The following is a 96912-nucleotide window of genomic DNA, read 5'->3' on the forward strand; positions in this document are numbered from 1 at the left end:
GGCCCATCCTCAAGTGACAGATTGCTCCGTCTTTCATTATTCCGCCATGCGGCGAAATAAATTATCCGGTATTAGCTACCGTTTCCGGTAGTTATCCCAGTCTTGAGGGCAGGTTGCCTACGTGTTACTCACCCGTCCGCCGCTAAGCATCTGAGGTGCAAGCACCTCATCAGCTCCGCTCGACTTGCATGTATTAGGCACGCCGCCAGCGTTCGTCCTGAGCCAGGATCAAACTCTCCAATAAGGATCGGAAGGAGGCTCATACCCGAAGGTGATGAGGTGTTCCATCCGAAGTTTGACTTGCTCATTTAGAAGCTAACGTATTCACGTTGCTTTTGTTTCATTGACGTGTTCCATTTGTTCAGTTTTCAAGGAACTTGTTACGCCTTGTATTTCGTTTAACAACGACTCATCAGCGTAGGTACTTATTATATCAAGTGTCTCGATTGCTGTCAACACTTTTTTCGACAACTTTCGACGCCAGCTAAAAGTTATTTAATTCAGCGTCAGAAGCGACAAGAAATAATATATCACGGCTGCAGTTATATATCAAGCACTTTTCTTAAAATAATGCATTCCAATTATATCCTGCAGATCCGCATCGTTAACCAAGCGACATGCTTATTTCGACAAAATAACAATCCAGCTACATCTGCGCCCTCTCCGCCAGTGAGGCTGTTACATCATCTCGCGGATATATTCCCTCTCCTCCCTTCTGCTTATAAATTAGAAAACGAATGATTAAGAGCCACGCAAATTATTTCAAAGCCTGAGGCTTGAGCATCTTTATAAAAACAAACAGCAAATACTTTTGCATTGATTTCCATTAGAAAAGGTTTTAATGTAAGTTCATCGCATTCACTATATGAAACCATAAGTAACGAAAGGAGTTGAATGGAATGGCGGATAAACCGCTGAGCCTCGCCAAACCGGCTTCATTGCCCAAATCTGCTCCAAGCGGCACGGGGCAGGAAACGGTATACCGGATTTTGCTGGCGATCAGCTTTGTTCATTTATTCAATGATTCGATCCAGTCGGTGATCCCCGCTATTTTTCCGATATTAAAGGATAACCTGCTGCTTACCTTTACGCAGATCGGCTGGATCTCCTTCGCAATCAACTTTACTTCTTCGATCATCCAGCCGGTTATCGGCTATGCGGCCGACCGAAAGCCGACGCCGATTCTTCTTCCCATAGGGATGTGTTTCACTTTTGCCGGAGTATTTATTCTGGCTTATGCGGGATCCTACATATGGGTGCTTTTCTCCGTCGTGCTGATCGGACTCGGTTCCGCAACCTTTCATCCGGAAGGGATGCGGGTCGCCCATATGGCGGCAGGAATGAGAAAGGGCCTGTCCCAGTCCATATTTCAGGTTGGGGGAAACGCAGGACAGTCCTTGGCACCGCTGCTGACCCGTTATATTTTTGTTCCTTTTGGCCAGATCGGGGCACTCGGCTTTACCATCGTAGCTGCCGCAGGCATAGTCGTTCAAAGCTATGTAGCCCGCTGGTATAAGCAAATGCTCGATTCCGGCTACACGTTCAAAAAAACGCGCTCAGGCCCGGTTAATGGACCCTGCCCGGCGAAAAAGTATCTGGAACGCCACCATGGTACTCGTTATCCTTGTTTTTGTGCGTTCCTGGTACGGAGCTGCCATCAGCAGCTATTATGCCTTTTATCTGATGGATGCCTACAAAATATCGATTGACGATGCCCAAATCTACATTTTTCTGTTTCTGGCTTCGGGTGCGCTCGGCACGTTCTTCGGCGGACCGCTCGCCGACCGTTTCGGTCGACGGAATATGATCATGCTTTCCATGATCGGCACGGCTCCAATTGCAATCGTTTTGCCTTTTGCCACGCCTTTCTGGGCGGCTGTTCTGCTTCTTATCGGCGGATTTATCCTGCTGTCGAGCTTTTCCGTTACTGTCGTGTACGCCCAAATGCTGCATCCGGGAAATATCGGCACCGTTTCGGGCCTGATTACGGGCTTTGCCTTCGGCATGGGCGGCGTCGGCTCGCTGGCGCTTGGCAACTTTGGGGACGCATGGGGTATCGGCAACGTCATGATTGCGGCCAGCTTTCTCCCGCTGCTTGGTCTGCTCGCCTTCCTTCTGCCATCTGATGCGAAAATTGAGCAGTGGTCCAAAGAATAGCATCACGTGCACAAGCGAGTCAGAGGTTGATACAGTCTTGCCGTGGCGCCTGTTTTTATCCATCAATACTATGAAGACACTTATCGGCTGCACAATCTGGTCATACCCCTGTCAAGTAGACAGAACAAAAAAGACACTTTTAAGCAGCAACCGTTTCTCGGTATTCGACCGGGGAACGGTTGTTTAATTTTTTCTGAAATCTACTTTGATTATAAAATGAAATATACTCGCGTACCTGTTGTTCTGCCTCAGCTAAGGTTTCGGGTTTGCTTAAAAAAATCTTTTCCGTCTTCAGATGAGAAAAGAAGGACTCTATACAGGCATTGTCCAGACAGTTTCCGCGTTTGGAATGGCTTCCGAGGATCCCAAGTCCTTTAAGTTTATGGTTGAATGGCTTGGAGGTGTATTGAAATCCCTGATCTGAATGGAGAATAACTCCCTCCAAATTTACGTCCTTACTTAGTGCCTCTAATGTTTCGCTAACCAGGGCAAGATCATTTCGTTCCGAAAGACGCCAAGCCACGATTTCGTTGTTAAACAGATCTTGGATAGCCGAAAGGTAGACAAAACGCTCTCCAACACGTATGTATGTAATGTCGGTAACCAGCTTAGATAAAGGAGCATCAGCCTGAAATTGACGTTAACTAAGAAGCCTTCTTTCCGTAAAGCAACGGTCATACGCAGATAACCAAAATAGGGATGAAGGCGGTAGAGCGACAACATATGAGCTTCCAGTAGGTTTTCCTTTTCTTTACGCTGTCTGGCAGTCTGCTGAGCTTTTCTCCCATTTGTAATAGCCCGCCCGTGAAACATTTGCTAACTCCAATAACCAATTCAGCGAAAATCTCTTTCGCATTTCCTCGATGATTCCGTACCTAGCTGCTCTCTTCGTCACTCCTTGTGTAGATTGGGATACTGCTTTTTTAAATATTCAATCTCCGCCCGTAGGTATGCCATTTCTTCTTCAATACTGGAAAACTTCGTTTTCGGCCGTCCTCGTCTTGTGGCAGTTGGCTCTAAAATCTCGCCTGTTCGATATTTCGCCGCCCAGGTTTGTACTTGAGATTTACTACGAATGCCCAACTGTTTCGCCACTTCACGGATGCTCATATGCTCCTCATACACCAACCGGACTGCCTCCATCTTTAACTCCAAGGAGTACTGCCGAAAGGTTTGTCCTTTTTTGGCCATGAAAAATCCCCTCCGTTCAACAAGATTAAATCCATCTTACCAGATGTCTTTTTTTCTCTTGTCTACTAGAAGGGGATAATACCAAGGACTTGTAATTCCTTACCGTCTTTTTTAAAATTTAATTACCTTTACAATTTATTTACTCGTTCAGCAATCGCACAAACTCTTCTTCATCCTCAATCACCTGGATGCCCAGTTGCTGTGCTTTGGCCAGCTTGCTCCCCGCCTTCTCTCCGGCAATGACCAAATCCGTCTTTTTCGATACGCTGCCGGTCACTTTGGCGCCGAGCGCCTCGAGCTTTTCTGTGGCTTCCTCACGCGTAAGGAGATGAAGCGTACCGGTAAGAACGACCGTCTTGCCGCTGAAAAAAGAGTCCGTACTCACAGGGCGCGGGGTCTCCGGCGCCTTCGCCTGCACGCCGAGGGAAAGCATTTTCTCGATGCTTGCTCTTGCAAACGGGTCGGCAAAATAACCGGCAATGCTGTCCGCTACGATGCCGCCAACGTCCGGTAGCTCCACAAGTTCCTCTGCGGTCGCCTCCATTACGCGATGGAGATCGCGGTAGTGATCGGCCAGCATTTTGGTCGTGGATTTGCCTGTATTCGGAATGCCAAGCGCGTACAAGAACGACGCCAGATCCCGCCCCTTGCTCTTTTCGATCGCATCCAACAGATTCCGGGCCTTTTTCTCGCCGAAACGTTCCAATTTGACCAAGCTTTCAAAACCAAGCGTGTACAGATCGGCCGGCTCGCGCACGCCCAGCTCTTCGTACAGCTGAATCGCAGTTTTATCGCTGAACGTCTCGATGTCCATGGCATCGCGGGAAGCAAAATGCGTGATCCGCGCAACAATTTGCGGCTTGCAGCCCGTCTTGTTGTTGCAGAACAAATGCGCGCCCCGCTGCTCAAGCGGGAAACCGCATGCCGGGCAAGACTCGGGATACAGAATCTCTTCCCCGTCGTTTTCCTCCGTCACCTTGCCTAGAATTTCCGGGATCACGTCGTTGGAGCGGCGGATGAACACGCGCGTTCCGAGGGCGAACTTGAGGTTTTTGCGTTCAATGTCGCCGACGTTATTCAACGTGCAGTTCTGAACCGTTACTCCGGCAAGTTCCACCGGCTCGACCCGCGCAAGCGGCGTGATTTTCCCGGTTCGTCCGACATTCCAGGTCACGGATTGCAGGATGGTTGTCGTTTCCTCGGCCTCGAACTTATAAGCAACCGCCCAACGGGGGAACTTATCCGTATATCCCAAAGCCTCCCGGGTCCGGAAATCGGTCAGCTTCAGCACCGCTCCGTCGATCAGGTAGTCCAGTTCCGAACGGCGGGTTTCAATATCGGCCAGTTGCTCCATCACGTCGTCAAAATTCTCAAAATAGAAAATGTACGGATTGACCTTTAAACGGTTCTCGCTCAGGAAATCCATCATTTCTTTATGGTCCTTGAACTTCTTGTTGTCGGAGTAACCGACGTTGTAAAAATAGGCGTTCAGCTTCCGCTCCGCCGTCACCTTCGGATTCAGGTTGCGAAGCGCGCCAGCTGCCGCATTGCGAGCGTTCTTGAGCGGTTCGGCCGCGGTTTTGTTGTACTCCTCCAGCACGGACAAATTCATGATGCCTTCGCCTTGAACCTCAATCGTTCCTTGATTATAGGGAATCGTCAGCGGCACCGATTTAATGGTCTTCACCTGGGCCAAAATGCCTTCCCCGACAACCCCGTTGCCTCGAGTTGATGCCTGTACCAGTTTGCCGTCCGTATAGGTAAGATTGAGGGTAAGGCCGTCAAATTTCAGCTCCAGCGCGTAGCAGGGAGACGGAAGAGGATTGTCGGGATTCTTGTTGTTGAAGTCGGTGACCAAACGGACCACACGGTCATGCCAGGTCCGGAGTTGCTCGATGTTTTGGGCCTTGTCAAGGCTCCACAGCGGAGCCAAGTGGCGGTGCGGCACAAAGCCTTTCAAAATCTCCCCGCCTACCCGCTGGGTCGGGGAATCCGGGAGCGTCGTTCCGGTCTCCTGCTCCAGCGCTACCAGCTGGTCGTACAGCGCATCATACTCTTTGTCGCTCACAAGCGGCTGATCCAGCGTGTAGTAATGGTAATTGTAATTGTTCAGCTCCGCAATGAGCTTCTCCATCTTTTCCTTGACATCCATGCAGGGGCAATCCTCCTTAAATTTATACAATATACGCAGCAGGGGTGCTGGACTCATGCGCAGCAAGGCGGCTGGTCGCATGCACAACAGGGCGTTGGGCTCTGGTATGGGACTCACGGCACGGGCGTTGGGGCGACCCTGGCATTCCACTGAGCACGGGCGTGGGGACGTTCCTGGCATTCCACTGAAAACCTAACGGACATGAGATCCGTTAAATCGGATTTTGAAGCCAAAATTAGATTTTAAAGGACATGAGTTCCGTTATTCGAGTCATTCTGGCGTATTTCCCGCCAATTGTTTACTTTAACGGATCCTATGTTCGTTAAATTTGCTTAACCTCAACCCCATAGTCTATTTCATAGGCTTCCCACGTTGTCTCAGGTTTAAAAAGCCGACCACACGCCCTTCACATGCTCACGCGCATTTACACGCATTCGCGCACATCATCGCTCGCCGTGGCGCCTTTTATACTCGCTGGATATGATCGTGACGGATTTGGACTCGTCCAAACCCTCCACTACGATATCGTCTGTGACGTACTATTGTACTCGGTAGTCTCATCCCGCACCTTAGTCGTACCATCACTCGCCCCGTAGCGCCTTTAGACGTCTATGGCACACCATCTTCTCACCCTAGCCTTTTGGACATCTGTGGCACACCATTGCTCACCGTGAAGCCCTTTTGCACATTTGTGGCATACTATCGCAGCCGACGGCACCTTTGCAGCCCATGATGCACCATCACATGCCGGTGACGTTTCATTCCTCGCCACCACTGCCCTCCGCTTGCTTTTATTCCACCTTGGTAATCGGCGCAAACCCGGCAAGCAGGCGTTTCACGCCCACCGGCGCCGGGAACGCAATCTGCAGTTCCATATCATTGCCGGTGCCTTTAACGGACACAATCGTACCGGTTCCCCATTTGCCGTGGGATACTTTATCCCCGGCTTTGAAGCCGCCTTCGCTGCCACCGGCCGCCGCCGATCTCGAAGGCGCTCCCGTTGTAACGGTGACGCGGCTCTTTTGCACAGCAGCAGCCGATGCGGTTGAGCCGCCAAGCGACAGGTCCCGGGCTCTGTTCCCTCCCCCGAAGTTGCTGCCTCTCCCGCTGCCAAAACCGCGACCTGCATACGAACCGCCGACGTTGCCACCCCGGCGGTAGCGGTCGTGCGCGATCTGGGTGTCTTCCTTCAGTTCTTCCGGAATTTCATCCAGGAAGCGGGACGGCGGGTTGGCGGTCGTTCGACCGAACAAGGTCCGCATCCGCGCACAGGAAAGGAACAGCTGTTTCTCGGCGCGGGTAATACCTACATAGGCAAGACGGCGTTCTTCCTCCAGCTCCTCGTTATCCATGAACGCACGGCTGTGCGGGAACACGCCCTCCTCCATGCCGATGATGAAGACGACCGGGAACTCCAGCCCTTTGGCGCTGTGCATAGTCATGAGCACGACCGCGTCGTCGCGGTCTTCTTCCTCGTCGTTCATGGAGTCGATGTCCGCGATCAGAGCCAAGTCGGTCAGGAAGGAGACCAGCGATTTATCCTCGTTGTTCTTTTCGAACTCCATCGTGACGGACAGGAACTCGTCGATGTTCTCCAGCCGGGAGCGGGATTCGATCGTATTCTCAGCCTGGAGCTCCGTACGGTAGCCGGACATCTCGAGCATTTTTTCCGTCAGCTCCGTCACCGACAGGAACTCGACCATCCGGTGCAGCTGAGCGATCATGTCGTAGAACTCGACCAGCGCGTTGCGCGTACGGCTGGCAAATCCGAGATCGTCCACCACTTCAAGCACGCGGAAGATCGACGTTCCCCGTTCCCCCGCCGCAGCCGCCAGCTTGCCGACGGTCGTGTCGCCTATGCTTCTTTTGGGCACGTTGATGATCCTTGTCAGGCTGATATCGTCGTCCGGGTTGGAAATGAGGCGCAGGTACGCAAGCATGTCCTTAATTTCTTTGCGGTCATAGAACTTGATGCCGCCGACGATCTGGTACGGAATATCCGACTTGATCAAAATTTCCTCGATCACCCGGGACTGGGCGTTCGTGCGGTACAAAATGGCATGATCCTGATAGGATTTGCCTTCTTTGATGTTTTTGTTGATTTCGGATGTGACGAAGTAACCTTCATCATGCTCCGTGTCCCCGCGGAATACTTTGATTTTTGGCCCTTCCCCTTGATCGGTCCACAGGTTTTTCGGCTTGCGGCCCGTGTTCAGGGAGATGACATTGTTCGCCGCGTTCAAAATATTGGAGGTGGAGCGGTAGTTTTGTTCAAGCAGGATCGTCCGGGCTTCCGGGTAATCCTCTTCAAAATTCAAAATATTGCTGATGTCCGCTCCGCGCCAGCGGTAGATGGACTGGTCGCTGTCGCCGACCACGCAAATGCGGTGATGGCTGTCGGCCAGCATCCGGCAGAGCATGTACTGCGCCCGGTTGGTATCCTGGTATTCGTCAACATGGATGTACTGGAATTTGCGCTGATAGAAATCGAGCACCTCCGGCACTTCCTTAAACAGCTGAATCGTGGCCATGATCAGGTCGTCGAAGTCGAGCGAGTTGTTGCTCTTCAGGCGCTTTTGGTACTCGGTGTACACTTTGGCGACGATGCCTTCAAAATAGTCCCCCACTTTCTGCTCATACTGCTGCGGAGTCACCAGTTCGTTCTTTGCCGTGCTCATGGCGGCTTGAATCGCTTTCGGCTCGAATTTTTTTCGTGTCAATGTTAAAATGCTTCATGCAGTTCCGGATAACCGACAGCTGGTCGGTGGAATCCAGAATGCTGAAGTTGGATGTAAAGCCGATCCGATCGATGTCCTTGCGCAGAATGCGGACGCACATGGAGTGGAACGTGGACACCCAGATATCCCGGCCTTCCTCGCCGACAAGCTTGGACACCCGTTCCTGCATCTCGCGCGCGGCTTTATTCGTAAACGTAATGGCCAAAATGCTCCACGGCGGAGCTTTACGCGTGGCGATCAGGTAAGCAATCCGGTGCGTAAGCACCCGAGTCTTGCCGGAGCCCGCTCCGGCCATGATGAGCAGCGGTCCGTCGGTCGCTTCGACCGCCTGCCGCTGCGGAGGGTTGAGGCGCTGAACCGCCTCGTGTATGTTAATCGGCTGCATATTACAGTTGCCTCCTGCTTTTGTTAGTATGGTGGGTAAGTGAAGCACGGTTGAAGTACAGTAGATGAAGAGTTACGAGGTCCATTTTCCAAAACGAGCTGGTTTACGGTTGAACGACGTATTCGTATCGGCTCGGCTATACGGTATCGTAAACCTTCTCTCGGCTGGAGCCTTTGTCGATCAGCTCGTTGCCAAACGGCCGGAGAACGGAACCCGCAGGTACGATCGATTTTGCGCTAGAAAATTAATTTTCCCAATCTCTTGGACGTGCGACATCCTCGGATCCTCGGGAATCTTGTCAGGTGTCAGCCTTTAACGGCTTTTACGGTGGCAAGCGCATGATCCAAGTTGTCATATACGATATTGCCGACAATAACGGTATCCGCAGCAGAGGCTGCTTGAGCAGCCTGTTCGGCCGTAGTAATGCCGCCGCCGTAAAACAGCTGGGCATCCTCGATGGATCGGCGGACTCTTTTCACCGTTTCCATATCTCCGAAAACACCGCTGTATTCCAGATAAACCACTGGCAAATACATCAGCTTGTCCGCAATCTGTGCATACGCCGCCACAGCCTCTTCGCTTAAGGAACATTCGGCCTTCGTCAGCTTCGCCACGGTAGCCTCCGGGTTCAGCACGATATAGCCTTCGGCCACGACCAGATCCCAAGGGATCATGTAGCCATAACGCTCGATGCCCTCGCGGTGTCGATCCAGGATCCAGGTCGTATCGGACGTATTTAGTACTACGGGAACCATATATAGATCAAAACCCGGCACGACGGCTTCCAAATCGGATACCTCCTGCACGCACGGCAGTTCATAGCGGCGGACGCGGGACAGCAGATCCACGGTATTTTCATACGTGACTCCGGTGGAACCTCCTACCATAATCGCATCGGTTCCCGACATGCATACCCTATCTAGCGTTTCGTCATGGATTTCTTTTTCGGGATCGAGTTTGAACACATGCCTCCAGGGCTTGATTAAGTCTTTCAACGTCATTCCTCCACGTTAACGGGTAACCTACTAAAACAAGTCTATGATAGCACGGGGATCAAGTCAATTTGATGTTCGCATAAAATGCGAACATTTTTTTCTTACAAATGGGCATAGATGGACGAAAAAGCCCGTCCTCCCATAGAAATAGGAAACGGGCTTATGATGGTTGTTCGTTTTTGGGTTAGTATGCGTTTTTGAAGCCGTTGCGGATCGTGCGCAAAATGATTTTGATATCAAACAGAATAGACCAGTTTTCAATATAGAAGATGTCATGCTTGATCCGCTCTTCAATGGAAGTATCTCCGCGGAGCCCGTTGCTCTGCGCCCAGCCCGTAATGCCCGGACGCACATGGTGCTTCACCATGTATTTCGGAATTTCCTCACGGAACTGCTCGACATAATATGGACGTTCCGGCCTCGGACCGACCACGCTCATGTGGCCGAACAGCACGTTGAAAAACTGCGGCAGCTCGTCGAGACTGGTTTTGCGCAGGAAGGAACCGAACTTGGTGCGGCGCGGATCATTGGCGACCGTCCAGCCCGTATCCTCCACGCCCTCCGGAAGAGGTTTCATGGAGCGGAATTTATACATATAAAACGTCCGGCGGTTTAACCCTACGCGTTCCTGCTTGAAAATCGCGGGTCCCGGGGAGGTCAGCTTCACCCCGATATAAATGCATATCATCACCGGCAGCGTGATCAAGATCGCGATCAAGGAAAAAGCGATATCGAACATCCGCTTAAACAGGCGGTTACCCACCAAATCGAGCGGGATGTCGCGCACGTTAATCATCGGCATGCCCGCAAAGTTGTCGAACATCGGCCGGGCCGGCAAAAAGTCGAAGAAATCCGGGATGATCAGCGTACGGACGCCGGCTTTTTCGCAGGCGTTAATGATATCCGGGTATTTATGATGGGCATTCAGCGGAAGCGCCAGCACGACTTCGTCAATCAGTTTTTGGCTCAGGATGGCATCCAATTCGTCCACCGTGCCGAGGATAGGCTTATAGCGCTTCGCCTCTTCCTCGCTCCACTGCTGATAGTCGTCCAGAAACCCGATGACCTCGTAACCCAGCTCGGGGTATTGTTTAAGATTGCCGTAAAAGGTTTTGCCGAGCGTACCCGCTCCGACGATAAGCACGAACTGGCGGTTATAGCCTTTTTCACGGTAATGCTTCAGGGTTTTCTTGAGGAAGTAGCGGTATAAAATGATGCTGATCACGTTAAGGACCATATAAATGGCCAGGTACCAACGGGAAATATTGACCTCTTTGACGAAGAACATCAAGCTGAGCAGGATGAACATGCCAATGAAGTGGGTCTGGAAAATTTTCAAAAACTCATCGGCAAACCGCTTCTTTCGCTTCGGCGAGTAGAGCGAAACCATGACCCCCACCGTGATGGCTACGATGCCGTACACGATGCTCCACATCGCATACGTCTCGATCGGCAGCGGTCTCTCATAAGGAAACCAGGCACTTTCGAACTTGATCCACCACGCGAGCAGAAACGACAGCTGGATAAAGACGAAATCCGTCAGCATATACAGTTTGGTCAGAAAGCCTTGATTCTTGCGGATCATGATTTCACCTCGACACCCGATGATGATGCGGCTGGCCTGACGGCCGGACGGGCGGGTTTGATGCGGTTGGACAGCAGCGCTAGCAACATTTTCAGCCCTACGCCCAGGTAAACCGCTCCGTTAACGAATATGTTGTATTTCTTGCGATAATGCTTGCGGTGAAACAAAATCATGGCCCGGTGAAACTCGTAAATGATTTTCACGGGCCGACGGCGGGCGCTGCCGCCTTTATAATGAATGATCTGCGTTCGCGGATAATAGTGAATGCCCCAGCCCGCTTCCTTGATCCGGTAGCACCAGTCGATGTCTTCCCCGTACATGAAAAATTCTTCGTCAAGCCCGCCAATCTGCTCGATGGTTTCCCGGCGTACAAGCATAAAAGCCCCGACCAGGCAGTCGACGGGATATTCCTGATCCGGGTCCAGGTAACCGAGTTGGTACTGGTTAAACCTCGGCTTGTCCGGAAACAGCTTGCTGAACCCGAAGGCATAATAAAAGGAAGCCGATGGCGTGGGAAAGCCTCTTTTGCACGCTTTATCCAGGGAGCCGTCCGGCAGGACGACCTTGCAGCCCGAAGCTCCGGTCATCGGATTGTTGTCCATGAAGGCCACCATCGTTTGGAGCGTGTCCTCCAACACGACCGTATCGGAATTAAGCAGCAGGATATAACGTCCTCGGGATATAGCCATCCCCTGGTTGTTCGCTTTGGCAAATCCCGTATTCTCCCCGTTCACGATGAGTCTCACCTGCGGAAACAGCTCGCGTATCGTCTCCACCGACTTGTCCTTCGAATGGTTGTCGATCACGATGACCTCATAGTCGTATTCCGTCTTGGACGAGAATACCGACCGCAGGCAGTCCACCGTTAACTGACAAGTATTGTAGTTGACGATCAAAATGCTTAAATCCATGGTTTTTCAGATCTCCTGACAAAAAGTTCAATCTATCGACATTATAGCATAATGGGAGCTTATATATCGGTGTATTTTGGCAACTGTAGATCTATATAAAGCCTATTATAATTAAAATTTTGAATAACAGGCTCTCTGCTTTGGATTGCCTGTGCAATTTGCTGTTTCGGACATACCTGATCCGTTGGATAAGCCGGGGCCGGGGCCTTAGGAACAAGTCCAACTGCTCTTTCAGATCAGGGTTTAGTAGCTCCCCATATATACGGTTAAACTCCGAGGCTTGGAGATGGAGCAAGCCTTTACCTGTATGCTTTTGAAAGCTTCTAAGTTTGCCTTTTAATTTCCCGATCGGAGAGTTGCTGCCCCCTACCACATTGCTGCCATGCTGTCGATATAGCATGGATGGCTCGTGATCGTAAATCACCTGTCCAAACGAAGATACGAGCAAGTAAAACCACCAATCGTGCATCAGTATCTTTCGGCTGTCTGGTCGATCATGATCCACGAAAAGATTACGGACCGCCTTGTTCATCGTAATCGTAGCCCCAATCGCCACGTTTTCATAGAGTGCATTGTAAAAGGACGGCTCTCTTTGCTGCGGTTTCGGCCAGATCCCTTTTGGATTCAACTCACCGTCTGTAAGCTCAGTAGAAGTAAACACCATCGCTGGCTGCTCGGTCTCGGTACTTGCTTCCAGCCTCGAAACGGCAGTCTCAATTTTGTGGGGGAGCCAAACATCATCCTGATCACAGAAGCAGTAGTAGTCGGCTTGTGAATCGGATTTCGCCAACAATTCAAAAAAAACTACCGACCACGCCGAGATTAGAGCCCTGAATGAGCTCAACTCTGCCGGGGTGCTCTACGGCTGTACGTTTAACGACGTCCACAGTGCCGTCAGTCGATCCATCATCCCTGACAAGCACCGTGACCTGGGGCCAGCTCTGCCCCATAATGCTTTTCAACTGCTCTGCTATGTATAGTTCACCATTGTAGGCGGACAGCAAGACCTGTACTCTTTTCATGATAAGGCGACCTCCCTAAAACCAACGAGCATGCTCATACGAAAAAGCCCGATCATACAGATCCGGCTTCATCAATCGCTGTATTACTGTAAGTATAAGTCAGGGTCGTGTCGCATAGCCAGCAAAAACTGTCTCAACCCTTCACGCCAGTGCGGCAAATCCTCAAAACCGTTCGTACGAATAGATAAATGCTCCATAACGGAATTGGCCGGGCGCGGAGCCGGCCTTGGGAACTGGTCCGTCGTGCATGGCTCCAGCGTAGCTGTAATTGGCCATCCCAGCAATTCACGTGCCTCTTCCATAATCGCCTCGGTGAACTCATACCAGGTACAAGCGCCGCTATTGGAAGCATGGTAGACGCCATATTTCTCGGTAGCTGCCAGGTCCAGTAAAAAACGGGCAAGATGGACGGTATAGGTCGGTGAGCCTGTCTGGTCATGGACCACCTGCAGCAACGGCTTCTCCCGGCCCAAGCGGAGCATCGTTTTGACAAAATTGTTGCCGTACAAACCAAATGCCCAAGAGGTCCGCACAATAAACCACTTGGAGCAAAGGTTTTGCACCAAAATCTCACCTGCACGTTTGGATTTTCCATAAATGCTTTGCGGATCGGTATTGTCGTACTCGTGATAAGACTGCTCGCCCTTGCCGTCAAAGACATAGTCCGTGCTGATATACACCAGCTTCGCCTGAGCATCTTCAGCGGCAAGCGCGATATTCCGCGACCCCACGGCGTTCACCAGATAAGCACCGTCGACGTCGGTTTCTGCTGCATCAACGGCAGTATATGCAGCGCAGTGGATAATGATTTTAGGGCCATGCGTGGATACAACCTTCCGGCTCCGTTCCAGATCCGTGATATCTAACTCCTTCCGGTCGCAAGCGATAACATCATGGCCAGCCTTTTGAAATATGGTAACGACATCCTGGCCAAGCTGTCCCCGGGCTCCAGTTACGAGTACCTTCATTGATTTCCACCCAAGCGGCTGCCGTATTGTTTGGATACGTACTCGCGGTAAGCACCGGATTGAATCCGGGTCCACCAGTCTTTGTTGTTCAAATACCACCGAATCGTTTCCTGAATACCGGTCTCGAAGTTAAACTTCGGCTTCCAGCCAAGCTCTTCCGTAATTTTTGTAGGATCAATGCCGTATCTACGGTCATGGCCAGGACGATCCTCAACGTACGTAATTAGCGACTCCGGCTTACCAAGCTCGTGTAGGATCGTTTTCACGATGTGCAGATTGGTACGCTCGTTGTTCCCCCCGATGTTGTATACTTCCCCGCTCCGGCCTTGATGAATAACCAGGTCAATCGCGCTGCAATGATCCTCCACGTACAACCAGTCTCTGATATTCATGCCATCGCCATAGATCGGCAATGCCTCGTCGTTCAGGGCACGAGAGATCATCAGCGGAATAAGCTTCTCTGGAAACTGATACGGTCCATAGTTGTTGGAGCAGCGGGTAATGTTAACAGGCAAGCCATAGGTCTCATGATAAGCCCGAACGAGCAAATCACCGCCTGCTTTGCTAGCAGAATATGGACTATTCGGTGCAAGCAGCGTTGTCTCCGAGAACAAACCCGTTTCGCCTAACGAACCGTACACCTCATCCGTAGATACCTGAACGAACTTGGTTACTCCGTATTTTTTTGCGGCATCCAGAAGTACTTGAGTGCCGAGTACATTCGTATTCACAAACACTTCCGGCTCCAAAATACTGCGGTCCACATGGGATTCGGCTGCAAAGTTTACGACTACGTCAATTCCCTGTTGGAAAATCCGATCCACAGCTTCTTTATCCGCAATATCCGCTTGAATAAAGGTATAGTTTGATTCATTCTCAACCGTTTTCAGATTTTCCAGATTTCCTGCATACGTGAGAGCATCCATATTGATGATCTTGTACTCCGGGTGTTGCTGCATCATATATAAAACAAAATTACTGCCAATAAAGCCGGCACCGCCGGTGACGAGCATCTTCATGAAAGAAACCTCCCTGAGAAATGCAGACGGAGTCTAAGCTCCATATCAACAAAGACAATCACCATACAAATTATGCATATCCAATTCATTGGGTGATTGTTCATTTCCAAAGAGGTTTTAAATTTAAAATGTATTAATTTTTATTCTGGTAAGAACCATTGAGTATTTCAGTCCACCATTGTTCATTTTCAAGGTACCACTGAACAGATTCTCTAATGCCCGTTTCAAAATTATATAGTGGCTGCCAGTTAAGTTCAGATTTAATTTTAGTTGCATCAATGGCATAACGTTTGTCATGGCCTAAACGGTCCTCCACGTATTCAATTAGAGAATCCGGTTTATCAAGCAGTTCCAGTATAAGTTTAACGATATTTATATTCGTATACTCATTATTCCCGCCTATATTATAGACTTCACCCGAAACACCGTTATGAATGACCAGATCAATCGCACGACAGTGATCCTTCACATGGAGCCAGTCCCTTACATTAAGTCCATCCCCGTACACTGGGAGTTTTGTGTCATTCAATGCATTGATTATCATCAACGGTATCAACTTTTCCGGAAACTGATAAGGTCCGTAATTATTAGAGCATCTAGTAATATTTACAGGTAGGCCATAGGTTTCATGATAAGCTCTTACAAGTAAATCCGCTCCCGCTTTACTTGCAGAATAAGGACTATTAGGAGCAAGCGGAGTGCTTTCGCTGAATAAACCCGTTTTCCCCAGAGAACCATAGACCTCATCTGTAGAGATCTGGACATATTTTTGTACATTATATGTTTTGGATAACTCAAGCAAGGTTTGAGTGCCTACGATATTAGTCATTACAAAAATGTTAGGATCCATAATACTGCGATCTACATGCGATTCGGCTGCAAAATTGACTACTATATCTACCCCTTGCTGAAACAGTGTTTCCAATTCATCTTTTTGAGTGATACTCAATTTATAAAAAATGGTAGTTTTGTGAATTTTCGACAATATTCAAATTGTTTAGATTCCCTGCATACGTTAAACTATCAACATTTAAAATGGTGTACTCGGGATAAGCCATGCTCATATATCGAATAAAATTACTTCCAATAAAACCAGCACCGCCAGTAACCAGCAATTTCAATTTAATTCCTCCCATTTGAAATAAACAAAAGGTTTACTATGTTTTTTAATTCTATTTTGAAAAACATACATTTTTATTGGCACGTCCACATTTTTAAGAAAAACTCTTAATGAATAATTATTAATACTAGTGTCGATACTAACCAGATCAAACTCAAACGAAACAGGATGGTGGTTATTAATTTTCAACGCCTCAACTGACGAAGAAGCAATTATTCGGTTAGCATTTTCAACAATTTCAATACCCATCATTCCGTTTTGAGGCTGAATTCTACAACTAATAGCTAAAGATATGCCAGTTAAACACCCTGATGGTAGTTTACCTAACTCAAACCAAATATAGTTAGTATTTGGGACACATTCTCCTAAAACTAATCGAGATTTTTTTGATTTGTATCCATAAATTAAAGATTGATCTTTAAACAATTGAAACGGAGACCCCACCAATGGCCATAAATCTGCTGCAGGATTAAAAAAATTGTTTAAACCTCATATATTTACTTGCTTTTAACGATTCTAACTCTTCCTCAAGAATTTTACTTGAATTAATTTGTTGTTGGTATTTACATTTGAGATCGGAATACGATTGATCCATCGTCCTAAATTCTCTTAATAATTCTTCCTTTTGCTGTGTAAGTTGTCCAGTTTTCTCCATTGTGCTTTTGATAGTTTCAAGACCTTCATTTAACTTATTCTCAATCTTTTGTTTAGCCTGCTCTATGCTTAACAGTTGTTCTTTCAGTATGATGTTTTCCTCAGCCAAAGCATTTAACTTATTGGATTGTACTGTTGTTTTATCTTTTAGTCTTCTATTACTTATTAGTGGAGGATCATACCATGATATTTCTTCTACCATTTTACATAGTTGATTTTCATCTATTTCCTCTTTGACAACAAGTAGATGATACATAATCTGATCACATACATCAATTTGGTGTTTTCTAGCTTGAATTTGATCTTCCTGAGATAAATTAATATATTCTGGAAAATAAAAAAAACTCCATTTTCACACATCTTAAATCGATATTAAGTTCATGATGATCACTCTCGCCTAGTCCCCAGGCCGATGCATGGGGATGGACCCATTGTTCTTGGGGTATTAAAGTATTCGGTGATGTAGTCCAAAACCTAGGTGTATGCTCATTAAAGCAGTGTAAATGATAAGGATTGGAAATATTCAACTTCTGTTCACTATAAGGAGCCACGATACAGATTTGTGCCCCGTGTCTACATACTCTATAAATTTCTTTCATTGCACCTGTTAAGTCCAGTACATGTTCCAATGAGTGGGAAGCAAATATTGTATCTATCGAATTATCATCAAATGGTAATCCCTTATCTATATCTGCTACTACATCAACATCTGGTAAAGGAAAACGATCTACTCCTATAAATCCCATCTGTTTATTAGTTCCACATCCTAAATCCAGTTTCATTATGGAATGCACTCCTAGCTTTTATATATTAACCTACCTACTAAAAGTTCACCTTTACGTCTAAGTTGTTTTTTGAATAGATGCTACTCTATTACTTCTGATTCCCTGCTCATATAAAGCTATTTTTTTTCTTTTTTTTTCTTATAATGAAAAAACAAAATCAATGTGAAATTGCTGTTCTTTGGAATTTAAGATCGGTTCAAATATAATATCATGAAATTCGTTATCTTTAAGTGTACCCATATCTATGGAGACGGTTCTCATAGGACTATAAGTGTTGTTCGTCGAATAAACAAGGATATCAATACACCCATCATGAATTTCACCATGTGTTCCTGCTATAAAAGAGAAACCACACCACTTGTTTTTTTTGTATTTTTAATATCGTAAGAACGTCTGTTTCTAATTAATGTTACCGGATTAAAAAAAATCATTTTCAATATCCAACTTTTTATCTTCATAGATATAATTTTCATGTCCGACATCATATTTATTTATATTTTCATTTTCACCCTTACTCGTCATGAGATTTAAAATTTTATTTTTTAAATGCCTTATTGTATAAGCTTATCAACTCGTAAGCCACTCTATCTGATTTGCATTCATTCCTTACTAATTTATACGCATTTTTTTAATATTCTAGAGATTTTTTTGTTCATCAAATGATAATGCTCTCATAATTCCGTCTGAAATATTCCAAGGCTGGTTATCTTTAATAATTATTCCTGTATAGTTGTCTATAATCATCTCCGGTATTCCTCCAGCAGGAGTAGAAATAATTAAAGCGCCTGCAGCCATAGCCTCAAGAACTGCCTGAGGTAACGATTCAAAATCACTTGTACATAATAGAATATCAGCATTTCGTAAATACTCTACTGGTCTATCCTTAAAACCATGTAAAAAATACATTGTCATGTAGATTATACTTGTGTATTTCCTTATAGCATTCCTCGATATATTCTGGAAAAAAAGTTTTTATAACCAAACAAGTGAAGCTCAACATTAATACCTTTAAGTTTCAACTCACCTACAGACGTTATTGCTTGTAGTTGGCCTTTTCTTGCTTGAAGTGTTCCGGATATTACAATTTTTTATTTTTTTCTTTAGAAAAGCGCAAAGTACCATCTAACTTCTCTTGTCCAATCTCGAAGTATTCCTGAGGAATCCAACTGCGTATACATTTACTAGGAACATCGAATATTCTCGACCAAATATTGGAGTAAAGAACTGAGTCTGAATGAACAACATCACTAAAAGAATTCCAGTCCCCATGCCCCTCTCTTAAGTTAACTGCATATAAACTAGACACCAAGGGAATATCGAGAATTTTAGCAGCGGCAGATAGTTCCGGCATAAGGGTAACTGAGTGAACAAGCGAGATATTTTGAGTCTGAAGCCAAGCTGATAGTATGGAAACACTTTCTTTATTTAGCTCAAAGTTTTCGGGTTCTGTCATTACCCTTATTGGCAGATAGGCAATATCAAAACCTAATTTTCTAGCTATTTCAGTGTTTTTCTCCTCAATACTACTAAAATAATCCGGCAAGCACCAAATCGGCTTGATACCATATTTGAGCATAAGTTGAGCATGTCGCAACAGATGATTCTCTCCTCCTCCCAAGTAGGGAGAATGGCAGAAAAAGGCCACCTTGGGCTTTCCTTCAGCATTTCTTTTTACTTCTAGTTTTAGCATGAAACACGGCCGCTTCAATAGCCGCTAACATACCATATACTTGTTCTTCACTAGAATAATTTTTTTATTACATCTTTTCTAGCATTCTCAAATAATCTTGATCTATTCTTTTGGCCCATTACTAGAGCTTTCTTTATGCCCAAATACCATTCCTCAGCGGTATTCCTAGCTTTTATACCCGTCAATCCGTCAGTAATATCTCTATACGGAAATACATTTGAATATACTCCTATTGCTCCTGCTGCGGTAATCTCCAAATACTTAATAGGACTCTTTGAAAGTTTAACATTGTTATCATCAAACAAAGGGGCCAGCATTACTTGAAAACAAGCATCAGTTAAACAATTTAGATATTCATTATAACTTGTAGTAAATGGCTTTGTATAAGTAGGAGAGTTTAACGGTTGCATCTCTGATATATCTATTCCCCAGAAGTGAAATTCAACTTGATCTTTATATTCAATCGAGATTCGCTCCAAAGCAGGCCAAAGAGTCATAAATTCTTTATTCCTAGCGCTACCTCCAGCAAATGCAATCTTAATAACATTTTCATCTTGCTCATTATATTCTTTGTTTAAAAACTTACTCTGGATATTAGTTTTTAATTCTATTACTCGCGAATTATACTTTTCTATAGAACTTGTTATATGAGGAGAGTATGAAACAACAATATCTGATTGCTGTAATTGTCCCTCCAATTCTTTGTACATTTCTGATCCTGGGGCAAGATAAGAAAAAAGATTCACTTAATTTGTGAAAAGATAGTAAATCATCATCAAGAGAGTATATTGAAGCATTCCCATAATTTATGCTATCTTTTAAAAATAAACTACTATTATTACTACATGTTCTGTTTAAGAGAACCACATCAATTTTTATCATGCAACTTGGATGTTAATTGTGATTCAGGAACAAAAGTTGTGAATAATAAATTGCTCCAAAAATCGTTAAAATTATTAATTGTAATATCAATATTTGTATCATATTGAAATTTCGTTACTAACATAGTTTTTAATTCGTCTAATGAGTATGATACCTCAATTCCATTTTCCTTCAATATGGCCCGATGCCTTAAAGCCCAGGGTAATATTTGTTGTGTATATATTTTATTAAGTTCTGTACGTCCAACATAATCCTTTAAATGTTCTACAGAAAAACATTCATAAGACCTTAATGTTTCGGGTGTTAATTTATAATCCCTATTTAGATTATTTACCACTCTAAAGGTCGTCAAGTCATAAGGAACTGTTTGGCCCAAAGAGAATTCCTCTCCAGCTTCTACGATGCTAACAGTTTTATTAATATGTTTAAATGGAACTTTTTTAGCCCATCTTATCCAAAGATCCCAATCACATAATCTCCTCATTAAGACATGGCAATCATACCCGCCAAAATGTTTAAATAAAGTGATTGGATGCATTACCGTATTATTAGCAATTATATTTTGTTCAATTAATGTTGAATAACTGAAAGTCCCACCAAAAATATATTCATTACCATCCTGTCTATAAATGCAGTTACCATAAACCAGAGTAGGCGTTGTACAACTTTCACTTTCCTGTAATAAAATATCGAGTGTCTCTTTAACCCATTGATCATCATCAAACTGATATGCTACATATTTCCCTCTGGCAAGCATTAATCCTTCGTTGACCCGTAAAGCCGGCAAACCGCAGTTCAAGTCATGTCTTATGTGTATTATTCTGTCGTCACTCTCTTGAAATTTCTTAATAACGCCTGATGTGCTATCAATTGAACCATCGTCAACTATTATTAATTCGAAATTTTCGTAAGTCTGATTTAACACACTCTCAATAGCTCTTGCCAGCATACCATTATCTCCCCGACAATAAGTAGGCATGATTACACTAACAAGAGGATTTTCTATAAAATTTTCAGGATAATTAATAACTTGATCTTCTAAAAATATATCCGCTTTCAACAAAATTCTTTCCCTCCATCAGCCGTTTGGCAGCATAGCTTCGAGATATGCCCGAGATACTTCCTCAGTGCCCCCGATCATTCTTACTTCACCTTTCTCCAACCAAATACATTTATTACAAAAATCTTTTAACGATTTCATAGAATGCGTTACAAACACTAGAATTTTAACACTGCCCATTAGTTCTTTCATTCTTCTTTCGGCTTTTTCTAAAAACGCGGCATCACCAGCAGCGATAACTTCATCCAACAGTAGTATGTCCGGTTTAATAGCTGTTGATATGGAAAAAGCCAGTCTCATAAACATGCCTGAGGAGTAGTACTTAACTGGAACGTTCAGATAATCACCTAACCCACTGAATTCCGCAATTTCTTTCGTTTTACTTTTTATACTTTTAGGATGTTCACCTAGCATTAGTCCCCTAAGATATATGTTATCCCATCCCGTAGCTTCCATTTCAAAACCTGTGGCTAGTTCAAATAAACATGCAATATTCCCCTCAACTTGCAACTTTCCTCCTGTAGGTGGGTAAATACCAGCAATTAATTTAAGTAATGAACTTTTTCCAGCCCCATTATGACCAATAATTCCAACACGTTCACCATCTCTAATAGTTAGATTTATTTTTTTTTAACGCATTAATTTTTTTGTCCTGGGGATTGAACAGTGTTTTTCCGAAATAAAACATCTTTCAAACTAGCGTCTTTTCTGATATGAAATGTCAAATCTACCGAATCTAGATCTACAATGCTCATAAATTTTAACCCCTTTTATAATCTAAACGTAATTTTTCTACCGACATACTTCATCATCAGAGTTGCACTTATAAGCATGCTAACAATAACTATACATGAGACCAGCCAAGCCAATGTGGAAGGATAATTTCCTAATAAGGGTTGACGGATAATTTCTAATATATAAAATAATGGATTCCACTGATACAGCCATTCGAATCTACCGCCTTGTAGCAATTTAGCAGGAAAAACAATTGGCGTTGCATAAAATAAGCCCTGCATTAATAAAGATTGAATATGAATAAAATCCCTAAAATAGGTATTGACTAGACCGGATAACATTGAGACTGCAATACCGAATAGCAACCATAAGCAGAGAGCCGGTATAGCCAAAAGCATTTTATAGCTAAAAGAATTAATATCAATAAACAATTCAATTATCAAAAATGCGGAAAGGGAGATCATTAACTGAATAAAAGCTCCTAGGGTTGTACGCAAAGGAAATATTGCGATTGGGATTCTTGTCTGTTTTATGTAACCTTCAGCATTAAGAAAGGTCATTGTCCCTGCATCTGCACACTGGGTAAGAAACATCCAAGGAATAAGACCCGAAAAAAGATATGGGATAAATTCTTTTAATGGTTGGCCCATGATTTGCGAAAATACCAACCCAATGATTGAAACCAAACCTAATGGGTACAGCAAAGACCATCCTATTCCTAGAATTGAGTTACGATATTTATTTTTTAGATCCTGTTTCACCAAACTTAGTAGAACAAAGCGAAAAGAAATTAAATTTTTTAATCAATATAATCAATCCTTTTTACCCAGTCTCTGATAAACTTTTTTTTGCAATATACAGTGGTGCCCGAAGCCCCATGGATTTAACAATATTATATAGCTTGCTAGTTATTAACACTTTACTACCTAAAAATAAGTTTAGTTTACTCGGTTTGCAATAAGGGGCTTTATAGAGCGTCAACTCTCCCAATTTGGTTTCAATATCTTTTGCAATACATTGAGTAGTAAATTCTTTTTCTAACTGAATTCGAGCTGATGAACTAACTTTTAACCTGAGTTCCTCATTTTCTATGAGGGTAGATAAACCAGCAATCCATGAATCCTCTGTGTTTTCAACAAGGAGGCCATTAATTTCATTTCTAATTATTTGTTTATACGGGTCAACGTCACTATAAATCCCAGCTGCATTTATGGCTCCATATTCTAGAAATTTATTGTAGTATTTACATGCATGAAAATCACTGTCAGGCAATGGAGCTACCCCAATATCCCAATCGATTTTACTCATTTGGCTAATATAATTATCGTACTCCGATTGATAAGGGATGTACCTATACTCGAAATCACCACCGAAGTCAGGCTTTGCACCCATAAATTCGAATTCAATTTTGTCGCCGTATTTAGATTTCAATTGATAGAGTGGATACTTTAATAAGGTTTCCAAGTTAGCTTTATGATCGGTTCCACCACTAAATCCAATTTTAATGACAGGTTTAGAGATACCGGAAGTCTCTTTAGGTTTAATAGATTTCAAAAGCAAAGCAGGAGCTTTAATAATATAAGCTCCCTTTTGAACATATTTTTGATATTTCTCTTTAATTCTAACGTTATTTGTTAAAAGATAATCACATTGTCCAATAATTGAAACAATATTATTTTTGACTAACTCACTATTGAAATACTCGGAACTTGCCGCATTCAGAGGGATATTCAACAAATCATCATCTAAATAATAAATAATAAGTTTCCCTGCTTTTTTACATTCATTAACAATATTTAATTCATATGAATCAGCCGATCTAATACTGATAATAATATCAGCGTCCGCAAGTATTTCACGAGTCAATTCGGCCGCTAAATAAAAACTGAAATCGATCTTGCCTTCTTTTTGAAGCTCAAGCATTGGCTCAACTATTCCTATTCTGGCAGAAGGGATATCCCCAAGGCAAAAAGAAACCACCTTCGTCAAACGCATATCAAATTCTCCTTAACCAGCAACATTTTAATGACTTCCTTACCCTCCCTAGAGTAATGTCTAACTGATTCAAAGCCTACTTTTCTATAGATGCCATAAGCTTTATTGTTTTCGCTTAAAACTTCAAGTTTAATTTCTTTAAGTTCTAGCTGATTAAAAGCAAAATCGCAGAGCATAGATGTAATTACAAAGCCCAAACCCCTGCCTCGGGCAGACCTTTCACCAATTAATAATCTACCGAATTCTGCAGTTCCTTCTTCGTTATTTATATCGTATAAGCCTACCATGCCAATCCTGGTTTTATTTCCAGTTAAATCATTGATAATAAACATAATATCATCTGATTTTTCGAGATACCTCCGGTACCATAATTTCTGCTGCTCAGCATCAATATATGAATTCATTAAGAAACTTGCATTATTAAGAGGGGAATTTCTCCATCCCCTCATAATTTCGATGTCATCTTCACAAATAGGCGTAAGAAGGATATCCCCAGACTGAATGGTATAATTGTGTCTCAAACAACTTTACCTCCCTCACATACTTGTAAATCTAATCACGTGTTCGACCACTCGATCTACATCTGCCTTTTGCATTCTAAGGTGCATCGGTAAAGAGATAATTCTTTCGCTAATACTATGAGAAATAGGGCAGGTTCCTTTTGCATATTCGTACATTCTATATTCTGTGTTATCTCTGTAGTGTACTCCAGGATAAATTTCGGATTCGTTCAGAGCCAGCAACAATTCATCACGCTTAGCAACTTCAATTACATAAAGGTGTCTGGAAGAATCACAGCCCGGGGCCATTACCACAGGTTTAATATGTGTATTACCTCGGAAGCCGTCATCATACCACTTAGCAAGTTGTTTCCGATAAGCATTGTCTTGATCCAAATACTTCAATTGTACAAGACCGATTCCAGCCATTATAGAATTCCCATGATACTTATATCCCACATATTCAACATCGTATTTCCATTTGTAGGCACCCTTATCGTTAGAGCGAGCATAAGTATCTTTGTTAATTCCTAGCCAAGTCAACTTCCTGCAAAGCTCATCATTGTCTTTCTCTTTAAAGCAGATCATGCCGGAATCAGCGGTAGGCAAATTTTTGACCGCTTGAAATGAATATACGACAGCATCTGCTTCACTGCCGGGAACCTTGCCATTCAATCTTGTACCTGCCATATGGGCAGCATCAAGAACTAGAGCCAAATTATATTTTTTGCAAAGTTCGACTATTTCTAAGTATCTGCCTGTATTCCCACCTATTCCAACAAACAATATTGCTTTTGTCTTTGCCGTTATCTTTGCTTCGACATCCTTGGGATCAAGACACAAAAATTCATCGACATCAGCAAACACAGGCTTCAAACCTTCATATAAGATTGCGTGATTTGTTGAGACGAATGTTAGAGGGGTAGTAATCACTTCAGCTTCGTCATCCCAACTATTCTGCATCTTCAGAATTTTAAATGCTAAACTTAATCCAACAGTTGCAGAATTTAAAAAATGAGCATTCTTAAGCCYCGGCAACGTCTTTGCTGTACGGGTATTTGATTGCAAACGGTCTGGTTGAACCCACGGAAGCCCTGAATCAATTTGTGGAGATGGTGCGCCTGTATGACACCTGGGAATGGGAAACCGAGAACAAAATCGAAGCCAAGCGGTTGAACGACCTATTTTACATGGTGTCCCTCGATGAATTTGAAGCTAAGATGGTCGACCGCCTACGAACCCGGCACGAATTCTCATTCGATGAGTTCGAAGAAAAGATTCTTGATATGGAAGAAGACAAAATCGAGCGTTACATCCGCCGGAAAAGAAGGGAGATGGTTCAGACCTTCATCGGTGACGAATGTGTCGGCATCGTATATGCGGAATCTTATCATTCCGAGCTGGCCAGCGAGCTGGGAACAAGCAATCCTCATCTGGATTACATTGCCATCCTTAACATGGGCGGCCGCAAAATGAGCCTGAGGACCATTCACGATCACATCGATGTGTCAGCCGTTGCGATGCGTTACGGCGGAGGCGGACATGCCAAAGCATCGGGCTGCACGATAGGCGAGGAAGTGTACCGATTGTTTGCAGCCGAACCGTTTGAATTGGAACCGCTGCGAATGGATGCCACCCGAAACCAGTTCAACATCAAAGGAGCCAAAAGCGGGGTCCTGTACGAAAGCTGGGGAGACGACCAAATCTTTGTGTACATGTCACCAACAGGGGAGTGGCTCGTGGAATGGAACGGAGAACCGCTTCTGTTTCATTTTTCGGACTTTGAGGGGGCGGAGCGGCACATCAAACGCAACTACGGAGCTTGGCTGGCTAGGGATGAGGCTTACGTAAGCATGCTGACGGAACATATGCTGCGCAGTAGGGCGGGCGATATCCAGCTGCTTCCCGATGATGACGATGAAAAGACATTGGAGGATATTTAAAATTTAATCCTTGCAAAAATTCCACACTTCCCACACGGTTTCCACATAAATGTCGGGTAAGTTGATAAAAGCCCAACGTTAAACAAGGGAATACATTTTGTGGAGGGATCAATCATGAAAAAAATGTTTACCGCCGGTTCGGCAGCCGTTCTTACGGCCGCTCTATTGGCAGGCTGCCAAAATACCGGCAATACCGTGCCTTCCGAGCCTTCCGCAGGAAGCGCAGACCTATCCCAAACCGAGATTACAACACCTTGGATCGGCACTAAAAATACGACAAGGATCAACACCTCCGATCCGGTTCAGGCAGCCGCAACGGCTTCCAAATCGCTATGGACCGCCACGGGAGACAACAACAGGCCGGGAAGCGTTGTGCTTGTCGATTCGGAGAATTGGCAGGTTGCGGCGGCCAGCGCCGATTTGATTCATCATCCCAGCAACGGGCCGATCCTTTTTGTCAATAAAGAGGGTGTGCCGGAGAGCACCCTAACCGAGCTGAAGCGCCTTAAACCTAAAGGTTCCGAGAGTAATGAAGGCATTCAGGTCATCGTGGTCGGCAAAGTGGCGGACAAGGTACACGAACAGCTGAAGGAGCTTGGCTATAAAACGGACCGCATTGAAGGGGATCGGCCGGCAGCCGTAGCACAGGCCATCGATTCTTATTACGCCAAGGTATCCGGAAGCACGCCGGAGTCGGTCATTGTCGGCTCCATGGACAGTCCCGAATATACGCTGCCGGCGGTAAACTGGATTGCCCATATGCCGGAACCTCTTTTGTATGTGAAAAAAGACGAAATTCCGGATGAAACGGTACAAGCGCTCGCAACACGCAACGGCAAAGCAAGCATCTATGTGATCGGTCCGGAATCCGCCGTATCCAAGCAGGTGGAAGAAGACTTGAAAGCCTACGGCAAAGTTACGCGGATATCCGGCAGCGATCCGTATGAAAATGCTGTCAACTTTGCCAAATTCAAAGATCCGGCAACCGGTTTTGGCTGGGGAATCGATTCTCCAGGTCATAATTTCTCATTCCTGCCGGGGGATAGCACGATGCTGACCATTGCAGCGGCTCCTTTTTCTCATTTAGGCAAGCATGCCCCGCTTCTCTTTACGAACAAGGACGCGATGCCGGAGTCGGTTATGAAGTTTGTGATGTCGATTCAGCCTAAATTTGAAACAACACCGACGGAAGGGCCGTACAACCATGCCTGGATTACCGGGGATGAGGCTGCCATTTCCGCCAAGGGACAGAGCGAGATCGATGATATGTTAGAAATTGTTCCGGCTTCGGGCGGCGATGCCCACAGCGGTCATTAATTTGTCACAGTCGCTTCACAGCCAGTTCACAGACTTCACATCAAAAACACATGATTTTTCGATATCCTGAAGACAAAAATAAGGGGAGGAGAAATCATCGTGAAGAACAAATTATTCCTCGGTCTGGGAGCTGTTGTCCTAACGTTTGGAATCGGTACGGCAGTCTATGCAGAGGCAAACTCCGTTCCATTTGAAGACATGCTTCCGTTTATGAAGCAGATGCATCCTCAGGCCACGGAGCGGCAGTTGAACGACATGTACCAGAGCTGCCACGGCAACAATGGAGGCATGATGCAAGATTGGACCCAAAACCGCAGCAGCGGGATGCAAGGAAACGGCCCAATGATGCGCGGATACCAGGGAGGCTCGATGATGGGGAACGGACAAGCCGGTCCCGATCAGGACTTGCAGGATTTCTAACAAGCTGAGCCACCTGAAATCAAAAACTACATTTTATGGAAATACGCCCGTATCTCTGAATACGGGCTTTTTCGTATACATAGTGCCTCTTCATGATTTCAACATATTTTTAACTTATAATAAGGTCAGGAACGTCACAAGAAGCAGGTGGGACCTTTAATGAAAATAAAAGTATTGATCGTAGACGATGAATGGAATATGCGGAACTTGCTTCGAATCTACCTGATGAAGGAAGGATTTGAGGTGAAAGAGGCCTCGACCGGGCATGAAGCTTTATCCCTTGTAAAACAGCATTCGTTCGACCTGGTTTTATTGGATGTGATGATGCCTGACATGGACGGCTGGCAGGTGTGCAAAAAGATACGGGAATACAGTCAGCTTCCCGTTCTGATGCTCACGGCAAGGTCTGAGACGAAGGACAAGGTCCATGGTCTCGGCATCGGCGCGGATGATTATCTCACGAAACCGTTTGAGGTCGAGGAACTCATTGCCCGTATTTATTCCTTGATCCGCCGTTATACGCTGGCTCGAGCCGCCGTCCGTCCGGAGGTAAAGCTGCACTATCCGGAATTGTCCATCCATCCCGAAGGAAGACAAGTGATGATACAGGACCACTCGGTCGATTTTACCCAAAAGGAGTTTGATCTTCTGCTTACCCTGGCCCAAAACTGCCACCGCGCATTTTCCAGGGAAGAATTGGTTGAGCGATTGTGGGGCATTGATGTTCATGTGGAGACAAGAGTGGTGGATACCCACGTGAAAAACATTCGCGAGAAGGCGCAACGCGCCGGATTAAGCTATAACCCCATCCAGACGGTATGGGGGATCGGATACAAATTTCACTCTCCCGGTGAGACGGCATGATACAAAACCGGATCGGGTTAAAGCTGGGATTGTGGATGATCTCCCTGTTTCTTTTGGTCCTCGTGTTTCTTGGCGCCGCCATTGACCGGATATTTACTAATTTTCATCATTCCGATATGGAGAATAGCGTGAATGAAATGACGGCTCATTTCGTGACCATGGCGTCTTCCCCGGAAACGGCGACCGATCATTCGCTGGATGCTTTTGCCGACTTCTCGGATGTCAGCATGTTTTTTGTGAACAGAAACGGGGAGGTTGCCGCCCATTCGGGAGATCATGATCCCATGGATCGTGCGTTTATCCGGAAATCCGACGTGAGCAAGGTATTTTCCGGTCACGCTTTAAACTTTACGCATACCGATCCGTATGGTAAACGATACCTCGTATCCGTTATGGGTGTGCCGTCGGACGAGAATGGCGGAGCTGCCGACAAGGCTCTATATGTATTGGCATCCACGGCGCATATGGATGAATCTATTTCGCGCATACGGCAACTGCTGATCATCTCGGGTTTGGGAGCTTTTTTGCTGGCCATGGGCGTGGTATGGATTGCAGCACAGGTATTGTCCCGTCCACTGCTTCAGATGCAGCGGGCTACGCGCAAGATCGCGGCCGGCGATCTCGAAACCAGGCTAAACATCTCGAGCAAGGATGAAGTGGGTTCTCTGGCAGGGGCCATCAATGACCTAGCCCGGGACCTCCAGCGGTATCGGGATACGAGACAGGAGTTTTTTGCGAATATTTCACACGAGCTCCGGACGCCGATCACGTACCTGGAGGGATATGCAAGGGTAGTCAGAGAGCAGCTGTATGCTTCCGATGAAGAGAAAGAGAAGTATCTTGAAATCATTCAGGAGGAAGCGGTTCGGCTTCAGAGGCTGGTAAATGATCTGTTTGAGTTGTCCAAGATGGAGGAGGGCAGAATCAGCCTTACCATGGAATGGATCGATCTTAAGGAAATCGCCGGCAGTGCGGCCCGCAAAATGGAGTGGAAGGTGAAGGAAAAAGGTCTGGTCATGCGTACGGTGCTGGAAGGCGAAGTTCCATTGATCCGCGGCGACGGACTCCGAATGGAACAAATTTTATTGAATATGCTGGATAACGCCGTCCGATATACCGAGCATGGAGAGGTGGCCTTAATTGTCCGAGCGGACAGCTCTAATGTATGCGTAGCCGTTGAAGACAGCGGCGCCGGCATTCCGGAAGATGAACTGCCGTTAATATTCGACCGCTTTTACCGGGTGGAAAAATCGCGTTCCCGGCAGCATGGAGGCACCGGTCTTGGGCTCGCCATTGCCAAGAAGCTCGTTGAGCTCCAGGATGGAACGCTGAATGTGAGCAGCAAACCGGGTGTCGGCACGAGATTCGATATTTGCTTTCCTGTACCGGCAGGAGAGGAGGAGAAGGCATGAGAAAGCTGATGTGGTTTCCCGCGATTGCCCTTATGTTATTGGGAATAACATGTCTGGTCTTCTCGGCTTCCTCCGATCCGGGCAAATTTCTCATACCGATCGGGACGTTCCTGATCAGAATTTTCCTGCTGTTTGGTTTAATCCTTCTCGCTGGGGGAGCAGCTTATGTTTGGAATGTGCGGAAGCGGAAGCGATAGAATAAGAAAAACGTCTATCGAAGCACTTCCTCAGAAGACAGACCGCATTTAGCGGAAGTTTTTCTTGCGATATCAGGAAGGCCCATGCTTTGAAGTTTATGCTTTCTGATATCTAAAGAAAAAACGTCTATCGAAGCACTTCCTCAGAAGACAGACCGCGTTTAGCGGAAGTTTTTCTTGCGAGATAAGATGGCAAACCTCTGAAGTTTATATTTTCTTATCTCTTAAACAAAACAGCCTTCCTTGGAAACCAAGGAAGGCTGTTTCTATGCCGTTTTCGTCTACAGGGCTTTTAGTTAGGAATACCAGCCCCATACGAAGATGAACAGCGTGCCGAATATCGTAACGAGCGCCACGAACAGGGCATATGCGATATTGATATACAGCGATTTTTTATCGCCCGATTCGCCGATGTGCATAAACAGGACGAGCTGGAGGGAAGCCTGCAGTATTGCCGTTACCAGCAGTATTCCCATTTCAGCCGCAGCCGGCAAATCCATGAGCACGACCAGCGCAATGGCGGAAAGGACGAGGGAGGAAACATAACCAACTACGTGCTTAATCGGAAACAGCTGTTTCATCATGTCACATCAGTCCTTTCAGGTAAACAAAGCTGAAAATAAAGATCCAGACCACGTCCAGGAAATGCCAATACAGCGAGAAGATAAAGGACTTGTTGGCCGTTCTGTGGTCCAGGCCGTATTTCTTAATCTGCAAAAGAATGCCTGTGCCCCAGAGAAGACCGAAGGTCACGTGGGCTCCGTGCGTTCCCAGCAACGTAAACAAGCTGGACAGGAACGCGCTGGTTGAAAGGGTAGCCCCTTCATGAACGTAAGTGAAGAACTCCATGATCTCCACGGCAAGGAATCCTGCGCCGAGGAGCAGGGTGATGACCATAAAGATCATCGTCTGCTTTTTCAGTCCAAGACGCATGCTGTGAACGGCAAGACCAATCGTAAAGCTTGACGTCAGCAGCAAAAAGGTTTCGATCAGAACGGGTCCGATTTCGAATATTTCCGCACCGCTCGGACCGGTCGCAAAGCGGTCAACCAAAACGAAGTAAACCGTAAACAGGGTTGCGAAGAGTGCAATTTCAGCTCCAAGGAAAAGCCAAAAGCCAAAAATCTTGTTGCTGTTCTCCTCTGTCCCGTATTCAAGCGGCTGAGTGGCATCTATTTTCATACCGTTTCACCCCGCAGTTTCTTTTCTGTTTGAACAACCTCTTCAGCCGGGATGTAATAACCGTCATCGCGGTCGGAGGACATGGTTGCCATAATGATCAATACTCCAATGCCGGAGATAATGGCCGGAGTCCACCAACTGAATACCAGGAAAAAGCCCAGGAAGAAGAAGGCGACGCCGAGAATAAACGGTTTGCCGGAATTGCTCGGCATGTGAATCTTCTGTATCTTTTCGTCCGAAAGCGGCTTTTTATTCAGTTTGGAGAACCAGAAGGCGTCGCGTTCCGTAACTTTTGGCGTTACAGCAAAGTTATATACTGGCACAGGACTAGGCGTAGACCATTCCAACGAACGAGCGTCCCATGGATCTCCGGTTTTGTCCCGAGGTTGGTAACGCGTACTCCAGTAGATGTTGTAGCACAGAAGAACGAAACCAATCGCCAAGCCGATTGCGCCGACCATCGAGATCATGCTGAGTGGCCCGAATCCGGTCTCAGCCGAATAGGTGTACATCCGGCGCGTCATCCCTTTCAATCCCAGGAAGAACAGCGGGAAGAACGTTACGTTAAACGAAATGGCGATGAACCAAAAGGAGGCTTTGCCAAGTCGCTCGTTCAGGCGGAAGCCGAACACTTTAGGGAACCAGTAATGGAAACCGGCGAGTACGGCGAACACGGCACCTGGGATGAGCGTGTAGTGGAAATGCGCCACCAGGAACATCGTGTTGTGATACTGATAGTCCGCGCTGGCCATCGCCAGCATGACGCCTGTCACGCCGCCGATCGTAAAGACCGGAATAAAGGCCAGTGAATAAAGCATCGGCGTCGTAAAGGTTATTCGGCCCTTACGCATCGTGAACAGCCAGTTGAATATCTTGACTCCGGTCGGAACGGCAATAGCCATCGTAGTAATGGAGAAGAAACCGTTGACCATAGCGCCTTGGCCCATGGTGTAGAAATGGTGAGCCCAGACAAGGAAAGACAAACCGGAAATCACGGCCATACTGATAACCATCGATGTATATCCATAAAGATTTTTTTTTCGAGAAAGCCGAAATAATCTCACTGTAAATACCGAAAGCAGGCAGAATAACAATGTATACTTCAGGGTGTCCCCATACCCAGAACAGGTTGGCCCACAGCATATCCATGCCGCCGTTCGCCATCGTGAAAAACTGGGAACCGAAAAGTCGGTCAAACATCATCAGAAGCAATGCAATCGTCAATACCGGGAATGCAAAGATAATGATGACACAAGTAATGAGAATGGACCAGGTAAACATCGGCATTTTCATCAGAGTCATGCCTGGTGCGCGCATTTTAAGAATGGTAACAATAAAGTTTATACCGGTAAGCAGTGTCCCGATCCCTGATATTTGAAGGGCGAGGGAGTAATAGTTCATACCTACGCCCGGGCTGAATTCATTGCTGGCCAGAGGGAAATATGCGGTCCAACCTGCGTCAGGCGATCCTCCGATAACGAAGGCGAGATTAAGGAGCATGGCTCCTGCGAAGAACAACCAGAAGCTGATTGCGTTCAGACGCGGAAAAGCAACGTCACGTGCGCCAATCTGCAGCGGGATGATGATGTTCATCAGACCAAAGATGAATGGCATGGCCATAAAGAGAATCATGATAAGGCCATGTGTCGTAAATATTTCGTTGTAGTGCTGTGCGTCCAAAATTTTCATATCAGGCATGGAGGTTTGAGCACGCATCAAAAGTGCTTCAGCACCGCCGCGGAACAGCATAAGTAATGCAGATATGATATACATTACACCTATTTTCTTATGATCTACTGTAGTTAGCCATTCCCGCCACAAATATCCCCATTTTTTGAAGTAGGTCAGACCTACGATAATTGCGAGCGAGACGAGTACGATACTCACCATGGCGCCATAGATCAATGGTTCACCGGTAACGAAAAATTCGTCCCATTTCATAAGGGCTTAACTCCTTTCTGGATGTCCGAAGTGCATTTCGTTTGAAGGAGGAACAGATCCTCCGAAACATTAATGCCCTTCATGGTTTGTTGAGCTATGTTCGTCCGGATTATCACTAGGTTCACTGTCCGGATCGGAATGCTCTGTTTCGTTCTCCTGATGAGCTGCATTTCCGTGATGGCCATGCTCTTCAGGTGGAGGGCTGAAAGTCAGGTGGTTATTCGAGAAGGACATTCTGCCGACGTGATCCGTTTCAAGAAGCTTCTTGAACTCGGTTTCGGTTAATTCGGGCGCAGTCTCCTTAACGTCTTTCACCCATTCATCAAACTCGGCAGGAGTCATTGCCAGTGCTTCGAATTCCATGTGCGCGAATCCTTCGCCGCTAAAGTTCGAGTTCTTGCCCATGTAAGATCCAGGGACTTCAGCAACCAGATTGAGTTTAGTTATCATGTCGCTCATGGCATACTTTTGTCCTGCCAGCTGAGGAATCCATAGGCTGGTGATCGGCCCGAAGGAATAATTCCGGAACTCGATCGGGCGATTTGTCGGAATGTTCACATAGTTAACGGTCTCGATGCCTTCCTCCGGATAACTAAAGTGCCACTTCCAGTCCGAGGATGAGGCGTAGATAACAAGAGGTTTCTGGTCCTTATAGCCCTCTGGAACGTTTTCAACGGCAACCGTGGTCTTCACGGTTACTACCGACAGAAAGGCTACAATAATAATAGGAATAGTAATCCAAGTTATCTCTAACCATTTGCTGCCCTCTTCATGAGGCGGTGTATAACCTTCATTGGATTTCTTGGCCCGGTATTTTACCAGCATAAAGACAAATAAGGCGTAAACTACAGCCAAAACTCCGAGCATCATAATAATGGAAAGTATGATGGTTTCGGATAGGGTTCTTGCAGCTGGTCCTTTTGGATCTAATACCGTGATCGAACTGCATCCCGATAATAGCAAGGTTAAACTAAGGAACAATGCAAATAACGGCCCTCTTTTTTTTCATGATGTACCCCTTCCTTCAATACTTCGTTCTTTAAGCGTTGTTCAATCCTAAACCTATAGTAAGAAGTATCTTTGGGTATTGCAAAATGCATATACTTGAATCAATTACAAATAATGGTTGAAACATGGCAATGTTTTTAACATTGTGTGTTCAAATTGTTACAGAACCCTACGTCTATGAGGGAAATCACAGTATTCATGCGGGTTTTGGCGAGTTCAAACTTTGTTCAAACATTCACGAGAATTACCAGATTCGTCACAAATTCAGGCTCCGATTTTTCGTTAAATCCTTACTGGGCAAGCCTTTGAGCCTCATATGCAATTGAAGGAAATCAAGGCAAAAGCTTGGGCGGATGGTAATGCTCCACTCTGTACAGATTCTATAAATCTTTCAAACGCTCTGTACAGCAGTTTTTCAATCTGCCGACTTTTTAAAGAATTTGCGGGCAATGGAATCCTTGAAACAGGGACGGGAAGCCCGTCCAAAAGAGAAGCCGCAAGCCTTTCATATAGAAGGCTCGCGGCTTTTATAAGGGATCGTTAAGGGAAGAGTGTAGACTAAGCGCGTTATCAATCACCGAGACGATCGAGGTTTCTTAAGACCGTCCAGCAGATGCTGAAAAGCTAATACAGGGCGGCGATATACCATGCGGGGGCCGGAATACCGCATCACCTCTTTGATCCGTTCGCGCTTGTCCGGCTTGTAGCAATGAATGGGGCATTTGCCGCAAGTCGTTTTGGTTTCGCCGAACCGGCAATGACTAAGCCGCTTATGCGCATACTGATGCAGTTCGGCGCATGAATCACATAACCCCTCCTTATGTTCGAGGTCCGCATGATGCCTTTCGCAATAAAGCCGGATCATGTAAGCGACAGTCTTTTTTTCCCTCGCGATGCGCGGTCCATCCATACAACATCCTCCTTGCTCACTCTCATTTTCATGGCTTTCATTCGGATTATAGTAAGAATCGCGAAGGAAGAAGGTGATTGAGTTAACAAAAAACGGATTAAAATTCATGCGTTCCCCAAGAAGTCCGTCAAGTGCATCCTGGTAAGAATTTTAAAAAACGTTCAAGAGAATATATTGTACGGTTGTACAGGAATGAATTGTCTATTTATACTAGACATAGATATCCATTAGATGATATTGTGCCGTTTTTTGTGAGGGAAGGAGGGAATTGCTTTGATCTTATGGATAAACGGTGCATTCGGAGCCGGCAAAAGCCAGACCGCCTATGAGCTAAAGCGGCGAATTCCGGATTCATTTGTGCTCGATCCTGAGCAAGCAGGATATTACATACGTAAAAACTTGCCCGATGAAGTGAAGAAAAGCGACTTTCAGGACTATCTGATGTGGAGGGAATTCAACTATGCCATGCTCCGCTACCTCGATGCTAACTCAACCCGAATCATTATTGCGCCCATGACTATTACGAACCCGGCATATTTCGATGAAATTATCGGGCGATTGCGCAAGGATGGGGTAGACGTCCGGCATTTCACGCTTTTTGCATCGCGAGAGGTTTTGCTGAAGCGGCTGAAGAGTCGGGGAGACGGGGAAAAGTCTTGGCCGGCGCAGCAGATAGACCGGTGCGTGAAAGAATTGTCCCAGGATGTCTTTAAACACCGAATCGACACGGATCAGATGTCCATCGATGAAGTCGTGGAGAAAATTGCCGAAATGGCGGAAGTCTCCCTGCTGCCGGATCACCGAGGAAAGATCAGAAAAAAAATGGGATCGGCTCAGGACCCAACTTGGACAAATTCGTTTATTTTAATCATTTTGCATTCGAGGTGAAAAGATTGAATCATCCTATTCTTTTGGATTTCCCCGAGAGGTTCGAAACCGAAAGGTTATTGGTCCGTGCGCCCCAATGGAGCGACGGAGAGCTGGTTAATGAAGCTATTAGAGAAAGTGCCGAGGAACTGCGAAAGTGGCTTCCTTTTGCAAGAAACATTCCTTCGCTGGAGGAGTCGGAATCATTCGTAAGAAAAGCGAGATTGAATTTTTATGGAGAGGACCGACATGGTGCTGCACCTGTTTGACAAGAACGGCGGGGCCTTCGTGGGAAGCAGCGGGCTGCATCGGATCGACTGGGAAGCGCGGCGTTTCGAGATCGGTTACTGGATCCGCAGTTCCCGCTCCGGAAACGGTCTGATGACCGAGGCGGTTAACGGTATTACCGCCTTTGCCATCCGGTACCTGGAAGCAAACCGCATCGAAATCCGCTGCGACTCCAGGAACAGCCGCAGTGCCAGCGTAGCCAAACGCGCAGGCTTCACTCTTGAAGGCGTTCACCGCAATTGGCAAAGGGACGTGGATGGCGCCCTGACCCATACCATGGTATTTGCCAAAGTCCGCGGCGATGAGTTTTAAAATAACGGCGTTCAACGTAGCCGGCGCTTGATATGAAACTTCGATTTGAAACCTTCCTTTTCAAGGGAGGCCTTTCAAATCGAAGTTTTTTTTTAGAGATAAGTAAATATAAACTCCAGAGGATTGCCATCCTTACCTCGCAAGAAAAACATCCGTTAAATGCGGTCTGTCTTCTGAGAAAGTACTTCGATAGACGTTTTTTGTTAAGARATAAGAAAGATTAAACGTCAGAGGATTGCCATCCTTACCTCGCAAGAAAAACATCCGTTTAAATGCGGTCTGTCTTCTGAGAAAGTACTTCGATAGACGTTTTTGTTAGTAAATCTTTTTAATATAACCCTTGACAAAAGACCAAATTGAAATTAATTTGGTATCAAGAACATATTTTGCACTAGGGAAAAACATTTGTTGTTGTCCACATAAGTTTTAAGAGGGCATAATCTGGTTCCCGGAAGCAGGAGGAGAAAAGGGTGAAGAGAATGAAACGGAAATCCATTAAGTTGGCAAGCGTAATGATCTTGGTCTTATCGATGGTGCTGGCCGGTTGTGCTTCCGGTGAGAAAAAAGCGGAAGGAGCAACCGATGACGGGAAAATAACCATCGTGACCACGATCGCCCAAATTGCCGAGCCCATCTCCGTGATCGGCGGGGATAAAGTCAGCGTACAAAGCCTGATGGGGCCAGGCGTGGACCCGCATTTATACAATGCGACGCAAGGGGACATCCAGAAGCTGGAGGGTGGAGATATCGTATTTTACAGCGGTCTTCACCTGGAAGGAAACATGATCGGAGTATTCGAGCAAATCGGCAAAACAAGGCCGGTACTGGCCCTCGGGGATGCCATACCGAAAGAAAAGCTGTTGAAGGACGAGGGGGGCGCCGTTGACCCTCACATCTGGTTTGATATTGATCTATGGAAACAGGGGTTGAGTTCGGCAGTCGACGAGTTGAAGAAATACGCCCCGGATCATGCGGAGTATTTTGAGAACAACAAGGTTAAATATTTCAAAGAACTGGATGCCCTGAGCCAAGAATCCAAAGCTAAGCTCGCGAAGATCGAAAAAGACCAACGGGTCATCGTCACGGCCCATGACGCTTTCGGTTACTTTGGCAGAATGCATGATATGAAGGTTGTCGGGCTGCAGGGACTTAGCACGGAGGATGAAATCGGCATTTCCGATATCGACGATACGATTCAAACGCTGCTGGAATACCGCATACCTGCCGTGTTCGTGGAGAGCAGCATCAACCCCAATTCGATCAAAGCCGTCATAGAGGGAGCTTCCAGCAAAGGGCTGGAGGTTAAGCTTGGAGGAGAACTGTTCTCGGACGCCATGGGGAAAGAAGGCACGCCGGAAGGGACGTATATCGGAATGTACCGTCATAATGTGGATACCATTTATAAAGCTTTGACAGGAGAAGGTGAGTGAATATGTCAGTCTTGAAGGTACAAGGATTAACGGCCTCATACCGTAAAAATAAAGTGTTGAACGATGTCACGTTCGAAGTACAGCCGGGCTCGCTGACAAGTATAGTCGGTCCTAACGGCGCCGGCAAATCCACGCTGCTCAAAGTGATGCTGGAACTTCACCCCAAACTGTCGGGCTCGGTCAGTTTTTTCGGCTCGACGCTCAGCCGGATGAAAACGCGTGTCGGGTATGTGCCGCAGCGGGGCTCTGTCGACTGGGATTTTCCGACGAATGCGCTGGATGTGGTGATGATGGGTCTGTACGGACAAGTGGGTTGGCTGAAACGGCCAAACCGCAGTCATCGGGAAAAGGCCATGGCTTCTCTCGATCAGATGGGAATGGCCGATTATGCGGATCGGCAGATCAGCCAGCTGTCCGGTGGGCAGCAACAGCGTGTGTTTCTGGCACGCGCGCTCGTGCAGGATGCGGATTTGTACTTCATGGATGAACCTCTTGCCGGCGTTGACGCCGCTACGGAACGGGCCATCATGACAACCCTGAAGGAATTGAAGATGTCCGGGAAAACCGTAATGGTTGTTCATCATGACCTGCAGACGGTTGAGGAATATTTCGACCATGTTCTTCTCTTGAACCGGGGGGTCGTGGCTCACGGCCGGACGGAGGATGTGTTTACGAAGGATAATGTTTACCGCGCCTACGGCGGTACGCTCCGCTGGATGAAGGAGGCGTAACGGTTATGGAAAACGTATTATCGCCAAATACGCAGTGGGTGCTCCTTAGCACCCTGATTCTCGGAATGGCGGCGGGCATGATCGGCTGCCTGGCTTATTGGAAGCGACAAAGCCTCATGAGCGACGCTTTATCCCATGCCGCACTGCCAGGTGTCGTTATTGCATTTGCGCTTTCCGGAACGAAGAGTTTACCCGTCATGATTGCCGGTGCGGCGGTCAGCGCGTTGATCGGCGCGTTCATGATCCAATGGATACGTACTTCCAGCCGCATTAAGGAAGATACGGCCATGGGCATGATACTCTCCGTATTTTTCGGCCTTGGCATCATGCTGCTGACGATTGTCAACCGGTTGCCCGGCGGCAATCAGAGCGGACTGGACAGTTTTATTTTCGGCCAGGCGGCGTCCATGGTCCGCCAAGACGTATACACGATGACGATTCTTGCACTCCTCGTGATGCTGGTTGTATTTATTGGATTTAAAGAATGGAAGCTGTTTCTGTTTGATCCCGATTTCGCCAAGGGTTTAGGTTTATCGGGGCGTTGGATGAACAGCATCTATCTGGGGGTTCTCGTTCTTGTGATCGTTATCGGCATCCAGGCCGTCGGCGTCATCCTGATGGCAGCCCTTCTGATCATACCGGCCGTCAGCGCCCGCTATTGGACCCATTCATTTAAATGGATGGTGGTGCTCTCTGCCATATTCGGCGGGGGAGCCGGGATGACCGGCACGATGATCAGCACGCTTGGAAAAGGATGGCCGACCGGTCCGTTTATCGTTGTATCCTCCTCCGTGCTTTTTGTTGTATCCCTTGTGTTCGGAGCGGAAAAAGGGCTGCTGGTTCAGGCGCTTCAGCTGCGCACCCAGAAAAAAAGGCATCAAAACCAATCGCAGAGATGGTCCGGACAAACGGCAGCGATCAAGGAGGCGGATTAATATGACCTATACAGGATGGATACTGCTGACGGCCTCGTTGGTCGGGTTGTCCTGCGGCATGATCGGCGTGTTTTTGATCCTGCGGAGAATGGCGATGATGGCCGATGCCATCAGCCATACGGTTCTGCTGGGGATTGTGACGGCCTTTCTGATCACGCGGGAGCTAAGCGGAATTCACATGCTTATCGGGGCGATCATAGCCGGACTGCTCACGGCGGTTCTGGTGCAGTGGTTTCATTCCCGCGGAGTGCAGCAGGACGCGTCGATCGGCGTGGTATTTACGACGCTTTTCGCGATCGGGGTGATCCTGATTGCCACCCAAGTCGGAAACGCTCATCTCGATACGAAACATGCTTTGATGGGGGAAATCACCTTTGTGCCGTGGGAGAAAATATCTGTGCCATGGCTTGGAGAAATCCCGGAAGCGACATTTATTTTGGCGGTCGTGCTGCTGGTTGTCGTTCTGGTTATTGCAGCCTTCTACAAGGAATGGAAAATCACTTCGTTTGACCCGGCGCTTGCAGCCAGCATCGGCATTCCCGTGGTGCTTATGCATTATGTTTTCATGTCGCTCGTTTCCGTTACAACCGTGGCGGCATTTGACGCGGTCGGGGCGATTATGGTGGTCGCCATGCTGATTACGCCGGCAGCATCCGCCTATCTTTGGACCGACCGGTTATCGGTGATGCTGGTCCTCAGCGGAGCGTTCGGCGTTCTATCGGCGATTACGGGATACTATGTTGCGGTATGGCTGGATACCTCCATTTCCGGTTCGATGGCTTTTGCCACCGGCGTCGTGTTTTTGCTCAGCTTTCTGTTGTCGCCGAAGCACGGTATGATCTCACGCTACTTGCGTCCGTATACGGTATCGGATTTGTAAGATCGCTACAGATATTTATGTTTGATTCTAAGGGACTTATTCAGATGCACGAATGAATGTCTCGTAGCCGGCATGAGCACCAGGCCGGCTACGGTCTTGCCGCCCCAATAATCCGCAAGCCAAGCGGACTTTTCCGATAATGCCCCTTGTTCATGCAACCGGGCAAGCCGTGCGGCTTCAACTTTTTGTTTAAACTGTCCCGGCTGCAGGGATTGAACGATTTCCCGTGTTCGGCGGGCGACGGCGATCCGGTAATCAAGGAGTGCATCAATATCGATAGCTTTGCTGAACGCAGCGATTTCATGGGACTCCATTTCGTTGCCGGAGTGCTGGACATTCACCTTCATGCGATCAAACCAGGCGCCGGTATGGGCAATCTGGCCACTCCCTTTTACTAGAATGTTCATCGTTATGTCTTCGATGCGGGTAATATGCCAGAGATGCCAAGCGATGGAGTTCCGGGTGTCTTTCATCACAACAGGATATTTGCGGAGCAAGTCTTCACTCATATCGTTCATCAATTCATCTTCAAACGTAGGATATGGCGTATTCGCCATTCGGGATGCGTAAAGCAGAGCGTGCTGCTTTAAAAACAAATCAACGGCTCTTTCATGCTCTGCTGGCTTTACAATCATGCCGGTTAATATTTTATGGTTGGCATTCCAAACCTTTCGCTTATCTGCATTCATTTTAAACCCCCGAGATTATATCATGTTATTGTTGTATCTTCCCCGGAGAGATAAGACTCTCCGGGTTTTTGTGTTTAAATTGCGAGAGTAGGATTCATCTTCGGTATGTAAGCAACTTCCATGATACAATAGACAGAAATTCCTGGGAATACGTTTTTCCTTTGCTATGCTCTGGCACGAGTTATGAATTGTGTACTGTATTATATAGAAGAAAAAAAGAAATCTCTTCGAGTTCGGGCAGTACAGCAATGGAACTGCTAGATATCCAATGAAGGAAAAATTTGCGTCAGGAGGCGTCTAAATGTTGATTGAAACCGAAAGGCTTATCCTTCGCGATTTTGTGGCGGCAGATTGGGAAAGCGTTCATGCTTATGCTTCAAATCCGACGGTTTCGAGGTTCATGATCTGGGGACCCAATAAGGAAGACGACACCATGGCTTTCATCGAATCCGTCTTGTCCATGCAGTCCAAAACTCCGCGAGCGGGATATGAGCTTGGGGTAGTCCTGAAAGATCAAGGACAATTGATTGGCGGATGCGGGCTGCACCTCGAAGGGACCAATGCGGAGATAGGCTACTGCTTCCATCCGGATTACTGGGGCAAGGGATATGCGACGGAAGCGGCCAAGGGCTTGCTTGGTTTTGGATTTGAGCAACAAGGCATTAACCGGATTTATGCAACCTGCCGCCCTGCCAATCGTCAATCCGCCGCGGTAATGGTCAGGATCGGCATGCAAAAAGAAGGCCATCTTCGCCAGCATATGCACCACAAGGGGGCATATCACGATTCCTATTTATACTCCATTCTAAAAGAGGAATATGAGAGGGAGAGGTGAAGAAAACGAAACAAAGGAGAGAAGTCGGCTAAAAAGCATGGTCGAAAGAGGGTGCTGCCGGCGCAAAGAGGCCCATATTATTTTTGCTTCACTAGCACCACGCCTGCTGTAATCATGCCAATGCCGACCCACGTTTTCCAGGAAGGGGTTTCTTTGAAAAACAGGTAACCCATCATTAAAGAAATCAAGATTTCCAGACATTTCGCCCCGATAAGAACAAAGCTTAAATGCCCAGTAGTTTTATACCCGAATCGCACGCCGTAACCAACGCTCGTGTTGGCGATCAAAAACAGGGGGATCATCATCAGCTGAAATTTGATGGTGGTCCAAAAGTGGGGATCGATATGCTTGCTTTGATATGAAAATATGAAGTTGATTAGCGTCAACCCTCCGGCCAAAAGTGCAAAGCTGTAAAAGAAATACATCTTCTCCTTATGCGCTCCTTTCCACCCAAATGGGTACCGCAGGTTCTCCAGAGCTTTAGAAGCAACGCAGAACTCGTGCCGCAGTGTTCCCCAGTTCAACCTTAATGTTTCCGTTAGGAAACTTATTTATCCCTATGCATCACTTCCACAGGCTGCCAAAAGAGACAGTAGGCCAATGTAGCGGATGAAATGATCATTTCGTTTTGAAAAGAATTTTTTTTCTTTATGAGAGGGAACCTTTCCTCAGCCTGTATCGTGTTAGGGCCGGTAAGGAAAGGGGATTACATATGAACGAGAAAGTAACCGTCTATATTCAAGGATTGACCAAATGCTACGGTAAAAAACAGGCCCTTAAGCCGCTAAACCTGCGGATTGCCGAGGGAGTAACCGGACTCTTGGGGCCTAATGGAGCCGGAAAAAGCACGCTGATGAATTTGCTGGCCACGATAGAACAGGCAGATCAGGGACATGCCGAGATATACGGCTATGATCTGTCAAGGGACGGAGCCCATCACATCCGCAGTTTGCTAGGCTACGTTCCGCAGAGAGTTCAAGTGCCGATCAAGCTGACGGGGTGGGAGTTTATGAATTATGCCGCGACGATGAAGGGAATCTCTGACCCTGCAGCAAGAAAACGCGAGGTTGAACGCGTCCTCGCCGAAGTTCATTTAACGGATAGGGCAGGTGACCGATTAAAAAGCTATTCCGGAGGCATGCGCCAGCGTATCGGCATCGCTCAGGCTCTGCTGGGCGATCCAAAGCTTTTTCTGTTTGATGAGCCGACAACGGGTTTGGACCCCTCGGAACGCATTGCTTTCCGAAACTTACTGCGTGCACTTGGGCAGAAATGCACCGTTATCATTTCTACGCACATCGTTAGTGATCTGGAAACCACCTGTGATGAAGTCGTAGTGTTTCACAAAGGATATATGCGGTTTCAAGGTCGCCTTAAACAGTTGGCGGAACAGGCCGAAGGCAGCGTATGGGAAAAGACAATGCCTGTACATCAAGCAGAAGAATGGTTTGAAAAACGAGTCGTCGTTAACAGCATTCGCGAGGCTGATGGCATGAGAATCCGTTTTATAGCCAGTCCGGAAAGCGTATCGGATGCCACTGCTGTAAACCCTTCTTTGGAAGACGGATATGTAGCGGTTCTAAAGGAGCTTGAATGATGCAATCCGTACGTGATGTTTTCAAATTTGAATGGCTGCAGCTTCGACGCAGTCCGATCTGGTGCTCCCTGCCCTTTATGCACATTATCCTCTGGGTCCTGCTCATAATTCGCTACGAGATCGGAGCTTCCGGCCAGGGGACAAGAGACTATTACTTCTATGAACAATGGTTGATTCTGATGCCCGTCGTTATGCTGCTAACAGGATTGTACGCGAACTATATGCTCTACAGGGAACGTTGCAACGGAATGGATGTTTTGCTAAGATCTTGGCCTCGGCACGGGTCAAGCCTGGTCATTGGCAAATGGCAGCTGGTTCAGATGTATGGATTGGCCTTTACCTTTCCTTTGGTTTTTGCGCAAACCGTTTGGCTGGCAATGTCGGGTTACCCGCAGGAGATGGTACTGCTCTATGCGATTTACACCGGGGTTCAAACCGGGGCGGCAGTTTTCACTTTTTCTTCACTCGGAATGTGTCTTGGCGGACTCGTTCGCAACAAGTTTTCTTTTCTTTTATTGTCATGTTTATGGATCATTCCCGTACTGGTGCAGCTTACATCTAAGACTGAGACTCCTCCGCTGCATGTGTTTTGGCGTTGGTTTGCCCCTTATGACCTGACCCGCTTCCGGTATAATCCGGTACTAGACAGTTATGGACTGTGGGGCGTTGAATGGACGGTTATCCATCAAGCCGCCGTGTTGTTGTCGGGAGTGTTTTTTCCTCGGTTTAGCGTGCATAAGAACATATCATCGTCGGTGTGGAAGGAGAGAATCATTCATTGTAAAATCCTTCTGTGCTTTGGCGCTGTTTTTGGCGATAGGCTCCGGATGGACAAGTTATCAAGAGTTCTTGCAAAGGGTAAACCTTTATATTACGGATGGTATAAGCAATAAAACGGACGGACCGAAACCCGCCCAGACCGATGGACTGGCTGCTGTCCAAAGTGATTTTCGCGTAGAGGAGATGAAACTGAATCTTCGTTTAAATGAAAAAGAGTCCAATTTCCTGTCTGTGGAGAGCGAGCTGAGACTGGAACAAACAGGGAAGAAACAAGCCGCCCAATTATTTCTTACCTTGAATCGGAGACTCGAAGTGACCGCTCTGAAGGGAGACAAACCGCTGCAATGGAGCCGTCAAGGGGACGTACTGGAGATCGTGATGAATCAACCCATAAATCATGGCGAATATATCGATGTAAAGCTGAACTATGCCGGTAGTATAGATACTTACCGAAGCGAAGGTCTACGGCAGTTTTCCGGAATAAGCAAAAATAACGTACTGCTTCCCAAGTCAGTGGCCTGGTATCCGCAAATCGGGCAAAGGCAGTTGATCTTCAGCCAGGAGCACAATAATGCGCCACTTGGTTTTATAATCAAAGAAGGCCTGAGTTATAAGGAGCCCGGTGTTACCCGTTATGATGTGATCATTGAAGGTCGTGCGGATAAACCATTGGTTATGCCTCTAACTCTCTCGGATAAGGAAAATATCATTGAATTCAGAGGAAAAAACAATACAGGATTATTCCTATATCAAGGCGTTACCAAGGAGAGTTCGGTTCAGGGTGTAAAAGTGGTGGACCATCCGGACAAGATGAGCCAAAGTCAGAGGGATGTGAAAACTCAGCTGAATCAGATGGAATTTTTGAATGTTTGGCTGGGATTGTCGCTAAAACCTGCTGATTTATATAGCGGTTATATTTTTTCAGGGGGCAGTCCTGATTTCCTTGACCCGGACAATGAGGTGTATCGAATCCGTTATCCGTGGGATTTTCTGAAGCCGCCGACTGTGAAACCTATTATGTTAAACACCTTGTTAAGCTGGGTGTATGAACATGAATATCCGGGAAAAAGCAAGGAATGGAAGTCCGGCTTTCACGATTACTATGTTAATGTAAAATCCACCAAAGGAATACCGGGGCCAAATTCGTTGTCTGATGAAGAAGTAAGGCTTGTAAAGGAAATCAGCCGGCTAGCGGAGAAAGACCGGGATCGGATATTGGATATTTCAGGCCATCTTTACCGGAAATATGAAGCCAGCCCGAATCAGGAGGATTTTGATGTACTAAAAGAGCTTGATCATATCCTGTTTCCAGCTAAAGCAGGTGAGGCTCCATGAGTTCCCGCATGCGAATGGTGTTCGCCCTGTGGATGAAACTTCTTGCATGTTCGCCTTGGTTCTGGCTACTCTTGGTCTGCAACGGGATTTCGGTATCGATTCTAATGAACGACATATCGACGGAACGGGTAGCCGTATCGGTTATTTACGAGAAGTTGGGGATGCTTATTATTGCATTTACGATGATCTCGGTCTTTAGCCTGGATATGGACTCAGGATTCATGAATTTGCTTCGCTCTTATCCGGTTCGCCGAATCGTATTGCTGATTGAGCGGGGGGCTATCGGTTATTTCGCAGGGATAGCCATAGTTCTGTTATCCGGAATACTGCTGCCGGGAAACATCCCTTGGACTCTGCATCTCCGTTATCTCTTGTTCATGCTTCCCGTCTATTGGACTATGGGAGCACTAACCGCGGCGGGTACGCTTCTCGTTCAACATACCGTTGGAGGACTTTTTGGAGCTTTAATGTTTTGGTCTGCAGCCATGAGTCAGGTTGGCGGAGAATATTCCCCCATCCTGCTTAACTTTTCAGGTGTGCATTTGGCGGTGATTCATTGGTGGACGCAGACTGAGGCGGCGTGGGAAAACTGGTTGGTCTTTAACCGGTGGTTTTACTGTGCAGTGGGCATATTGCTATGGTCCTTGGCTTGGTTTGCTATAAGGATCTGGAAAAAAAGATAACCAAACGAGTGAGGAGGGAATCGCGGGCCATGAAAGACGAGGAATTGCTGCGGGAGCTGGTCATGGGCTGCGACTCAGCGGTCGACGCACTCATTCTCCGGTACCACCAGCCTTTATTCGGTTATGTGTACAGGATGACGATGAACGAGCAGACAGCGGCTGACATCGTGCAGGAAACCTTTGTAACTCTTTATCGGCAATCCCGGAGAGGACAAGTCCCTGAAACGTTAAAGCCCTGGATCTATAAAATTGCGACCAACCTGTGCCGCGATTTTTGGAAAAAGGCTTCGACCCGGCACGAAATCCTGTGGAAGCGGGATCGTGATCTTGATGAAATGAGGGCCATTAATTTCATGGATCACCAGGTAGAACGGCAGTGGATGCTGGATGCCCTAAACGATCTTAGCATCGATCATCGAACCGTCATCTATCTACGGTTTTATCAAGATCTTACATACGAGCAGATTTCCGAGACGCTGGAGATACCCGTAAATACGGTGAAGTCCAGATTGTACCGCGCGTTAAAGCAGCTAGAACTCAGGCTGGAAGATGACGATGCAGATCGTTCAAAGCACCCAAGGCCAGCGAATAGAGGTGGATGAGATGGATGACGACTCCAAAAAGAGTGGAAAAAGCAAAATTAAGCACAAAAGATGGGACAGCGGCCAAGGAGCAGAAGAACTTTTCGAAGAAGGGCGTGTCATCGATCAAGGGGGAATGCTGGAATCCCTCGAGGAGCACTGGAGAACGAGACTGCTTAGCGTGAAGGTTCCAGAACCGTCGCGAGAGGATTCTATTGCACTAATTGATTCCGTGAAAAATTTGGGTGCGCAGGAAAGAGAAGTCTTGCCGTTTAACGTTATTGAGACACTGAAAGCCGAGACAATGTTTCACCCACAAGCGGAGTACCCTAAATTACCGGACGAAACGATCGGTCAAAAATTTCTCAATCTTGTAATATCCCAATGGAATGTTTATGGAACCCGGAGCTGGGGGGCAACGGGCGCTGCCATTGCTGCGGCAGGATTTATCGCCTTGAAAGCTCAAAATGACAAATACAATGCTCTTTTCATATGGATTATAGGCTTGACGGTCACGGTGCTTGCAGCAGTAATTTATGCGTTTCGGTCGCGAGATGAAGGCACCGTTATTCTGCAGAAGCTGGGAAAATACAGTATGATGGAACAAACGATGGCCCGTTTGGTCCTGGTCACCATTTTTCAAATTTTTGCCGCTCTTCCGCTGTCCTATATTCTTTTTCGCCAAGGTGCAGAGGTTTCGCTAGCGGATTTTCTGTTGGGATGGAGTGTTCCGGTGATTTCTGCCGCGGTCATTTGCTTTGTATGTATCCAATGGTTTGGACAATGGGGAAATGCCATTATACTGTTCGGTACGGCTGGACTCTTGATCGTTTCGCCAGAGAACGCTCGATTGAATTTCATGGATATGATCTCTCAACCGCAGACAGAGAGCTTTTATGCTGTCCGAGGAATAATGTTATCCGCTGCCGCGCTGTTGATGTTAATCCATCTGATCCGCTGGAGGAACGGAGGGAAAGAGGTTGCATGAAGCAGGTTGTAATCCGGTGTGACCATGTAGGGCTGGAGCAGGATCATCGAATGATCATCGAGGGAATATCGCTTATGCTCACCGTGGGCATTACCTATTTAACGGGACCGAACGGCTCCGGAAAAAGCGCATTCATCCGTCTCTTGACCTCGGTCGTTCCCCCTACCAGCGGAACCCTGGTATACCAAGAACGTGAGCGGGAACATCCGTTTGGAACTCGAAGTTTAAGTGTACAAGAGGCACGCGGCATGATAGGATATTTGCCGCAGCATTTTACAGGCTACAGCGGAATGAGCGTAAAGCAGTATATCGTTCACCAGGCTTTGCAGAAAGGGATGCCCTTACGAATGGTCAAGCGTCATATTCAAGCTTGGCTTACGCAAGCGGGCTTGTGGAACGTGCGGAGAATGAGGCTCGGCAAGCTATCCGGCGGCCAGAGGCAGCGCGTGGGACTGTTGCAGGCCATAATAGGGAACCCTCGGATTTGCTTGCTCGACGAGCCCTTCGAGGGCTTGGATATCATGGAAGCCATGGTATTCCGGCATCTCATTCAAAAGCTTGCCGGATCGTGCACAATAGTCTTGAGCACCCATCGGTTGGAATGGATTGAGCCGCACGGAAATGACCGTATCGTAGAAATGGAGCACGGGAAGGTCATTTCGGTTTATGATAGCATTGATCATTCACTCTATTAACGATCGGAGTTGTTTAAACGAATGCGAGATCGAATGGAAGAGATTTTGGAACAGACCGGGAATTTCGTGAAAAAGGAACTGGAGCAAGACAGCAGCGGACACGATTGGTGGCATATCGTCCGGGTGACAAGGACGGCCAAAATGCTGGCCATGCTTGAAAACGCCGATGAATACATATGCGAAATGTCCGCGCTGCTGCACGATGTGGCGGATGAGAAGCTGAACGAATCCAAAGAAGCCGGGATGGATAAGGTCAAAAGCTGGCTCCTTTTGAGCGGGGTCGATTCGAAGGATCAAGACCAAATTCTCGGGATCATCGCCGAGATGTCGTTTGGAAGCGGCAGCGGTAAACCGCCGGTGACGCTTGAAGGCCGGATCGTTCAAGACGCGGACCGTCTGGATGCGATCGGAGCGATCGGGATCGCCCGGACCTTTGCCTATTCCGGCTGGAAAGGCCAGCTGATGTATGACCCGGCACTCAAGCCGCGGGATCAGTTCACCAAGGAGGAATACCGGAACGAACGCAGCACGGCGGTGAACCATTTTTACGAGAAGCTGCTGAAGCTTAAGTCCCGGATGAACACCGAGGCAGCTCAGGTCTTTGCAGAGGGAAGGCATGAGGAGCTTAAACGTTTTCTGTGGGCGTTTGATAGGGAGTGGGGCTTCGCCAATGAATCCAGTTTTGAGGAATCGGTAGGACAACGCGGCGTAGTCTCCCGAATTCATGTTGCATTTGATGCCTCCTCGTCGGGTTCGTTGAAGCTTATGCTTCGTGGAAAGCCGGATGAACGTGTCGTATCGCTGGAGGATAACCTGATGATCGGCCCGCTTCCCGATAAACAGGATGCCGGGAGTACCGCCATGCGATGGAACTGGTTTCTGGGTCAGATGGAAACGTCCGAAGAACGGGATGATTTCAAGGAAATGCTGATGAGGGCTGCCATTGACTGGAGAACCCTGCCTTGCCAGCTGGCAAAATATCAGCTCGGTGGTGTGGGCAAGCGGATCCGCGTTCGAGCAAACGGGGCTTAGAAGACTGATGGCATCCCTGCCGGAAGACGCGGACGTATCCGTCATCAACGCCACAAATGCTTTGAATTCCGAGGCCGTGCAGTATTCCCATACCGGTGAAATTACCCATGAGAAGTTGAGGTCGCTTCTAGGTACTGAAAAGTCATTGACCCGAGAGGATAAGAAAACACTGGCTGAGGACTGGCATCGGCTGGTTGCCGAACAAGGAATGCTAAGGATCATGGAGAACGGCAAGGTTCAAACGGTGCCCGAGGATACTTTTGATCGCTCTATTATCGATGCGGCTCTGGAGCTGGGAGCGTACAAGGGGAAGTTCTTGAAATCCGCGCGGATTATCGGACAAGTGATCGGGTATGCCGAGCAGCGGGTCTCGGACTTTTTTTATAGAATACCGGGTCAAACAACTGATAAAGCAGGAAGTGTTCGCCTTTGAAGGCGAGCTGTCTGCGATGAGGCTGTACAGTATCTCTTTAACCGAAACGGGAAGAAAACGTGCGCAGGCGTCCGCTTCAAACCCTGCCTCAACCGATCCGGAAATGGCAGGGATGATCCAAAATATCGCGAAATCCCACTTCGAGTTTAAAGCCGTTCTGGATGAAATCCGCGAGTTTATGTTAAGTGATCGCTCGTATGACGCCCAAGAGGACAATGAGCTTTACGAGGCGATTAAACAAGCGGCATCCTTGTACGAACAGCAGTTTAGGCAGCAGGCGGCGATCCTGGAGCAGCTTACGAAGGCCGTCCGATAAGAAGACGATCGGGGGAAACGAGTCTGCCTTTTTTCCGGTATAGGTACGCGAAAGCTACGGCCTCCATCTGGACAGAAGTGCCATCCTATTGGTATGCTTATGTTTTGACACCCACCCATATGGTTAGTGGGAACGTTATTTTTGATTCGACAATATACCAAAAGGAAGATGGATATGAGCGTAACGACTTTGCTCCTCGGACTCATTATTCTGCTGAATATTACTCTCGCGTTTGTCGTCATTTTCCAGGAGCGAAGGGATATCGGCTCGACCTGGGCATGGCTGCTGGTACTTCTGCTGATCCCGATTGCAGGATTTATTCTGTACATGTTTTTTGCCCAAAATTTCAGACGAAAGCGTCTCTTCTACTGGGATGAATTCAAGAAAAGCGGACTGGACCGCGGACTGAAATCCCAGGTTTCCCAGTTTAGGGCCCATAGGTTCAATTTCCGGAACTCGATTTCGGAGCGGAATAAAGATTTAATCACGATGAACCTGTTGAACAATCAAGCCGTTCTAACCGAGGACAATGAGGTCGAGATTTTCACGGACGGCAAGGAGAAATTTGAGGCGCTTTTTAAAGATATAGAGGCGGCAACGGATTTCATTCATGTTCAGTATTACATCATACGCAGAGACGATCTCGGCAAAAAGCTGATGGAGCTGCTTTCTAAAAAAGCCAGGGAAGGCGTACGGGTCCGTGTCTTGTACGATGAGCTCGGTTCACGCGGTATCGGCAAAAGATTCCTGAAGGAGCTCCGCGAATCGGGCGGACAGGCGGAAGCCTTCTTCCCGTCCAAGTTTCGGCTCATTAATCTACGCTTGAACTATCGCAATCACCGCAAGCTGGTCATTATCGACGGTAAAGTAGGATATATCGGCGGTTTTAATGTGGGAGACGAATATCTCGGCTTGGACACCAATTTCGGATATTGGCGCGATACGCACCTGCGAATCCAGGGAACGGCGGTTTATTCGATTCAAACCCGCTTTATTCTGGACTGGAACCAGGCGTCCCATGATCATGACATTACCTATTTCCCTAGCTTGTTCCCGCACCTGCCAAACCAAGGCACTGTCGGCATACAGATCGTGTCCAGCGGTCCCGATTCCGAGTATGAGCATATAAAGAACGGGTATCTGAAAATGATCTCTTCCGCAAGAAATTCCATTTATATTCAGACGCCTTACTTTATCCCGGATTCCAGTATGCTGGATGCTTTGCGCATCGCTTCATTGTCGGGCGTAGAGGTCAATTTGATGATACCCGACAAGCCGGACCATATGTTTGTATACTGGGCCACGCTATCGCATGTCGGCGAGCTTCTGCAAACCGGAGTCAATGTCTATCTGTACAACAACGGTTTTATCCATGCCAAAATCTTGGTGGTTGATGAAGAGATCGCTTCGGTGGGAACGGCCAATATCGATTTCCGGAGCTTTAAGCTGAATTTCGAGGTTAATGCTTTCCTGTATGACGAAGGCATCGCCCGAAAGCTGAGCGAAGACTTTCGAAACGATATGCGCGTATCATCGTTATTGACGATGGAGCAATACCTTAAGCGTTCAAGAGGGGTTAAGATCAAAGAATCGATTTCGCGTCTGCTGTCCCCGATATTGTAAGAAAACAACGATCGGCAAAATATAAAGAGAACGCCGATCGGCATATTTCGGAATAGATTGTCCCCGTGTAGATCTGCGGCCCGAAGTTTCCGGCGGGCTGTTTTTTTGTTTCCCGCTTTGGACGGACAAGTTGTTCGAGTTGTTCAGGGTTTCCTGCCGAAAAAGGATGATGATGAGGAAAGCGGTGAGAAAAATGTTATTTACGAACCAGCAGATCGATATGCTCCGGGAGCAGTCGCTGCGGATGGATCAGGAAGGAACCCCAACGCCGGAGGTCCTCCGGTTCATTTATGATGAACGGCTGTTTCATTTGTTTGTTCCGGACGGGCTGGAAGGACGCATGTCCACATTGCCGGATGCCGTACGGATATTCGAGGAGTGTTCAAGGATTGACGGCAATCTGGGATGGCTTGTGACGATCGGGGCGGGAGGAGGCTTCTTTGTTCCATTCATGCCGGAGGATATCAGCCGGGAGGTGTACGCCCGCCGCGAAGCGGTCATCGCCGGCAGCGGCACACCTTCAGGAATCGCCCGGCGGGTGCCGGGGGGCTATAGGGTAAGCGGAAGCTGGAAGTACTGCAGCGGATCGAGTCATGCCACCGTATTTACGGCAAATGCGGTTATCGATCATCCTGATGCCGCCACGGACAAGGGTCATCCGGGAGAACCGGCGATACGTTCTTTCATTTTGCAGCCGCATCAGGTCCGTATCGATCACGACTGGAAAGCGTTTGGACTAAAGGCGACCGCCAGTCACCGGATAGCGGTGGAGGAAGCCTTCGTACCTGAAGAAATGACGTTTTCCATTGCCGAGATGAGGGCCTATCACGGGGAAGTCATCTACAGGTACCCGTTCCTGCCGTTTGCGCAGGCTTCATTTGCGGCGGTTGCTCTGGGCATTTCCCGGCATTTCATGGAGGCAGCCGATGAGCTGATCAAACAGCGGGGGAGTCATGAACCTTTGGTACATCGGTGGAACGAACAGATGAAGGTTTTGGAGCAGGCCAGGTCCGCATTTCATGAAACCATTGAGGAATCATGGTCCGAACTGCTGGATCATGGTGCTTTAACACCGATCGTGGAAGAAAAAGTTTCATCCGTTTGCATATCCACAGCGGGATTGTCGCTGAAATGCGGACAAACATTATTCCCTCTTTTGGGTCTGGCCGCCGCCATGGAGAATACCGCGGTCAATCGTTGCTGGAGAGACCTGCAAACGGCGTGTCAGCATGCTTTGCTGCGAGCGCAATAGAATCATCATGGATGCATTTCTTCGAGGAATGCATCTTTTTTTGCGAAAAAAGTCAATTGGAAATAACGTGCCTGCCAAGATTCGACATACACAACGGCACCGATTATCCCGGTGCCGTTTTCTTGGGGGGGAAGAAGAGGCTGTTACCGATGCCAAGGTGGTGCGGGGCTAAATGCATTCGCCTTGAAAAGAGGCGCAAAAACGGTTTGACATCGCTTACACTAATGCGCTGTAACTAATAAGCTTTTGCAAAGCATTTACGCTTATCCAGGCTGTCGGGAAATTCCCTGCAGCTGTTTTTATATTATCGCTTTCATAACGAAACTGAATGATTCATTTCCATGGGGACATAAATTTGTTTACACGGGAACAAATGTTCTATGTAATAGTGCGTGTAGCTTTGTCTTTGATTTATCTTCCTTTGTTTTATAGCGCAGTGAAAATATGTATTCCCAAGATGTGAATCAAGGTATAATGGAATACGCCTTTGAATCGAAGCCCCTTCAGAATTGCAATATGGCCACTTACAAGAAACCGCGAGTTTTTCTTCACCGGTACAACTTTCAATACATAGAGCAACAGACAGCATTTTAGGCAAGCCGACCATATCATCGTTCTTTCCGGCGGGGAAATCGAAGCGGAAGGGACAGCCGAGGAACTGCTTGCCTCAAGCGGGAGCTTCCGTCAGTTATGGTATGGGGAAGAAACCGGGTGATACCCGGTTTCTTATAACGGGATAGAATCGCTCCTTTTCGGACGGCAACGCACTTGACTTTAGCAAAATATCAGTTTAAAATGATATCAACTTTCACTAAGGAGAGATTTTGATGTCTGAGGTCGTTCTTAACTAATCAAATTCCATACATGAAGTTTTCAGGAAGCTCCGTGAACCTATGGCAGAATTGTCCAGGTTTATTAAACATGCGATCTTGAAGCTTCGGAATTAGTTAAGAACAACGGATAAAACTAGATCCTTAGGGGATGCCTATGATTTTGCGGCCACATCCGTGCTGAGTTCAGCGCGGATTTTTGTTTTTGTGGAGCTTATATTAGGCGTTATAAAAGGGCAGGGATGACGTGTGTTCATCCCTGCCCTTTTTTTATTTATTTTTGGAAAAGGAGCGATAACGATGAAATTTTTTTATTAAACAAGCAAGCGAGCATGTGCAGCTGCAAGAAGGACCGCCGGTGATTGAGCAGCTGCTGATCGAATGTTACCTGAACCCCGGCATTTCCACGAAAGAGCTGGCTCGCAAAACACTGCTGCCCATTCCGGTTGCCACAGCCATCAAAAAAAGAGCTGATCAAGGCGGGAGCGCTTATGCAGGACCGCGGTGTCCGTTGCACAGATGAAGCATCACAGCGGATTGAACAGGAATGGGGCTATGCGGGGTTGGATCGGAGGTTGCACCAAGCCCTTCTCCAAGAGTCGGAATGGACGGATGCATTAAAGGATATTTTGGCCATATTGGAGGCATTGTTTCCGTTACGGCCGCAAGTAAACGTGCAGATTGACCAATCCAAGTGTACGCCGGAAACCAGTTTGCGCAGAGCGGTTCTTTGCTTAAAGCAACACGCGTTGATCGGAAAACGGATTTTGTGCGTAGGTGACGATGATCTGGTCAGCGTGTCGATCGGCCTGCTTTTGCAGCGCCTGTTTCCGACAGGCCAACATGGGGCGACGAGGGTTGACGTTCTGGACATTGATGAACGCTTTTTGCAGTTTATCGGAGATGTTTCCAAAGAACGAAAGCTGCCCATCGTGTGCCGGCAGATGGACCTGCGGGATCCGCTGCCGGAGTCGCTTCAAGGGCAATATGATTGCTTTTTCACGGATCCGCCTTATACCCTTCAAGGCATGAGCTTGTTTGTTTCGCGCGGGATCAGCGCGTTGAAAAAAAGAAAAAGGGTTGCCGATATTCTTGTCCTTCGCGCACAAGTCGCCGGCGTTCATGCTGGCCATGCAGCGCGAATTCGTCCGCATGAGCCTGACCGTCAGCGCCAATTTTCCGAGATTCAACGCTTATGAAGGCGCGGAAATGATCGCAAACCGGAGTCAAATGTTCATTCTCCGCACAACGGATCAAACGGCTCCGGAATACGACGAAGCTTTCACGGATGCCTTGTATACGGGCGAAGTTAAACAAACGCTGAGAACGTACCGCTGCAAACAATGCTCAAATACCGTTTATGTCGGCATCAAAGAGGATATCGCCACGATCGAACAGCTAAAAAACGAGGGATGCCCCCAATGCGGCAGCGACACGTTTGATATGGTGGCAAAACAAAGTATTTCCGGTTTTTAGATTAGGAACCGTCATAAGCATAATCAGAATAATTTCAGCCCCCAGATATTCGCGGTTTTGTTATTAAGCCGCTAAACATGGATAGCTGGGGGCTGAACATCATGACTCAGATGACGGCACTTCAAAAAAGATAAAGGAACCTGTACTTGCGATCTGTCACGAGTTTGTAAGATCTCCTCGCTATCATAGACCGTATAAGGAGCCAATATTATTTAAAATTGATTTAACGGAGATGATAGCTTTGGCGATACTGAGAACCGAAGGATTAACCAAATACTATGGATCCGAACCCAATCTCGTGAAAGCACTGGATGGCATTAATCTGGTGATCAACGAAGGGGAATTCGCAGCGATCGTTGGAACGTCAGGCAGCGGCAAATCGACTTTGCTGCATATGCTCGGCGGACTGGATCGGGCCACGGACGGAAAAGTAATCGTTAACGGTAAAGCGCTGTTTTCGATGAACGATGAGCAGCTGACCGTCTTCAGGAGACGCAACATTGGCTTTGTATTCCAAAACTATAATCTGGTCCCCGTGCTGAACGTATATGAGAATATGACCCTTCCCATCGAACTGGATGGCGCCACGGTTGATAAGGCTTATCTTGACCATATCGTCAGCGTGCTAGGTCTGTCCCATAAGCTGAACAACCTTCCGAACAACCTGTCCGGCGGACAGCAGCAGCGCGTAGCCATTGCACGCGCACTTGCCACGAAGCCGGCCATTATCCTGGCGGACGAGCCGACGGGCAATCTGGACAGCAAGACCAGCATGGAAGTGATGGGGCTGTTAAAAATAACAAGCAGCAAATTTAATCAAACGATCGTCATGATCACTCATAATGAGGAGATCGCGCAGCTTGCGGATCGCATCATACGGATCGAGGACGGTAAAATTGTCGGAGGTGGCATTGGATGATGCTGCCTAATAACAATCGAGCGATTATCAAAAAACTTACCGGTCGTACCTTGAAGGCGAATAAGACGCGTAATTGGATGGTCATGATGGCGATCGCGCTGACAACGTTTTTGATTGCATCGGTGTTTAGCATCGGAATGAGCTATCTGAAATCGTATCATCTTCAGCAAATCCGCGTCATGGGCACTGCCGCGCATTCCGCATTAACGAAAGCGACGGATGGCCAGCTTGAGCAGCTGCACGAATATGATTATGTGGATTCCATAGGAAAGCAGGCGATGGCAGGGCGGATCGTTAGGCTTCCGGAATGGGGCCCGCTCACAGTCAGCTTATACTGGTTTGACCAGACGGAATGGGAACAGCATCGTAAACCCGCGATGACAGACATAACGGGTCAGTATCCACAGCAGGAAGATGAGGTCATGATCGCCACCTGGCTGCTGGAACGTATGGGGATTAAGGAACCCAAGCTCGGCACGGAGATTGAATTAACGACCATCCCGGATGATAACGAAGGAAGAAAATCGGAGGCTGTGACAAGCCGATTTAAATTATCCGGGTACTATACGGAATACATGAATGTTCGCGCAGCCAACCAAGGGATCATCCTGGTATCCGAAGCATTCGCGGATAAGAAGGGAATATCCGTTGAAAAATCCGGCAGCCTTACAGTGAAATACAAAGATGGACTGGATGTATCCGATACATCGTCTCGGCTGGAACGGGACCTGCAATTAAATGAGCAAAGCCGGCAAAAGGTCAAAACGGTTCCTCTCTATGCCTCTTCAGACTCCAATTCAGGGCTGATGATCGGATTCGGCTGTCTCATTTTGTTTATTATGCTGAGCGGATATCTGCTAATCTATAATGTTCTCTATATTTCGGTATCGAAGGATATTCGCTACTATGGCCTTCTCAAGACGATCGGTACGACCCCCCGTCAGATTAAGCGTATCGTTATGGGGCAAGCGTTCCGCTTATCTTTGATCGGAATTCCAGCAGGACTGGCCGTAAGCACGATTGCATCTTTTGCGATTGTACCCCTCGCCCTTAATACTTATAATGTCAGTGAAACCGGGATTGCCATATCGTTCAGTCCATGGATCTTTACAGGAGCCGTACTGTTCGCACTATTAACCACATGGGTCGGCTGTGTCAAGCCTGCGCGTCTGGCTGCGGGAATCTCTCCAATCGAAGCTGTCCGTTATACGGGCGTAACTATAAAGCGCAAGCTTCAACGGGGAACCCATGGCGGTCATCTCCGTCGAATGGCTGTACGAAACATGTTTCGCGATAAGAAGCGTGCGGTTCTTGTTTTCATATCCTTATTTATGGGCATAACCACCTTTATGACGGTGAATACGGTTGTGATGAGTCTGGACTTCGATCATTTCGTGGAGAGCTATATCGATAATGATTTTGAGCTTTACAACAATTCGGCAAATCGGACAGCGACGGGTGAGCGCACTCCATTTATTACGCAGCAGCTGATCGCCGATATTCAAGACATCCCTGGCATTACGGATGTGAGGGCCACCACCACCGAGCCCATTCAACTATTCTATGATCCTGAACTTTACGGCAAGCATAACGAAGCATTTGCGAAGGATTTCGATATCGATCCGGTTACGGAGGAGCAGATAAAGGATAATCCCGAGATGTTCTGGTCCCTTGCGGTCGGAATAGATTCCAAATATGTGAAGGAGATCAATCGTTCGAAGGCACCCATGGATATCGCTGCCTTCGAACGAGGGGAAATCGCTTTAATTTCCACGGATAATCCCGAGCTTTACAAGCTGTCTTCCGAGATGAATTTTAAAATCTTAAACAATGAGAGGCAGTATAAGATTCGACTAGGCGGCTTCCTTCCGAAAAATTTTCAAGTCAGCCGCGGCGGATTGGCTCCCAACATTTATATCAGCGAGCAAGCCATGGATCGGCTGGTGGATGAGCCCTTCGTTGAGCGGGTCAATATCCAGTCTGACGATAAACAGGCGGAATCCATTCTGGCTGAGCTGAAGGGAACGGTGGATTCAATCGGGGGCCTTACCATCAATGCCAAAATCGAGATGGAGGAGAACTTTGCTTCGCTAAAGCTCATGCTCTCTATTCTCGGGGGCGGATTATCCGCCATTTTGGCCCTGATCGGTATTCTGAATTTCATTAATGTCATGTTCACCGGCGTAACCGTAAGAAAGCAGGAGATGGCCGTGATGGAGAGCATCGGGATGACCAAGAGACAGCTTCAGAGGATGTTGGTCTACGAAGGCCTGGGATATGCCATCCTTTCCTCGGGCCTGATCATGACATTGGGCAGCTTGATTACTTATGGCGTGTTCAGGCTGTTTCGGACAGAGGCGGATTATGCCGTATTTACTTATCCCTATGTTCCCACCGGAGCCGCAATCGTCTTTATTTTTGTTGTTTGCCTGTCCGTTCCCGTTGCTGCCTATAAGAGTTCTTCAAAAGAGACGGTTACGGAGCGGCTGCGGAGCAGTGAAGGATAAAACTTATGACCGGGCACATGATGTGTCCGGTTGTTGCGTTATAATGCGTATAAGGGAGATTTAGCGGGAGGATAGGCATGATACAACTACTCATCGTTGAGGACGATCGATTATTGAATCAGGGAATAACATTTGCTCTGAAAAAAGCAGGCTACGAGACGATCAGTGCCTTTACTTATAGCGAGGGAATGAAACTCTATCGACAATACCCTACCATCGGCCTCATTCTGCTGGATGTTAATCTGCCTGACGGCAGCGGCATAGAACTCTGCTCGTTGATAAGGTCCGGCTCGGAGGTGCCGATTATTATGCTGACCGCGAACGATACGGAGCAGGATATGATACTGGGTTTCCAAACGGGCTGTGATGATTACATGGCAAAACCGTTCTCCATCGAGGTGTTAAAGCAGCGCATTCAAGCCGTACTGCGACGTATGAAGAAGGATGATGCCCCCACGAATCGATTCACTAGCGGTGCCTTAATGATCGATTACGACAAAATGACCGTGACCAAGTCAGGCAAGCCTGTTCACTTAACGGCGACGGAATACAAGCTGATGGAACTGCTGACACGCTGCAAGGGCCAGGTATTGACTCGGGAGATGATCGTCGAGAAATTATGGGACATTGACGGCAATTTTGTGGAACCTAACGCTTTGAGCGTTAACATCCGACGTCTGCGTCAAAAGATTGAGGAAGATCCGAAGCATCCATGTTATGTCCGAACCGTATTCGGCATTGGTTATACATGGGGGGAGGAAGCATGGTGAAGAAAGAGAGAATGCAGCATCTGAGAAATAGGTTTGCACTTCTTTATTTCATCCTGCTTGCCATATGTACGGGATTTACCGTATACCTATGGGTAAAGCTTCAACAGCCTGCGATCGCTTGGCTGTGTATAGGCTTCACAGCGATGATCACGCTGCTGTTTGCAGTGGCCATCGGAATGATGCGTCGTTATATGCGAGACCTTATCGTACAATTGTCTGATATGATAGCCGCCATAAGTGATTTAAGGGAAGAGGAATTCATCTCCGTGTTGGATGATAAACTGTTATCCAAGCTGCAGTCCCAGGTGCTTAAGCTGACCCGGCTCATGCGGGTTCATCAGGAGAAGTTGGAATCCGAGCGGGATGAGATGAAGTCACTCATATCGGATATTTCGCATCAGATAAAGACACCGCTTGCAAATTTGAACGTGTATTGTACCTTTTTGCAGGATGAGGACCTGGATGAGTTGCAGCGCAAAGAATTTTCGGTTCATCTCCAGAGTCAGCTGGACAAACTAAGCTGGCTGATGGAAAGCATGATCAAGATGTCACGCCTGGAGAGCGGGATTATACAGTTGCATATAGCTCCGCAAAATTTAAACAATACAATACTGACCGCGGTGAAGCAGGTGCATGAGAAGGCGGTTCAGAAGGGGATTACCATCCATTTTGAACCTGAAACTCAAGTGCTTATGCTTCCGCATGACTCTCGCTGGACAGCTGAAGCCGTCTTTAACCTGCTTGATAACGCTGTTAAGTACACATCCAGCGGAGGTCAGATCCATATTCGCATGGAACCTTATGAACTGTATGCCCGAGTGGATATCGAGGATACCGGTACTGGACTTGTCGAGGCGGAGATCCCACTGGTTTTTGGCCGCTTCTATCGCGGCAGGAACAGCCGAGATACGGAGGGCGTTGGCATCGGTTTATATTTGGCTCGTGAAATTATCTCGCGGCAGGATGGATACATCAAGGTCAGCTCGAAGTCGGGATGCGGAAGCACTTTTTCTATATTTATGCTGCAGGAGCAGAAAGCCTCGGAAGTTAAACGGAGTTCTTGATGACGATTTATTCTCGTACAGGAATCAAATTAAAACTAACTAGTCTTTTTATAGAGCCTGCCTGCCGGGCTTTTTTATTTTTGCCGGCATTGCAATTATAAGATAATCACCGTATTATTTTTTTGCGGTTTAGGACAGATGTCCTTTTTCAAACGCCTTGATCTGTCTTTTAATAATAGAGCAAACCTAATCATTGAGGAGTCTAAGCATATGAAAGGAATCTTTTTTTGCGTTGATCGCCGGGGCATGCATAACGTTGCAAGGCGTAGCCAATGCACGGATAAGCCAAGATATTGGAACCTGGCAAGCGGCAACGGTGACCCAGTTAACCGGTTTTATCCTGGCCTTGATGATTCTGTTGTTCGTCAGGGACGGCGACCCCCGAGCTTTTAAGCAAGTGAATCCTGTCTATCTCACGGGCGGTGCCTTGGGAGCTATCATTATTTTCAGCGAGGTGTCGGCCATTCAAAAGGTAGGCGTTACCTTGACCATATCCGTTTTGCTGATTGCCCAGTTGTGCCTGACTTTTATCATCGATATTAAAGGATGGTTCGGCGTGACGAAGAAAAAGATGAGCCTGCCGCAATTCATCGGCATCGGAATGATGATCGCCGGCGTGGTGATATTGAAAATTTGAGAAATCCATGAAGCAGATGCAGGTTATCCGGCTGGAGGCGAATAAAGGAATGAAAAAAAATAGCGTTCATGAACAATTGAGTGCCTATTTGAAAGAACATCATATCGAATCGGCATTTAATGAACAATTAAAGCCTTACTTGACACTTTACCGCTTCAATCCGGGAGAACTTATCTGCAGGCAGGGAGAGCCTTTCGAGGTGCTGTACGTGTTGGTTAAAGGGAAAATAAAAATCCATACCACCACGGCTGAAGGCAAAGCGTTGATCCTCTCCTTTAAAACGCCGATCGAGGTGATAGGAGACGTTGAATATATTCAAGGAATCGAGATGATCAATACGGTTGAAGCCGTATCGCCGGTCGATATGATTGGCGTTCATCATCAATGGTTAAGAAAACACGGTGCCGATCATTCCCCTTTGCTGCGTTTTTTTATTGGACATCATTACGAAAAAGTTCTACATCAAATCCAATACCTTAAGCTTCAACCTGATGCACCCCGTGGAAGTAAGGCTGGCAAGCTACCTGCTTTCGGTTTCCTTTGAAACATCCGATTCTTTTGAAGGGGAATATGCGGCTATCAGCTTGACGGATACGGCGAATCTCATTGGGACCAGCTACAGGCATCTGAACAGGGTCATCCAGAAATTTTGCGAGGACGGTCTGATTGAACGGCGCAAAAGATCCATTCTTATTAAGGACAGAGAGGGCTTAAGCGATATCGCGGGCCGCAATATTTACGAATAGGCGGGAAGAGAGAGGGAAAGGGACTATTTTCTCCATCATCATAAACAAAAAGAGGGTGATTGCTATGCTGCTGGGCTTATTCTTGGCGGTGATCGCGGGTTCTTTGGTCAGTTTGCAAAATATTTTCAATGCCAAGGTCAATGAGCGAGCCGGTTCTTGGGCCACAACCACATTGGTTTTAGGTCTGGGATTCGCCGCTTCATTGGCTATCAGTCTTATGACTGAAGGCTTAAATACATTTCGTCTGCAAAAAATGGAGTCATGGTACTGGTTTAGCGGTTTGATCGGCGTTGGCGTCGTGATCTGCCTCGTGAAAGGGACAAGGCTGCTTGGTCCAACATACGCCATTTCCATCGTGATGACATCTCAGTTGGGCTTTGCTTTGCTGTGGGACTCGCTTGGTTGGTTAGGGCTGGAAAAGGTTCCTTTTACCTTTAACCAGCTGCTTGGCGTACTTGTCATCCTCGGCGGCATCTTTGTCTTTAAACTCGGGGGCAGCCGCGAGACCAGGGATTCATCTCCCTTGGCCTCGAATTAAAGCCCGTTCCCAGGTTCAATCCCCATCCAAGGGAATGCTGCAGCGAATGACTAATGAATAAATGAGAGGGTCCGTCCCAGTGGGATTAAGTGGTTTTGGTCGGCCCATAAGATGAAATATGGGTACAAGTTGCCTTGAATCACAATGGGATATGGATATCTGACAATGAGTGCCGCCTGATTTCTCATTTCAACGGGCTGGTCTTCAGAAGGAAATATCAAACAGGCCTCTTGGGATTGCACTATGGCAGGAACGATTCGTGGATTGGATCCATAGGGTTTTAATATGTGGAACGCTTCCGACCTGCATACTTCATGAATTCCCTCCTCAGAGGAGATCGCGGATATTTGAAAAAAACCGTCGCTTCCTTCGAAGCGTTCCTCGGTGACTTTTTGCCAGCTTGCCGGATAATAGAAGGATACTTTGTAATCGGGATTGAGGTATAAGGCATAAGGATGAACATCATGTGTTCGCGGTGACCATTTCAGTGCTGTGATCCGTCCTGCTTCAATGGCTTTCATCGGGTGAACAGGGTTTCTTGCATCAACGATCCAAATTTGATCTGCTTGCTCTTGAGTAGTGCATCCCGATAAGTAAGCGATTCGATTTCCGTCCGGCGACCAACTCACGGGGGTGGCGAAGCAAGTTGAGGACGCCAATGTTTTTTGTTGTCCTCCAACCCTGCTGTCGGTCTGGATTAAAGAAATATATCGATTCTCCACCAAATCGGTAGCGCTGTAAGCGATAAGCGAGGAGTCCGGTGACCATTCGGGGAAATAATTTTTAGCCTGCGGTCCGCCTTCAATAGAGTAGCTTTCACCGGTTGCCAGGTTCACTGTGGTTATCAAGGATATGCTGACTCCTGGCGATGTGTATAGGGCAAACTGTCCGTCGGGTGATAACCTGACATTGTGGAGCGGTCCTTGCGTATTTTGAGTCAATTGCCGTTTGTTCGTGCCATCCCGGTTGATTGCGTACAGCTGAACGTTTCCGGCTTCATCCGGCGTGGCAAAGAGAAGAGCCGTTCCTGAAGGAAACCATTGGACATCGGCGGCTCCTTCTTGAATAATCGTACTGCTGGCATGGGAGACAATGTTGTAAATCACAATGCGTCCGTTTTTCACATAACTCAAGTATTGGCTATCCGGCGACCAACTAAGCAAAGTATAGGGTTCAATTTGATCGATTTGCGCCATTTCCCTACGGGCTAAACTCATCACGTAAACGATATTGTTTTTTCCGATGAAGGAAAAGTATCTCGTATCCGGTGACCAATAAGGAATCGAAAACTCCTCGCCCAGATTTTGGGTCAGCTTAAAAATGTGACCCGTTAAAGGCTGATAAAGCCAAATGTCGTAGGAAACTCCCCCATAATTTGAAGTAAAGAGGATAGCTTCACGGTAACGAAGATCCATGTTTCATTTCACCCTCCACGTTTAATCTCCTTACAGTGTATTCAAGAGAAGCAGATAGGCGAATGCCGGGAACATGGCCTTGCTTTAGCGAGGAAGGCAGGATCAATTCGACTTGTCCAGATTAATTTACCAGAGCTTGATCAAAAAGGCGTACAACTCTTCATGCACGTCGTCTTTTCGCGAACAAGTATAGATTCTTTAAACTAAAATCGGCTTTCTCCTTTAACGAAGGGGAGGCCGATTTGTTATTTCCCGCTGTCTAAATACCAAAACCAAACCATCAATGGATTCTGATGCCTAATATAAAGAATAAATTCCTTTTTTAGGGGGGATATATAATTATCTATTATAAGATGACTAGGAGGCAGGGTTATGGTTTTATTTAAAACCATGTTTTTATAACAATCAAAGTATAAGAAGCATTTCGTAAATGCATCCTGTTAAGGTAGACCGGACGAAGGCGAGGCCGAAGGTAAGCATTATCGGGGAGTTTTGGGCGATGACGACGGAGGGAGACGGCATCGATCAACTGCAGCGGTTTCTGGAAAATGAAGGGGCCGAGGTAGAAGTTCAATCGGTTACGGCCTGGATTCTCATTCGGGCTGGCGTTACGATACCCGCTCCATCTTCATGAAATAGGGAAAGGGCATGTTCAGGCTCTGTGTCACTTCCCGCCAAATTAGCATTCAAAGGAGGGGAATCCGATGTTTCAGAGAATTAAAAATGCCACTATTCTCGTTTTATGTCTAAGTTTGCTTGTTAGTGCTGGTTGCAGTAGGACGGAAACCGGCGAACGGACAACTCAAATGAAGACCAAGCCAAATATCACGTCAAATCAATCTGCCAAACCTGTCGTATTGATCATGATTGATTCTTTAATGGACAAGTCCCTCCATAAAGCGATTCAAGCCGGCCGTGCACCCGCATTAAAGCATTTGCTCAATAACGGGCAATATTTTGAGAAAGTCGTGAGTTCTTTTCCCGCGATGTCCGTAACGATTGACAGCTCATTATTAACAGGGACGTATGCAGACCAGCATCATGTGCCTGGACTTGTTTGGTATAGCGATAAAGAAAACCGCATGATTTACTATGGCAACGGTGCCAAGGAATCGCTTAAAATTGATCAACTTCAAGTATTAATGGATGCGGTTTATCAGTTGAATCAAGTTCAATTGAACAAAAAAACGAAAACGATACATGAAGAATTAGCCGAGAAAGGAAAAGTTTCCGCATCGGTCAATGCCATCGTTTTTAGAGGGAATACGAAACATACCTTAAATGTGCCGCGATGGATAGCTTACAGTACGCGGTTGCCTGAACACGTCAACGTAACGGGACCAAAATGGTTATCGTATGCGGCGCTTGCGCAGCAAGACCCAAAAAAACGACCGGAATACTCGAGTTTGGAAAAAATTCGGCATGAATAACGATTTTTCCGCCCAAGAGCTCGCATATCTTATTAAACAAAATAAGCTTCCGAACGTAACCATTGCTTATTTTCCGGAAAATGATAACACCCTCCATAGAAAAGGCCCTACAGAGTTGGAAGGTATCGAAAAAGCCGATCAAGCGCTTCAGGAGGTGCTTAACGCTTACGGTTCATGGGAGCAAGCATTGAAGAAAGCGGTATGGATCGTCATGGGAGACAGTGGACAAAGCTATGTATACGATGATCGCGAAAGATCCATTGTTGATTTACGGCAATTGTTGAACCGTTACCGCATAGCAAAAATAAATCAACCCATAGGGACCGAGGATCAAATCGTGATATCCGCAAATGAACGAATGGCCTATGTGTATGCATTAGATTCAAAAATTAAATTATCCGACATTGTGAAGCTTTTGAAAAAAGAGGAAAAGCTCGATATCATCGCTATAAGAGATGGAAAAAATATTAATGTTACTAAAGGGAAAAGCGATAAAGTTTTTTCTTATTGTCCTGGCGGAAAATATGTGGATGAATATGGTCAATCGTGGTCGTTATCAGGCGCCCCCGAACTTGCGGATATTACGATTACGAGCAATCGGATCAAGTATGGAAAGTATCCTGACGTACTTGCGAGATTATACGGAGCTATGCATTCTCATGAGGGAAGATATGTTGCCGTTACGGTACAACCTGGTCATGAAATCATTGGCGAAAGTTCCCCGACCCACGTCGGCGGGGGCGCCCACGGTTCGTTGCATGAATTGGATTCCCTCGTTCCATTAATCGTATCCGGAACGAATAGCCGGCCGAAGACTCTACGAATAATCGATATTAAAGACTGGGTTCTGAAGTTGGCAGATGAATGAATCCAGAGGATAAATTGAAGCAGCCGGTATTCGGCTGCTTATTTGTTTCCCTTTATAAATGTCATCTCTGCGGTGAAAATCAAAATAAAGAAAATGCCTACCTTTGATTTTATTCAAAGATCAACTAATTATCTCCAGTTTAATCTACGTCTTCGGGTGATACCAAGGGCAGCAGCACCAACTCCTAAAGCTAATAAAGAAATGATCGTTTTACGATTATTCATTCTCCCGAGAATGGACGTCATCCATTGCATATATGCTCACCACCTCTTGATGAATTGGATCAAGCCGATTTCCCCAATCCGTAAGATGGGAAATCGGCTGAAAACGTATCAGGGGCGAATTCATTAAAAGCCTTTATATTGGGGCTCTTCGTTTTCCAATTGTTGAACGCGGCCTTGCACTTGCTGAACGATTTGGTCCGTTTGCTGCGCTGCATTTGTAAAAAGCGTTTTAGCTTCTTGATTTTGAGTTGATAATGCAAATTGTTCAAGGCTCGCTTGCGCGCTTTTCAAAGAAGCGAGGCAAGTTTTAACTTGGGACGCAACTGTCACCGATATCACCTCCTTTCAAGGAGTTAGCTATAGTTTCATGCGTAAAATGATCAAATGCAGTTCCTTTTTTTGTAGCGGAAAAAAAGATTTCATTATAAAGAAAGCATTTTGTAAACTTCTTCAATACTTGGCACTCATATTGAGCAGATTGAAACAAGTCCAAATAACTCTTCTCGTTTCGTATATATTCTCCATCATCATACCAATTCATGAATCGGTTATTCCATTTCCTTCGATCACATAGATACGGCTCCATGACAATCACTTTTCCGCCCGGTTTCAAGATCCTTTCGAATTCAAGCAGATACCCCCTGATTTGCTCGTCATCGATATGATGAAGAACGGCTAAAATGAAAATATAGTCAATTGAATCATTTTGGGCTGGAATGCGATTTTTCTTTAGTTTTCCAAATGGAAATGGTTTTTTTATATGTTCATGGATATATATTTTTGTGTGAACCACTTCGGACGAACAAACCAATGATACATTCGTGGAGATAAAGGCACCTATTCACCACCTTTGATTTTATGTAACAAAAAGTAATATAACTCAGTTACCGGGTAAACATTCAAGGAATAAATTAGCTTTACCCATATTCACTACATTTACGGCCATAATAATGTAACTCAATTTTCCCAACGACATTCAAGGGAAAAATTATATGAACATACAAAATTTACTTTATCAATAGCCCAGAAAAACGTTTTCCTTTTACGGAAAACAATTATAAGTTTGATGTCCGTCTTTTGGACAAATAATTTAATTTGTTCAGAAATAATGTTGACTGGAGGAGGATCAAACTGTGCCGGAATGGTTAGGAATTGCCTTTCGTACATTATTGGCCATAGCCGTCCTTTTCTTGATGACGAAATTGTTGGGAAAAAGGCAAATTTCCCAGCTTTCGTTCTTCGAGTACATTACAGGAATTACAATCGGCAGCTTAGCAGCGTACATTTCGTTGGATTTGGAAGCAAATTGGTATCTTGGAATAATTTCTTTGGGGGTTTGGGTTGCGGTATCTGTCGGCATTGAATTTTTACAGATGAAAAGCAAAAAGGCCAGGGACTTTATAGACGGCAGAGCTACGGTGCTCATTAAAGACGGTAAAGTATTAGAAGATAATCTGAAGAAAGAACGTCTCAGTACCGACGAATTGATCGAGCAACTCAGAAGCAGAAATGTCTTTAAAGTGGCGGATGTTGAATTTGCGGTAATGGAGCCAAGCGGCGATATCAATGTGTTGCTCACTAGAGAAAATCAACCGTTGGCGCCAAATCATCTTGGCATTAAAGTCGGAGCTGAACAAGAACCGCAAACCGTAATCATGGATGGCAAGATCATGGATGAACCTCTGGCAACAATCGGATTAAACAGGGAATGGTTAAATACCGAACTGGAAAAGTTAGGAATTGCCGTCGAGAATGTATATCTTGGTCAAGTGGATTCTTACGGGCAATTTTATGTCGACTTGTTTGACGATCAGATTAAAGTTCCGGAGCCTCAAGTCAAGGCGACAGTATATGCTACTTTGAAAAAATGCGAAGCAGATCTAGAGCTGTTCGGCTTGTCGACAAAAAACAAAGAGGCTAAAGAAATGTACGAGCAGTGCGCAAAACAACTGCAATCCGTTATTTCTGAAGTAAAGCCGTCCTTGCACAATTGAAATGAATCCCATAAGGGGGTAGTTGAGATATTATGTCAAATGATAAAAATAAAGAGCTGACTCCGGTACAGCAGGAATATCAAGAACTTGCTAAGAAAAGAGAGCCAGCCAGACCGATTTTTCAAAACTGCATACGGGCTTTTATTTCCGGCGGCACGATCTGTTTAATTGGACAGGCTATACAGGAAATGTTCGTTCATTGGGCCGGATTTAGCGAGAAAGAGGCCAGTGACCCAACTGTTGCCGTAATGATTTTAATCTCAGTTATTCTTACTTGCATGGGCGTATACGACAAAATCGCGCAGTGGGCAGGAGCCGGTTCTGCCGTACCCGTTACAGGGTTCGCCAATACGATGGCTTCCGCAGCAATTGAACATCGAAGCGAAGGAATGGTTCTTGGGGTTGGAGGAAAAATGTTTAAGCTTTCCGGTCCTGTCATTGTATTCGGTGTAGTGGCGGCTTTTTTTAATCGGAGTCCTGCATTTGATTTTTAATCCCGGCGCTGTGGGGGGATCTTAAATATGCTGAAAGGTCATCAAAGCTGGATTTTCGAAAACCGCCCATCCATACTCGGCACCGCGACCGTCGTCGGTCCGTTCGAAGGACAAGGGCCGTTAGCCGAAGATTTCGATATCATTCACGGGGATTTGTACTTGGGACAAGATAGTTGGGAAAAAGCGGAACGAACCTTGTTGGAAGAAGCGGCCAAGCTCGCCATTGAGAATGCGGGATTAACGCAAGAGCAAATCAATTTCTTTCTCGGCGGCGATTTGATGAATCAAATTATTAGTTCCAGCTTTGCTGCAAGAACGCTAACGATTCCTTACATCGGCATATTTGGGGCATGCTCAACTTCAATGGAAAGCTTGGCACTAGCCGCCAATCTTGTCAATTCGCGTTCAGCCCAGTATGCATTGTCCAGTGCATGCAGCCATAACGCGACAGCGGAAAAACAATTTCGGTATCCGACCGAATACGGCTCCCAAAAGCCACCAACTGCACAGTTTTCTGTAACCGGAGCAGGAGCTAGCGTTGTTTCGCAGACAGGTAAAGGACCTTATGTTACTTCCGCAACGATTGGCCGGGTCATCGATATGGGCATTACGGATCCATTCAATATGGGAGCCGCGATGGCTCCTGCGGCAGTAGACACGATCCAAGCCCATTTCCGTGATTTTCGGATCGAGCCCGGGCATTACGATCTGATTGTGACAGGCGACCTGTCTAAAGTGGGATATGAAATCGCATGTGACTTATTTGAGAAACATAAAGTGCCAATGCATCAAACGGAATATAAAGATTGCGGAATGATGATTTACGATTACGAAAAACAGATGGTACAGGCTGGAGCTAGCGGTTGCGGATGCTCGGCGGTCGTCACGTATGGCCACCTGCTGAAACGATTGCGCAACAATGAACTAAACCGGATTCTGGTTGTGGCAACCGGAGCGCTGCTTTCACCGATTTCTTACCAGCAAGGAGAAAGCATTCCCTGTATCGCACATGCTGTTTCGATCGAAAACGAGGTGGGGAAAATATGATTTTTCTATGGGCGTTCGTGATTGGCGGTGCTATTTGCGTATTCGGTCAAATATGCTTCGACGTTTTCAAACTGACTCCAGCGCATACCATGACATTACTTGTCGTTCTTGGGGCTGTCGGGGACGGATTGGGTCTTTACGATCCATTCATCGAATTTGCCGGAGCCGGCGCTTCCGTCCCGATTACAAGCTTCGGCAATTCCCTAGTGCACGGTGCCTTGGAGGAAATAAAAACGAGCGGCTGGATCGGCATTATAACAGGCATATTCGAAGTCACTAGTGCGGGCATCTCAGCAGCCATTATCTTTTCATTTTTGGCGGCTTTGTTCATTAAGCCCAAGGGATAAATCGGTATGTATAATATATTACTCGATACGATAACTCCCATCTTAGCAACAGGCCAAGATGGGGGTTATTTGAATTCAGACATTTGATTGTGTTTCTAAAACAATAAAACCGTACTCCTGCTTGCAGCAATTTCTAATGTCTAACCTCCTTGCCCAAAGGATTAGGGTACTTTTGTATAGAATGACAAATCTTTACACAAGATACTGTAATAGATTTTTTGGAAAAAGGAGAGTAGGGATGGAAAGGAATAGGCAACGATCAGATGCTTTAATCATCGGCATTGACGTTGGTTCGACGACCGTCAAAGCAACCGTTGTGGATCCGGCAACCCATGAGATTTTGTGGTCGGATTATCAGCGTCACCATACTAAGCAGGCGGAGAATGTGCTGGAATTTCTGGTTACGATCTGCAACGAATTTCCCAACGTCAAGCAGGAAAACATCCGCGTCTTTATGACCGGTTCCGGCAGCGGACCGATCGTGGAACATATCGGAGCAAAGTTCGTTCAGGAAGTGAATGCCGTTACGATGGCTGTTGAGCATCTTCATCCGGACGTGGGGAGTGTCATTGAACTCGGTGGACAGGATGCCAAAATCATTATTTTCAAGGTGAATGAGGAAACCGGCAACAAACAGGCGCTAACATCCATGAACGACAAATGTGCATCAGGCACAGGCGCAACGATCGACAAGTGCATGATAAAAGTGGGAATGCCCATGGAAGATGTGGGCAAGCTTCACTTCAACGATTCGAAATTGCACCATGTAGCTGCCAAATGCGGCGTTTTTGCAGAAACGGATATTGTCAATCTGGTGAAGAGCGGTATTCCTTCCGCCGAAATCATGTGTTCCTTGGCGGACGCGATCGTCATGCAGAACCTTTCTGTGCTGACTCGCGGAAACACGCTACGACATCGCGTACTGTTGCTTGGAGGTCCCAATACATATCTGCCATTTCTACAGGAATGTTGGCGCTTGCGCATTCCTCAAACCTGGCGGGACAGGGGATACGAGTATCCCGAAGACATGCCGATCGACGAATTGATTTTTGTTCCCGACAATGCCCAGTACTACGCCGCTTACGGAGCCGTCATGTACGGCATGCATGAACCGGACGACGTTGACAATTACAAGGGCTTGGAAGCTTTGAAGCAATTTATCGCGCACGGCCGGAAAGCGAAACTGGGAGATAACGCCGGTCCGCCACTGGTAGCCAGCGAAACGGAGCTGGAACAATTCCGCCGGACGTACAGCATTCCCCGCTTTACGCCTGCAGTCTTCGCACCCGGGCAGAAGGTGAGGGCGGCGATCGGTCTGGATGGAGGCTCCACCTCGTCCAAAGCCGTTCTCGTCAACGAAAGCGGAGAGATTCTTCTTAAGGAATATCAGCTTTCCAAGGGCAATCCGCTCGAAGATACGAGGGAGATGCTGAAACGTATTCGCGACAAGGTGAGAGAGCAGGGGACCGAATTGGAGATCATCGGTTTCGGTGCCACTGGATATGCAGCAGACGTACTTGAAAAAACGTTAAAGGCCGACGTCAATATTGTCGAGACCGTCGCGCATATGATGAGCGCCGTTAACCAATTCGGCGATATCGACGTTATTTGCGATATTGGTGGTCAGGACATAAAAGTACTCTTTCTGAAAAACGGTGATTTCCGGGATTTTAGGCTTTCCAATCAATGCTCGGCCGGCAACGGCATGCTGCTTCAGGCGATGGCGGATCAGTTCGGCATACCGATTCAGGAGTACGCGGATACCGCCTTCGCGGCAGACCTCAGTCCAAAATATTCATACGGATGCGCCGTATTTCTCGATGCGGATCGGGTTAATTTTCAGAAAGAGGGGTATTCCAAAGAGGAATTGCTGGCCGGACTCGCGCTCGTGCTGCCGAAAAACGTATGGCAATATGTCGTACAAATACCGCGGATGGCGGAACTCGGCCGGAAATTCGTTCTCCAGGGAGGGACGCAATACAATTTGGCCGCCGTCAAAGCGCAGGTGGACTACATTAAACAGCGGGTCCCCGATGCGGAAGTTTACGTTCATCCTCACCCGGGGGAAGCGGGCGCGATCGGGGCAGCGATGGAAACGCTGCGGGTGGTGAAACGACGCGGATATTCCACGTTTTTGGGATTGGAATCGGCGATCATGCTGAGCTATGTGTCACGCAACGACGAATCCACTCGCTGCTATTTCTGTCCCAACCATTGCAGCCGGACCTTTATCGATTCCCAAACCCCGGATGGACAAACGGCCCGCTACATCTCCGGCTTCAGCTGCGAGAAGGGAACCGTCGAAGACCAGGAAGCCGTCGTAAAACTGACCAAGGAGCGACAGGAGCTAAAGAAACATTACCCGAACCTGGTCGAATACGAAGCACGCCGGATGTTTCAGCGTTTTTATGACCCGGAGCCGCTACCCGAATCCGATTGCCAAGTCCAAGAAGAACGATTGCGGCGAAGCTGGTTAGGACGAAGAAAAACGACGGACCGGCGGGTTTTTAAACGTTCTCCCGCTGAAGCGGCAGAGCTGCGAAGCCGTATCCGCATCGGCATTCCGAAGGTGCTGAACATTTGGTCAACAGCGCCATTTTGGCGGACCTATTTCGAGACGCTCGGCATCAACCAGAAAAACATCGTGTTCAGCGACAACACGAGCGAGGAAATGTGGCAGCAAGGCGGTAAATACGGATCGATCGATCCTTGCTATCCATCAAAGGTCGCCCAAGCGCATGTTCACAATTTGTTATTTAAACATCATGAGAAAAAACCGCTCGATTACATTTTCTTTCCTTGTATCACGCACATTCCGACCCATCTCCATAACGTGATGGATTCGGCCAGCTGTCCTATCGTTGCCGGCGCACCCAATGTAATCAAAGCCGCCTTTACGAAAGAAGTCAATTTCTTTGAGACTAAAGGGATTGTCTATCTCGATCCGGCGGTCACCTTTACGGAACCGAACCTGCTCAAGAAGCAGCTGTTCGAAGCGTTAGGGGACTGTTTGTTAGTTACGGAGGACGAGAGCGATTTTGCAGCCGATCAGGGCTGGAAAGCAATGGAGCTGTTTGATACCGAGATGCAGGAGAAGGGCCGTTCTATTCTGGAGCAGGTAGAACAAGACAATCGTCTCGCCATTCTGTTGATCGGCCGACCCTATCACTCCGATCCGGGCTTAAATCATGGCGTATTGGAGGAGTTTCAGGTACTGGGCTACCCCGTATTATCCATGCGCTCTATCCCCAAAGACGAAGCATGGCTTCAACGGTTTTTCAAGAGCGACCTGCAGAGCGGGCGGGTGGAATATGCGCTCGAAGTGACCGACGTCTGGCCTGAAAACTTCAGTTCAAACAGCGTGCAGAAGGTGTGGGCGGCCAAATTTGCCGCGCGTCATCCGAATATAGCGGTTTTAGACCTGTCCAGCTTTAAGTGCGGGCATGATGCCCCCACCTACGGATTGATCGACTCGATTATCTCCACCGCGGGCACGCCATATTCGGCTTTGCACGATATCGATGCAAACAAACCTAGCGGTTCGATTAAAATACGCGTCAAGACATATGCCCACAGTCTAGGGCTTCATGAAGAACGCTTGCAGGATTTGGCCAAGAAAAAGGCGGAATTGCAGCAACTTATCGAGCAGAAGCGTTCCGAGCTGTTGAAAAAAACCATCTAAGGGTAATAAGGAGTGAAACGAGTTATGGTAATGGAGAAAAAGAATCTTGAGGACGAGCTTCGTTTGTTTCAGGAAGAACAGGAGAAGGCGCTCGGTTTGGCATCAAAGCATCAATGGTTCGATCCGGTCCCGCGTCGTTTTTTTAGCCAAAGACAAATCATCCACGACCATTCTGTTCGGCGGATTGACGATGGCGCATGATTATTTGGTGGAAGGTGCTTTGTCGGGGCTAGGCTACCGCGTGAAGCATATGGATTGCCCCGATAGCGAATCGCTGCGGTTCGGCAAGGAGTTCGGCAACCGCGGACAATGCAATCCGACATATTTCACGGTAGGCAATTTGATTAAATACTTGCACCATCTTCGCGACGTTGAAGGAAAGTCAAAGGAAGAAATCATTAGCAATTACCTGTTCGTAACAAGCGGATCCTGTGGTCCTTGCCGTTTCGGCACATATGTCACGGAGTACCGGAAAGCGCTACGCGATGCCGGTTTTGACGGATTTCGAGTTCTCTTGTTTCAACAGACGGACGGTTTAAAACAGGCGACCGGCGGCGAATCGGCGCTTAAATTGGATACTTCCTTTTTTATGAGCTTCCTGAAGGCCGTTCTGTTGGGGGACATTCTAAATGCGCTCGGTTACCGTATTCGTCCCTATGAAGTGGAGGAAGGTTCGACCGACGCCGCTTTGACGTGCTGCAAACAGGTTTTGCATGATGCTTTAAGCCAGAGAAAACGTTTGATTCCAGCGCTTATCCGATGCCGCAAGGAATTGAAATCCGTGCGGGTAGACCGGACGAAGGCGAGGCCGAAGGTAAGCATTATCGGGGAGTTTTGGGCGATGACGACGGAGGGAGACGGCAACTATCAACTGCAGCGGTTTCTGGAAAATGAAGGGGCCGAGGTGGAAGTTCAATCGGTTACGGCCTGGATTCTCTTTCTTATCTGGGCTGGGCGTTACGATACCCGCAAGCGAATGAACTTGCGGGAGGCGGATTCCGGACGCCATGGATTGAGAGGGAAGAATCCCGTTTTAAGATTACGCATGTTGGCCCTTGCCGACCGGGGGATTCGGGTCATTTTTCAAACCTATGCCAGATTGATCGGTCTTCGGGGCTATCATTTGCCCGACATGGAGGAAATCGCCCGGGTTGCAAACGACCATTATAACAACCAGTTGCGCGGCGGAGAAGGCCATATGGAAGTAGGCAAGCTGATTCTGAACGTGGTCAAACGGAAAGTCAACATGACCGTCTCCGTCAAGCCTTTCGGATGCATGCCGTCTTCCGGCGTATCGGATGGAGTCCAATCGTTGATTACGGAAAGATACCCTGACGCTATCTTTCTCCCGATTGAAACGACCGGCGACGGGGCGATCAACGTATACAGCAGGGTGCAAATGATGCTGTTTAAGGCCAAGCAGGCGGCAAAGAAAGAGCTTGACGAAGCGCTGACGAAGAAGGGTTTTACAGAAGAGACACTGCCGCGAAAATCCAAGTTTTCCGATCCGTTGAACGCAAGCCGTCACGTCGTAGCTTGTACGGCTGCAAATATGGTTTATGACATGCCTTCGGGATTTTTAAGCAGGTTTTCCTTCCGAAAAAGGGAGATGGAGAATGTATAGTAAAGTTGATCGACTGATCAAAAGCTCCCATATTTGCGATTCGTTGATTAATAATCATTTCGCTTAAAACGAAAAGACTCGCGCTCGCTTTTCAGTGACGCAGAGTCTTTTCGTTTTAGCACCATAATGCGATTGTCCAGACCGCATGGCAGGGCCGGTTATTTGTAACGCATCCCCAAACAGCTCCGTATGGGAAAACATCCCTGCGGGCTGCTTTATTTTAACTATATAATTGGCGATGCAAGATCTTAAGAAACAGGTCCTTCCATGAATCTAAGACCCTTATAGCCTATTTGTTTTGTAATATTCTTGTTGAATGTTGAGTAAACATCCTAATATTACGGGGAGATCAGGATGAAAGGACTCGATATTTTGAAAGCGATACAGTTTAATGTCAGCATACCACAGTATGTTTTCAGTAAAGCGCTAGGGTCGCTTATTCCATCCATATATATTGGACGATTATCATGTACTCGTTATCGACCTGATGAAGAATGGGTAAAAGTCAAAGTAAAATACGGGGGTATTTGCGGCAGCGATCTGAACCTTATTTTTCTTCACGACAGCCCGGCTACCTCTCCATTTGCTTCCTTTCCCTTCACGATCGGGCATGAAGTGGTGGGCGTAATCGATGAAGTGGGGCAGAGAGTGTCTGGTATTCAACGAGGGGAACGAGTGATAGTGGATCCGATCTTATCATGTATGGCCAGGGGATTCCATGAACCTTGTCCGGCGTGCCAACGAGGTGACTTGAGTCTCTGCGAACGCATGGCTTCGGGACATATCTCACCTGGACTGCTCATCGGAGCTTGTCGGGATACAGGGGGAAGCTGGAGCCCGTATCTGGTCGCTCACCAGAGTCAGATCTTCAAAGTGCCCGCTAAAGTCAGTGATCGAAATGCGATCATGACCGATCCGTTTGCTACTGCTTTACATGCGATCATGCGGGATCCGCCGCGCGAGAGTGATACAGTACTCGTGATTGGAGCGGGGGTTATCGGCATATGCGTGGTAGCTGCCCTTCGTGCCCTTGGTTATTCCAACCGAATCATTGCATTGGCGAAGCATCCTTTTCAGATGAAAATGGCGCGGCAGTATGGAGCCAGCGAGATTTTTCAATTGACATCCGGTTCCGACTGTTATGAGCAATTAGCTCAACTCCTCGGCGCTAAGGTATTGACACCTCTCTTCGGCAAACCTGTCATACAGGGAGGGGCAGATATTACATACGAGTGTGTGGGCAGGGACAGAAGCATTGATGATGCGTTGCGTTTTACGAAGAGCGGCGGAAAGGTAAAGCTCTTGGGAGTGGCGAGTTTCCCTCGCGGCGTCGATTGGACTCCCATCTGGCTGAACGAATTGCAAATTCAAGGAAGTTTCGCTGTCAGTACGGAAAAATTCGGGGAGAAGCGGCCTCGTACTTATGCTCTGGCATTGGACTTGATGAGTTCCGGCAAAATCGACCTCGCTCCCTTGGTAACCCACCAATTCCCGTTGGATCAATATCGACAGGGCATTGCGACTGCTTCCGGCAAAGGTAAATCAAAGGCAATGAAAGTGGTCTTTGAACTATGAAGGGGGAACATGAATGAATTTCGCGATTGCAGGTGAAGTGAACAGCCCATTTTTGAAGTGGTTTGCAGCCGGATTGAAAAGAGAGTTGATCAATAATGGATACCATTATCGCGAGGAACCCGTCAATGATATCCGTTTTGTATTGAATTTCGTGGACACCAACCAATTAAAACCTTTTCGCAGGAAAGCACAAGCTACCTTTTCCGTAGCGATTGCCGAAACCTATGAGTTTCCCCATGACATTTTGAGGTCAGCTTACCCCATACTCATTCGCACGCTTTCCAATCTGTTGATTTATATCATACATACTCGGGATGGGCAATGTAACACGTATTTCATTACGCTCGAACAAGGATGTTATCTTGTGCCGTTTGAACAAAACAACGATGAATTGTTCTTCGGCAAGGTGATGGAAAGATTACATCCCTTAGCATCCTCCCGGTTAGTCATTAATAATGAGTTCCACCACGATCTCCCTTCAGATTTATGGGATGGGGACGAAATAACGGCCCAGATACACGAAGCAGGCAAAAAATTGGATGCCCTGAACCTTTTGCCGGCCCCTTTTCCTCTGGAGGAACTCCTGTCGCCCCAAGATTTACGACACGTAAAGCGATTATACGGAATCGGCGGATTGAGTTACGGCAATCTGAGCGCACGCAAAGACGAACGGCAATTCTGGATGAGCGCAAGCGGAGTAAACAAGGGGGATATGAGAACGATTGGGCGGGATATCCTCCTGGTCATGGGCTACAATGCCGAACGAACGGCAATGCTGCTTAATGTGCCTTCGAACATAGAACCTCATCGGGTATCCGTCGATGCCATCGAACATTGGATGATTTATATGCAGCATCCGGAAGTGGGGGCGATCGTCCATGTTCATGCTTGGATCGAGGGCATTCCATCCACAGAAATCAATTACCCATGCGGGACGTGGGAGTTGGCACAAGCCGTATCCGAACTGGTAAATCGATCGGAAGATCCGACAAGAGCCATTATCGGGTTGAAGAACCATGGTTTAACGATTACGGGTCCTAATCTTGATGACATTTTTCAACGAATAGAGGGGCGTATCATCCGGCAGGTTCCTATGACATAAGACCATATTCGATTCATTCCGAACCATGAGAATAGGCTTCTCATGGTTTTTTTGTGTTCAGCCACGCGAGGAATCAATGACGGGAACCTAGCCATTGAAAAACGTATTCAACCGCTTCATCCTTTCGATGTTCATTCAAAGGGCAGTGACCGACATCTTCGAACAAAATGGAATGTTTATCGCTAGCAGGAATAGTTTCCATAAAGAACTCTATATGTTTCGAATCTGCCACGGAATCCTTCAGGCCATAAAGGCATAAGGTCGGAACCCGAAAATGATTGGCTTCCGTTAAAGCGCGGGCTTCGTGACGCAATAACTCCGTGATCCAACGTGGAGTGTACTGCACCGTAGTGGAAGGATCGCTCAAAAGATCAGAAGTCCAGGTCGGCAAATACGCTTGCAACCAACGCAACTTTTTTAACGATTCATTCCATCTGATTAATTCAAGCGGAAAGCTTGGAGTTAGTCTGGATAAAAGCTGAGTGCATTTGCGAAAAACGTAGGGAATCCTCGTATGTATTCCTAATGCAGGGGATGATAATATGACCCCGGCCAATTTATCGATCGCCAAAGTGAAGTGCTGAACATATCGAATGATGATCAGACCGCCTAAACTGTGACCAAAAAGATAGATGGGGATTTTGGGAAATTGCTTTTCAAAGTAATCTATCAATTGATCCAGGTCATCCAAGTAAGTATGAAACTGATGTATGTGACCGGGCTGTCCATCGGATTGCCCGAACCCCCGAAGGTCGGGAGCGACAAAAGCGAATTGCCTCTTTGCGCTTTCAGCGCCGATGTCAAAATAGCGGCTGGAATCTTCTCCTGCGCCATGAATAAAAATGACGAGGCCGCGTGGACTTATCGGAAACCACGAGCGAAAATTCAGTTTGAAATCATGCTCCTCTTTCAGATTATACGTGCTGATGTTGCAATCGTTAGCCATGAAAGTCCTCCTGGTTCGTGTCATTAGCTGAGAAGTTCCACAATCGATCGGGCTCCGGCAAGCGGATTGATTTTTTGCTGGTAATGTTCCATGTTGCTCTGCAGGAATGCGAATGGTTCAGGAGAAAAGAGCAGCTTGTGAATCCAATGGTCCACTTCATCCTGATGATTGATTCGGATCGCTAGTTCCTGATTAACCAAGCGATTGGAATTATATTCTTCATGACCGGGAATCGGTTGGAAAATGAGCATCGGAACTCCTTTGCTCAATGCTTCGAAGCATGTTAGTCCGCCTGGTTTGGTAATTAATAGATCCGCTGCATCCAATAGCGTATCAATCATGTCGACAAAGCCCAGAATCACGATATGTTGATGCTGAAAGTGTTCGTTGCGCAGCAAGGCAAACCTTAGTGAATCGTTGTATCCGGTACAAATCAATATCTGAACGAACTCCCTCCATTTAATAAGCGAATGGGCCAGTTCCTGAATTCCGCCCAGTCCCAACCCTCCACCCATAATCATGACGGTAGGCAAGTCTTTCAAATGCAATCTTCTTCTTGCCTCTTGCTTGTCGGTTTTCTTCCAGAAATTCGATTTGACCGGTATTCCCGTCACCGCTATTCGATAATCTGGAATGCCCATCTGCAGTAATTGTTGATGAACATCTTCATCGGATACGAGATATAGATCCACCTCGGGTTGAACCCATACTCCGTGAGCGTGAAAATCGGTGATGACCGTACAGAGGTTAATCGGATAGCCACTTTTTTTTAATCGTGCAATGGAAGAACTGTTAAACGGATGCGTACAGATGACCAAATCCGGTTGAATTTGGTCCAACATTTGTTCAATGTTGCGATGAAATAACTGGTAGATCGTGAACTGAAGCCATTGCGAGATAGGTTGGTTTTGTTTCGATTCATAGATTTTTTTCCATAACAAAGGATTCATCGTAATCAATTTCTTATACGAGCGAAAGAAGATAGCCGTTCTCGTCGGATGAAGCATCTTGCCGATTTCAACAATTTGCGTATGAATGGACGGTTCCAACTGCGCAATGCCCTGCACCAATGCTTCTGCCGCTTTCGTGTGTCCGCTGCCAAATACCTCGGAAAGGATTAATATCTTTTTTTGCATTTTCCTCTCCCTTGCCCCTGAAGTTTCTAATTTATTTTGGTGCGATCAAGCAAAAATTATTCATTGATTCGAAGAGCGAATCGCGATCCCTATTCTCTTGGTATACACGGCCGGCAATTCGGAAAAAGTGTAGATAGATGGATAGGGGGGAATTCGAATGTATCTATTTCTTGTGAACAGAATATCCGGCAACGGTAAAGGTATGAAAACCTGGAAAAGAATCGAGCCAATGCTTCATGACAGACAAGTTCATTATCAAGTGGAGTTTTCAGACAGCCCGTCTCAGGCTGCCCTTCTTGTACGGCAATATATGATAGATCATGATAAAATGAAAGCTTTTGTCATTGTAGGAGGGGACGGTACAATCCAAAGCGTAGCTCATGAAATCGCAGAAAGTAACATTCCATTGGGAATCATACCTGCAGGTTCCGGCAATGACTTGGCCAGGGGACTGCATATTCCTTTAAACGCCAAAAAAGCGCTGGAGTATTTATTGACGGGGACAACGAAAAAAATAGACATTGCCCGGATTGGAAGCAAATGCTACACCACTGTTGTCGGAATCGGGATCGACGGGAAAGTCGCTCAGACCGTTAACCTGTCACGTTATAAAAAATGGTTCAATCAATTGAAATTGGGGAATTTGTCTTACATATTCAGCTTCATTCAAGTCTTATTGCGTTACAAGCCTGCCAATGTTCACATCACAATCGACGGTAAGGAAATGAGCTTTTCCGATGTGTGGCTAATCGCCGTCGCCAATTTGCCTAACTACGCCGGTGGAATGAAGATTTGCCCGGAAGCTTGTTATACGGACGGTTACTTCCATATTTGCATCGTTCAAGGTACTTCACGTTGGACGCTAATGAAAATATTTCCCAATGTATTTCGGGGCAATCACATTTTTCACCCAGCCGTAACAACTTTGCAAGGAAGAAAAGTAGAAGTCTATACGGAATCACCGATGATAGCACACGGAGATGGCGAAATGATCGGGGAGACGCCTCTTGAGGTGACCGTATATCAAGATGCGATTCATGTGATTTACAATCCTCAGTTAGCAGAAGAGTTACAGCGATGTCATCAACTATGACATACTGTAACTCTTTATTTTAAGGCTCTGTTAAACGTTATTGTTGATATTTAGCCATTTGCGAATATGTTAAAGATCGCAGGATACGGTTTCTTTATCATGCAACCATTTTGATTGGGACAAGATAGCGTTTATAATTACGTAAAATAATAATTTGACGAATAAATAGTAATGGGATATGATGCGGTTTTTTATATACATTTTCACAAAACTCGTATTTTGTACATATGTCAAAGAATCCGGAATCGTCCTTTTAATAAGTGCTTCTTTATGGATTGTGTCACACCATGAAATACACATTCATCAAGAAGCTTAAACTAAGGTATCCCCTTTTTATACATTCCCTACACCAATGGAGTTCATCGTGAAACCAATGTTCCCAGGAACTATACAATCCTAAAAATGGTTTAATCAGAGACAGTATAATATTCTCGTTGCATTCTTTTCTCCAAATGACATTCATTTAGTTAGCTCCCTTGTGTGCCAGAGCCATGTAGATTTCAGATTCAATATACCCCGTGAGTTTAATCGCCTCTAGCCATTGCTGCGAAGTAATCCATTCATTCTGTTCACCATGAGCTCCATAAATTTTCAAAGCGTTTTCGACTGCGTAAGCGAAGTACTCCATTGGAATCTCAAGATCTGAAAACACGCCATGATCTTTTCGAAGCTCCGTGAATTGCTGATAAATTGTACTTGCATTATTCTCAAGTCGGTGCCCCTTATCAAATCCTTCCGGAAAAAAGTATCGCGTGTAGCTCCATCCACTGTTTTCAGGGTATGAAGAAATATCCGGCGAATCATAACAACGCCAGCGCTCCAATCGATACGGTCGTAAAATAGAAATACCGCTTCTCGAGCTCCTGATTCTCCTCGCTCATCTCCAGAAACCCCGGGTCTTTTATGATTTCATCATTCATAATGCCTTCTCGCCAGAAGCACAGCTCAAGTTCTTGAATGGCAAAGGAAAATCCCGTCCTCGGATCAACATCTCCGACCATTGAATAATATTTGCTAAACGTGTGGATCCAATCCTCTGCCTTGGTCGTGAAGACGTCCACACCTTGAAACAGGCAGGGAATACAGATGTTACCCGAGTATTGCGGATTTATCAGTTGAATGAACTTCACCCGGCTATTGGCATCGTATTCGAAATGTTCGCGCATAAACAGCATTTCTATATAGCTAGGATTACCGGGTATGCCATTATCAGCTCTCAAATGACCCAAACTCTGGAAAGTCCGCTCCACCTCTTCCCTGCACATCCCTAGCCGAAAAGGACCGATACCGACATGCGGCGTTATGATAATTGCGTCCACTGCAAACTCCTTTTAATGACAATTTCTAATTATTTTTCTTCTGGAATGTCAACAATAATATAGTTTTCCTTCAGATTAGTTTGAGGCAGTTCGGCTTGTTTAAAAACAACGTCATTCCAATTCTCCTTAGTGATTAAACCATATCCAGCAGAAGTAATATGAGGCATCCAGCGAAAGTTGGCGAATGTCGTATCTTTAAAATTTGGTAGGGCACCGTTCTCTTTTATAAAGGCGCGGTTTATGAAATAAAGGTTATCTTGCGTAGTGGTCTTTTCGCTAATGAAAGCTTGCCACTTAAGGTAAGCTGTGTTCTTCGTAATTTTATAATAGCGGATTACATTATTATTGACCTCGATGAATCGGTCATTGGTGTTTTCCGGAAAATAATATTGAAGACTGGATACTTCCATAATTGGTTTAAAGTCCTCCGTGAGCTGTGATACTCTAGGAAGATTGATTGCAGCATTTCTGGCCGTGCTTAATACACTACTCTTAACGTCGGTCAGCAGTTTCGTGCTTGGTTTTGAAACAAACGCCGTTTGGGTCTTTTGATTCCAAGTTACTGAACCGTCCAACGCTTCTGCAACAACACGTAAGGGAATCAATGTTTTACCGTTTTGAATAAATGGAGCAGTACTTAATGAAACTGAAGTTCCATTTTTTTGTGCTACTTTATTATTCATAGTCAACTGCAAGTTTGTGTCGCTCCCCTTCACTGTCACTTGCTTAGTAGTATTATTCCAGGCAATCGTAAAGTCACCTAAACCTTTGAGTGAAGTCAGGCTAAAAAACACCTGATTGTTCTTGTTGAGAATGTCTTTTGAATCTAAGTCATGATTATTCACAACAACTTGTGTTCTTTTTGGACTTTGTACTGCTGCGGCTGCCTCATTGGTTGGAAGTATCAAAAGCGAAGAACATAGAACAGCAAAAGAAAATAATACTAATTTCTTCATCAGAAAACCTCCTGAATTTTACAGTCCTTATATGTATAAACGCAAGAAAAAACGTAAGGTTATCTCTAAATAGTGTAGATTCTTGAGAATTTCTCCACTCTTACTAAACTAACCTGCCCGTTAGCTTAAAAGGCAACTGATCGCTCTGATCAGCTGCCTTCTCTTCTTTATACAACTATCGTTTCCAGTTAGTTTAATCAAGCACAAAGAAATCATCAAAAGACTCTCCGCTTAAACGCATCCCATTCGTCAATAAATAAGGCTACATTTTTAAGTTAGATTTTTAATTGATTTTTATCAAAAATCGTCTCCAAAAACTGACGGGCGCGCGGCCGATGATAGCGAAGTAGGGACGGTTGTCACCGAAGTTGGGAAGCACTGGCACAAGCGGCTCGCTGAGGCCGACGGCCGATCGGCGGCCTCAGCGAGCCGTCGCGCTGTCGGGCATGAGCTCATTCGGACGGCGTGTCCGGGTACCATACGCCAAGCCACTGTTCGGCGCCGTAGTCCTCGAACCGCTCTACCTCGGTGAATCCCAGCTTCGCCGCGACGCGCATCGAGGCCTCGTTGGCGGACTGGGTGGAGAGCACCACCGGCTCGCCGGGATGCGCGTCGGAGAACCAGTCGAGCACCGCTGCGCACGCCTCGGTGGCGTACCCGCGTCCCCACGCCTGCGGCAGGAACATGTAGCCAAGCCCGGGCTCCCCGCCCTCTGGACGGATGTGACCCTTACGCGCCGGGTCGCGCCGATCGAGCGTGATCATGCCGATCGTTGTTCCGTTGAGCTCGACCACGAAGAAGCCGAAGCGCTGCCCGGGCACCTCGGGCAGCGCGCGCTCGAGCTCTTCACGCGGTCGGGAGCCGCCGACGTAGGTGCCCACCTCTGGTGAGGCGAACAGGTCGATCAGCGCTGCACGGTCCCGGGCCTCGGACTGGCGGAGCACGAGCCGCTCAGTCATGATCGGGGCAGGTGGCCAGGCGACGGGGTGCACTGTGATCTCATCCGACATGGTGTAATCTCCCTTCTTTATTTAATTCTGTTTGTCCATGTCTGACAACATATATCATTCATGTATTCCTCCTTGAGACCACCTAAGATAATATCATTAATATTGGGGTGCCGCCGACAAATCGCGGAAAATACATCTTATAGCATCACTTGCAGTAATTTCTGATACCGTTTTGTATTGACGACGTCCTGGCCCCTTAGAGTCGCTGCTTATAGTTGTGAGGCTTGCCGAACACCTAATGCAGTGACGTCCCGACAGGCTTATGTAGGAATCATTCGATCTCTCCCATTCTCTCGTTTCCCGTTAGCGTAATGCTTCTAGCCTTTTTGATCGCTCAAACGCTTTATGAAAAAACTCTTTAGCCGATCCTCATAATCCCAAAATTCATGGCCTATATTGCTTTCTCGCCTGGTAATAGTGATAGTGATGTCTGCCCTCCTAACATCAAATCCGATATTAGGTATTCTATGATTGTAATGAGCAATCCTGCCCGTCAGATTAATGGAAACCACTGGTAAACATAGTATCTGATCGGTAATCGGCTCATGTTCTTGTCCTTCTCGGCAATCGGTACAAGTTCTTGTCGTTTGCTCGGGACAAGAATTTGTACCAATAAAAATAAAAAGCCGCTAAATTAGCGACTTTCCAAGGAATATGCTTTTGTCCCTAGACAAATAAGATCAATAAAGCAACAGCTTCCTCTTTATCGCAAGCTAAGTTTTTCGTTAGTGCAAGCTTTTCGGTCTGTACTCTTCGTGTGAATGCGGTTCACTTTACGCTGGAAATCGCCCAACAGTATGACGAATTCTTAAAAAAAGCTTAGTTTATCAACAAAGTCAAAAACGATGGCTGCTACAAAAATCGCAGTAACGAGAATGGTGGTCAACGAGAATATCAGTGTACCCCGTCGCAGAGCAGAAAGCGCAACGCCTCTCGTTTGAACATAATGAGCTGCTGATAATCCTGACAAGATCCCCATGATGAAAAACCATGGTTGATATACAAACAAATCCCAAAAAGCATCGACACGCATATCCACATCTCCGCTAAAGGCTTGCGGCATTTTCAAAGTGATGAGGCCTGCCAAAAAGAGGACTCTTGTTATGATTCCAGCAGCCCCATGTGCGATTAGAAAGACAGAGCAGATGAGCGTCGGGAATAACAGAAATCCTCGGTAAATGCTGGCACCGCCGATCCATGGAACCCATGAAGGAACAACCCTCCCCCATGGTTTAACCAGTCCCAACAGGATAAATCCGCACAACATGATTATTACGCCCACGACGTAGCTTGCTTTATAAATGCCTCCGGTGGGATCAACTATCGGAGCCGAAAGGCCGATGGTGCCTCCCGCGGCTTGATAGAATCGGACGAAAACCGCATACAGGAGAGCCCAGAAGCAACCAACATAAGCCGCCCATTGTGACTTTTTTGTAAAGTGGGCGTACATGTTCCAGCCGTTAGCGAACGATGAATCACCATTACGTTCCATTACTTAGCACCCCTCATTGGCTGTAATTGATTCGCGCAAGAGAAAAGCCCATACATCATCAATACCGGACGGTTCTACTCATCTTTTATAGATGCCTGAATATTAAAGGCTTTCTGTACTTCGCTGTATAGTTCTACTAACTCTTGCTCCTTCACAGGGGGAAGAAGATGCTGGCTTCCCACATGGAGACTGTAAAATATGAGTGCCATAGTACGAGCACGTTCACGGTCTCTGTAGAGCAGCAACATCATCTCTGCAAGATAATCGATCCGCCTCTGATCAATTCGTTGCTGGTAAGATTGCACAAATGGTTCGCGCGTATAGCCACTTCCAAGGTTTGATCCCGGCGAATCGATTTCTCCATGACATATTCGAACTTATCAGCGGGTGAAAGTAGTTGTTCCGCGAACTCAATGGTACTCAGCGTTCGTTCTCTTTCATACTGAGAAAGCAGACTTTCTTTATAGTCCTGCCAACTCTTAAAATGATGGTAGAATGCACCTTTCGTTACCTTCAACCGTCCGGTAAGTGTTTCAATGGTCAGGGAGCCAGCCCCTTCTTCGGAAAAAATCGTAAAACCTTCTCATCGTTTTGAAGCACAATGTCAATGCTTGATTTGCCATTTCACATTCGCAATAGCAGCCATGCTTGAGGCAAGCCAAGCCAAAAACCCGAAGCCGGCATCACGATGGCGCCGAACAAACAGATAAACAGCAGCATCCAACCAAAAATTGCAGGAGGAGCGATTCCCTTCTTTTTAACCAGCCAATCTACCATATAGCCAAACAACATCAACAGGAAGCCGAACATCGTGTACCAGAACGCGGTTCCGCGATCCCACTGATCATCAGCCACTGTGCTCCACAAGCCTTCGGTAACGATGGGCTGGAATTGACTCGCGTAAGCAAATAAACCGTAAATAACATGAAGTAATCCGGTCAACATCAGCATCATTCCGACATGGCGCTTTACCCTACTTATCATGACGTCCTCCCTTCCCCTGCTCCTTCACTTTCGGCACAGATCAAGATCGATCGTGACAATTCTAGTCTTCACATCAATGGGATCTATATCGATGTAAGGTCTTAGGATCCCAAAAAAACAATAGGATTACAATCGTGATTACCAAAAAAGCTGACGTAACGACCGGGTCATAATGCGAACCATTGTTCGGGAATACCGTTACACTGACGTTTACAATATCATGGAACAAGATTGCCGCAAAAATGCTTTTACCTGTGTTGTTATAGAGCCATACCATTAGGATTCGAAGCAGGATTGTCGTGAAGAACTGCCATATGATCCACGTTACACTATGGTTTGTTTGAATATATGGAATCAAATGCCATATTCCCCACAACGTCCCCATGATTACGCTGGTTGTAAGTGCGTTCCAACAGTTTAGCATGGGCTCTACGGCATATCCCATCCAACCTATTTCCTCGCATGCAGCTGCAATAAAATATATAACCATCAGGATCGGTATCGATAGAAAAGGTATGCTCGGTTCGGGGAGCGATCGGCTGATCAAGCTCATGACCCAATATGACAGTAACATGATCATTGGCATCAAAAATAGAATCGGAAAATACCAGCTCTTCTGCTTGATTCGCTTATAATCGAGTATTCGCTTCAATACCTCCCGTATGCCACTTACTCCCTCTCTTCTGTAAGTGAGCATCATTGCGGCTGCCATTGGACAGAAGAACATAAGTGCACTGACAGGAAGATTCATTGGAAGCCATTTGACCCGCATAGAACCAAATAGCCAAAATGGTATTGAAAGGGCGAATACCAATACATAAAAAGTGAGGGGTGACTTTTTAAAAGAACTTTCTTCATTCATGACATGAAACCTCTTTCGAAAGCAAACTGTTGAAGAGATCAAGTTGCACATTGACGAGGAGATCGGTAACACATTTCACTGAAGACTGCTTGCGCTAGTATTCGCAGCTTTCGGGATGGGATTTGTTAACTCGGATCAACTACTTGAGCTGGTGACACCAAAAGCGATCAAGACTAGTGCAACTGCATACAGCAACCATGCCGGATGTCGACCGCGTGTTCCCCAAAAGTTCAATAAAGTGCCATACAGATAGGAGCTGCCAACGAGCAAGCCGGTCACGAGCCTGATATCCCGCTCGAACCAGATGGAAGCGATCAAGGCGATGCCACCGAGGATCCAGTTGAACGTGCTAAACTGTATAAGTCCCGGTATGATACGTTTGATAATTTTATCGTTGGCGAATTGCGAATCCGGCTTCACCAACGGCCTGACGATGCCACGTTGGATCAGAATTCCATGAACCAAAGCCACTCCAATTCCGATGATCCCCGCTATTACTAATGCTATGTCATGCCAATTCATTTCAATTCTCCTCCCTAGGAAACAATAATAAATGTATCCGATATACCTTGTTCTACAGGAAGTTCAACGTTGTTGATGAACTTGAGGTCGGTTCAAACGAGTTTGGACTGTGGAGCAATCGCGCGGGCTCAGTCTTATTAGTATGAATTCGTAGTATTTATGAATAAGAAAGAATCAAGTTGAAACACTTCCCCCCTTCATAACTTTTTACCGGACGGTTATTGCGATAACGGGCATTGAGCTTATCGGAGCGCCACCCCGACCGACACCCCCTTTTTTTAATACGAAATCGTAGTAATTTCTCTTCACAATTTAATACGTTTTCGTAGCAATGTCAAGACACAAAAGCCGTGATTGTTTTGCGAATGTATTTTCCGCATGTTTCATGAAATGCACATTTTAATTTTTACATTGAATATTATTTCACAATTGGATAATATCTTGTGTGAGAAATAGACTTTGGTAATTATAAGGCGGTGTCGATATGTCCATTCAACAGAAGCAAAGGCCGATTACTTGGGGGATTGTCTGGTCTTTACTGTTTGCCTTGATGAGTTTTTATTGGGCAAGTGGCGGCATGCTGGGGGTCAACACGCTCGGACCGGAGATATCGCGGCAAGCCGTTTTGCGCGACGGTGACTTCATTTTTATCGTGTGGCTAACGGGGGTGGCTAAGGTTGCAGGGGCACTTGTCTTACTCGCATTGAAGATCAACTGGAACAAGGCGCTTATTCGAGGAGCGTTTCGAATCGCTGCCATGTCCGGCGGTGTGCTTCTTTTTCTCTATGGGCTATTTAACCTTGTAGCAGTACTGCTCATGATGGTTCAAGTTCTGAATTTACCAGCAATCGACTCATACTCGGCGTGGTGGCGGCTCTTCTTCTGGGAGCCGTTCTGGATGATCGGCGGGCTGCTTTATTTCGTTGCCGGCCAGTCGGCGAGAGCGGGGGAACGCCGCCAGCCGGAACTGTAATTCTCCTATTTCGGGCAAATTAACGATTTCCTAAGTTAAGCTAATTGCTCCTGCTATGCTGTGGTACTCCCGAAATCGGCTAACCGAAATGGATATCGCGAGCAAAGTCTATCCTAGTTAATAGTTATAGAATTGCTGTAATGATCCAATCTGCGCGCTTGGGTATTCGTTTTCTCTGTTTACCGTTATAAAAAACGGCGGCAAATTGGCATCGATTGTGTCTGAACCTGATCAAGAGAAGGCCGCGCAGAAAAACATAAAATCAGGCAATGTGTGGTTGAATCCAAATGGCCCGCAATTAGCAAAGATGGCTGAGCTTTTAGAACAAAACAAACTTAAGGTCATGATCGGGCACGGATTTCCATTATCTGAGGAGGGATCAGAGAAGCCCATGCCATTAGCGAAAGTCATCATGCGAAGGGAAATAAAATAAGGTAACGATCAAACATCCCACTTGCGCCAGTGTTCTTGTGCTGACTCCATTTGATGATCCAATGATTGGTTTACATTGACTTGGTGATAGGTTCGGTGGGCTATCGGGTTACACCCCCGTCTTTAAGCCTGCGAATACTTCTGATTTTTTGTAACCAGGCTTGCTTTAACAAAGCGGGAAAAAGACGATGAATACGCCACGCCCACCGAACAGAATCAGGAAATATGATCATATCTTTGTTTTTGATAATGCCCTTTAAAATGATATCAACGGCCACACTAGGCTTCATTGCTCCTATGGGCAGGGATTCCACTACTTTTTCATTCGGTACATTGGCAACCGTCATATTCTTATAAATGTCGGTTTGAACATGTCCGGGACAGATCGTACTAACCTTTACCCCCACATCTGCTCCCTCAAACCTTAATGATTGTGAAAGTCCGACGACGGCGTGTTTACTTGCACAATATGGCGTGTTGCCCGGCTGAGGCATTAAACCGGTGGCAGACGCTGTATTAACGATATGTCCAAATCCTTGTTGAGCCATCACCCGATAGGCAATTGTCGAACCATAAAGCACACCATTCCAGTTGATATCCATTACTTTTTTCCACTGCTCCATCGTCAGATCTCTGACATCCCCGCCAATCGCAATGCCGGCATTATTAAACATATAGTCGATCCTGCTATATTGTAATACGGTATCCTCAATTAAGTGTTGGACATCGGATTCGCTAGAAACATCGACTCTCATATAATGTGCGCTTCCTCCGTGATCCTTGATCTGCTCGGCAGTCTTTTTAGCTTTGTCCTCACGAATGTCCGCTACAACGACGGTCGCGCCCAATTTGGCTAGTTGGCAACAAAGCTCTCTTCCGATGCCAGCGCCTCCGCCAGTAATGACGGCAACTTTGTTCTTAAAATAATTCACGGTTAGCACCCTCCTCTATTAATTGACTGACTTCAGTCAATAAATGATTAAAAATATACAACTTCCGAAGAAGCTGTTAAACAATACCTAGAATGCGTCTATAAAAATATTTAAGCTTTTCCACTCTTTCCTCATCGGACATGCTTGAATCAATGGACTGCCAGCCATATAGGCAAAATTTCGCTGTTTCCTCAGGATACGCGCAGTTGAACGAACCGTCCGCATTTCCTCTTTCAATTAATTCTTTGAACAGGGGAAGAATCATTCGGATACCTGCGCTGCCAATTCGTTTGTGAATCTCCTCATTCTCCTGAAGGTGGATGGTTTTAATTAGGGCAGCATCTTTTTTAAGCATATTGCTTGTAAATTGGAACATTCGCTCCAATCGATCCGCTGCGCTGATGGCATTGTCTTTCATCAAAGCCATTAAATCGGCCAATATTTCTTTAGCCCACTCTTCAACAACAGCATCCAGCAATTCCGATTTTGATTTTACGTAGTGATATACAAGCCCATGCGCTACACCTATTTTATTCGTGATGTCGCTAATTTGTGTTGCTTGGTAACCCTTTTCCTCAAACAATTCCTTAGCTGCCTGAATAATTTCGGCTCGCCGCTCATCTGGCGGCTTCGTCTTACGGGCCATAACTGTTGACCTCCTTATGTCAAACCATCAGGATCTCTTCAAATATCAATATATCAGGTGAATTGACTTGAGTCAATGAAGCAGAGATTCATTTCTGCCCACCTTTTTTTCTCTGCTTAACTGCGGAAAACCCAGAGCACCTTGAAGGCAATCGAGTAGGAGGCCACCCATTAATTGAGTAGCCGACCTCTCACACCACCGCACGTACCGTTCGGTATACGGCGGTTCAACCGTTTAAGTGAAAATGACGTAAACGCTCGTACTTGGCAGGGAAGTCATAATACCCTGCTTGTGCGAGCTTTTCGTTTGTAATAGAGCGCTGCAATATTGCGCTCCCAGCAATGCGCCAGTATCCCAGTCGGGTGTTTCCCCATGGGTAGGCTTGCCATTCAGGCACCCCCAGCTTTTGCAGGTTCTGTACCTTCGTTCTCGGTTTCTTCCATTGCTTCCAGATGTACATGCGCATCCGTCTCCGTAGCCATTCATTCCAGCTTTGCAGAATTCGCTTCAGGTGCTTCTTAATCAGTTCGGTTACGCGTTTGTCCCGAATTTGCTTGCGTAGAAGGTTCATCAAGAGCTCATGGTTCAACGTGTAAAATACTTCGAGAGGTCGAGGTTCTACCGCGTAGCCGTAGCCCTGCTCCGCATAGGCCTTCACTCTTCGAATGGCCTGCTGGGCACTTCGCCCAGGGCGGTAGCCGCAGCTTCCATCAGAGAACAGCGGCTCAAACAATGGTTGCAGCTGCTGTGCGATGGCTTGCTGGATCACTCGGTCTACCACGGTGGGAATACCTAGTTTCCGCACACCGCATCCATCTGGTTTTGGGATTTCTTTGCGCCGTACCGGGCTTGGTTTGTATGTTCCCTCCCGGATGCTTTGCAATAGGTCATCTCTATTTTTCCGTAACCACGGCAACGCTTTTTCCACGGTCATCCCGTCGATTCCCGGCGCTCCGTGATTGCTTTTGACCTGCTTATAGGCCTTGTTCAGGTTGCCTCTGTTCAGTACTTTCCAGCAGGTCGTTTGCACCGTCTCTTTCTTTACTTTCCCGAGTGTCGGTACTCCGCGCTCCTGCATGCTCTTCGCGTTCCACGCTATCCCTTTGCAGGCAGCCCTTTCGGTATTCTGCTTTCATCGCACCGATTCTCCTTTCGGTATGTACTCAAGACTTACGATTGTTCAGTCCTTCCCGAAAAAAACTTCCGGTAATATGGCCTCTGTTGACTTCTCACAGCAAGCTTTACTCCGTCTTTCGGATTTTTTTCCCTACTCCACGTCTGTGAGACCTCCCCGGGTAAGAGCGATAGTCTTCCCCTCATCCCTGCCACATCTACATGATGGGATTCGGGCAGTAATGGACTTTGCTTTGGATTGCCAGCTCGTCCGTCCCGTCATGCCTTTTATGTGATTTCTGTTCGTAAGACCGAGGGTTTGCCTCCGGCTTCCTTCAGATTCCGCCTCGCGGCCCTTGGCTAACAGTTCACACTGCCAAGCCTGTAGCGGACTTTCACCGCCGAGTTATCGCCCATGCCGGGCGCACAATCAAAGGCCATCCCGTAAAGGAATGGCCTTCATTGGAAGCTGCTTCGTGTACTATGAATGATCCTTTAATCGTCAGAAATGTTGATCTTGATTTTGCGGGCGACGGGGGCTTCTCTTTCCTCCCCGATCGTGTCGATGACGCTGTCGATTACGGATCGCGAAGCAAGCAGCCACTCCTTGACGGCGTTTTTCACATGCTCCTTCGTTTGATGCCGTTCCAGGTTTTCCAACAACCGCTCCAGCCGTAGCAATTTTTCCATTATTCGCTCCCTCCTAAGCGTTCGACGCTTCTCATTGATCTTCCACATTCTTTTCCAGTTCACGTTTGCCAAAACGGATAACAAGCCGGTCCTGCGCATATTTAGCGCCTGTTACTTGGCGGTTCATCAACGTTCTTGGTAAGATGACCTTGCGTTTGTAAGCACCGGCATCTACCGTCAATTCATCGCCCGTCTGCGTCAAATTCAGATCGGCCTTATCGATAAAAGGAATCGCAATCTCCAAGAGCATTTCTCCGTCCTCCTCGCGGATCGACTCCGTTCTGCCGTGGTAAAACATTGCGGAAGGATCCCGGTCTGCATAGACGATATCCGCTAATTCTTTAAGAACGGGCACGCCGATGATTTCCTTTTGCATCATAGGGGCCTTCAGGATCGGAAGCGGCTGGAAGTTCGAGACGATTTCTTCCTCATATTTCTTTTGAATGTCCCGCCATAGTGCGAAGAACCCTTCTCCTGCCTCATCCGGCAGCACCCGATTGACGATAATGGCATCCGTATTGAACCCGAACAGGTTCAAGTAGGTAAAGGAGCGCTTCGCTTCGGCCAGCACCATCTTCTCGGGATTCAGCACAATCCTGACCGATGTGGTGTCCGAATCCAGGACGAGCCGCTGCATTTCCTCCAATCCCCGTGCCAAACGCTCGATGCTGTCCAGCACGTCATCCGAAGGAAGATCGATATCCTTTACAATTTTGGCAACCGGCCGTACAATCTTGATCAGTTTGCGTTCGGTCGGGAAGATTTTCTCCAGCCACCAATTCAATACGTTTGGATAGCTTAGCAGCCGCAGCGTCTCTCCGGTCGGAGCGCAATCCACCACCAGAACATCATATTGCCCGCTTTCAGCGTGCTCCTTGATTTTTAGCAAACTGAACAGCTCCTCCATGCCTGGGAAAACAAGCATTTCTTCCGTAGTGACATCTTTAAGCTGCGCTTTGTCGAGCAATTTCGTGAGCCAGACCTGAACGGTTCCCCAGTTGCGCTCTGTCTCGCGGATCGCGTTCACTTCCTGCCCCCACAAGTTTTCGCTGATTTGCACCGGATCGGGCCCGATCGGTACCGCCAGCGAATCCGCTAAACTATGCGCTGCATCTGTGCTGAGAATCAGGGTTCGCTTGCCTTGCTCCGCCATTTTCACTGCCGTCGCCGCCGCGATGCTGGTCTTCCCGACTCCGCCTTTGCCCGTGTAGATGATGATCCTCAAGTCCCCCGCTCCTTTTTAATACGATTTCGTAGTAATTAGTCGGAATAATCCGGTATACTAAACCGGTTATTCCTCAATCTGAATCTTAATGGGCCGTCGCTTTACTTCTTGCGGTGTAACAGGTCCCCCATCTTGGAAGACTTTAGCTGCTTTAAACAGGAGTGCCGTGAGATGCTCCAATTCTTCCGGCGTAAATGCCTCCTCCAATCTGCCAAGCAGCGCCATCATGACTTGTTCCCATTCTTTCGCCAGTTGCAGACCTTCCTGCGTCAGCGTGACGAGCTTCACACGCTGGTCTTGCGCTGACGTTGCTCGTGCGATCAAGCCTTTGCGTTCAAGCCGCTTAGCAATGCTGGTCATCGAACTTAATGGTGCCCCCATCTCGGCGGCCAGCTCCGACATGGTTAAATCTCCCCGAAGGAGCAATATAAGCAACGTCGACATATCGGAGCGGGTCACTTTTTGTTCGAGCTGAAGCGTATCGGTCATAAATGCGAACGGACGCAGACCGGTCTTGAGGAAAAGATCGTATAGTTGTTTTATACCGGTCACTCCTTTATGTGCGATTTCGCGTGATTACGTCTTGCGACTATTTTAATACGATATCGTAATAATTTCAATAATCTCTCCAATTATTTCTTACTAATAATAACCAGCTAAGGACGAACCTTATGTACATTTGTGGAATCTCTACATAGTGAAGCTATATTCAATGCCATTATCATTCGAGGGCATCTTTCTCCCAGGGGCATTTTATTCGGCTTGCTGCTGTGGCATTTTCGCTATGCACGGAAATGCGCAAAACCATCACGACTCTGGTTTTGTTTCTGACTGCCCGTTCAAGCGACCTGGATAAACTTCAAGGTCTGTTCTTGGGCGGGGACGATTATGTAACCAAACCATTTAACCCTCTAGAGGTTATTGCGCGGATTCAGGCACATTTAAGGCGGAGTATGATGGTTGAATCCGACCATAAATACGCGAAGAATCGTTCCGCCGTCGGGAGGCTAATACCATGAACTATTACCGGAGGCAAGAGAAATTTTGGAATGAAAAAGGGTTTGTCGGAAAATAGTGGGAAGTGTTTCGTAACAGGTATCCCACTTGGGTACACAGGTTGATTTGCATACCACGTTCGAAGTATCATCTAACGTTCCTGTATTCACGACGTCCGACGAAGTCGGATGTGTCTGCTGAATCTGCTTTCACGAAATCCTTCCCGCAGACCAAGGCTCCGTTAGGAGCCGCTGCTTGAATATAATGTTGGTATTC

At 46.8% G+C, this 96912-nt stretch carries 87 protein-coding genes, 1 rRNA gene and 12 pseudogenes; 49 read left to right on the forward strand and 51 right to left on the reverse strand.

Annotation, left to right across the window (positions count from 1 at the left end; translation table 11 throughout):
- A 16S ribosomal RNA gene (locus tag XI25_RS04455) occupies nt 1–244 on the reverse strand; the annotation flags it as partial.
- Nucleotides 245–899: 655 nt separating this feature from the next.
- Here XI25_RS04455 and XI25_RS04460 point away from each other — a divergent pair.
- A pseudogene (locus XI25_RS04460) lies at nt 900–2157 on the forward strand (MFS transporter).
- A 139-nt stretch (nt 2158–2296) separates the two neighbouring features.
- On the opposite strand, the pseudogene XI25_RS04465 reads toward XI25_RS04460, so the two are convergent.
- The 23 genes and pseudogenes from XI25_RS04465 to XI25_RS04575 all read right to left on the reverse strand — a co-directional run bounded on the left by XI25_RS04465 (nt 2297) and on the right by XI25_RS04575 (nt 25612).
- Nucleotides 2297–3348, reverse strand: a pseudogene (locus tag XI25_RS04465) (IS3 family transposase).
- Between the two features lie 139 nt (nt 3349–3487).
- Nucleotides 3488–5500, reverse strand: a complete 2013-nt coding sequence (gene ligA / locus XI25_RS04475) for an NAD-dependent DNA ligase LigA (RefSeq protein ID WP_046677419.1) — start codon at nt 5498–5500, stop codon at nt 3488–3490.
- 791 nt (nt 5501–6291) lie between these two features.
- Nucleotides 6292–8623 (reverse strand): annotated as a pseudogene (gene pcrA, locus XI25_RS04480) (DNA helicase PcrA).
- Between the two features lie 305 nt (nt 8624–8928).
- Nucleotides 8929–9618 carry a heptaprenylglyceryl phosphate synthase gene (locus XI25_RS04485; RefSeq protein WP_046677417.1) on the reverse strand — a complete coding sequence of 230 codons (690 nt, stop codon included), beginning with the start codon at nt 9616–9618 and terminating at the stop codon, nt 8929–8931.
- Between the two features lie 184 nt (nt 9619–9802).
- Nucleotides 9803–11203: an undecaprenyl-phosphate glucose phosphotransferase gene (locus tag XI25_RS04490; RefSeq protein WP_046677416.1), complete on the reverse strand. Its 1401-nt coding sequence runs from the start codon at nt 11201–11203 to the stop codon at nt 9803–9805.
- Nucleotides 11200–12114 carry a glycosyltransferase family 2 protein gene (locus XI25_RS04495; RefSeq protein WP_046677415.1) on the reverse strand — a complete coding sequence of 305 codons (915 nt, stop codon included), beginning with the start codon at nt 12112–12114 and terminating at the stop codon, nt 11200–11202. Before XI25_RS04495 ends, XI25_RS04490 begins: the two co-directional genes overlap by 4 nt.
- A 91-nt stretch (nt 12115–12205) precedes the next feature.
- Nucleotides 12206–12907 (reverse strand): glycosyltransferase family 2 protein, encoded by a 702-nt coding sequence (locus tag XI25_RS04500; RefSeq protein WP_235439655.1) that lies wholly within the window; start codon nt 12905–12907, stop codon nt 12206–12208.
- 1 nt (nt 12908) lies between these two features.
- Nucleotides 12909–13136, reverse strand: a complete 228-nt coding sequence (locus XI25_RS34110) for a glycosyltransferase (protein WP_235439656.1) — start codon at nt 13134–13136, stop codon at nt 12909–12911.
- Nucleotides 13137–13219: 83 nt separating this feature from the next.
- Nucleotides 13220–14104: a dTDP-4-dehydrorhamnose reductase gene (rfbD, locus tag XI25_RS04505; RefSeq protein ID WP_046677413.1), complete on the reverse strand. Its 885-nt coding sequence runs from the start codon at nt 14102–14104 to the stop codon at nt 13220–13222.
- Nucleotides 14101–15123: a dTDP-glucose 4,6-dehydratase gene (rfbB, locus tag XI25_RS04510; protein WP_046677412.1), complete on the reverse strand. Its 1023-nt coding sequence runs from the start codon at nt 15121–15123 to the stop codon at nt 14101–14103. Before rfbB (XI25_RS04510) ends, rfbD begins: the two co-directional genes overlap by 4 nt.
- A 133-nt stretch (nt 15124–15256) precedes the next feature.
- A pseudogene (gene rfbB / locus XI25_RS04515) lies at nt 15257–16244 on the reverse strand (dTDP-glucose 4,6-dehydratase).
- Nucleotides 16241–16669: a hypothetical protein gene (locus XI25_RS04520; RefSeq protein ID WP_152669063.1), complete on the reverse strand. Its 429-nt coding sequence runs from the start codon at nt 16667–16669 to the stop codon at nt 16241–16243. The pseudogene rfbB (XI25_RS04515) and the gene XI25_RS04520 overlap by 4 nt, the downstream one beginning before the upstream one ends.
- Nucleotides 16670–16712: 43 nt before the next feature.
- Nucleotides 16713–17153: a hypothetical protein gene (locus XI25_RS04525; RefSeq protein ID WP_046677566.1), complete on the reverse strand. Its 441-nt coding sequence runs from the start codon at nt 17151–17153 to the stop codon at nt 16713–16715.
- 61 nt (nt 17154–17214) lie between these two features.
- A complete protein-coding gene (locus tag XI25_RS04530) occupies nt 17215–17679 on the reverse strand; it encodes a class I SAM-dependent methyltransferase (RefSeq protein ID WP_052759445.1) in 465 nt (154 codons plus the stop codon).
- Between the two features lie 639 nt (nt 17680–18318).
- Complete coding sequence (locus XI25_RS04535) at nt 18319–18594, reverse strand: glycosyltransferase (RefSeq protein WP_046677567.1); 276 nt, start codon at nt 18592–18594, stop codon at nt 18319–18321.
- A gap of 166 nt (nt 18595–18760) precedes the next feature.
- Entirely contained in the window at nt 18761–19372 is a 612-nt protein-coding gene (locus XI25_RS04540; protein WP_046677568.1) for a hypothetical protein, read from the reverse strand.
- Between the two features lie 50 nt (nt 19373–19422).
- On the reverse strand, nt 19423–20082 hold the full coding sequence (locus tag XI25_RS04545) for a hypothetical protein (protein ID WP_046677569.1): 660 nt from the start codon (nt 20080–20082) through the stop codon (nt 19423–19425).
- A gap of 158 nt (nt 20083–20240) precedes the next feature.
- Entirely contained in the window at nt 20241–21317 is a 1077-nt protein-coding gene (locus XI25_RS04550; RefSeq protein WP_046677570.1) for a glycosyltransferase family 2 protein, read from the reverse strand.
- 15 nt (nt 21318–21332) lie between these two features.
- On the reverse strand, nt 21333–21938 hold the full coding sequence (locus XI25_RS04555; RefSeq protein WP_152669064.1) for an ABC transporter ATP-binding protein: 606 nt from the start codon (nt 21936–21938) through the stop codon (nt 21333–21335).
- 146 nt (nt 21939–22084) lie between these two features.
- Nucleotides 22085–22810, reverse strand: a complete 726-nt coding sequence (locus XI25_RS04560; protein WP_235439664.1) for an ABC transporter permease — start codon at nt 22808–22810, stop codon at nt 22085–22087.
- Between the two features lie 61 nt (nt 22811–22871).
- Nucleotides 22872–24044, reverse strand: a complete 1173-nt coding sequence (locus tag XI25_RS04565) for a glycosyltransferase (RefSeq protein ID WP_046677572.1) — start codon at nt 24042–24044, stop codon at nt 22872–22874.
- Nucleotides 24035–24565 (reverse strand): GNAT family N-acetyltransferase, encoded by a 531-nt coding sequence (locus tag XI25_RS04570; RefSeq protein ID WP_046677406.1) that lies wholly within the window; start codon nt 24563–24565, stop codon nt 24035–24037. Before XI25_RS04570 ends, XI25_RS04565 begins: the two co-directional genes overlap by 10 nt.
- A gap of 15 nt (nt 24566–24580) precedes the next feature.
- Nucleotides 24581–25612 carry a DegT/DnrJ/EryC1/StrS family aminotransferase gene (locus XI25_RS04575; protein ID WP_442950358.1) on the reverse strand — a complete coding sequence of 344 codons (1032 nt, stop codon included), beginning with the start codon at nt 25610–25612 and terminating at the stop codon, nt 24581–24583.
- Between XI25_RS04575 and XI25_RS04580 the strand changes: the two are divergent.
- The 6 genes and pseudogenes from XI25_RS04580 to XI25_RS04605 all read left to right on the forward strand — a co-directional run.
- Nucleotides 25579–26487 (forward strand): annotated as a pseudogene (locus tag XI25_RS04580) (oligoribonuclease); the annotation flags it as partial. The gene XI25_RS04575 and the pseudogene XI25_RS04580 overlap by 34 nt on opposite strands.
- Before the next feature lie 114 nt (nt 26488–26601).
- The gene (locus XI25_RS04585; RefSeq protein ID WP_046677108.1) at nt 26602–27804 is read left to right on the forward strand and encodes a cell wall-binding repeat-containing protein; all 1203 of its coding nucleotides are present in this window, start codon (nt 26602–26604) and stop codon (nt 27802–27804) included.
- Nucleotides 27805–27903: 99 nt separating this feature from the next.
- The gene (locus XI25_RS36100) at nt 27904–28224 is read left to right on the forward strand and encodes a hypothetical protein (RefSeq protein WP_046677109.1); all 321 of its coding nucleotides are present in this window, start codon (nt 27904–27906) and stop codon (nt 28222–28224) included.
- Nucleotides 28225–28383: 159 nt separating this feature from the next.
- Nucleotides 28384–29088, forward strand: a complete 705-nt coding sequence (locus XI25_RS04595; protein ID WP_046677110.1) for a response regulator transcription factor — start codon at nt 28384–28386, stop codon at nt 29086–29088.
- On the forward strand, nt 29085–30500 hold the full coding sequence (locus tag XI25_RS04600; RefSeq protein WP_046677111.1) for a sensor histidine kinase: 1416 nt from the start codon (nt 29085–29087) through the stop codon (nt 30498–30500). The genes XI25_RS04595 and XI25_RS04600 overlap by 4 nt, the downstream gene beginning before the upstream one ends.
- Complete coding sequence (locus tag XI25_RS04605; protein ID WP_046677112.1) at nt 30497–30697, forward strand: hypothetical protein; 201 nt, start codon at nt 30497–30499, stop codon at nt 30695–30697. Before XI25_RS04600 ends, XI25_RS04605 begins: the two co-directional genes overlap by 4 nt.
- A gap of 296 nt (nt 30698–30993) precedes the next feature.
- Here XI25_RS04605 and qoxD read toward each other — a convergent pair whose 3' ends face one another.
- From qoxD to XI25_RS04630, 5 genes and pseudogenes are all read right to left on the reverse strand, one after another.
- Entirely contained in the window at nt 30994–31281 is a 288-nt protein-coding gene (gene qoxD, locus XI25_RS04610) for a cytochrome aa3 quinol oxidase subunit IV (protein WP_046677113.1), read from the reverse strand.
- 1 nt (nt 31282) lies between these two features.
- A complete protein-coding gene (gene qoxC, locus XI25_RS04615) occupies nt 31283–31879 on the reverse strand; it encodes a cytochrome aa3 quinol oxidase subunit III (protein WP_046677114.1) in 597 nt (198 codons plus the stop codon).
- Nucleotides 31876–33820, reverse strand: a pseudogene (qoxB, locus tag XI25_RS04620) (cytochrome aa3 quinol oxidase subunit I). Before qoxB ends, qoxC begins: the two are co-directional and overlap by 4 nt.
- 69 nt (nt 33821–33889) lie before the next feature.
- On the reverse strand, nt 33890–34801 hold the full coding sequence (gene qoxA, locus XI25_RS04625; RefSeq protein WP_046677573.1) for a cytochrome aa3 quinol oxidase subunit II: 912 nt from the start codon (nt 34799–34801) through the stop codon (nt 33890–33892).
- Between the two features lie 601 nt (nt 34802–35402).
- Nucleotides 35403–35738 (reverse strand): nitrous oxide-stimulated promoter family protein, encoded by a 336-nt coding sequence (locus XI25_RS04630; protein WP_046677116.1) that lies wholly within the window; start codon nt 35736–35738, stop codon nt 35403–35405.
- 273 nt (nt 35739–36011) lie between these two features.
- Here XI25_RS04630 and XI25_RS04635 point away from each other — a divergent pair, with 273 nt between their 5' ends.
- The 6 genes and pseudogenes from XI25_RS04635 (at nt 36012) to XI25_RS04665 (ending at nt 41181) form a co-directional block, all read left to right on the forward strand.
- Entirely contained in the window at nt 36012–36626 is a 615-nt protein-coding gene (locus XI25_RS04635; RefSeq protein WP_327204724.1) for an AAA family ATPase, read from the forward strand.
- Nucleotides 36623–37205, forward strand: a pseudogene (locus XI25_RS04640) (GNAT family N-acetyltransferase). Before XI25_RS04635 ends, XI25_RS04640 begins: the two are co-directional and overlap by 4 nt.
- A gap of 479 nt (nt 37206–37684) precedes the next feature.
- Nucleotides 37685–38635, forward strand: coding sequence for a metal ABC transporter solute-binding protein, Zn/Mn family (locus tag XI25_RS04650; RefSeq protein ID WP_046677626.1), 951 nt, complete (start codon nt 37685–37687; stop codon nt 38633–38635).
- Nucleotides 38636–38637: 2 nt separating this feature from the next.
- A complete protein-coding gene (locus XI25_RS04655; protein ID WP_046677575.1) occupies nt 38638–39366 on the forward strand; it encodes a metal ABC transporter ATP-binding protein in 729 nt (242 codons plus the stop codon).
- A 5-nt stretch (nt 39367–39371) separates the two neighbouring features.
- Nucleotides 39372–40301, forward strand: coding sequence for a metal ABC transporter permease (locus XI25_RS04660; RefSeq protein ID WP_046677576.1), 930 nt, complete (start codon nt 39372–39374; stop codon nt 40299–40301).
- Nucleotide 40302: 1 nt separating this feature from the next.
- Entirely contained in the window at nt 40303–41181 is an 879-nt protein-coding gene (locus XI25_RS04665; protein WP_046677577.1) for a metal ABC transporter permease, read from the forward strand.
- 5 nt (nt 41182–41186) lie between these two features.
- Here the strand turns inward: XI25_RS04665 and XI25_RS04670 are convergent, their stop codons facing one another.
- Complete coding sequence (locus XI25_RS04670) at nt 41187–41870, reverse strand: DinB family protein (RefSeq protein ID WP_046677578.1); 684 nt, start codon at nt 41868–41870, stop codon at nt 41187–41189.
- A 301-nt stretch (nt 41871–42171) separates the two neighbouring features.
- Here XI25_RS04670 and XI25_RS04675 point away from each other — a divergent pair, with 301 nt between their 5' ends.
- Nucleotides 42172–42705 carry a GNAT family N-acetyltransferase gene (locus tag XI25_RS04675; protein ID WP_046677579.1) on the forward strand — a complete coding sequence of 178 codons (534 nt, stop codon included), beginning with the start codon at nt 42172–42174 and terminating at the stop codon, nt 42703–42705.
- Between the two features lie 77 nt (nt 42706–42782).
- Here XI25_RS04675 and XI25_RS04680 read toward each other — a convergent pair whose 3' ends face one another.
- Nucleotides 42783–43229: an EamA family transporter gene (locus XI25_RS04680; protein WP_327204725.1), complete on the reverse strand. Its 447-nt coding sequence runs from the start codon at nt 43227–43229 to the stop codon at nt 42783–42785.
- Nucleotides 43230–43417: 188 nt separating this feature from the next.
- Here XI25_RS04680 and XI25_RS04685 point away from each other — a divergent pair, with 188 nt between their 5' ends.
- The 20 genes and pseudogenes from XI25_RS04685 (at nt 43418) to XI25_RS04770 (ending at nt 63507) form a co-directional block, all read left to right on the forward strand.
- The gene (locus XI25_RS04685) at nt 43418–44302 is read left to right on the forward strand and encodes an ABC transporter ATP-binding protein (protein WP_046677581.1); all 885 of its coding nucleotides are present in this window, start codon (nt 43418–43420) and stop codon (nt 44300–44302) included.
- On the forward strand, nt 44299–45195 hold the full coding sequence (locus tag XI25_RS04690) for an ABC transporter permease (RefSeq protein ID WP_082112205.1): 897 nt from the start codon (nt 44299–44301) through the stop codon (nt 45193–45195). Before XI25_RS04685 ends, XI25_RS04690 begins: the two co-directional genes overlap by 4 nt.
- Nucleotides 45196–45313: 118 nt before the next feature.
- Nucleotides 45314–46417 carry a hypothetical protein gene (locus tag XI25_RS04695; protein ID WP_152669065.1) on the forward strand — a complete coding sequence of 368 codons (1104 nt, stop codon included), beginning with the start codon at nt 45314–45316 and terminating at the stop codon, nt 46415–46417.
- Nucleotides 46414–47100, forward strand: a complete 687-nt coding sequence (locus XI25_RS04700) for a hypothetical protein (protein WP_046677584.1) — start codon at nt 46414–46416, stop codon at nt 47098–47100. The genes XI25_RS04695 and XI25_RS04700 overlap by 4 nt, the downstream gene beginning before the upstream one ends.
- Before the next feature lie 29 nt (nt 47101–47129).
- On the forward strand, nt 47130–47702 hold the full coding sequence (locus tag XI25_RS04705; protein ID WP_046677585.1) for an RNA polymerase sigma factor: 573 nt from the start codon (nt 47130–47132) through the stop codon (nt 47700–47702).
- Nucleotides 47656–48669: a hypothetical protein gene (locus XI25_RS33250; protein WP_160308876.1), complete on the forward strand. Its 1014-nt coding sequence runs from the start codon at nt 47656–47658 to the stop codon at nt 48667–48669. The genes XI25_RS04705 and XI25_RS33250 overlap by 47 nt, the downstream gene beginning before the upstream one ends.
- Nucleotides 48666–49364, forward strand: coding sequence for an ATP-binding cassette domain-containing protein (locus XI25_RS04715; protein ID WP_046677587.1), 699 nt, complete (start codon nt 48666–48668; stop codon nt 49362–49364). The genes XI25_RS33250 and XI25_RS04715 overlap by 4 nt, the downstream gene beginning before the upstream one ends.
- A 21-nt stretch (nt 49365–49385) precedes the next feature.
- Complete coding sequence (locus tag XI25_RS33255) at nt 49386–50396, forward strand: HD domain-containing protein (RefSeq protein WP_160308877.1); 1011 nt, start codon at nt 49386–49388, stop codon at nt 50394–50396.
- A 7-nt stretch (nt 50397–50403) separates the two neighbouring features.
- A complete protein-coding gene (locus XI25_RS31040; RefSeq protein WP_052759446.1) occupies nt 50404–50829 on the forward strand; it encodes a DUF3658 domain-containing protein in 426 nt (141 codons plus the stop codon).
- Complete coding sequence (locus XI25_RS31045; RefSeq protein WP_052759447.1) at nt 50816–51145, forward strand: hypothetical protein; 330 nt, start codon at nt 50816–50818, stop codon at nt 51143–51145. Before XI25_RS31040 ends, XI25_RS31045 begins: the two co-directional genes overlap by 14 nt.
- Before the next feature lie 174 nt (nt 51146–51319).
- The gene (gene cls, locus XI25_RS04725; RefSeq protein ID WP_046677588.1) at nt 51320–52768 is read left to right on the forward strand and encodes a cardiolipin synthase; all 1449 of its coding nucleotides are present in this window, start codon (nt 51320–51322) and stop codon (nt 52766–52768) included.
- Nucleotides 52769–52961: 193 nt separating this feature from the next.
- Nucleotides 52962–54020 carry an acyl-CoA dehydrogenase gene (locus tag XI25_RS04730; RefSeq protein WP_046677627.1) on the forward strand — a complete coding sequence of 353 codons (1059 nt, stop codon included), beginning with the start codon at nt 52962–52964 and terminating at the stop codon, nt 54018–54020.
- 1143 nt (nt 54021–55163) lie between these two features.
- Nucleotides 55164–56326: pseudogene (locus XI25_RS04735) on the forward strand (bis-aminopropyl spermidine synthase family protein).
- A 241-nt stretch (nt 56327–56567) separates the two neighbouring features.
- On the forward strand, nt 56568–57245 hold the full coding sequence (locus XI25_RS04740) for an ABC transporter ATP-binding protein (protein ID WP_046677589.1): 678 nt from the start codon (nt 56568–56570) through the stop codon (nt 57243–57245).
- Nucleotides 57242–59752: an ABC transporter permease gene (locus tag XI25_RS04745; protein ID WP_046677590.1), complete on the forward strand. Its 2511-nt coding sequence runs from the start codon at nt 57242–57244 to the stop codon at nt 59750–59752. The genes XI25_RS04740 and XI25_RS04745 overlap by 4 nt, the downstream gene beginning before the upstream one ends.
- A 77-nt stretch (nt 59753–59829) precedes the next feature.
- A complete protein-coding gene (locus XI25_RS04750) occupies nt 59830–60522 on the forward strand; it encodes a response regulator transcription factor (RefSeq protein ID WP_046677591.1) in 693 nt (230 codons plus the stop codon).
- Nucleotides 60516–61586 (forward strand): sensor histidine kinase, encoded by a 1071-nt coding sequence (locus XI25_RS04755; RefSeq protein WP_200901387.1) that lies wholly within the window; start codon nt 60516–60518, stop codon nt 61584–61586. The genes XI25_RS04750 and XI25_RS04755 overlap by 7 nt, the downstream gene beginning before the upstream one ends.
- 232 nt (nt 61587–61818) lie before the next feature.
- A complete protein-coding gene (locus tag XI25_RS04760; RefSeq protein ID WP_046677592.1) occupies nt 61819–62223 on the forward strand; it encodes a DMT family transporter in 405 nt (134 codons plus the stop codon).
- A gap of 49 nt (nt 62224–62272) precedes the next feature.
- Nucleotides 62273–62969, forward strand: a pseudogene (locus XI25_RS04765) (Crp/Fnr family transcriptional regulator).
- Between the two features lie 64 nt (nt 62970–63033).
- On the forward strand, nt 63034–63507 hold the full coding sequence (locus XI25_RS04770; RefSeq protein ID WP_046677593.1) for a DMT family transporter: 474 nt from the start codon (nt 63034–63036) through the stop codon (nt 63505–63507).
- Between the two features lie 50 nt (nt 63508–63557).
- Here XI25_RS04770 and XI25_RS04775 read toward each other — a convergent pair whose 3' ends face one another.
- Nucleotides 63558–64703 carry a TolB family protein gene (locus tag XI25_RS04775; protein ID WP_235439658.1) on the reverse strand — a complete coding sequence of 382 codons (1146 nt, stop codon included), beginning with the start codon at nt 64701–64703 and terminating at the stop codon, nt 63558–63560.
- 649 nt (nt 64704–65352) lie between these two features.
- Between XI25_RS04775 and XI25_RS04780 the strand changes: the two genes are divergently transcribed.
- Both XI25_RS04780 and XI25_RS36700 read left to right on the forward strand, forming a co-directional pair.
- Complete coding sequence (locus XI25_RS04780; protein ID WP_046677595.1) at nt 65353–65556, forward strand: hypothetical protein; 204 nt, start codon at nt 65353–65355, stop codon at nt 65554–65556.
- A gap of 70 nt (nt 65557–65626) precedes the next feature.
- Nucleotides 65627–67220, forward strand: a pseudogene (locus XI25_RS36700) (alkaline phosphatase family protein).
- A 347-nt stretch (nt 67221–67567) separates the two neighbouring features.
- Here XI25_RS36700 and XI25_RS04795 read toward each other — a convergent pair.
- Both XI25_RS04795 and XI25_RS36705 read right to left on the reverse strand, forming a co-directional pair.
- On the reverse strand, nt 67568–67774 hold the full coding sequence (locus XI25_RS04795) for a DUF1657 domain-containing protein (protein WP_046677597.1): 207 nt from the start codon (nt 67772–67774) through the stop codon (nt 67568–67570).
- Nucleotides 67752–68237 carry a class I SAM-dependent methyltransferase gene (locus XI25_RS36705; RefSeq protein WP_160308878.1) on the reverse strand — a complete coding sequence of 162 codons (486 nt, stop codon included), beginning with the start codon at nt 68235–68237 and terminating at the stop codon, nt 67752–67754. Before XI25_RS36705 ends, XI25_RS04795 begins: the two co-directional genes overlap by 23 nt.
- A 340-nt stretch (nt 68238–68577) precedes the next feature.
- On the opposite strand from XI25_RS36705, the gene XI25_RS04805 reads away from it, so the two are divergent.
- From XI25_RS04805 to XI25_RS04840, 9 genes and pseudogenes are all read left to right on the forward strand, one after another.
- Nucleotides 68578–69438, forward strand: coding sequence for a DUF421 domain-containing protein (locus XI25_RS04805; RefSeq protein ID WP_046677598.1), 861 nt, complete (start codon nt 68578–68580; stop codon nt 69436–69438).
- 32 nt (nt 69439–69470) lie between these two features.
- Nucleotides 69471–69957 (forward strand): annotated as a pseudogene (gene spoVAC / locus XI25_RS04810) (stage V sporulation protein AC).
- Between the two features lie 2 nt (nt 69958–69959).
- Nucleotides 69960–70979 carry a stage V sporulation protein AD gene (gene spoVAD / locus XI25_RS04815; RefSeq protein WP_046677599.1) on the forward strand — a complete coding sequence of 340 codons (1020 nt, stop codon included), beginning with the start codon at nt 69960–69962 and terminating at the stop codon, nt 70977–70979.
- Complete coding sequence (gene spoVAE, locus XI25_RS04820) at nt 70976–71326, forward strand: stage V sporulation protein AE (protein ID WP_046677600.1); 351 nt, start codon at nt 70976–70978, stop codon at nt 71324–71326. The genes spoVAD and spoVAE overlap by 4 nt, the downstream gene beginning before the upstream one ends.
- Before the next feature lie 238 nt (nt 71327–71564).
- A complete protein-coding gene (locus XI25_RS04825; protein ID WP_046677601.1) occupies nt 71565–75008 on the forward strand; it encodes a BadF/BadG/BcrA/BcrD ATPase family protein in 3444 nt (1147 codons plus the stop codon).
- Nucleotides 75009–75032: 24 nt separating this feature from the next.
- The gene (locus XI25_RS34125; protein WP_235439661.1) at nt 75033–75209 is read left to right on the forward strand and encodes a hypothetical protein; all 177 of its coding nucleotides are present in this window, start codon (nt 75033–75035) and stop codon (nt 75207–75209) included.
- Entirely contained in the window at nt 75199–76632 is a 1434-nt protein-coding gene (locus tag XI25_RS04830; RefSeq protein WP_046677602.1) for a 2-hydroxyglutaryl-CoA dehydratase, read from the forward strand. The genes XI25_RS34125 and XI25_RS04830 overlap by 11 nt, the downstream gene beginning before the upstream one ends.
- Before the next feature lie 372 nt (nt 76633–77004).
- Nucleotides 77005–78207 carry a zinc-dependent alcohol dehydrogenase gene (locus tag XI25_RS04835; protein ID WP_046677630.1) on the forward strand — a complete coding sequence of 401 codons (1203 nt, stop codon included), beginning with the start codon at nt 77005–77007 and terminating at the stop codon, nt 78205–78207.
- 13 nt (nt 78208–78220) lie between these two features.
- Nucleotides 78221–79309, forward strand: coding sequence for a class II aldolase/adducin family protein (locus XI25_RS04840; protein ID WP_046677603.1), 1089 nt, complete (start codon nt 78221–78223; stop codon nt 79307–79309).
- Nucleotides 79310–79382: 73 nt separating this feature from the next.
- Here the strand turns inward: XI25_RS04840 and XI25_RS04845 are convergent, their stop codons facing one another.
- Nucleotides 79383–80255, reverse strand: a complete 873-nt coding sequence (locus XI25_RS04845) for an alpha/beta hydrolase (protein ID WP_046677604.1) — start codon at nt 80253–80255, stop codon at nt 79383–79385.
- A 23-nt stretch (nt 80256–80278) separates the two neighbouring features.
- Nucleotides 80279–81391, reverse strand: a complete 1113-nt coding sequence (locus XI25_RS04850) for an MGDG synthase family glycosyltransferase (RefSeq protein WP_046677605.1) — start codon at nt 81389–81391, stop codon at nt 80279–80281.
- Between the two features lie 157 nt (nt 81392–81548).
- Here XI25_RS04850 and XI25_RS04855 point away from each other — a divergent pair, with 157 nt between their 5' ends.
- A complete protein-coding gene (locus XI25_RS04855; RefSeq protein ID WP_046677606.1) occupies nt 81549–82484 on the forward strand; it encodes a diacylglycerol/lipid kinase family protein in 936 nt (311 codons plus the stop codon).
- Nucleotides 82485–82947: 463 nt separating this feature from the next.
- On the opposite strand, the gene XI25_RS32785 is transcribed toward XI25_RS04855, so the two are convergent.
- The 9 genes from XI25_RS32785 to XI25_RS04905 all read right to left on the reverse strand — a co-directional run bounded on the left by XI25_RS32785 (nt 82948) and on the right by XI25_RS04905 (nt 89629).
- Nucleotides 82948–83307: a hypothetical protein gene (locus XI25_RS32785; RefSeq protein ID WP_152669066.1), complete on the reverse strand. Its 360-nt coding sequence runs from the start codon at nt 83305–83307 to the stop codon at nt 82948–82950.
- The gene (locus XI25_RS33645) at nt 83285–83803 is read right to left on the reverse strand and encodes a hypothetical protein (RefSeq protein WP_200901389.1); all 519 of its coding nucleotides are present in this window, start codon (nt 83801–83803) and stop codon (nt 83285–83287) included. The genes XI25_RS32785 and XI25_RS33645 overlap by 23 nt, the downstream gene beginning before the upstream one ends.
- A gap of 29 nt (nt 83804–83832) precedes the next feature.
- The gene (locus XI25_RS04875; protein ID WP_046677609.1) at nt 83833–84759 is read right to left on the reverse strand and encodes a copper amine oxidase N-terminal domain-containing protein; all 927 of its coding nucleotides are present in this window, start codon (nt 84757–84759) and stop codon (nt 83833–83835) included.
- Between the two features lie 452 nt (nt 84760–85211).
- Nucleotides 85212–85769 carry a GNAT family N-acetyltransferase gene (locus XI25_RS04880; protein ID WP_046677610.1) on the reverse strand — a complete coding sequence of 186 codons (558 nt, stop codon included), beginning with the start codon at nt 85767–85769 and terminating at the stop codon, nt 85212–85214.
- 808 nt (nt 85770–86577) lie between these two features.
- Nucleotides 86578–87261, reverse strand: coding sequence for a DUF3995 domain-containing protein (locus XI25_RS04885; protein WP_046677611.1), 684 nt, complete (start codon nt 87259–87261; stop codon nt 86578–86580).
- A gap of 247 nt (nt 87262–87508) precedes the next feature.
- A complete protein-coding gene (locus XI25_RS36710; RefSeq protein ID WP_082112211.1) occupies nt 87509–87832 on the reverse strand; it encodes a helix-turn-helix domain-containing protein in 324 nt (107 codons plus the stop codon).
- Nucleotides 87833–87885: 53 nt separating this feature from the next.
- A complete protein-coding gene (locus XI25_RS04895) occupies nt 87886–88245 on the reverse strand; it encodes a DUF6463 family protein (protein ID WP_046677613.1) in 360 nt (119 codons plus the stop codon).
- Between the two features lie 73 nt (nt 88246–88318).
- Complete coding sequence (locus XI25_RS04900; protein WP_046677614.1) at nt 88319–89107, reverse strand: CPBP family intramembrane glutamic endopeptidase; 789 nt, start codon at nt 89105–89107, stop codon at nt 88319–88321.
- 135 nt (nt 89108–89242) lie between these two features.
- Nucleotides 89243–89629, reverse strand: coding sequence for a hypothetical protein (locus XI25_RS04905; protein ID WP_046677615.1), 387 nt, complete (start codon nt 89627–89629; stop codon nt 89243–89245).
- A 484-nt stretch (nt 89630–90113) separates the two neighbouring features.
- On the opposite strand from XI25_RS04905, the gene XI25_RS04910 reads away from it, so the two are divergent.
- On the forward strand, nt 90114–90602 hold the full coding sequence (locus XI25_RS04910) for a DUF3995 domain-containing protein (RefSeq protein ID WP_046677616.1): 489 nt from the start codon (nt 90114–90116) through the stop codon (nt 90600–90602).
- A 205-nt stretch (nt 90603–90807) separates the two neighbouring features.
- Complete coding sequence (locus tag XI25_RS04915) at nt 90808–91035, forward strand: hypothetical protein (protein ID WP_046677617.1); 228 nt, start codon at nt 90808–90810, stop codon at nt 91033–91035.
- A gap of 100 nt (nt 91036–91135) precedes the next feature.
- On the opposite strand, the gene XI25_RS04920 is transcribed toward XI25_RS04915, so the two are convergent.
- The 6 genes from XI25_RS04920 to XI25_RS04945 all read right to left on the reverse strand — a co-directional run bounded on the left by XI25_RS04920 (nt 91136) and on the right by XI25_RS04945 (nt 96129).
- Complete coding sequence (locus XI25_RS04920; RefSeq protein WP_046677618.1) at nt 91136–91966, reverse strand: SDR family NAD(P)-dependent oxidoreductase; 831 nt, start codon at nt 91964–91966, stop codon at nt 91136–91138.
- A 76-nt stretch (nt 91967–92042) separates the two neighbouring features.
- A complete protein-coding gene (locus XI25_RS04925) occupies nt 92043–92612 on the reverse strand; it encodes a TetR/AcrR family transcriptional regulator (RefSeq protein WP_046677619.1) in 570 nt (189 codons plus the stop codon).
- A gap of 226 nt (nt 92613–92838) precedes the next feature.
- Nucleotides 92839–93690 carry a reverse transcriptase domain-containing protein gene (locus tag XI25_RS04930; protein WP_052759450.1) on the reverse strand — a complete coding sequence of 284 codons (852 nt, stop codon included), beginning with the start codon at nt 93688–93690 and terminating at the stop codon, nt 92839–92841.
- A 530-nt stretch (nt 93691–94220) separates the two neighbouring features.
- Nucleotides 94221–94415, reverse strand: coding sequence for a hypothetical protein (locus XI25_RS04935; RefSeq protein WP_046677620.1), 195 nt, complete (start codon nt 94413–94415; stop codon nt 94221–94223).
- A gap of 31 nt (nt 94416–94446) precedes the next feature.
- Entirely contained in the window at nt 94447–95640 is a 1194-nt protein-coding gene (locus tag XI25_RS04940) for an ArsA family ATPase (protein WP_046677621.1), read from the reverse strand.
- Between the two features lie 66 nt (nt 95641–95706).
- Complete coding sequence (locus XI25_RS04945; protein ID WP_327204726.1) at nt 95707–96129, reverse strand: MarR family winged helix-turn-helix transcriptional regulator; 423 nt, start codon at nt 96127–96129, stop codon at nt 95707–95709.
- 287 nt (nt 96130–96416) lie between these two features.
- Between XI25_RS04945 and XI25_RS33650 the strand changes: the two are divergent.
- A pseudogene (locus XI25_RS33650) lies at nt 96417–96590 on the forward strand (DNA-binding response regulator); the annotation flags it as partial.
- Nucleotides 96591–96912 lie beyond the last annotated feature (322 nt).

Source organism: Paenibacillus sp. DMB20, assembly GCF_000987955.1.
Taxonomy (GTDB): domain Bacteria; phylum Bacillota; class Bacilli; order Paenibacillales; family Paenibacillaceae; genus Paenibacillus_AQ.

Bases quoted from the DNA above. Each gene is read 5' to 3' on its own strand.
- XI25_RS04600 (WP_046677111.1), top strand. From the start codon at position 29,085: ATGATACAAAACCGGATCGGGTTAAAGCTGGGATTGTGGATGATCTCC.
- XI25_RS04750 (WP_046677591.1), top strand. From the start codon at position 59,830: ATGATACAACTACTCATCGTTGAGGACGATCGATTATTGAATCAGGGA.
- cls (WP_046677588.1), top strand. From the start codon at position 51,320: ATGAGCGTAACGACTTTGCTCCTCGGACTCATTATTCTGCTGAATATT.
- ligA (WP_046677419.1), bottom strand. From the start codon at position 5,500: ATGGATGTCAAGGAAAAGATGGAGAAGCTCATTGCGGAGCTGAACAAT.
- XI25_RS04770 (WP_046677593.1), top strand. From the start codon at position 63,034: ATGCTGCTGGGCTTATTCTTGGCGGTGATCGCGGGTTCTTTGGTCAGT.
- rfbD (WP_046677413.1), bottom strand. From the start codon at position 14,104: ATGAAGGTACTCGTAACTGGAGCCCGGGGACAGCTTGGCCAGGATGTC.
- XI25_RS04845 (WP_046677604.1), bottom strand. From the start codon at position 80,255: ATGGCTAACGATTGCAACATCAGCACGTATAATCTGAAAGAGGAGCAT.
- XI25_RS04700 (WP_046677584.1), top strand. From the start codon at position 46,414: ATGAGTTCCCGCATGCGAATGGTGTTCGCCCTGTGGATGAAACTTCTT.
- XI25_RS04530 (WP_052759445.1), bottom strand. From the start codon at position 17,679: ATGAAACTGGATTTAGGATGTGGAACTAATAAACAGATGGGATTTATA.
- XI25_RS04925 (WP_046677619.1), bottom strand. From the start codon at position 92,612: ATGGCCCGTAAGACGAAGCCGCCAGATGAGCGGCGAGCCGAAATTATT.
- XI25_RS04775 (WP_235439658.1), bottom strand. From the start codon at position 64,703: ATGGCGCAAATCGATCAAATTGAACCCTATACTTTGCTTAGTTGGTCG.
- XI25_RS04535 (WP_046677567.1), bottom strand. From the start codon at position 18,594: ATGACAATGTATTTTTTACATGGTTTTAAGGATAGACCAGTAGAGTAT.
- qoxD (WP_046677113.1), bottom strand. From the start codon at position 31,281: ATGATGAAACAGCTGTTTCCGATTAAGCACGTAGTTGGTTATGTTTCC.
- XI25_RS04930 (WP_052759450.1), bottom strand. From the start codon at position 93,690: ATGCAGGAGCGCGGAGTACCGACACTCGGGAAAGTAAAGAAAGAGACG.
- XI25_RS04840 (WP_046677603.1), top strand. From the start codon at position 78,221: ATGAATTTCGCGATTGCAGGTGAAGTGAACAGCCCATTTTTGAAGTGG.
- XI25_RS04495 (WP_046677415.1), bottom strand. From the start codon at position 12,114: ATGGATTTAAGCATTTTGATCGTCAACTACAATACTTGTCAGTTAACG.
- XI25_RS04650 (WP_046677626.1), top strand. From the start codon at position 37,685: ATGAAACGGAAATCCATTAAGTTGGCAAGCGTAATGATCTTGGTCTTA.
- XI25_RS04675 (WP_046677579.1), top strand. From the start codon at position 42,172: ATGTTGATTGAAACCGAAAGGCTTATCCTTCGCGATTTTGTGGCGGCA.
- XI25_RS04630 (WP_046677116.1), bottom strand. From the start codon at position 35,738: ATGGATGGACCGCGCATCGCGAGGGAAAAAAAGACTGTCGCTTACATG.
- XI25_RS04755 (WP_200901387.1), top strand. From the start codon at position 60,516: ATGGTGAAGAAAGAGAGAATGCAGCATCTGAGAAATAGGTTTGCACTT.
- XI25_RS04655 (WP_046677575.1), top strand. From the start codon at position 38,638: ATGTCAGTCTTGAAGGTACAAGGATTAACGGCCTCATACCGTAAAAAT.
- XI25_RS04895 (WP_046677613.1), bottom strand. From the start codon at position 88,245: ATGATAAGTAGGGTAAAGCGCCATGTCGGAATGATGCTGATGTTGACC.
- XI25_RS04945 (WP_327204726.1), bottom strand. From the start codon at position 96,129: ATGACCGATACGCTTCAGCTCGAACAAAAAGTGACCCGCTCCGATATG.
- spoVAE (WP_046677600.1), top strand. From the start codon at position 70,976: ATGATTTTTCTATGGGCGTTCGTGATTGGCGGTGCTATTTGCGTATTC.
- XI25_RS04885 (WP_046677611.1), bottom strand. From the start codon at position 87,261: ATGGAACGTAATGGTGATTCATCGTTCGCTAACGGCTGGAACATGTAC.
- XI25_RS04935 (WP_046677620.1), bottom strand. From the start codon at position 94,415: ATGGAAAAATTGCTACGGCTGGAGCGGTTGTTGGAAAACCTGGAACGG.
- XI25_RS04595 (WP_046677110.1), top strand. From the start codon at position 28,384: ATGAAAATAAAAGTATTGATCGTAGACGATGAATGGAATATGCGGAAC.
- qoxC (WP_046677114.1), bottom strand. From the start codon at position 31,879: ATGAAAATAGATGCCACTCAGCCGCTTGAATACGGGACAGAGGAGAAC.
- XI25_RS04660 (WP_046677576.1), top strand. From the start codon at position 39,372: ATGGAAAACGTATTATCGCCAAATACGCAGTGGGTGCTCCTTAGCACC.
- XI25_RS04605 (WP_046677112.1), top strand. From the start codon at position 30,497: ATGAGAAAGCTGATGTGGTTTCCCGCGATTGCCCTTATGTTATTGGGA.
- XI25_RS04900 (WP_046677614.1), bottom strand. From the start codon at position 89,107: ATGAATGAAGAAAGTTCTTTTAAAAAGTCACCCCTCACTTTTTATGTA.
- XI25_RS04685 (WP_046677581.1), top strand. From the start codon at position 43,418: ATGAACGAGAAAGTAACCGTCTATATTCAAGGATTGACCAAATGCTAC.
- XI25_RS31040 (WP_052759446.1), top strand. From the start codon at position 50,404: ATGGCATCCCTGCCGGAAGACGCGGACGTATCCGTCATCAACGCCACA.
- XI25_RS04745 (WP_046677590.1), top strand. From the start codon at position 57,242: ATGATGCTGCCTAATAACAATCGAGCGATTATCAAAAAACTTACCGGT.
- XI25_RS04585 (WP_046677108.1), top strand. From the start codon at position 26,602: ATGAAAAAAATGTTTACCGCCGGTTCGGCAGCCGTTCTTACGGCCGCT.
- XI25_RS04525 (WP_046677566.1), bottom strand. From the start codon at position 17,153: ATGTATCATCTACTTGTTGTCAAAGAGGAAATAGATGAAAATCAACTA.
- XI25_RS04850 (WP_046677605.1), bottom strand. From the start codon at position 81,391: ATGCAAAAAAAGATATTAATCCTTTCCGAGGTATTTGGCAGCGGACAC.
- XI25_RS04490 (WP_046677416.1), bottom strand. From the start codon at position 11,203: ATGATCCGCAAGAATCAAGGCTTTCTGACCAAACTGTATATGCTGACG.
- XI25_RS33255 (WP_160308877.1), top strand. From the start codon at position 49,386: ATGCGAGATCGAATGGAAGAGATTTTGGAACAGACCGGGAATTTCGTG.
- XI25_RS04705 (WP_046677585.1), top strand. From the start codon at position 47,130: ATGAAAGACGAGGAATTGCTGCGGGAGCTGGTCATGGGCTGCGACTCA.
- XI25_RS04910 (WP_046677616.1), top strand. From the start codon at position 90,114: ATGTCCATTCAACAGAAGCAAAGGCCGATTACTTGGGGGATTGTCTGG.
- XI25_RS04880 (WP_046677610.1), bottom strand. From the start codon at position 85,769: ATGTCGGATGAGATCACAGTGCACCCCGTCGCCTGGCCACCTGCCCCG.
- XI25_RS04825 (WP_046677601.1), top strand. From the start codon at position 71,565: ATGGAAAGGAATAGGCAACGATCAGATGCTTTAATCATCGGCATTGAC.
- XI25_RS04855 (WP_046677606.1), top strand. From the start codon at position 81,549: ATGTATCTATTTCTTGTGAACAGAATATCCGGCAACGGTAAAGGTATG.
- XI25_RS04565 (WP_046677572.1), bottom strand. From the start codon at position 24,044: ATGCGTTTGACGAAGGTGGTTTCTTTTTGCCTTGGGGATATCCCTTCT.
- XI25_RS04905 (WP_046677615.1), bottom strand. From the start codon at position 89,629: ATGAATTGGCATGACATAGCATTAGTAATAGCGGGGATCATCGGAATT.
- XI25_RS04545 (WP_046677569.1), bottom strand. From the start codon at position 20,082: ATGTACAAAGAATTGGAGGGACAATTACAGCAATCAGATATTGTTGTT.
- XI25_RS33250 (WP_160308876.1), top strand. From the start codon at position 47,656: ATGCAGATCGTTCAAAGCACCCAAGGCCAGCGAATAGAGGTGGATGAG.
- rfbB (WP_046677412.1), bottom strand. From the start codon at position 15,123: ATGAAGATGCTCGTCACCGGCGGTGCCGGCTTTATTGGCAGTAATTTT.
- XI25_RS34110 (WP_235439656.1), bottom strand. From the start codon at position 13,136: ATGAAAAGAGTACAGGTCTTGCTGTCCGCCTACAATGGTGAACTATAC.
- XI25_RS04730 (WP_046677627.1), top strand. From the start codon at position 52,962: ATGTTATTTACGAACCAGCAGATCGATATGCTCCGGGAGCAGTCGCTG.
- spoVAD (WP_046677599.1), top strand. From the start codon at position 69,960: ATGCTGAAAGGTCATCAAAGCTGGATTTTCGAAAACCGCCCATCCATA.
- XI25_RS04830 (WP_046677602.1), top strand. From the start codon at position 75,199: ATGGCGCATGATTATTTGGTGGAAGGTGCTTTGTCGGGGCTAGGCTAC.
- XI25_RS04690 (WP_082112205.1), top strand. From the start codon at position 44,299: ATGATGCAATCCGTACGTGATGTTTTCAAATTTGAATGGCTGCAGCTT.
- XI25_RS04780 (WP_046677595.1), top strand. From the start codon at position 65,353: ATGCATCCTGTTAAGGTAGACCGGACGAAGGCGAGGCCGAAGGTAAGC.
- XI25_RS34125 (WP_235439661.1), top strand. From the start codon at position 75,033: ATGGTAATGGAGAAAAAGAATCTTGAGGACGAGCTTCGTTTGTTTCAG.
- XI25_RS04665 (WP_046677577.1), top strand. From the start codon at position 40,303: ATGACCTATACAGGATGGATACTGCTGACGGCCTCGTTGGTCGGGTTG.
- XI25_RS04540 (WP_046677568.1), bottom strand. From the start codon at position 19,372: ATGCTAAAACTAGAAGTAAAAAGAAATGCTGAAGGAAAGCCCAAGGTG.
- XI25_RS04715 (WP_046677587.1), top strand. From the start codon at position 48,666: ATGAAGCAGGTTGTAATCCGGTGTGACCATGTAGGGCTGGAGCAGGAT.
- XI25_RS04875 (WP_046677609.1), bottom strand. From the start codon at position 84,759: ATGAAGAAATTAGTATTATTTTCTTTTGCTGTTCTATGTTCTTCGCTT.
- XI25_RS04670 (WP_046677578.1), bottom strand. From the start codon at position 41,870: ATGAATGCAGATAAGCGAAAGGTTTGGAATGCCAACCATAAAATATTA.